General features: G+C 41.3%; 80 protein-coding genes, 1 other RNA gene and 2 pseudogenes (1 of these 83 only partly in view). 64 read left to right on the forward strand and 19 right to left on the reverse strand.

Annotated features, from left to right (window positions below; genetic code table 11):
* From flgF to flgJ, 5 genes are all read left to right on the forward strand, one after another.
* Positions 1 to 359, forward strand: partial view of a flagellar basal-body rod protein FlgF gene (gene flgF / locus BTO21_RS01670; protein WP_045026965.1) — the final stretch only. The gene continues 391 nt to the left of window position 1, outside the view; the window shows 359 of its 750 coding nt (coding positions 392–750); its start codon lies off the left edge, out of view; its stop codon occupies positions 357 to 359.
* A gap of 19 nt (positions 360 to 378) precedes the next feature.
* Positions 379 to 1,167, forward strand: coding sequence for a flagellar basal-body rod protein FlgG (gene flgG / locus BTO21_RS01675; protein WP_045026967.1), 789 nt, complete (start codon positions 379 to 381; stop codon positions 1,165 to 1,167).
* 91 nt (positions 1,168 to 1,258) lie between these two features.
* Entirely contained in the window at positions 1,259 to 1,981 is a 723-nt protein-coding gene (locus BTO21_RS01680; protein WP_181314865.1) for a flagellar basal body L-ring protein FlgH, read from the forward strand.
* A 67-nt stretch (positions 1,982 to 2,048) separates the two neighbouring features.
* The gene (locus BTO21_RS01685; protein WP_045026970.1) at positions 2,049 to 3,140 is read left to right on the forward strand and encodes a flagellar basal body P-ring protein FlgI; all 1,092 of its coding nucleotides are present in this window, start codon (positions 2,049 to 2,051) and stop codon (positions 3,138 to 3,140) included.
* Between the two features lie 37 nt (positions 3,141 to 3,177).
* Entirely contained in the window at positions 3,178 to 4,188 is a 1,011-nt protein-coding gene (gene flgJ, locus BTO21_RS01690; protein WP_105026669.1) for a flagellar assembly peptidoglycan hydrolase FlgJ, read from the forward strand.
* A gap of 83 nt (positions 4,189 to 4,271) precedes the next feature.
* On the opposite strand, the gene BTO21_RS01695 is transcribed toward flgJ, so the two are convergent.
* On the reverse strand, positions 4,272 to 4,457 hold the full coding sequence (locus BTO21_RS01695; protein ID WP_045026971.1) for a hypothetical protein: 186 nt from the start codon (positions 4,455 to 4,457) through the stop codon (positions 4,272 to 4,274).
* 124 nt (positions 4,458 to 4,581) lie between these two features.
* Here BTO21_RS01695 and flgK point away from each other — a divergent pair, with 124 nt between their 5' ends.
* The 38 genes and pseudogenes from flgK to BTO21_RS01880 all read left to right on the forward strand — a co-directional run bounded on the left by flgK (position 4,582) and on the right by BTO21_RS01880 (position 43,279).
* Positions 4,582 to 6,675, forward strand: coding sequence for a flagellar hook-associated protein FlgK (gene flgK, locus BTO21_RS01700; protein ID WP_239997976.1), 2,094 nt, complete (start codon positions 4,582 to 4,584; stop codon positions 6,673 to 6,675).
* Between the two features lie 12 nt (positions 6,676 to 6,687).
* Positions 6,688 to 7,998 carry a flagellar hook-associated protein FlgL gene (gene flgL / locus BTO21_RS01705; RefSeq protein WP_045026973.1) on the forward strand — a complete coding sequence of 437 codons (1,311 nt, stop codon included), beginning with the start codon at positions 6,688 to 6,690 and terminating at the stop codon, positions 7,996 to 7,998.
* Positions 7,999 to 8,382: 384 nt separating this feature from the next.
* Positions 8,383 to 8,712, forward strand: a pseudogene (locus BTO21_RS20365) (flagellin N-terminal helical domain-containing protein); the annotation flags it as partial.
* Positions 8,713 to 9,933: 1,221 nt separating this feature from the next.
* Positions 9,934 to 10,278, forward strand: a pseudogene (locus tag BTO21_RS20370) (flagellin); the annotation flags it as partial.
* Positions 10,279 to 10,366: 88 nt separating this feature from the next.
* The gene (locus BTO21_RS01715) at positions 10,367 to 10,819 is read left to right on the forward strand and encodes a flagellar protein FlaG (RefSeq protein ID WP_052672587.1); all 453 of its coding nucleotides are present in this window, start codon (positions 10,367 to 10,369) and stop codon (positions 10,817 to 10,819) included.
* A gap of 11 nt (positions 10,820 to 10,830) precedes the next feature.
* A complete protein-coding gene (fliD, locus tag BTO21_RS01720) occupies positions 10,831 to 12,273 on the forward strand; it encodes a flagellar filament capping protein FliD (RefSeq protein WP_045026974.1) in 1,443 nt (480 codons plus the stop codon).
* A gap of 9 nt (positions 12,274 to 12,282) precedes the next feature.
* Positions 12,283 to 12,600 (forward strand): hypothetical protein, encoded by a 318-nt coding sequence (locus BTO21_RS01725; RefSeq protein WP_045026976.1) that lies wholly within the window; start codon positions 12,283 to 12,285, stop codon positions 12,598 to 12,600.
* Positions 12,601 to 12,652: 52 nt separating this feature from the next.
* Positions 12,653 to 13,054, forward strand: coding sequence for a flagellar export chaperone FliS (gene fliS, locus BTO21_RS01730; protein WP_045026978.1), 402 nt, complete (start codon positions 12,653 to 12,655; stop codon positions 13,052 to 13,054).
* 250 nt (positions 13,055 to 13,304) lie between these two features.
* On the forward strand, positions 13,305 to 14,750 hold the full coding sequence (locus BTO21_RS01735; RefSeq protein WP_045026979.1) for a sigma-54 dependent transcriptional regulator: 1,446 nt from the start codon (positions 13,305 to 13,307) through the stop codon (positions 14,748 to 14,750).
* A gap of 313 nt (positions 14,751 to 15,063) precedes the next feature.
* A complete protein-coding gene (locus tag BTO21_RS01740) occupies positions 15,064 to 16,086 on the forward strand; it encodes a sensor histidine kinase (protein WP_045026981.1) in 1,023 nt (340 codons plus the stop codon).
* 29 nt (positions 16,087 to 16,115) lie between these two features.
* A complete protein-coding gene (locus BTO21_RS01745) occupies positions 16,116 to 17,501 on the forward strand; it encodes a sigma-54-dependent transcriptional regulator (protein WP_045026982.1) in 1,386 nt (461 codons plus the stop codon).
* Between the two features lie 60 nt (positions 17,502 to 17,561).
* A complete protein-coding gene (gene fliE / locus BTO21_RS01750) occupies positions 17,562 to 17,873 on the forward strand; it encodes a flagellar hook-basal body complex protein FliE (RefSeq protein ID WP_045026984.1) in 312 nt (103 codons plus the stop codon).
* A gap of 62 nt (positions 17,874 to 17,935) precedes the next feature.
* On the forward strand, positions 17,936 to 19,681 hold the full coding sequence (gene fliF, locus BTO21_RS01755) for a flagellar basal-body MS-ring/collar protein FliF (RefSeq protein ID WP_045026985.1): 1,746 nt from the start codon (positions 17,936 to 17,938) through the stop codon (positions 19,679 to 19,681).
* Positions 19,674 to 20,714 carry a flagellar motor switch protein FliG gene (fliG, locus tag BTO21_RS01760; protein ID WP_045026987.1) on the forward strand — a complete coding sequence of 347 codons (1,041 nt, stop codon included), beginning with the start codon at positions 19,674 to 19,676 and terminating at the stop codon, positions 20,712 to 20,714. The genes fliF and fliG overlap by 8 nt, the downstream gene beginning before the upstream one ends.
* A gap of 42 nt (positions 20,715 to 20,756) precedes the next feature.
* Positions 20,757 to 21,578 (forward strand): flagellar assembly protein FliH, encoded by an 822-nt coding sequence (fliH, locus tag BTO21_RS01765; RefSeq protein WP_239997974.1) that lies wholly within the window; start codon positions 20,757 to 20,759, stop codon positions 21,576 to 21,578.
* On the forward strand, positions 21,575 to 22,891 hold the full coding sequence (gene fliI / locus BTO21_RS01770) for a flagellar protein export ATPase FliI (protein ID WP_045026989.1): 1,317 nt from the start codon (positions 21,575 to 21,577) through the stop codon (positions 22,889 to 22,891). The genes fliH and fliI overlap by 4 nt, the downstream gene beginning before the upstream one ends.
* A gap of 45 nt (positions 22,892 to 22,936) precedes the next feature.
* Positions 22,937 to 23,380, forward strand: coding sequence for a flagellar export protein FliJ (gene fliJ, locus BTO21_RS01775; RefSeq protein ID WP_045026990.1), 444 nt, complete (start codon positions 22,937 to 22,939; stop codon positions 23,378 to 23,380).
* 132 nt (positions 23,381 to 23,512) lie between these two features.
* Positions 23,513 to 24,907, forward strand: a complete 1,395-nt coding sequence (locus BTO21_RS01780; RefSeq protein WP_052672588.1) for a flagellar hook-length control protein FliK — start codon at positions 23,513 to 23,515, stop codon at positions 24,905 to 24,907.
* A gap of 100 nt (positions 24,908 to 25,007) precedes the next feature.
* Complete coding sequence (gene fliL / locus BTO21_RS01785) at positions 25,008 to 25,487, forward strand: flagellar basal body-associated protein FliL (RefSeq protein WP_045026992.1); 480 nt, start codon at positions 25,008 to 25,010, stop codon at positions 25,485 to 25,487.
* 7 nt (positions 25,488 to 25,494) lie between these two features.
* Positions 25,495 to 26,556, forward strand: coding sequence for a flagellar motor switch protein FliM (gene fliM, locus BTO21_RS01790; protein WP_045026993.1), 1,062 nt, complete (start codon positions 25,495 to 25,497; stop codon positions 26,554 to 26,556).
* An 11-nt stretch (positions 26,557 to 26,567) separates the two neighbouring features.
* Positions 26,568 to 26,954: a flagellar motor switch protein FliN gene (gene fliN, locus BTO21_RS01795; protein WP_045026995.1), complete on the forward strand. Its 387-nt coding sequence runs from the start codon at positions 26,568 to 26,570 to the stop codon at positions 26,952 to 26,954.
* Between the two features lie 9 nt (positions 26,955 to 26,963).
* Entirely contained in the window at positions 26,964 to 27,320 is a 357-nt protein-coding gene (gene fliO / locus BTO21_RS01800; RefSeq protein ID WP_045026997.1) for a flagellar biosynthetic protein FliO, read from the forward strand.
* 19 nt (positions 27,321 to 27,339) lie between these two features.
* Positions 27,340 to 28,149 carry a flagellar type III secretion system pore protein FliP gene (fliP, locus tag BTO21_RS01805; protein WP_232572817.1) on the forward strand — a complete coding sequence of 270 codons (810 nt, stop codon included), beginning with the start codon at positions 27,340 to 27,342 and terminating at the stop codon, positions 28,147 to 28,149.
* 33 nt (positions 28,150 to 28,182) lie between these two features.
* Complete coding sequence (fliQ, locus tag BTO21_RS01810) at positions 28,183 to 28,452, forward strand: flagellar biosynthesis protein FliQ (RefSeq protein ID WP_045026998.1); 270 nt, start codon at positions 28,183 to 28,185, stop codon at positions 28,450 to 28,452.
* A 58-nt stretch (positions 28,453 to 28,510) separates the two neighbouring features.
* Positions 28,511 to 29,293, forward strand: coding sequence for a flagellar biosynthetic protein FliR (gene fliR, locus BTO21_RS01815; RefSeq protein WP_045027000.1), 783 nt, complete (start codon positions 28,511 to 28,513; stop codon positions 29,291 to 29,293).
* A gap of 81 nt (positions 29,294 to 29,374) precedes the next feature.
* Positions 29,375 to 30,505, forward strand: a complete 1,131-nt coding sequence (flhB, locus tag BTO21_RS01820) for a flagellar biosynthesis protein FlhB (RefSeq protein WP_045027001.1) — start codon at positions 29,375 to 29,377, stop codon at positions 30,503 to 30,505.
* Positions 30,506 to 30,667: 162 nt separating this feature from the next.
* Entirely contained in the window at positions 30,668 to 32,764 is a 2,097-nt protein-coding gene (gene flhA, locus BTO21_RS01825; protein WP_045027145.1) for a flagellar biosynthesis protein FlhA, read from the forward strand.
* A gap of 51 nt (positions 32,765 to 32,815) precedes the next feature.
* Complete coding sequence (flhF, locus tag BTO21_RS01830) at positions 32,816 to 34,438, forward strand: flagellar biosynthesis GTPase FlhF (RefSeq protein ID WP_065194997.1); 1,623 nt, start codon at positions 32,816 to 32,818, stop codon at positions 34,436 to 34,438.
* Entirely contained in the window at positions 34,431 to 35,321 is an 891-nt protein-coding gene (locus BTO21_RS01835; RefSeq protein ID WP_045027002.1) for a MinD/ParA family protein, read from the forward strand. Before flhF ends, BTO21_RS01835 begins: the two co-directional genes overlap by 8 nt.
* Positions 35,314 to 36,036, forward strand: coding sequence for an RNA polymerase sigma factor FliA (locus BTO21_RS01840; RefSeq protein ID WP_045027005.1), 723 nt, complete (start codon positions 35,314 to 35,316; stop codon positions 36,034 to 36,036). The genes BTO21_RS01835 and BTO21_RS01840 overlap by 8 nt, the downstream gene beginning before the upstream one ends.
* A gap of 79 nt (positions 36,037 to 36,115) precedes the next feature.
* On the forward strand, positions 36,116 to 36,487 hold the full coding sequence (cheY, locus tag BTO21_RS01845) for a chemotaxis response regulator CheY (protein WP_045027006.1): 372 nt from the start codon (positions 36,116 to 36,118) through the stop codon (positions 36,485 to 36,487).
* 31 nt (positions 36,488 to 36,518) lie between these two features.
* Positions 36,519 to 37,238: a protein phosphatase CheZ gene (locus tag BTO21_RS01850; RefSeq protein WP_045027007.1), complete on the forward strand. Its 720-nt coding sequence runs from the start codon at positions 36,519 to 36,521 to the stop codon at positions 37,236 to 37,238.
* A 9-nt stretch (positions 37,239 to 37,247) separates the two neighbouring features.
* A complete protein-coding gene (locus BTO21_RS01855; RefSeq protein ID WP_045027008.1) occupies positions 37,248 to 39,488 on the forward strand; it encodes a chemotaxis protein CheA in 2,241 nt (746 codons plus the stop codon).
* A gap of 74 nt (positions 39,489 to 39,562) precedes the next feature.
* Positions 39,563 to 40,741 (forward strand): protein-glutamate methylesterase/protein-glutamine glutaminase, encoded by a 1,179-nt coding sequence (locus BTO21_RS01860; RefSeq protein ID WP_045027010.1) that lies wholly within the window; start codon positions 39,563 to 39,565, stop codon positions 40,739 to 40,741.
* 10 nt (positions 40,742 to 40,751) lie between these two features.
* Entirely contained in the window at positions 40,752 to 41,528 is a 777-nt protein-coding gene (locus tag BTO21_RS01865; RefSeq protein ID WP_065192980.1) for a ParA family protein, read from the forward strand.
* Entirely contained in the window at positions 41,521 to 42,330 is an 810-nt protein-coding gene (locus BTO21_RS01870) for a chemotaxis protein CheW (RefSeq protein WP_105026672.1), read from the forward strand. The genes BTO21_RS01865 and BTO21_RS01870 overlap by 8 nt, the downstream gene beginning before the upstream one ends.
* Before the next feature lie 20 nt (positions 42,331 to 42,350).
* On the forward strand, positions 42,351 to 42,845 hold the full coding sequence (locus BTO21_RS01875) for a chemotaxis protein CheW (protein WP_045027013.1): 495 nt from the start codon (positions 42,351 to 42,353) through the stop codon (positions 42,843 to 42,845).
* Positions 42,845 to 43,279: a DUF2802 domain-containing protein gene (locus tag BTO21_RS01880; protein WP_045027014.1), complete on the forward strand. Its 435-nt coding sequence runs from the start codon at positions 42,845 to 42,847 to the stop codon at positions 43,277 to 43,279. Before BTO21_RS01875 ends, BTO21_RS01880 begins: the two co-directional genes overlap by 1 nt.
* Positions 43,280 to 43,307: 28 nt before the next feature.
* Here BTO21_RS01880 and BTO21_RS01885 read toward each other — a convergent pair whose 3' ends face one another.
* Positions 43,308 to 43,619, reverse strand: coding sequence for an EscU/YscU/HrcU family type III secretion system export apparatus switch protein (locus BTO21_RS01885; protein ID WP_045027015.1), 312 nt, complete (start codon positions 43,617 to 43,619; stop codon positions 43,308 to 43,310).
* A 17-nt stretch (positions 43,620 to 43,636) separates the two neighbouring features.
* A complete protein-coding gene (locus tag BTO21_RS01890; protein WP_045027016.1) occupies positions 43,637 to 44,491 on the reverse strand; it encodes a hypothetical protein in 855 nt (284 codons plus the stop codon).
* A 114-nt stretch (positions 44,492 to 44,605) separates the two neighbouring features.
* Here BTO21_RS01890 and ccmA point away from each other — a divergent pair, with 114 nt between their 5' ends.
* The 10 genes from ccmA to BTO21_RS01940 all read left to right on the forward strand — a co-directional run bounded on the left by ccmA (position 44,606) and on the right by BTO21_RS01940 (position 52,713).
* On the forward strand, positions 44,606 to 45,256 hold the full coding sequence (ccmA, locus tag BTO21_RS01895) for a cytochrome c biogenesis heme-transporting ATPase CcmA (protein WP_045027017.1): 651 nt from the start codon (positions 44,606 to 44,608) through the stop codon (positions 45,254 to 45,256).
* Between the two features lie 5 nt (positions 45,257 to 45,261).
* Entirely contained in the window at positions 45,262 to 45,930 is a 669-nt protein-coding gene (gene ccmB, locus BTO21_RS01900; RefSeq protein WP_045027019.1) for a heme exporter protein CcmB, read from the forward strand.
* 118 nt (positions 45,931 to 46,048) lie between these two features.
* Complete coding sequence (locus tag BTO21_RS01905; RefSeq protein WP_045027020.1) at positions 46,049 to 46,780, forward strand: heme ABC transporter permease; 732 nt, start codon at positions 46,049 to 46,051, stop codon at positions 46,778 to 46,780.
* A gap of 7 nt (positions 46,781 to 46,787) precedes the next feature.
* Entirely contained in the window at positions 46,788 to 46,994 is a 207-nt protein-coding gene (ccmD, locus tag BTO21_RS01910; protein ID WP_045027146.1) for a heme exporter protein CcmD, read from the forward strand.
* Complete coding sequence (gene ccmE / locus BTO21_RS01915; protein WP_045027022.1) at positions 46,991 to 47,470, forward strand: cytochrome c maturation protein CcmE; 480 nt, start codon at positions 46,991 to 46,993, stop codon at positions 47,468 to 47,470. Before ccmD ends, ccmE begins: the two co-directional genes overlap by 4 nt.
* A gap of 3 nt (positions 47,471 to 47,473) precedes the next feature.
* The gene (locus tag BTO21_RS01920; RefSeq protein ID WP_045027024.1) at positions 47,474 to 49,465 is read left to right on the forward strand and encodes a heme lyase CcmF/NrfE family subunit; all 1,992 of its coding nucleotides are present in this window, start codon (positions 47,474 to 47,476) and stop codon (positions 49,463 to 49,465) included.
* Complete coding sequence (locus BTO21_RS01925; protein WP_045027026.1) at positions 49,458 to 50,039, forward strand: DsbE family thiol:disulfide interchange protein; 582 nt, start codon at positions 49,458 to 49,460, stop codon at positions 50,037 to 50,039. Before BTO21_RS01920 ends, BTO21_RS01925 begins: the two co-directional genes overlap by 8 nt.
* The gene (locus BTO21_RS01930) at positions 50,036 to 50,551 is read left to right on the forward strand and encodes a cytochrome c-type biogenesis protein (RefSeq protein ID WP_045027028.1); all 516 of its coding nucleotides are present in this window, start codon (positions 50,036 to 50,038) and stop codon (positions 50,549 to 50,551) included. Before BTO21_RS01925 ends, BTO21_RS01930 begins: the two co-directional genes overlap by 4 nt.
* Positions 50,548 to 51,837 (forward strand): c-type cytochrome biogenesis protein CcmI, encoded by a 1,290-nt coding sequence (ccmI, locus tag BTO21_RS01935; RefSeq protein ID WP_045027029.1) that lies wholly within the window; start codon positions 50,548 to 50,550, stop codon positions 51,835 to 51,837. Before BTO21_RS01930 ends, ccmI begins: the two co-directional genes overlap by 4 nt.
* A gap of 72 nt (positions 51,838 to 51,909) precedes the next feature.
* Positions 51,910 to 52,713, forward strand: a complete 804-nt coding sequence (locus tag BTO21_RS01940; protein WP_045027031.1) for an MlaA family lipoprotein — start codon at positions 51,910 to 51,912, stop codon at positions 52,711 to 52,713.
* A gap of 233 nt (positions 52,714 to 52,946) precedes the next feature.
* Here BTO21_RS01940 and BTO21_RS01945 read toward each other — a convergent pair whose 3' ends face one another.
* The 4 genes from BTO21_RS01945 to BTO21_RS01960 all read right to left on the reverse strand — a co-directional run bounded on the left by BTO21_RS01945 (position 52,947) and on the right by BTO21_RS01960 (position 57,360).
* Entirely contained in the window at positions 52,947 to 54,206 is a 1,260-nt protein-coding gene (locus tag BTO21_RS01945) for an outer membrane protein transport protein (protein ID WP_045027148.1), read from the reverse strand.
* 360 nt (positions 54,207 to 54,566) lie between these two features.
* Positions 54,567 to 55,793, reverse strand: a complete 1,227-nt coding sequence (locus tag BTO21_RS01950; protein ID WP_045027033.1) for an outer membrane protein transport protein — start codon at positions 55,791 to 55,793, stop codon at positions 54,567 to 54,569.
* A gap of 276 nt (positions 55,794 to 56,069) precedes the next feature.
* Positions 56,070 to 56,804 (reverse strand): DUF3379 family protein, encoded by a 735-nt coding sequence (locus tag BTO21_RS01955; RefSeq protein ID WP_045027034.1) that lies wholly within the window; start codon positions 56,802 to 56,804, stop codon positions 56,070 to 56,072.
* Complete coding sequence (locus BTO21_RS01960) at positions 56,797 to 57,360, reverse strand: sigma-70 family RNA polymerase sigma factor (RefSeq protein ID WP_045027036.1); 564 nt, start codon at positions 57,358 to 57,360, stop codon at positions 56,797 to 56,799. The genes BTO21_RS01955 and BTO21_RS01960 overlap by 8 nt, the downstream gene beginning before the upstream one ends.
* Before the next feature lie 611 nt (positions 57,361 to 57,971).
* On the opposite strand from BTO21_RS01960, the gene fadI reads away from it, so the two are divergent.
* Together fadI and fadJ are read left to right on the forward strand one after the other, a co-directional pair.
* Positions 57,972 to 59,282 (forward strand): acetyl-CoA C-acyltransferase FadI, encoded by a 1,311-nt coding sequence (gene fadI / locus BTO21_RS01965; RefSeq protein WP_105026673.1) that lies wholly within the window; start codon positions 57,972 to 57,974, stop codon positions 59,280 to 59,282.
* Positions 59,282 to 61,384: a fatty acid oxidation complex subunit alpha FadJ gene (fadJ, locus tag BTO21_RS01970; RefSeq protein WP_045027038.1), complete on the forward strand. Its 2,103-nt coding sequence runs from the start codon at positions 59,282 to 59,284 to the stop codon at positions 61,382 to 61,384. The genes fadI and fadJ overlap by 1 nt, the downstream gene beginning before the upstream one ends.
* Positions 61,385 to 61,472: 88 nt before the next feature.
* Here the strand turns inward: fadJ and BTO21_RS19945 are convergent, their stop codons facing one another.
* Positions 61,473 to 61,754 (reverse strand): hypothetical protein, encoded by a 282-nt coding sequence (locus BTO21_RS19945; protein ID WP_128973063.1) that lies wholly within the window; start codon positions 61,752 to 61,754, stop codon positions 61,473 to 61,475.
* 219 nt (positions 61,755 to 61,973) lie between these two features.
* A complete protein-coding gene (locus BTO21_RS01975) occupies positions 61,974 to 64,739 on the reverse strand; it encodes an insulinase family protein (RefSeq protein WP_045027040.1) in 2,766 nt (921 codons plus the stop codon).
* 276 nt (positions 64,740 to 65,015) lie between these two features.
* Between BTO21_RS01975 and sixA the strand changes: the two genes are divergently transcribed.
* Positions 65,016 to 65,489, forward strand: a complete 474-nt coding sequence (gene sixA / locus BTO21_RS01980) for a phosphohistidine phosphatase SixA (protein WP_045027041.1) — start codon at positions 65,016 to 65,018, stop codon at positions 65,487 to 65,489.
* Positions 65,490 to 65,501: 12 nt separating this feature from the next.
* Complete coding sequence (locus tag BTO21_RS01985) at positions 65,502 to 65,861, forward strand: hypothetical protein (protein ID WP_045027043.1); 360 nt, start codon at positions 65,502 to 65,504, stop codon at positions 65,859 to 65,861.
* Here the strand turns inward: BTO21_RS01985 and smrB are convergent.
* Entirely contained in the window at positions 65,858 to 66,388 is a 531-nt protein-coding gene (gene smrB / locus BTO21_RS01990) for an endonuclease SmrB (protein WP_045027044.1), read from the reverse strand. The two genes, BTO21_RS01985 and smrB, sit on opposite strands and share 4 nt — an antisense overlap.
* Positions 66,389 to 66,441: 53 nt before the next feature.
* Between smrB and prmB the strand changes: the two genes are divergently transcribed.
* The gene (prmB, locus tag BTO21_RS01995) at positions 66,442 to 67,374 is read left to right on the forward strand and encodes a 50S ribosomal protein L3 N(5)-glutamine methyltransferase (protein ID WP_045027046.1); all 933 of its coding nucleotides are present in this window, start codon (positions 66,442 to 66,444) and stop codon (positions 67,372 to 67,374) included.
* 94 nt (positions 67,375 to 67,468) lie between these two features.
* Here the strand turns inward: prmB and cydX are convergent, their stop codons facing one another.
* The 5 genes from cydX to BTO21_RS02020 form a co-directional block, all read right to left on the reverse strand.
* On the reverse strand, positions 67,469 to 67,570 hold the full coding sequence (cydX, locus tag BTO21_RS02000) for a cytochrome bd-I oxidase subunit CydX (protein ID WP_045027048.1): 102 nt from the start codon (positions 67,568 to 67,570) through the stop codon (positions 67,469 to 67,471).
* Between the two features lie 13 nt (positions 67,571 to 67,583).
* The gene (gene cydB, locus BTO21_RS02005; RefSeq protein WP_045027050.1) at positions 67,584 to 68,720 is read right to left on the reverse strand and encodes a cytochrome d ubiquinol oxidase subunit II; all 1,137 of its coding nucleotides are present in this window, start codon (positions 68,718 to 68,720) and stop codon (positions 67,584 to 67,586) included.
* 25 nt (positions 68,721 to 68,745) lie between these two features.
* Complete coding sequence (locus BTO21_RS02010; RefSeq protein ID WP_045027051.1) at positions 68,746 to 70,332, reverse strand: cytochrome ubiquinol oxidase subunit I; 1,587 nt, start codon at positions 70,330 to 70,332, stop codon at positions 68,746 to 68,748.
* Positions 70,333 to 70,828: 496 nt separating this feature from the next.
* Entirely contained in the window at positions 70,829 to 71,527 is a 699-nt protein-coding gene (gene queC, locus BTO21_RS02015; protein ID WP_105026674.1) for a 7-cyano-7-deazaguanine synthase QueC, read from the reverse strand.
* A 243-nt stretch (positions 71,528 to 71,770) separates the two neighbouring features.
* A complete protein-coding gene (locus BTO21_RS02020) occupies positions 71,771 to 72,856 on the reverse strand; it encodes a PLP-dependent cysteine synthase family protein (RefSeq protein ID WP_045027055.1) in 1,086 nt (361 codons plus the stop codon).
* Positions 72,857 to 73,247: 391 nt separating this feature from the next.
* On the opposite strand from BTO21_RS02020, the gene BTO21_RS02025 reads away from it, so the two are divergent.
* Positions 73,248 to 73,709: an Lrp/AsnC family transcriptional regulator gene (locus BTO21_RS02025; RefSeq protein WP_045027057.1), complete on the forward strand. Its 462-nt coding sequence runs from the start codon at positions 73,248 to 73,250 to the stop codon at positions 73,707 to 73,709.
* A gap of 73 nt (positions 73,710 to 73,782) precedes the next feature.
* Here the strand turns inward: BTO21_RS02025 and tesB are convergent, their stop codons facing one another.
* Together tesB and BTO21_RS02035 are read right to left on the reverse strand one after the other, a co-directional pair.
* On the reverse strand, positions 73,783 to 74,640 hold the full coding sequence (gene tesB, locus BTO21_RS02030; RefSeq protein ID WP_065195014.1) for an acyl-CoA thioesterase II: 858 nt from the start codon (positions 74,638 to 74,640) through the stop codon (positions 73,783 to 73,785).
* A 64-nt stretch (positions 74,641 to 74,704) separates the two neighbouring features.
* Entirely contained in the window at positions 74,705 to 75,013 is a 309-nt protein-coding gene (locus tag BTO21_RS02035) for an MGMT family protein (protein WP_045027059.1), read from the reverse strand.
* Between the two features lie 88 nt (positions 75,014 to 75,101).
* Here BTO21_RS02035 and BTO21_RS02040 point away from each other — a divergent pair, with 88 nt between their 5' ends.
* Both BTO21_RS02040 and ffs read left to right on the forward strand, forming a co-directional pair.
* Positions 75,102 to 75,839 (forward strand): VP0952 family biofilm-associated protein, encoded by a 738-nt coding sequence (locus tag BTO21_RS02040; RefSeq protein WP_045027060.1) that lies wholly within the window; start codon positions 75,102 to 75,104, stop codon positions 75,837 to 75,839.
* Positions 75,840 to 76,001: 162 nt separating this feature from the next.
* Positions 76,002 to 76,098: signal recognition particle sRNA small type (gene ffs, locus BTO21_RS02045), an RNA gene on the forward strand.
* Positions 76,099 to 76,581: 483 nt separating this feature from the next.
* Here the strand turns inward: ffs and BTO21_RS02050 are convergent.
* Both BTO21_RS02050 and BTO21_RS02055 read right to left on the reverse strand, forming a co-directional pair.
* Positions 76,582 to 77,394 carry a hypothetical protein gene (locus BTO21_RS02050; RefSeq protein WP_045027062.1) on the reverse strand — a complete coding sequence of 271 codons (813 nt, stop codon included), beginning with the start codon at positions 77,392 to 77,394 and terminating at the stop codon, positions 76,582 to 76,584.
* A gap of 858 nt (positions 77,395 to 78,252) precedes the next feature.
* Positions 78,253 to 79,761 (reverse strand): DUF3360 domain-containing protein, encoded by a 1,509-nt coding sequence (locus BTO21_RS02055; protein ID WP_045027065.1) that lies wholly within the window; start codon positions 79,759 to 79,761, stop codon positions 78,253 to 78,255.
* Positions 79,762 to 81,337: 1,576 nt separating this feature from the next.
* Between BTO21_RS02055 and BTO21_RS20015 the strand changes: the two genes are divergently transcribed.
* From BTO21_RS20015 to BTO21_RS02065, 3 genes are all read left to right on the forward strand, one after another.
* Positions 81,338 to 81,499 carry a hypothetical protein gene (locus BTO21_RS20015; RefSeq protein WP_170064492.1) on the forward strand — a complete coding sequence of 54 codons (162 nt, stop codon included), beginning with the start codon at positions 81,338 to 81,340 and terminating at the stop codon, positions 81,497 to 81,499.
* Positions 81,489 to 81,680: a hypothetical protein gene (locus BTO21_RS02060; RefSeq protein ID WP_045027067.1), complete on the forward strand. Its 192-nt coding sequence runs from the start codon at positions 81,489 to 81,491 to the stop codon at positions 81,678 to 81,680. The genes BTO21_RS20015 and BTO21_RS02060 overlap by 11 nt, the downstream gene beginning before the upstream one ends.
* A gap of 634 nt (positions 81,681 to 82,314) precedes the next feature.
* Positions 82,315 to 83,655, forward strand: a complete 1,341-nt coding sequence (locus BTO21_RS02065; protein WP_205068414.1) for a DUF5690 family protein — start codon at positions 82,315 to 82,317, stop codon at positions 83,653 to 83,655.
* Positions 83,656 to 83,680 lie beyond the last annotated feature (25 nt).

Below are 83,680 nucleotides of genomic sequence, written 5' to 3' on the forward strand. Positions count from 1 at the left end.
TTCCTCTGCCAATCAATAAAATTGAAATCAGTAAAGACGGCACTGTAGCTGTATTACCGAAAGGGGCACCACCAGATGCGATGGTCACCGTTGATCGCATTAAACTGGTTAAACCCGATAATCGTAGTTTGTTTAAAGATACCGATGGTTTATTTAAACTGATCGGCAATCGTGATCCCTTAGATGCGGATGCCAGTGTCAGTTTAGCCAAAGGAATGCTTGAAGGCAGTAATGTTAATGCAGTGGCTGAAATGACCAGCATGATCGATTTACAGCGTCACTTTGAAATGCAAGTGAAGTTAATGAAAACCGCTGAAGAAATGGATAAATCCTCCTCTTCACTGATGCGTATCAGCTAATTACTCAAGGACGATCATTATGCATCCAGCATTGTGGGTCAGTAAAACGGGTTTAGATGCCCAACAAACTAATATCTCAACTATTTCTAATAACTTAGCTAACGCCTCTACCATTGGTTTTAAGAAAAGTCGTGCTGTTTTTGAAGACTTGTTCTACCAAAATATCAATCAGCCTGGTGGTAAATCAACCCAAGATACGACATCGCCAAGTGGTTTAATGTTGGGTGCAGGTTCAAAAGTAGTCGCGACTCAAAAAGTGTTTACTCAAGGTAATACTCAAACCACCAATAACGCCATGGATATGATGATTGAAGGCGATGGTTTTTTCCAAGTATTGCTACCTGATGGTAATATTGGTTATACCCGTAATGGTCAATTTACCATTAATGATCAAGGTATTTTAGTTACCAGTGGTAGCGGTTATCCGGTTCAGCCTGAAATTATGGTGCCTGATAATGCAGTGGGTATCACTGTCGGTACTGATGGCAAAGTCTCAGCGCGTACTCGTGATCAACAAGAAAATGTAGATCTAGGACAAATTACGACAGCTGATTTTATTAACCCAGCGGGCATGGAACCGATTGGACAGAACTTATTTTTACCAACGGGCGCTAGTGGTGATCCACAAGAAGGCACGCCGGGCTTAGAAGGTTTTGGTTCTATTCGTCAATCTATGCTTGAAACATCAAATGTGAATGTGACCGAAGAGCTCGTCAATATGATTGAAGCGCAGCGGGTGTATGAAATGAACTCAAAAGTGATTTCAACCGTTGACCAAATGCTAAGTTACGTTAACCAGCAATTATAACTTTATTGGCAAAGGAATGGCTGTGAAAGTACACCAAAATTATTATTGTCGCTGGGGCGTTATTGCGTTGATTTGTGGATTAAGTGGCTGTATGTCAACCCCTGATACTGTTGGTAGTGACATTGAGAAAGCCACCACTAATGTTGATGCTGTTGAGGGTAAGCAGACAGAATCAAAAAGTTTAATTGATCGTTTACGCGCCCGTGAAGATGCTCAAATGAACGATCCTGCATGGAATCCTGTGCGTCCTCAAGAGAAGCCAGATCATTATGCGACCGCAACCGGATCGTTATTTAATCAAGCTCAAGCGCAAGATTTATATGATGATACTAAGCCGCGTGGCATTGGTGATATTGTGACTATCTTATTAGAAGAAAAAACGGCGGCCAAGAAAAGCGCCAGTTCTGATTTAGATAAAAAAACCGATCTTAATATGCAGCCTATCGATCTTGGTGGTAAGCCGGTCACTTTGCACGATTACACCTTGTCTTATGCGATGGCAAATAATAATACTTTTGCAGGTTCTACCTCGGCTGATCAAAGTAACAGCATTAAAGGCTCTATTTCTGTTGAAGTTGTCGATGTACTCAGTAACGGCAACTTAGTGATTCGCGGTGAAAAGTGGTTAATGCTCAATACTGGTGAAGAATATATTCGTGTTAGTGGCAATATTCGTCCCGATGATATTGATCAAGATAACACTATTGCTTCAACCCGTATTTCTAATGCACGGATTCAATATTCAGGTACGGGTGATCGCCAAGATATTCAGCAGCAAAATTGGCTGTCACGCTTTTTTAATGTCGCTTTTTAATGTCACTTTTTTAATCTCGACGCTTAATTTTGTCTTTTAATTGCATTTACTTACATCGGAGAGTCGCTTGAAGTTATCGACTATATGTATTTTAGCCTTGGCTTTATTTACCACCACAGCACATGCTGCACGCATTAAAGATGTGGCTGCGGTTGCGGGCGTGCGCAGTAACCAGTTGGTCGGTTATGGCTTAGTGGTCGGTTTACCGGGAACAGGTGAAACGACCCCGTTTACGGAACAAACCTTTAATGCAATGCTGCAAAATTTTGGTATTCAGCTGCCCGTTGGCACCAAACCTAAAACCAAAAATGTCGCTGCAGTGGCTGTTAGTGCGACCTTGCCAGCGTTTACCAAGCAAGGACAGACGATTGATATCACCGTGTCTTCGATTGGTTCAGCCAAAAGTTTGCGTGGCGGTACGTTATTACAAACATTTCTAAAAGGCCTTGATGGCAAAGTCTATGCAATAGCACAGGGCAGTTTAGTGGTCGGTGGTTTTAGTGCTGAAGGTGCTGATGGCTCTAAAGTCGTCGGCAATACGCCAACGGTGGGGCGAATCACTAATGGCGCGATGGTAGAACAAGAAGTCTCAAACCCCTTTGGTCGCGGTGATTACTTAACCTTTAATTTGTACGAATCTGATTTTACTACTGCCCAACGAATGTCAGATGCGATTAATCAGTTCTTAGGGCCACAAATGGCGGCAGCAGTTGATGCAACCTCGATTCGAGTTCGTGCACCACGTGATGTCAGTCAACGAGTTGCCTTCTTATCAACGGTAGAAAATTTAGAATTTGATCCCGCTGAAGGTTCAGCAAAAATCATCGTGAATTCACGTACAGGTACGATTGTTATTGGTCAACATGTCAAGTTACGTCCAGCGGCAATTACCCACGGTGGCATGACGGTATCAATCAAAGAAAATGCCCAAGTGAGCCAACCGAATGCCTTTGCTGGTGGTGAAACCGTGGTGGTGCCTAATTCACAAATAACCGTCGATGAATCCGATGCGAGAATGTTTAAATTTGAGCCTGGGGTGACGTTAGATGAATTAGTGCGAGCGGTTAATCAAGTCGGTGCAGCACCATCAGATTTAATGGCAATTTTACAAGCATTAAAACAAGCTGGTGCCATTGAAGGTCAGTTGATTATTATCTAAATCACTTCGTGCGTCATTACTAGAAAAGAGATCCGCAATGAAACAAATAGAGCCTGGTTTTATTCATGATTTAAGCAACCTTGATCGTCTACGGGCAGGGATCAGCGAGGATAAACAAGGCTCTTTGCGTGAAGCGGCAACCCAGTTTGAATCTATTTTTACCCAGATGTTATTTAAGTCAATGCGTGAAGCTAATAGTGCGTTTGAATCTGATTTAATGAGCAGTAATAATGGCAAATTTTATCAGCAAATGCATGATGAACAATTATCATCTCAGCTTAGTACTACGGGTAGTTTAGGGCTGGCGGATATGATTGTTAAACAACTGGGTGGTGAGCAGCAAGATTTGAGTCAACATAAGCCAACAACGGAGTTACGTCCGCAGCAGCAACCGCAGCCATTTTCAATTCGACCAATTAATGCTGATAGTGTTGCTTTGCCATTAGCCACAGGTTCGACGGATAAAGCCTTGTCGCTGCCGTTATCTGAGTCGAGGTTACACCAACAAGTTGCGCCAGTGGTTGCGGTTAAAACCTTGCCTGCCAAACCAACCGAATCATCAATAAAGCCAATAGAGCCAACAAGTTTTGCCTCGGCTGAAGCCTTTGTCAGTCACATGAAACCTTATGCGAAGCAAGCAGCGCGCGCATTAGGCACCGATCCAGCGTTATTGATTGCTCAAGCGGCATTAGAAACAGGCTGGGGGAAAAAAGTGATCAATAATGCTCTAGGCTCCAGCAATAATTTATTTAATATTAAAGCCGATCCTCGTTGGCAGGGGCAAAAAGTTGCCACTAAGACTTTGGAATTTCATGATGGTATTGCCGTTCAAGAACAAGCGGCGTTTCGATCTTATGATTCTTATCAACACAGTTTTGATGATTTTGTTAATTTCTTACAGCACAATCCACGTTATTCAAAAGCACTGACCCACAGTAATCAACCACAGCAATTTATTCGTGAAATTCATCAAGCAGGCTACGCCACTGATCCTAATTACAGCAATAAGGTATTAGCAGTAATGAAAAAAGTGCAGAGCTTATTGTGATCAGAGAGTGCGGTTACAGAGTAACGGTGATCAAAAGAAGTACAACAATAGCAGAGTAAAAGCAGCACTAAATAACAATAATATTACACCACAATATCAATGAGACTTGAGACCATTTTAATCAGATCATTACTCTCAAATAATGCCCCGTCTACTTCCTTATCAGACACTTGTTTTTTATCTTGTTTATCATCATCGCTGTCAGTGATTAGCGGCACTACGATTTCTTTTATTGCGTAACCAATAAGTCCCGAAAGTAAAATGTTCATTAACGATATCCTTTGTTATAGGGGCTGTTTTGCCATTGCTGTTGTGGGTATTTTATCTATATCGGCAGCAACGGCAAAAGTATAAGTAAATAAATGCCAATTAATAGTTTTTATTTAAACCCTGATGTTAGAACGGTATTTATTTAAAAGTGGTTCATTTCTTGCTTGTTTAGCAGCAGCGTTATCGCAACATATTGTTGATAATGGTTTAATTTTCAGTGGGGAGCAATGGGCGATGGCGGTAGATTTGATGCAAATTGGGGTGAGTGGCTTACGCACATCTCAAAAACAATTGGATGTGGCAAGTCATAACATCACCAACGTCAATACTCCAGGATATAGTCGCCAAGTTGTTGAGCAAAAAACCGATAATGCGCAGTGGAACGGTAATAATTACTATGGCACAGGGGCTTACATTGATAACGTTAGTCGTGCTTATGACCAATTTGCTGCCCGCGAACTCACGCTTTCCACCACTCAGTTAGAAGAAGCGAACGTTAAACAACAGCATTTAGCCATGTTAGATGATTTTACCTCTAAAAGTGCTGTTAATAGCGTTAACAGTATGAACGACTTTTATCATTCAGTGCGTTCATTGGCTGATAATCCGAGCGATCTTGGTAGCCGTCAAACGGTGTTAGAACATGCTAATCAAGCGGCTGTGAACTTAAATAATTCCCACGAAACCCTCACCAATATTCGTACCGATGTTGATCAGCAACTGAGCGTGTCTTTAGAGCGGGTTAATGCATTAGGGCAAGAACTTGCCGCGGTTAATACCAGTTTACAGCAACAATCAAGCAGTGATGGCAGTAATGATCTGTTTGATCAACAGCGCACGCTTATCAATGAATTAGCCAAATATACCCAAGTGACCGTGTTGGCAGATAAAGGCAGTTTAGCCAATACAGTTATCATTGGCAGCGGTGATACCTTAGTGTCAGGGGTAACTGCATCACAACTTAAATTAATTGATGGCGACCCTGATATTGGCAATAAACAAATCGCGTTAATCAATGGCAACAACAGCAAACCGATTAAAAGCGACACTATTGGTGGCAGCTTAGGCGCGATGCTAACAGTACGTGATGATGTTATTGATAAAAGTTTGGATCAACTCGGACAAATGGCGATTGGCTTTGCGTCACAGATGAACGATCTCCAACAGCAGGGTGTTGATCTTAATGGTCAGCAAGGACAAGCGTTGTTCAATGACATTAATAGCCTTAATGCGATGTCACAACGAGCCCTTAAACCGTTTGGTAGCAGCAGTGATATCAGCGTTAAAATTGATGATATTAACCAGCTTAAACTAGGTGATTATCAATTAGTCAGTGAGGCCGCGGAAGGAATAGATAAAAAAATATCTATTAGCCATATGGTTATTGATCAACAAGGCAATAAAACTCAACTTGAAGCTAATGATGAAGGTAAGTTTGTTGCCAAGGTTGATGGTTTAGAAATCATCGTTAATGAGCAACCTTCTTTGATTGCGGGTGAAACTGAAACCACCATCATTCAACCCTTACGTCGTGGCGCAGCAGATATATCGCTCGCAATGACCGATCCGCGCAGCTTGGCGGGTCATCGTCAGTTTACAGCTATTGCCGCTGAATCCAATCTCGGCTCAGCAACCATCACTAAAGCAGAGAATGTGCCTGATGATGCAGCGGGGCGTTATCAACTAAAATTGAATTCAGTTGATGAGAAGATGACAGTAACTGTCACTGATTTAAAAACTAATGCCGAAGTTGAATTAGTCGATAATAGTTATTCCGTTGATAAAAGTGCAACCATTGTATTTAAACATGATGATCTCCCTTCTATACCCGTTATGACCTTATCAGCAGGTGCAAAAGCCAATGATAGTTTTGAGATTGAACTGGGGGCGCAAAACTCACAAGGTGGCAACGGTAACTTTTTAGCCATGCAGCAAGTCCAGCACCAAAAGACCATGGCAGACGGTAAATCAAGTGTGATTGATGTCTTTGAAGGCTTAGCTACTGATGTTGGTATGCTTAAAAAAAATGCCGATAAATTAAGTGAAGTGAATCAGCTTGATTTTGATTCTGCCTCTGAGCGGGTATCGAATTTATCAGGGGTCAACCTTGATGAAGAAGCCGCCAACTTAATGAAGTTTCAGCAATCGTATATGGCGTCATCACGGATTATGTCGGTGGCGAAAGAAACCTTTGATACCTTAATGCGCGCAGTATAACGAGGAGTTGTCATGATCAATCGCGTCTCAACCGCCAGCCAATATCAAAATCTGACTTCCAACTTAATGCGTAAGCAAGGCGAGCTTAATCAAACCAATGGTCAACTTTCCAGTGGCAAGCGAGTCGAAACCGCTGGGGATGATCCTGTGTCCTCGGTCACGATTCAAAATTACCGCCAACAGCTCACTCAAATTGATCAATATAATAGTGCCATCACATTAGCGAATAATCGCCTCCAAACTATGGAAACCGCAATAGCTGGAGTTGAAGATAACCTTGGTGCGACTAAGCAAAAAGTGCTCGGTATGATCAATGGCGCGATGGCAAGTAACGACCGCACCGCATTTAAAGACGAATTAATTAGCTTGCGTGATGGCTTACTGGAATTAGCCAATAGCCGTGATGAAGCGGGTAACTATGTGTTTTCGGGTAATCAATCGGATACCAAACCGTTTATGGAAGCCACTGATGGTAGCATGGGTTATCACGGTGATAGCCAGTCACGTTATGCTCAAATAGATAAATCGGTTAACGTAAAAACCAGCTTACCCGGCGATCAATTATTTACCGATGTACCCAATAGCTACGGTGATTATCGGCCAGTATTTAAAGATAAAAGCGGTGAAGATGTAGTGCCTCAAGTTGAAGGATTAACGTCTGGCTCTAAACTGCATTTGTTATCTGCTACCACCAGTAATTTTACTACCGCTGAAACTATTCAAGTGAGCTTTAAAGAAAGTGATGAGGTAGATAAAGACGGCAACAAAGTGATGCAATACAGTCTTAAAATTGGTAAAAATGTAGTTGCAGAAAATGAGCCGTATAATGAACAAACAGGTATTGTTTACCCGTCGCGCTCAAAGCCGCTAGAGCCTGTTGATCCTACAGCTCCCGTTGCAGAGAAAGAGGCTGAAATTAGGCTTAAATTTGATGGTATCAGTAGTGGTGATAGCATTACTTTAGAACCTGCGCAAACCATCAATATTTTTGATTCAATTCAGAGTGCGATTGATAACGCAGAGCGTCCAACCTCATCGCCAGCGGCGGAAGCAAACTTACAACGAGTGATTGATGATCTCGACAGTGGCTTTGTGCATATGAACCAACAGCGTTCAGAAGTCGGCACCATCATGCAGCAGGTCGATCGCCAATTAGAACAACATCTTGATTTTGAGTTAACCCTAAATCAAGCCCAAAGTGGCTTAGAAGATCTTGATTACAGCAAAGCAATCATGGATATGAATCAACAAATGATGGCGCTACAAGCCTCGCAGCAAGCGTTTGGGCAAACCAAGCAATTGTCATTGTTTAATTATATTTAGGGAGGTAGGGGCGAGAGGTAAGAGCAGGGACGAGTTTCGAGGAAGAGCAGAGCAAAGAGTCCTTGGTAGCCCATTATTCACATCTCGGAAGCCGAGGGATGAGGGCTATCCGTGATCTACTCAACGCGTGCTTGAGCCTAACGGACGTTAGTGAATTCAATCATGACAACCACAATAAGCCACTCGGCAAATATTCCCCCCATTTATCAATTGTTAAATTCATATACAAAATTATAAAAATAATCCTCAAGCTTCGCCAAAAGGTGCCGTTAACTTTAGCACTAAGTTAATTAAATCTCTTTTTAACCCGGCACCACGTCTGGGAAAGATCATCCAAGGAGTCTCACCTTTATGGCTATTACAATCAATACTAACGTAACAGCAATGACTGCCCAGCGTAACCTTAACAGTGCAAGCAGCAGTGTTGCAGACAGCATGTCAAAACTATCATCTGGTCTGCGTATTAACTCTGCTAAAGACGATGCTGCCGGTATGCAAATTTCAAACCGTTTGACCAACCAAAGTAATGGTCTAAACGTAGCTATGCGTAATGCTAATGATGGTGTGTCAATGGCACAGACTGCTGAAGGTGCGATGTCAGAATCAACCACCATCATGGAGCGTATGCGTGAGTTGGCACTCCAATCTGCTAACGGTTCAAACTCAGATAAAGACCGTGACGCAATGCAGAAAGAAATGGGTGAGTTGCAAAGCGAAATGAACCGTATTGCAGATACCACAAGTTTTGGTGGTCAGAACCTTCTTGATGGTTCATTTGGTTCAAAATCTTTCCAAATTGGTTCTAATTCAAATGAAACTCAAAGCCTAGAGTTGATGGATGTATCTTCACATGCTTTAGGTCGTGATTTTAAAAATCTTAAAGCAGGCCCTGATGCTGTTGAATTACAAGGCGGTACATCAACTAGTGATGGTAAATTCTCGTTAGGTGTTAATGGTACAAACCATGACATAGCTATTACTAAGGATATGTCTGCAGATGACCTTAAAAGTAAATTAAATAATATTGACGGTGTTAGTAATATTGGTGTAACAGAGGTTGAGCGTGAGATTACAGCACTAACTAAAGGCACAAGTGCTGTTACAGGACTAGGTGCCCAAGCTAGTGCTGTGAGTTCGACAACAGTTTCTGGCCTAGCGATTACAGCTAGCTCTGGAGATACAATTGATCTTGATATTGATGGTACAAAGGTAACTTTGAATGAGGCTGCACTAGCTGACGAAAATACGCTTATGGCTGCCATTAATGATGCTTTAGTTGATGATGGTAATACTAATGTAACGGCATCTGCTACAGCGAATACGGGCTTTACTTTAAATTCAGCTGATGGATCTGAAGTTGTGATGTCTGCAACAATTGAGAGTGCTGGTGATGACGCTACAACAAAATTATCGATTGCTAACGCTAGTGGTACGGGAGCTGCTCAAGATTTAGCTGGAGATGCCCCTGGAACTTTAAATGGTACTACAAAAACAGTCGGTGGTAAGGTTGCAGAAAACGTTGAATTTGATATTGGCGGAACTAAAATATCATTGGGAGCCGCAGATTTTGCTAGCAAAAAAGATTTACAAGCTAAACTTGATTCATTTGGTGGTGCTGGTATTACGCTTACAGCGACAGGTGCTGATGGTTTTACTATCTCTGCCGACGATGGCGTTGAAACAAAAATTTCAGCAACCATTGATGGTACGGCTGCTGAAACGAAAGCAACGATTGTAGGTGCTGATGGTACAGGTACAAAAGCATTAAAAGGTGATGTAGCTGCTGATAGAACTGGCTCAACAAAAACAATGAATGGTGTTGAAGCTGTTACAGAGAAAGGGTTTACTCTTGATTTTTCTGATATGAAGTTAGATACCGATATTGAAGCCATTGAGCTTACAACAAAAGATTTTGATGGAAATACTGCAAATCAAAAGTTAGCTATTGGCGCAGATATGATCACTGAATCTGTAGCAAGCCTAGATCTATCAACCGCTGAAGGCGCACAAAACGCGATCGATGTACTTGATTCAGCAATGGAGCAAGTCGACTCAAAACGTGCTGAAATCGGTGCCTTCCAAAACCGCATGACGCACACCATGAGCAACTTGGCTAACATCAATGAAAACGTTAATGCCTCAAACAGCCGTATCAAAGATGTAGATTTCGCTTCTGAAACCATCAACATGACTAAAGGTCAGATCCTGCAACAAGCGGGTACTTCTATCCTTGCGCAAGCAAAACAAATTCCACAAGCAGCACTTAGCCTACTAGGTTAATCCGCTGTTAAAGTCGTGCCCTGCTGATACTATCAAGCAGGGCATTATTATATTTTAATCGCTAACAAATATGCTCAAGGAACTGGCTATGGCGATCACTTCTATTGCTGCTGTAACAGGGTTATATACAGCTTCACAGACACTATTAAATACAACTCCAGTTAACAAGGCTAATCAGCCCGTATCTGATTCTGCTCACCGTGATCTACAGCCGATCGGCAAGCCATTGCCACTGATCCCAGCGTTAACGAATGTTGAAGATGTCAGTAATGTTAATCACCCTCTTGATAACAATCCGCTTAATTCATTCACATCTGATCCTATTGCAGAGCAAGAACGAATTAAGCAGATTGAACAAGTATTACAACAAGTTAATCGCAGCTTACAGTTTCATGTTGATGATGACAGTGGCGAGCATATTGCCACCATCGTTGATAAAACCAGTGGTGAAGTTATTCGCCAAGTTCCGGCACAAGAATTGCTAGAGTTAAACCAAAATTTAGCCAAGCATGCTTTGGGCTCTATCAGTAAAACAGTGTAGAGGACATAACTATGGGGTTAAGTGCTGCCGGAATGGCATCTGGGCTAGATATTGCAGGCATGACGCAGCAATTAGTTGCCGCTGAACGTAAACCAAAAGCAGATCGAATCACCACTCAGCAGAAGCAAGTTAATGTTTCCCTTAGTGCTTACGGTCAGGTCAAATCATCCGTCAGTGCAATGCAATCAATGCTAGAAAAGTTTGGCAAAGATGAAGCCTTTAATGGTCAAAAAGCAACGTCTGATAACAGTGATTATTTATCGATAAAAGCTACCGCTAAAGCCAAAAGCGGCGTGTATAACATTAACATTCAGCAAATGGCGCAATCGCATAAATTGATGGGTGAAGAACTATTCAGTGCTGATCCTGAAGCCTCTTTAGGTAGCGGTGAAATGGTGATTAAGGTCGGTGATAAATCAATGACCTTAAATATTGGTGAAGACAATGATGATTTATCGTCAGTGGTCGATGCGATTAATAACGCTGATGATAACCCTGGTGTTACCGCAACCTTAATCAATACTGGTAAAGATGGCGGTTCTCAAATTGTATTTTCAACCAAAGAAACCGGTGAGAAAAATACCATTGAGATTGATACTTCTGCCATGACGGGGCAGTTAGCGTCATTAGCTTATAAAGAAGGTATGGCGGATAGCAAAGTTGAGCAAATGCAGGCTGCTCAAGATGCCAAAATTATGATCGATAACTTCACCACCGTGACCAGCAGTAATAACACCTTTGAAGATGTGATTGAAGGGGTGACGTTAGATCTTAAAAAGCTCACGGGCACATCGGGTTCCGAGAACCCTGAAACCGATGATATCGATGTTAAATCCGTCAAAATCACCATTGAAAGTGATGAAAAAAGCACCAAAGATTCACTCAAATCGTTTGTTGATAGTTACAACAGCTTAATGGGCACGATTGATAAGTTAACTGGTTTTGATGCCGATAAAGATCCTGATGATCCCAATCGCGCAGGGGCATTGAACGGTGATAGCTTAACCCGTTCTGTGACTACACAAATGCGTAATTTGCTTAACGAGCCAATTGAAATTAATGGCAAACTTTATCAAATGTCTGATTTCGGGATTTCGATTCAGCGTGACGGTACCCTAGAGCTTGAAGAAGACAGCGATAAACTTGATGACATTATCAGTGAAAACTTTGCCGTTATCGGCCAGTTTTTTGCTCAAGAAGACAGTGGTTTTTTGGCTAAAGCCGATAAGTTATTAGACAGTTTTACTGATAAAACTGATGGTTCATTGTCAGTCAAAGAAGAAACGTTAAAAGAGCGCCAAAAATCGTTAGATGATGATATGACAGAGCTTAATAAACGCATGGTCGCTTATGAAGATCGTACTTATAAACAGTTTTTAGCGATGGATGAAGCCATCGGTCAGATGAACAATCAGCTTAGTAGCATGATGAGCTTAATGATGTCGTTTGACTAAGGATAACCAATGTCACAATTAATCACATTAGAACAATTAACCCAATTAGAGCACCAAATCGAGCAATTACTGTTAGCGGAAGAATACCCTGATGATTTTCCGCAGCAGCTTGAAAACTTAGTTGCCTTGCGTCATCAGCAAGTGGAGGTCGTGCTTAAACAGCCTGATTTATCACGGGCGGTATTTGATGATGTGGTGGCGCGTACGCAAGCGATGAAAGGGTTATTACAACAACATAAAGATCGGATTGGTGCGCAGTTAGTGCGTTCGAAAAAAAGTCCTAAATCATTATCGCTCTACAGCAATATTCAACAACACGGACAATAATCATTAGCGTTAGTGCTATTGATAACGTTTTAGCTATTTAAAGGATAATAATATGCGTGGTTCTCTTCAGGCATACAAGCAAGTTTCAGTAAATGCACAACTCGCTAGCGCATCACCGCATCGCATCATTCAAATGTTATACGCTGGTGCGATAGAACGCCTTATTCAGGGCAAAGCAGCGATGGAACAGGGAAATATCGCGGTTAAGTGTGAACGTTTATCTAAAGCGCTCGATATTGTATTAAGTCTGCGTGATTGCTTATCGATGGAAGAAGGCGGTGATATCGCTAAAAACCTTGATGCACTTTATGATTTTATGGGCAGTGAGATTTCTCGCGCCAATGCTGAAAATGTCACTCAGCCGATTGATGATGTGATTGGCATGCTACGTGAAATAAAATCAGCATGGGATCAAATTCCAACACAATATCACTACCTTACTGAAACTAATTAAGGGGTATTGATGATCGGCAATGGTAATCAGCATTGCCGACAATCGTTATTTCTAGTGTTTTTAAGCTAAAAATGGAATAAAAGCGGCTCAATTACATTGTTATTTGTATTGGTATCACAGCTTTTATACGTCAAATCTTGCCTTATGGTGCGCATTAATTACAATGTAGCTACTATCTTCTTGATTGTTGTTCTCTTCGTTATATTGAATGTACTGTCAAAGTGTACCTTTATAAAGGCAATATCCATCTATGCACGGTTTAGTAAATACGCTTGTTATTGATGACGATCCACAGCAACGTCATGATTTAGGTGTCATCCTTAACTTTATGGGTGAACATCATAATGCGCTGTCATCGCAAGATCTAACCATGTCACTGTGGGAACAGCCATGGGGGGTTTGCCTTTTAGGTACAATCACGAATACCAAGAGACTCAAGAGCATTATAGATATGCTTAAAATGTATCCACAGATCCCTGTGGTAGCATTGAGTGATCATCATGAACTTCTCGCTGCATTACCCAATTATATTGGTGATCTTAAATTCCCACTGCATTATAACCAATTAGCTGATGCCTTCCGTCATTGCCAAGAATACTTAGGTAAGCGTACTCATCAAGTGCCGTCGCTTGGGCGTAAAAACATGCTGTTTAGAAGCATGGTCGGCCGTAGTGAAGCCATCAGTGATATTCGACGCTTAGTCGAGCAAGTCGCTGCTTGTGATGCGAGTGTGTTGATTTTAGGTGAATCAGGAACAGGTAAAGAAGTGGTTGCGCGTAACGTGCATTATCATTCTGAACGTGGCAAAGGTCCGTTTGTTCCTGTGAACTGCGGCGCGATTCCACCAGATTTACTTGAAAGTGAATTATTTGGTCATGAAAAAGGCGCATTTACTGGCGCGATTTCAACCCGCAAAGGTCGATTTGAATTGGCCGAAGGTGGTACTTTATTTTTAGACGAGATTGGTGATATGCCAATGTCGATGCAAGTAAAATTATTACGGGTATTGCAAGAGCGTAGCTTTGAACGGGTTGGTGGTAGTCAAACTATCAAAGCGAATGTCCGTATTGTGGCAGCAACCCATCGTGATCTTGATAAAATGATCGCTGAAAGGTCGTTCCGCGAAGATTTATATTACCGCTTGAATGTGTTCCCAATTGATATGCCAGCGTTGCGGGATCGGATCGAAGATATTCCGTTACTACTGCAAGAGCTGTTAACTCGTATGGAAGCAGAAGGCGCGAAACGGATTCATTTTACCCCACGCGCGATTGCATCATTAATGTTGCATGATTGGCCGGGAAATATTCGTGAATTGGCTAATTTAGTTGAACGGTTAACGATTCTTTATCCGGGTGAAATGGTGGATGTTAATCATTTGCCAGTGAAATACCGTTATGGTCACCTCCCTGATTTTGTCCCAGAGGTTGGTACTACATCAATCGAAGAACAAGAACAGCAAGCGTTAGCAGATATGTTTGCCACTGGAGAAACGGATTCAACACCACTAGGTAACGACTTACCGCCAGAAGGGTTAAACCTGAAAGAAATGCTAGCAGAGCTTGAAGTGGAAATGATCCGCCAAGCACTGGATGCGCAATCTAGTGTGGTTGCACGTGCTGCTGATATGCTAGGTATGCGTCGAACTACTTTAGTTGAAAAAATGCGTAAATATGGGTTATCGAAAGACAGCTAATTTGTGTTAAGCGTTTTTATGAAAAAGCCACCGTCATTAATTTGGCGGTGGCTTTTTTTATGTTGTTTTAAAAGTAGTTGCTTAATAATTGGTCGCAATATATCGCTACTAGTAATATTTTAACGTCAAATATTATTGTGAATGCCGCATGATGAATGCCGAAAATCAAACGGAAGCGTTAAATTACCATTAGTGTCATAAAAGTGACACTAGTGGTTGGTGAAGTTCATGTTTAACCTGTTGATAAGTAACATTTAATAGTGGTATGTAACTTGCATTTAGTTACGATTGGCGTGTTGGTTTTAGGTTAATCATGAGTGACCCTACTGTAAGAATATTAGCGTTAAACCAGCAAGTTGAACGTTATCAGCAAGTATTACAAGTGATGCCTGTTGCCGTGATTTTGTTGGATGAAAAAGGGCTGATCACCGAAGCCAATCAGGAGGCTTTGCGGCTGCTTGGCGAACCATTAACGGGTCAACGTTGGGGCGACATTATTCAACGCAGCTTTGCGCCGCAACATGATGACGGTCATGAAGTTTCATTACGCAGTGGCCGTAAAGTGAAATTAGCCATCTCAGCTTCAGCGGCAGGGCAGTTAATTGTGATCACTGATTTAACCGAAACTCGACAGTTACAATCACGGTTAAGTGAAATGCAGCGCTTGTCGTCATTAGGGCGAATGGTGGCATCACTGGCACATCAAGTTCGAACCCCGCTTGCAAGTGCGTTGTTATATGCGGCTAATTTGGCCTCATCAGGGTTAACCCCAGCAACCCGAACGCGGTTTCAAGCTAAGCTGGTGGATCGATTGTACGATCTTGAAAAACAAGTCAACGATATGTTGTTATTTGCTAACGGCGGTGACAATAAAGTGGTGAGTGAATTTGATGTCGAAAGTTTACTCAACAGTTTAGAAGCGATGATAGAAACGCAAGTACTCAGCGATGATGTCGATTTTAGTATCGACTGTGATGATGAAACATTGCGGTTGCTGGGTAATGAAAATGCGTTAGCAAGTGCGGTGAGTAATTTGATCACCAATGCGATTCAAATGGCAGGCAAAGGGTGTCGAGTCGCAGTGCGCTGTCAACAACAGGATCAGATGTTACTTCTGAGTGTCAGTGATAACGGTCCCGGTATTGCCGCTGAGGATCAGCAAAAAGTGTTAGAGCCTTTTTTTACCACGCGTAAACAAGGCACAGGATTAGGATTAGCTGTGGTACAGATGGTGGTATCGGCTCATAACGGTAGCTTGCAATTAAGCTCACAACTTGGGCGTGGGGCAACCTTTACCTTGCAGTTACCGCTAGTCACATCAGATCACATTGGATAATGGTTCGAGTTAACTATGGAGAGTAAAAAATGACTCAAACGCGGGTATTAGTCGTAGAAGATGATGCAGGTTTGCGTGAAGCATTAGTTGATACGTTGGCGCTAGCGGGTTATCAATGGCTAGAAGCAGAAAGTGCAGAACACGCGTTAGTGCTATTGAAATCTGAACCGATTGATATTGTGGTGTCTGATGTGCAAATGGCGGGAATCGATGGTTTAGCTTTATTGCGCAGTATCAAATTACAGTGGCCGAAAATGCCAGTGTTATTGATGACAGCCTACGCCAATATTGAAGATGCCGTGGCGGCGATGAAAGAGGGTGCGATTGATTACATGGCGAAGCCATTTGCACCACAAGTGTTACTTAATATGGTTGGCCGTTATGCGCCGATTAAACGCCATCTTACGGATACTGTCGCTGTTGATCCCAAAAGTCTGCAGTTATTAGCGATGGCGGAAAAAGTCGCTAAAACCGATGCCAGCGTGATGGTGTTGGGGCCGAGTGGCTCTGGCAAAGAGGTATTGTCACGCTATATTCATGATCATTCATTGCGTTGTGATGGACCCTTTGTGGCAATTAACTGTGCTGCGATTCCAGAAAACATGCTGGAAGCGATGTTGTTTGGTTATGAAAAAGGCGCATTTACAGGTGCTGTGCAAGCATGCCCTGGCAAATTTGAACAAGCTCAAGCAGGGACTATTTTACTTGATGAAATCAGTGAAATGGATATCAGCTTACAAGCTAAATTATTACGAGTATTACAAGAGCGTGAAGTTGAACGCTTAGGTGGTCGAAAAAGTATTAAATTAGATGTGCGGATTATTGCAACCAGCAACCGTGACTTAAAAAGCTATGTTGCCGAAGGGCATTTTCGTGAAGATTTGTATTACCGCTTAAATGTTTTTCCAATCACATGGCCATCTCTTACTGAACGTGAGGGCGATATTGTGCCGTTAGCGCAGTTATTCCTACAACGTCATGCCAGTCAACAAGGTATCGCTATGCCGATAATTAGCGAATGCGCACAGCACAAATTATTACAATATTCATGGCCTGGAAATGTGCGTGAGCTTGATAACGTGATTCAACGCGCGTTAATCATTCACGATAACCTTATGATAACTGAGCAACATATTTTACTCGAAGGGCTTGATTGGCTACAGATGACCAATGCACCAGAGGTGTCTGAACCTGCCGTTGTCGCCACAGCTGCGATAACAGAAGCGGTATCATCAAATGTGATCGATAGTTTAGGTCATGAATTACGCGGTCAAGAATTTAATATTATTTTAGATACCTTAGTGGCTTGCCAAGGTAATCGTAAACACATGGCAGATAAACTGGGTATTAGCCCACGAACACTACGTTATAAGTTAGCAAAAATGCGTGATGCGGGTATTGAGTTGCCAGCGTAAGTTGATTTCCCACATGTAATAAATATTGGTTAGACTCTAAAAAGACAGTGAGATTATGCAATGAAAGTTAATGGACTAGCGAATGAAATGCAGACTCTGCGTTTAGAAGCACAAAACACTATCCGCCCCGCAACAGGGCAGCAAGTGAGTGCGGATTTTGGCAATTTACTCAACGATGCCATTAAGTCGGTAAATACCCTTCAAGGACAATCAAGTGATTTAGCCACCCGTTTTGATCAAGGTAATCGGAGTGTGTCGTTGTCGGATGTGATGATTGCCCGTAATAAATCCAGTGTGGCGTTTGAAGCGACGGTGCAAGTGCGAAATAAAATGGTTCAAGCCTACAAAGAATTAATGAATATGCCGGTATAAATGCCGTTGTTATTGTTGATGTGATAGCCGCATCATTTTGTTATATGTGTGAGTAATAAATAGTGTCAGATCAAATTGTTAATCAACAAGTTGCGGTTGCAAATAATAATACTGCACCGGTATTGCGAGATGCATCTCAAGATCCTGATCTTGCAGAGAAGAAAGCATCACGTACCGACAGTATTTTAGGCAACCTTGATCTGTTACGGCAGGTGATTTTAGTGTTATCAGTCGCCATTTGTGTTGCGTTAATCGTGATGATGGTGGTGTGGATAAAAGAACCTGAAATGCGTCCATTAGGCAGCTATGAAACCGAAGAGTTGATTCCTATTTTGGATCACTTTGATCAAAAGAAAATTGAGTATCAACTTGATGGCAATACCATTCGTGTGCCTGCCGATAAATACAGCAGTATTAAATTAGATTTAACCCGCAGTGGTTTAAACAGTCGCACCGCAGAAGGCGATGATATTTTATTACAAGACATGGGGTTTGGTGTTTCACAGCGACTGGAAAAGGAACGTTTAAAATTAAGTCGAGAACGCCAATTAGCGCGTGCGATTGAACAAATTAGTCAAGTGCGCAAAGCACAAGTGCTGTTAGCAATGCCAAAACAAAGTGTGTTTGTGCGCCATAATCAAGATGCTACCGCCACGGTTTTTTTGACCTTAGCTTCTGGCGGTGCGTTGGGTCAGCAAGAAGTGGATTCGATTGTTGATATGGTAGCAACAGCAGTGCCAGGTTTACGTCCCACTAGAGTAACGGTTACTGATCAACATGGGCGCTTATTAAGTTCTGGCACTGAAGATCCAAGCTCAACCGCTAAACGTAAAGAATATGAATTAGAGCGTAAACAAGAACAGTCATTACGTGAAAAAATTGATGCGATTCTAATGCCTGTTTTAGGCTTAGGTAATTATACCTCGCAAGTTGATATTGCGATGGATTTTTCCGCGTTAGAAGAAACCCATAAACGCTACAATCCCGCGACAGCAGCAACGCGAAGTGAGTTTACTCGTGAAGATAGCAATGGCGGTCAAGTGGTTGCTGGTATTCCGGGGTCATTGAGTAACCAGCCTCCCGTTAGTAGTTCTATTCCTGAAAATATTAAAGATATGCAGGCGGGTAGCAGTAGCGGCAATGGTCGTATGCACCGTGAATCAACCCGTAATTATGAGTTAGATACCACTATAAGCCATAAGCGCGCGCAAACGGGGGTGATTGATCGTCAAACCGTATCGGTTGCGATTGATTATAAATCGATTGTTGATCCTAAAACGGGCGAGATCACACGAACACCGATATCAGAAGCGGAAATTGTAAAGATTCGCCGTTTATTAATGGGCGGTATTGGTTTTTCAGAAGTACGCGGTGATTTACTTGAAGTGTTATCAGTGCCGTTTGCTTTACCAGAAGAACTGTTATTAGCCGACATTCCTATTTGGGAGAATCCTAATTTTAGCAGTTGGGTTCGATGGTTAGCAGCTGCATTAGTCATTATTGTCATCGTTGTCGTGTTAGTGCGTCCTGCGATGAATAAGCTGCTGTACCCCAATCAAACTGCGGATGGTACACCGTTAGATGAAAATGGAATGCCGATATTAACGCATAGCAATAATGGTGATGGTACTGGCTTGATTGGTGGTGAATTAGATGCTCATGAAAGTTTTGAATTGAGTAGTAGCAGTTTAGATCTGCCTAACTTACATAAAGATGAAGATTTACTGAAAGCGGTACGGGCATTGGTTGCCAATGAACCTGATCTTGCCGCGCAAGTAGTGAAAAGCTGGATGAATGAAGATGGCTAATGACGTAGCAACAGTTGACAATAAATTTGATATTAAAAGCCTTAATGGTGCAGAAAAAGCCGCAATTCTATTATTAAGTCTTAATGAACAAGATGCCGCCAGCATTATTCGTCACCTTGACCCTAAACAAGTGCAACGGGTCGGTGGCACCATGGCGAGCATGAAAAATTTAAATCAAGATAAAGTCTCTAGCGTTCATCGTTTATTTTTAGAAGAGATTCAAAAATACACCAGCATCGGTATGGGCAGTGAAGATTTTGTTCGTAATGCATTAGTGGCTGCATTAGGTGAGGATAAAGCCAATAACTTGGTCGATCAAATCCTGATGGGCAGTGGTTCGCGCGGGCTTGATTCTCTAAAATGGATGGATCCTCGTCAAGTTGCCAGCATCATTATTAATGAACATCCACAAATTCAAACCATTGTATTGTCCTATCTAGAACCTGAACAATCGGCTGAAATTTTATCGCAATTTCCTGAGCGAGTGCGGTTAGATTTGATGATGCGTATTGCTAACTTAGAAGAAGTCCAACCTGCGGCTTTACATGAATTAAACGATATCATGGAAAAACAATTCGCAGGTCAAGCGGGTGCGCAAGCGGCTAAGATTGGTGGCCTGAAGGCCGCGGCTGAAATCATGAACTACCTTGATAATAATGTTGAAGGATTGCTAATGGATCAAATTCGTGAAAACGATGAAGAGACAGCGACCCAAATTCAAGACTTGATGTTTGTGTTTGATAACTTGATTGAAGTTGATGATCGTGGCATTCAAATTCTATTACGCGATGTGCCGCAAGAGTTATTACAAAAAGCCCTTAAAGGTACTGATGATATGTTGCGTGATAAGTTTTATAGCAATATGTCTAAGCGCGCGAGTGAAATGCTGCAAGAAGATTTAGAGGCGATGGGGCCGATTCGAGTGGCTGATGTGGAAGCGTCACAGAAAGAGATTTTATCGATCGCCCGTCGTTTATCTGATTTGGGCGAATTAGTGTTAACTGGCAATGGTGGTACTGATGAATTCTTATAATAACGTGGTTATGTTCTTTATCGCGACTCGATGTGAATGTCGATGATGAGCAATGAACGTCGGCGTGGCTTTATGCGAGTATCAGAACATCAAGCACAAGAGCTTGAACGCTGGGCATACCCTGATTACAGCAATGAAGGGGATATTTTAGCGTCTGAAAATGCGTTTAATTATGATCATCAATACCATCTTGAACAGCAACAACCCGAGCCAGAACATGAGCTTGAACCCATACCTGCACCATTAACGGCCGCAGAATTAGAAGCGATGCAGCAATCTGCTTATGACGAAGGGGTTGAGCAAGGACGCCAAGCTGGGCATAGCGAAGGTTTTACCACGGGCCATGCTGAAGGTATTACCGCAGGGCATGATGAAGGGCTTGCGCAAGGATTACAGCAAGGATTGGAACAAGCCCAAGCACAAATTGATCACCACGTCGCGATGTTAGTGGCGGTGATGGATAAATTTGCTGATCCGATTGCTAAAGTCGATAGTGAAGTTGAACAACAATTATTGTTATTGGTGAATGGGTTAACCAAAGCGTTAATTCGAGTTGAAGTAAAAACCAATCCCCAAGTATTGCTCAATACCTTACGTGAAGTAGTGGCCACGCTACCGATTGCCGATCGCGCGATCAAAATGTACCTCCACCCAGACGATATTGCGTTAGTCCATGCGAGTTTTGATGAAACTGATTTACAGCAGCGTCAATGGACATTACTGAGTGAGCCAAGTTTACAACGGGGTGATTTACAGTTGGAGTGCGGTAGTTCCAGTGTTGATTATTTAATTGACGATCGTATTCAGCATTCATTAACTACTTTTAATGCGCTTAACAGCAATTTACAAGAGTCAACCCAATGACCCTTGCTGAGCGTTTAGGTCGCTACCAAACTGCGAATACCGCCTGTAAACCTGTTGCCTCTGGACGTTTAGATCGTGTCGTTGGATTAACCCTTGAAGCCATTGGTTGCCGCGCTCCTGTTGGCAGCGTGTGCAAAGTTGAAACCCTGAATGGCGAACTAGAAGCTGAAGTGGTTGGCTTTGCGGGTGAAACTTTATTTTTAATGCCGAGTGAGCAATTATCAGGGGTGATGCCGGGCGCTAAAGTAACCCCAATTTTACATAATAGCGGTATTCCTGTTGGTCCTGAATTATTAGGGCGTGTTATTGATGGCATTGGTAATCCATTAGATGGGTTGGGGCCAATTATTACCGAACAGCGAGCGGCATTTACTTCAGCTCCTATTAATCCCTTATCACGTAAACCCATTAAAGAACCATTAGATGTCGGTATTAAAGCGATTAATGGGTTACTCACTGTTGGTAAAGGTCAACGAATAGGTTTATTTGCTGGTTCTGGTGTGGGTAAATCGGTCACATTAGGCATGATGACCCGCGGCACTAGCGCCCAAATTGTAGTGGTGGGTTTAATTGGTGAGCGTGGCCGAGAAGTAAAAGAATTTATTGATGAGATTTTAGGTAAAGAAGGCCGTGAGCGCGCGGTAGTGATTGCAGCCCCTGCCGATGCTTCGCCGTTAATGCGTTTAAAAGGTTGCCAAACTTCTCTTACGATTGCGGAGTATTTTCGCGATCAAGGGTTTGATGTCTTATTGCTGATGGACTCGCTGACCCGTTTTGCTCAGGCACAGCGTGAAATTGCCCTTTCTGTTGGTGAGCCGCCCGCAACTAAAGGTTATCCGCCATCAGTATTTGCCAAGTTACCCGCACTGGTGGAACGCGCTGGTAATGGTAATGAAAACCAAGGTTCGATTACGGCTTTTTTTACCGTATTAAGTGAAGGCGATGATCTGCAAGATCCGATTGCTGATGCCTCACGAGCGATTCTTGACGGTCATATTGTGTTATCGCGTGAAATGGCGGATGCAGGTCATTATCCTGCGATTGATGTTGAACGTTCAGTGAGCCGTGTCATGCCAGCCATTGTCAGTGATGAACATATGCTGATGTCAAAAGCGGTGCGGCAGATTTTATCTATTTGCCGTAAAAATCAAGATTTAGTCGCTATTGGCGCTTATAAGCCCGGCACTGATGCCACTATTGATCAAGCCTTTAATTTTAAACCAAAGTTAGATCATTATTTACAGCAAGAAATGAAACAAGCGGTGCCGTATGAAATGTGTATCAATATGCTGCGTTCTACATTGGGCGGCTAATGATATTCGACGATGCGTAATTAAAGCGACAAGGTTATTAATAATATGCCATTGAGAACATTTGAATTACTGATAGAACAGGCGCAACAACAAGAACATCAAGCCAGCCTTGCCCTTACTCAAGCCCAACATGAACAACAAAACTATTTGCAGCAATTAGCTCAAATTGAGCAGTATCGATTAGATTATTGTCGCCAGCTTTCTGAACGAGGGCAGCAAGGGTTAAGTGCCAGTCAATACAGCCATTTACAGAAATTCTTAACCCAACTTGATACCACGCTAGAGAAGCAAAAACAGGCTGGTGGCTATTTTGCTAATCAAATTGAGCAATGTCGTCAGCATTGGCAAGCGATGCAGCAAAAAAAACGTGGCATTGAATGGTTATTGGAAAAAAAACAGCGTGAACGGCAGCTTTTTTTGAATAAACAAGAACAAAAAATGATGGATGAATTTGTAACGTTACAATTTGCGCGCCGTCAACAACGGTAGAAGTAAAAAACTGGTTTGCTTTTTGCATTAACGTAGAACATCAAGGTTGAATGAAACGGTTTTTTGACGCTTTATTTCAAACAGTTATTCATTTATCTGTCGTTTGTAGCGGCACGTATTAAAAGAGTTACTATGAATCTATTTAATGTGTCATTAGCGCAAACAGCAAAACCCACCTCAGCTGCTACATCTGGGGGGGAGTCTGAAACCGTTAGTTTGAGTGATAATGATTTTTCACAGCAATATCAGCAAGCTATTGATGATTCTGCTATCAATGCAGAGATGATAGGTACTGATAGCGAGATTAATACTTCTCATCGTGGTATGACCGATATTAGCACTGCCAATAGTGGCATGAGTGATATTAGCACTAGCACTGACATATCAGTGAGTGATTCGATAGCCGTTAATGCAACCGATGAATCGTTAGTCAGCGCTGATAGCATCACGATAGTTGATGATGCGACTGAGTTAATGGCGGCCGGGAATGTATTTCTACAGCAGTTAACCCAATCTAATCAGCAGCTTAAATTTGACGTTACCTCAGATGCTAATGCGGTTAACAGTAGCGGCAATAGCTTGCCACCTTCTGCAATACCCCTAACAGATACCGTTTTGATTGATGGTGTACCAACTTCTTCTCAACCAGCAACTTCAACGTTAACAACGGTTGCCTCAACAACGTCAGCTGCAATGACACCAGCGACAGCAGTAACGAATAGTGCCGTATTGGCATCACAGGCGGCAATGTTGGCTGATGACAGTCATGGACAAAACGCTGGCGAAGAGAGTGATGTTAGTGTCAATAATTCGCCACTATCTGTTACCACTACCGCCCTCTCATCGACAGCAGTAACGCCAACATCAGAAATGTTGTTGAATATGTCAGCTGCTGATGGTGTTTCTTTGTTGGCGAATGGCGCTTTACCTGCGGATGAGAGTCGCCTTCATCATAATATGAATGCCAATGTTAATGGTGATTCCTTAGCTCAACAACTTGCAGGGTTAAGCCCAACATCACCGAATGCACTTAAACCTGAGCAATCAGCCGTTATGAATAACGCACAATCACCATTATTACTGACCCGTGAGCAGGCGGGAGAGCAAGTCCATGAGCGGATTAATATGATGATGGCGAAGAATCTTAAATACGTTGATATTCGGTTAGATCCGCCTGAACTTGGAAAAATTCAAATTAAATTGAGTATTAATCAAGATCAAGCATCGGTGCAATTTACGGTGAATAACCATCAGACACGCGACATCGTTGAACAAGCGATGCCACGTTTACGTGAAATGTTGCAACAGCAAGGATTGCAGTTAGCCCAAAGTTCAGTTCAACAAGAAAGTAGCCAGCAATTTGCAGGTCATCAAAATAATAGTTCTGCGCAGTCACAATCTGGTCAGCAATCATCAACAGTAGCAACGACGGCTGAAGGGCAATCAATGACCGAGAGTGATCAACTTGATGTATCAACCGCAGTGTTCGTTACTGAAAATAAAGACCAAGTAGATTATTACGCGTAGTGTTTCTGGTTGAATTAATGGTTAACACTGAACAAATAAAACAATAAAACAATAAAACAATAAAACAATAAAACAATAAAACAGCAAGCAAGGACGAATAATGGTTGGCGGAAAGAATAAAAAAATAGCGGTGATTAGTCTTATAAGTATCGTGGTTGTTGCCATGATAGCAGGAGGTGCTTGGTTTTATTCATCAGCATCAATAGCATCTCAAACGACTGCGGCGTCATCGTCAGAGTTAACTCCAGCGCCATTGAAAATGTCAGCGTACTACATCGTGTTACCCGAACCTTTTATTTTTAATGTCAGTGGTAAAGAGCGCGATCGAGTGGTGCAAATAAAAGTGCAGTTAATGGTTCGTGGTGAACAAAATGAAGCCTTAGCCAAGCAGCATATACCTCTTGTTGAAAGTGTGTTGTTGCAAACATTTGCAGTCACCACGGTTGAACAATTACGTCAGCCACAAGGCCGAGAACAACTACGCCAACAAGCATTGACAACAGTACAAGCAACAATGAATAAGATGACAAGCATGCCTGTGGTTGAACGGGTGTTATTTACTGGCTTTGTGATGCAATAGGTGCGCTGTGAGTGATTTATTAACCCAAGATGAAATTGATGCGTTATTACATGGGGTCGATGAGCCGGATGATAATAATGATGACGAGCAAGGATCAGGGATTACCGCCTTTGATTTCTCCTCGCAAGATCGCATTGTTCGTGGACGGATGCCGACCCTTGAATTGATCAATGAGCGGTTTGCGCGTCATATGCGGATCAGTTTATTTAATATGTTGCGTAAAACTGCGGAAGTGTCGATCAATGGCGTCCAAATGATCAAGTTTGGTGAATATCAAAATACACTTTATGTGCCAACCAGTTTAAATATGGTGCGTTTTAGACCGTTAAAAGGTACCGCATTGATCACCATGGAAGCACGATTAGTGTTTATTTTGGTAGAGAATTTCTTTGGTGGTGATGGCCGTTTTCACGCCAAAATTGAAGGGCGTGAATTTACCCCGACTGAACGCCGCATTGTACAGATGTTACTTAAATTGGTATTTGAAGATTACCGTGAAGCATGGTCGCCGGTGATGTCGGTTGAGTTTGAATATATCGACTCTGAAGTTAACCCAACCATGGCCAATATTGTTAGCCCGACAGAAGTGATCGTGGTGAGTTCATTTCACATTGAGATCGATGGTGGCGGTGGTGATTTTCATGTGGTGATGCCGTATTCAATGGTCGAACCTATTCGTGAATTACTTGATGCGGGTGTGCAAAGCGACAAGATGGATACTGATGTTCGTTGGAGCCATGCTTTGCGAGATGAAATCATGGATGTGCCGGTAAATCTGCGGGCAAAATTATTGGATATTGATATTTCATTACGCGACTTAATGGAATTACAAGCCGGTGATGTTATTCCGATCACAATGCCAGAATCTGCCACGATTTTTGTTGAAGACTTACCGAGTTATCGCGCCAAAATGGGGCGCAGTGGCGATAATGTCGCGCTTAAAATTACCGAGAAATTAAAACGTCCAGACATGGTGAAAACGGATTTGGCTTTTTTAGATCGTGATCTATTAAGTTCTACGTTGTTAGAGATGAATAGTGACGATGATACTTATAAACGCAACCATTAGCAGGAATAACAATGTCTCAAAATGATCAACAAATGGCCGATGATTGGGCTGCTGCGCTTGCCGAGCAACAAGATGATGTTCAGCCAGCGCCACTGGAAGAGTTAACGGATGATACAACGCCAATCTCTGATGATGAACGGCGTAAACTTGATACCATCATGGATATTCCAGTGACGATTTCAATGGAAGTTGGCCGCACGCAAATCAGTATTCGTAATTTACTGCAACTTAACCAAGGTTCGGTGGTGGAACTTGATCGTATTGCGGGTGAATCATTAGATGTAATGGTTAATGGCACTTTGATCGCTCACGGTGAAGTGGTGGTGGTCAATGATAAATTCGGTATTCGTTTAACCGATGTAATTAGCCAAACTGAACGCATTAAAAAATTACGTTAAGAGTCAGCAATGGATCAGCCAATTACATTAGGGCAAGCGCCCGATCTTAATTTAGCCACGACGTTAGCGTCACTAGTATTAGTGATTGTGATTATTTTATTTTTGGCATGGCTGCTAAAAAAAATGCGTCTTGTCGGTGTTCACAGTAATGATCAGCGACTCACTATTGTTAAGCAGTTAACACTTGGACAGCGGGAGCGTATTGCGCTGATTCAAGTGGGTGATGAACAATTATTAGTCGGTATTACTCAGCATAATATTTCGTTGCTGAGTAAGCTTGAACAACCTTTAATCATGGAAGATGTGCCAGCTAAAGATTTTGCTTCTCAGCTGAGCCGATTGATAACCACCAATGATAAAAAATAACCTTTCACCTTGTTTGAAAATGGCGTTGCTGTTGCTATTTATTGGTAGCTTGGGTGTGTCAATACCCGTATGGGCAACTGAGAGTGTTACGCAAACGGCAATGACCGCGGAAAGTAACGCCTCACATTTAACTGCGGGTGCGCGTAGCGGTGGTGGTATTCCAGCGTTGTCGGTTACCATGAACCCTGATGGCAGCGAAGATTACTCCATCACATTGCAAATATTAGCCCTCATGACCGCCCTTGGCTTTTTGCCTGCAGTGGTGATTTTAATGACATCATTTACCCGTATTGTGGTGGTGATGTCGATTTTGCGCCAAGCAATGGGATTACAACAAACGCCCTCAAATCAGGTCATTATTGGGATCGCGATGTTTTTGACTTTCTTTGTAATGTCGCCTGTTATCGATAAAATTAATACCGATGCAGTGCAGCCTTATATCAACGAGCAAATCAGTGCTCAGCAAGCATTAGCCAAAGCCGAAGAGCCAATGCGGCAATTTATGCTCAAGCAAACGCGAGTGAAAGATCTGGAAACGTTTGTCAATATGTCGGGATCAACCGCGACCGATCCACAAGCAGTACCGCTAACAGTATTAGTGCCAGCGTTTATTACCTCTGAGCTTAAAACGGCGTTTCAGATCGGCTTTATGTTGTTTTTACCGTTTCTAATTATTGATTTAGTGGTGGCATCAGTATTGATGGCGATGGGTATGATGATGCTATCACCGATGATTGTGTCATTACCGTTTAAGTTAATGTTGTTTGTCTTAGTGGATGGTTGGAATTTAATTCTGTCTACGCTGGCTGCCAGTTTTGGTACGTTGTAAACCTGTGGCTTATACGGTGAGGATACACAAGCTATGACCCCAGAAGCGTTTGTCGATATTTTTCAAGAAGCGTTATACATGGTATTGATCATGGTGTGCGCGATTGTTATTCCGGGCTTATTAATTGGCTTAGTGGTGGCAGTGTTCCAAGCTGCAACCTCGATTAACGAACAAACATTGAGTTTTTTACCGCGTTTAATTGTGACCTTATTAGCTTTGATGTTTTTCGGCCATATGATGACGCGAATGTTGATGGATTATTTTTTTCGAATTGTCGATCAAATTCCACAATTGTTGTATTAGCGTGATGAATCGTACCGTTATCACCGCGTAATATTCGTTTCATAAGTAGCCACGGTTTATGCACTATACCTCCAGCGTGTTATTAGAATGGATAGCCAATTACTTTTGGCCGTTCACGCGTATTTCTTCAATGATGATGGCAATGACCTTTTTTGGGGCGCGTTTTGTGTCGCCAAAAATTCGGTTATATCTCGCCTTAGCGATCACTTTTACGGTGATGCCAATGTTACCTAAAGTGCCGACCGAGATTGAATTACTCTCTGTGGCGGGATTTATTGTCACGACTCAACAAATCATGATTGGGGTCGCGATGGGGTTAGTGACTCAGTTTATTACGCAGACTTTTGTGTTATTAGGACAAATCCTCGGTATGCAGTCGAGTTTAGGTTTTGCCTCGATGGTCGATCCCGCTAATGGTCAAAACACGCCAGTGCTGGGGCAGTTTTATATGTTTTTAGCCATATTACTGTTTTTGGCAACCGATGGTCATTTGACGATGCTAAATGTGGTGGTACTGAGTTTTACCACCTTGCCCGTAGGCAGCAGTATGTTAGTGGCGGCAGATTATTATCAATTAGCAGGGTGGTTTGGACATATCTTTAAAGCTGGGGTTGATATGGCGTTGGCTGGCGTGATTGCATTATTAACCGTTAACCTCTCGTTTGGGGTCATGACTCGTGCTGCACCGCAGTTAAATATTTTCTCGTTAGGGTTTTCATTTGCGTTGTTACTTGGTTTAGCGATCAGTTGGTTTATTGTGCTAGGGATCGTGCCACAGTATGAAACGATTTGGCAGACAGGATTAGATCAAATTTGTCGTTTAGCAAGGCTTAATTGTTAAGTCTGATAATCCATTAGCTTCTGATTTAATAGCGATTTATTTCGTTATTTATTTTTCTAACTTCACCATGGACGAACCATTATGTCGGATGCTGACGGTCAAGAACGTACCGAAGACGCCACCGCGCGAAAACGCGAGCAGGCGCGGGAAAAAGGTCAAGTACCGCGCTCAAGAGAATTAGCCTCCGTGGCAGTATTGGTTTCCGGTGCTGTGGGTTTAATGTGGTTTGGTGAAGGATTGAGTATTGCGTTAGGCAAAGTGATGACGCGGATGTTCAGTTTAAGCCGAGAAGAAGTGTTTGATGTACAGTTGCTATTAACGGTAGTGACGAATGCGGTATGGCAAGTGTTTTTACCGTTAGTGCTGGTATTGGTATTTTTATTTACTGCGGCATTAATTGGTGCGGCAGGGTTAGGAGGGATACGTTTTTCTTCTGAAGCGGCAATGCCGAAATTATCTAAAATGAATCCAATCAGTGGCCTTAAACGGATGTTTGGTAGTCAAAGTTGGGTCGAACTGATTAAATCAGTGCTTAAAGTCGGATTAGTGGCGAGTGTGGCGGGGTATTTGATTTATTCGAGCTTGGATGATTTTTTTCAACTCAGTATTGAAACCTTTCCGGCTAATTATTTTCATGCATTGGATATTCTGCTTAATTTTGTTTTATTAATTTGTTGCTCATTATTAGTCGTGGTAGCGATTGATGTGCCTTATCAGATTTGGCATTTTAGCGATCAATTAAAAATGACCAAGCAAGAAATCAAAGATGAATATAAAGATTCTGAAGGTAAGCCTGAAGTAAAAGGTCGTATCCGTATGTTGCAGCGTGAAATGGCACAACGACGAATGATGGCGGATGTACCACAAGCCGATGTGGTGATCACTAACCCTGAGCACTATTCAGTGGCATTACGTTATGATCCTAAACTTGATGCGGCACCGATTGTGATTGCCAAAGGTGGCGACCACTTAGCCCTTAAAATTCGTGAAATCGCCAATAAACACAATATTGATATTGTTCCAGCCGCACCATTAGCCCGTGCAATTTACTATACCACCGACTTAGAGCAGCAAGTGCCTGATGGATTGTTTGTCGCAGTGGCACAAGTGTTAGCTTATGTTTTTCAATTAAAAGCTTATCGACGTGGTAAAGGACAAAAACCAATATTATCTTCGGCAGCAACAGAGATACCACAAGAATTACGTCATTAATAAAAGCGGTATTAAATTGTAAATGCATAATTTTGCTGTCAAAATAATGGCATAATTATGCGGCATGATAATTGCTTTAAGTTAATGTATCTGTGAAGGATTATGGATCAACATTAGTTTGTAACCCTCGTCTTCATGCCAATAATTTTTGATGACAAAACAATGAAGCTTGCAATTCCTGTTGCTGCGCGTTTACCGTTAGCACGTTTAAAAAATATGCCCGCAATAGGTGCACCGGTGATGGTGTTGGCTACTTTGGCGATGATTATTCTGCCAATACCGCCATTATTATTGGATATGACCTTTACTTTTAATATTGCGCTGTCGTTAGTGGTGCTGTTAGTCACTGTTTACACTCGCCGTCCCCTTGATTTTGCTGCCTTTCCTACTGTATTGCTTATTGCAACCTTATTACGTTTAGCCCTTAACGTGGCCTCAACGCGTGTGGTGTTACTGCATGGTCATGAAGGCCCTGATGCGGCAGGACAGGTGATTGATGCTTTTGGATCGGTGGTGATTGGTGGTAACTATGCGGTCGGTTTGGTGGTGTTTCTTATTCTGATGATCATCAACTTTATGGTTGTAACTAAAGGTGCGGGGCGTATTTCAGAAGTTAGTGCTCGCTTTACCCTTGATGCTTTACCCGGTAAACAAATGGCGATTGATGCGGACTTAAATGCGGGATTAATTGATCAAGAGCAAGCCCGTACTCGCCGTTTTGAAGTCACTAAAGAAGCGGATTTTTATGGTTCAATGGACGGTGCTTCTAAGTTTGTTAAAGGGGATGCGATCGCCGGTATTCTGATCTTATTTATCAATATTATTGGTGGCTTGATCATTGGCATGACGCAACACGGCTTAGGTTTTGTTGAAGCAATTGAAATATATAGCCTGCTTACCATTGGTGATGGACTGGTGGCGCAGATACCCTCGTTATTATTGTCAATTGGTGCCGCAATGCTGGTAACTCGTCAAAATACTGACGAGGATATGGGCCAGCAAATGTATTTCCAGATGTTTAATAATCCGCAGGCATTAATCATTACTGGGGCTATTTTATTTGTCATGGGTATTGTTCCTGGCATGCCTCATGTGCCGTTTTTATTGTTAGCCGCCATTATTGGTGGTGCGGCTTATTGGCGTTATAAGAAAGACAAAATCGCGGCATTAGTTGAAAAAGAACCCCAGTCTCATGATTTAGCGCCGATTCAACCGATGAAAGAGTTGTCATGGGATGATGTTCAGCCTGTCGATACGATTGGGCTTGAAGTCGGCTACCGATTGATTTCGATGGTTGATAAAGACCAAGGTGGTGAATTGTTAGAACGCGTTAAAGGGGTGCGTAAAAAGCTTTCGCAAGATTTTGGTTTCCTCGTACCGCCAGTACATATTCGTGACAATTTGGAGTTACCACCCAACAGTTATCGTATTAGTTTAATGGGCGTGACCTGTGGCGAAGCCAATATTCACCCAAATATGGATCTAGCGATTAACCCCGGCCAAGTGTTTGGCAATATTGATGGCGAAAGAACGCTTGATCCTGCATTTGGTTTAGAAGCGGTATGGATTCAAGTATCACAGCGTGAACACGCACAAGCATTAGGTTACACCGTGGTTGATTCTGCCACTGTGTTAGCGACCCATTTAAGCCAATTATTAACCAACCATGCCGCGCAATTATTAGGCCATGAAGAAGTACAAAACTTACTTGAAATGTTGGGTCAATCGACGCCGAAATTGGTTGATGGCTTTGTGCCTGATCAACTGCCACTAGGGGTGGTGGTGAAAGTAATGCAGAACTTACTTAACGAAGCAATTCCATTACGGGATATTCGAACCATTGTCCAAACCTTGTCTGAGTACTCCAGTAAGAGTCAAGATCCTGACATTCTAACGGCCGCGGCACGTATTGGTTTAAAACGATTAATCTGTCAAGAAATCAATGGAATAGAAGCAGAATTGCCGGTTATAACCTTAGTGCCTGAATTGGAACAGATATTGCATCAGACGATGCACTCTGCGGGTGGGGAGTCATCAGGTATTGAACCGGGATTAGCCGAGCGTCTGCAACGATCACTTACAGAAGCGACTCAGCAACAAGAATTAAAAGGTGAACCTGCGGTGTTGTTAACCTCCGGTGTTTTACGTTCTACCTTGGCAAAATTTGTCAAAAATACCATTCCGACCCTGAGGGTACTTTCTTATCAAGAAGTGCCTGATGAAAAGCAAATTCGAATTGTTAATGCGGTTGGTCATTAATGATGTTGAAAGTGAATACTCATTTAAGCGCTTGCTGATAGGGAATTAAGTTTGAAGATTAAACGATTTTTTGCCAAGGATATGAGAACGGCACTTAGCGAAGTAAAAGAAGAACTTGGCCCTGATGCAGTGATTATGTCAAATAAAAAGGTTGCTGGCGGTGTTGAAATTGTTGCCGCTGTTGATACCGATGCGAGTCCAGTAATGGCTAAAACGCATCATGTAGTGCGTGATGAATTAGAGCAGGGATTAGGTCAAGCTAGACGCAAACTTGCTGATGATAAAGTCAATGTCACACCATCGATATCAAAGCAGTTTGCGAGTGTTTTACAAAATTATGCCGCGACCACTGACACCCCTGACAATATGGCGTCAGTTGATTCATTAACCGCATTATTACAGCGCCAATCTAAGCATCAAGACCAGCAGCAACCTCAAGCAAGTCGTGCGAGTGATCTTAACCGAGATCAAACGCGACAACATTATTATCACAGTGATAACCATGAGCAACATCGCCAATCACAGGGTATTAATCATCAACAGCCACCGTCACGATCTAAACCAACACGACGCTATGATGATCACTCCCAAGATCTTAATGTCGGTGATTATAACCGTCCATCATCAAAACACTATGAACGTGAAATTGCCGTTGGTCGCAATGATCATGGGTCAACAGCTCGAAAACCGCGTTTAGATCCGAGCCGTTATGAAGTTAAAGGCGCTCGAAAAGACGATGAATTAGAGACGATGCGCGCTGAGATTATCGCTATTCGACGCTTATTAGAACATCAATTATCAGGGCTGATGTGGCAGGAAGTTGAACGTCAAGAGCCAATGCGAGCGATGATGATCAAGCGGCTTGAAAAAATGGGGTTATCTGATCAATTAGCCGATCAATTAGCGTGTTACATTCCCGAAGATTTACCTACCAATGAAGCATGGCCCGCTTTACTTGATTTATTAGCGGATCAATTACTCACCACCGATGACTGTATTTTAGAAACGGGGGGGGTTGTGGCATTACTGGGGCCGACAGGTGTCGGTAAAACGACCACTGTTGCCAAACTGGCAGCGCGGGCAGCAATGGAGTTTGGTCCTAATCAAATTGCGTTGGTAACCACCGATAATTATCGAATTGGTGCCCATGAACAATTGGCGACTTATGGTCGAATTATGGGGTGTCCGGTAAGAGTGGCTAAAGATGCTCAGGAATTGGCCGATATACTACATCAGTTACGTCATCGTCGGTTAGTGTTGCTTGATACTGCTGGTATGGGTCAACGGGATATTCGCTTATCTGAGCAATTAGATACCTTAATGCAAAACAGTGGCGCTAAAATTCGTAGTTATTTAGTGATGCCAGCGACATCACAACGACGAGTGCTTGAAGAAACCATTGAGCATTTTCGGCGTATTCCGTTATCTGGTTGTGTGTTGACCAAACTTGATGAATCGTTAAGTTTGGGGGAAATAATCTGTGTTGCTATTCAAAATGCGTTACCGATTGCTTATTTAGCTGATGGGCAACGGGTGCCTGAAGACTTGAAAGTGGCCACCGGAAAGTACCTAGTTTCGCGTGCCAATGAGTTGTTAGAACTCGAACTCTCACAGCAATCTCATGTCTGGTCTAGTGATAGTTCAGATAACAATGCGGCCGATTTTTATGACTGAGAACATCATGTACGATCAAGCGAGTGGTTTACGTCGAATGACCCAATTAACGTCGACAAAAGTCATTACTGTTACGGGCGGAAAAGGTGGCGTAGGTAAAACCAGCGTTGCGCTTAATATGGCCATTTCAATGGCTCGTCAAGGCAAGCGCGTTATGGTGCTTGATGCTGATCTTGGATTAGCAAATGTTGATGTGATGCTCGGTTTACGTGCTGGGCGTAATTTGTCGCATGTATTAGCAGGGTTATGTGAGCTTGCCGATATTATTATCGAAGGTCCTTATGGGGTGAAAATTATTCCATCGGCTTCTGGTACGCAAAATATGGCGGAACTAACGCCAGCGCAACATGTAGGGTTGATTCGAGCATTTGGTAGTTTACAACATGAGTTAGATTTTTTGATTGTCGATACCGCCGCGGGTATTTCTGACATGGTGCTGAGTTTTGCGCGTGCAGCTCAAGACATTGTTATTGTTGTCTGTGATGAACCTACTTCGATCACAGATGCGTACGCATTAATGAAAATTTTGAGTCGTGAGTATGATATTCAACGATTTAAGATTGTTGCCAACATGGTTCGTAGTTATCGTGAAGGACGTGATTTATTCATTAAGTTAACCCGAGTTACGGAACGTTTTCTTGATGCTAATCTTGAACTTGCCGCATGCATCCCTCTTGATGATAACGTTCGCCAAGCGGTGAAACGTCAAAAAATGGTGGTTGAGGCATTTCCACATACGCCTGCTGCGTTAGCATTGAATTCATTAGCATCAAAAGCGATGACATGGCCTATTCCTCATCATCCAGGAGGGCATTTAGAGTTTTTTGTGGAACGATTATTAGTGCATAAACCGCGAGCCATGGAGGCATTTAGTCGTGAATAAAACGTTAACTTATAGCTGTTATCAACCCAGCCCGCAGGCATTTATTGAACGTTACTCGACGTTGGTAAAGCGAATTGCACACCATTTAATGGCGCGGTTGCCACCCAATGTGTTGGTCGAAGATCTGATTCAATCAGGGATGATCGGTTTGTTAGAAGCCCAGCGAAATTATGATCCCACCAAAGGGGCCAGTTTTGAAACTTTTGCAGGTATTCGTATTCGTGGAGCAATGCTAGATGATATTCGACGTGGTGATTGGGTGCCACGCTCAGTATATAAAAATAGTCGCCGCATTAGTGATGCGATTTCACAGCTTGAGCATCGCCTTGGGCGTGATCCAAGTGACAATGAAATCGCACAGTTTCTTGAGATGCCATTAGAGCAATATCATCAGGCACTAAATGACGTCAATTGTGGTCGTATTGTCGGTATTGCCGATCTTGCTGGTGGCGAAGAAACGATGGTCAATGACAATAATATTGATCAGAACGTGCCATTTCAAAATGTGGTTGAGGACAGTTTTCGGCATAACTTAGCGGCTGCCATTAAAACCTTGCCTGAACGAGAAGCATTAGTGCTGTCGTTGTATTACGACGAAGAAATGAATTTAAAAGAAATAGGGGCTGTTATTGGCGTGAGTGAATCGCGCATTTGCCAGATTCATAGCCAAGCAATGCAGCGATTACGGGCTAAGTTACAAGCTTGGGCTGCGTGATGTAAAACATAGTAACCGCCATTATTTTATAACTTACAACAACACAGGTTTCGCTGTGGAGGCAATTTTGAATACTAATATGAAAATTCTTATTGTTGATGATTTTTCAACAATGCGTCGTATCGTAAAAAATTTACTGCGTGATTTAGGGTTTAATAATACTGTTGAAGCGGATGATGGTATTACCGCATTGCCGTTATTAAAGCGCGGTGATTTCGATTTTGTGGTGACGGATTGGAATATGCCCGGTATGCAAGGGATTGATTTGTTACGTCATATTCGCGCAGATGAAAAATTAAAACATTTACCAGTATTAATGATTACTGCTGAAGCTAAGCGTGAGCAGATTATTGAAGCGGCTCAAGCTGGCGTTAATGGCTATATTGTAAAACCGTTTAATGCCGCGACATTAAAAGAAAAACTCGCGAAGATTTTTGAACGATTACAGTAGTTATTGTGTTTCGGCATAGGGAAATAGCGTCATGATTTCATTAGAGCAAGCACAGCAATTAGTGGTGTTGCTTGAGCAAGGACAGCAACAACAAGCCAATACGTTAGTGCAAACTTTAGTTGAAGAACATCATGCACCTATGTATGAAGAAGTAGGGAAAATGACTCGCCAGTTGCATGACTCCTTGGTGAGTTTTCGACAGGACTCTCGGTGGAATGACTTAGCTAAAACCGACATTCCAGATGCGCGTGATAGTTTATCCTATGTGATTGATAAAACAGAAGCGGCCGCTAATCGCACCATGGATGCGGTTGAGATCACCTTGCCTATTGCCGAACAATTACAACAAACACTGCTTAGCCTTCATCCGCAATGGCAGCGATTAATGGCCGGACAAATTGCTTTAACTGAGTTTAAACAGCTTTGTCATGATATTAATGCGTTATTGCTCCAAGTTGATCAAGATAGTTCGCTGTTACGTGAGCATTTAACTGATATTTTAATGGCACAAGATTTTCAAGATCTTACCGGACAAGTTATACGTCGAGTGATCACCTTAGTGCACGAAGTTGAGCAGCGAATGCTTGATATTTTACAAGCATTTGGTATTGAACAAGCCCCACTTTTTAGTAGCGAAACATTACCGTCAACGATCACTGCCGAAGGGCCGATTATTAATCCTCAGCAACGTAAAGATGCAGTTTCATCACAGGATGATGTGGATGATTTGCTTTCAAGTCTTGGATTTTAGAGGGAATTTATGAGTTTTGATTTAGATGAAGATATCCTACAAGACTTTTTGATTGAAGCTGGGGAAATCCTTGAATTATTGTCAGAGCAACTGGTTGAACTTGAACGGCGTCCTGACGATGGTGAATTGTTAAACGCAATATTTCGTGGTTTCCATACCGTTAAAGGCGGCGCTGGCTTTTTATCTTTAGGTGAGCTCGTTGATGCTTGTCATGGCGCTGAAAACGTATTTGATCTGTTACGGACCGGTAAGCGTAAAGTCACATCAGAGCTAATGGATGTGATTTTAGAGGCGTTAGATTGCATCAATGTTATGTTTGCTCAAGTACAAGCGCACCAGCCATTAAAACGAGCAGAGCAAACGTTGTTGGATCAATTACATCATTATAGTTTGCCACCCTCAGCTGTTGAAGCGACTGTCAATGCCAGCGCTGAAATGACAATGGTTGCTGCAGAACCTTCATCGGTATCTTCATCGAGTGCGATTGCTGCTGATTCTATTAATGATATTACTCAAGATGAGTTTGAACGCCTATTAGATGAATTGCATGGTATTGGTAACTCACCGTCTTCATTATCGATACCTCCATCTTCTGTTATTGTAAGTAGCAGTAGCAGTAGCAGTAGCAGTAGCAGTAGCAGTAGCAGTATGAGTGTTGAGAGTAATGACATTACTGATGATGAATTTGAACGTTTATTAGATGAATTACATGGCAGTGGTAATGCCCCTGGTGCTGTAGATTCATTGATAACAACGTCTGCAACGGATTCGACCGCCACTTCTACTGCGACAGCCATGACGCCAGTAACGAATAAAGAAAATCTGGCTGTTGTTAATGATGATCTGATGACCGATGATGAGTTTGAAAACCTGTTAGATGAATTACATGGTCTTGGTCGTGCACCTCAGGTTACTATTACGCCAGCAGTTGAGACGCCATTAAGTCCCCCATCTAATGATCCATTTGCAGCGATAAACCCTCATGTACCGACGCATGTAGCCGTAAGCAAGGTTGCGGTTGAGCCTGTGAATAAGCCTCTATTATTAGCAGAAAAAGAGAAACCCAAGCCCAAGCCTCAAGCCGAAACTACCGTACGTGTTGATACTTCAACTCTTGATATCATTATGAATATGGTGGGTGAGTTGGTATTAGTACGTAATCGGTTGGTGAGTTTAGGTTTAAATACTACCGATGAAGAAATGTCAAAAGCGGTATCAACATTGGATGTTGTGACGGCAGATCTTCAAGGTGCGGTAATGAAAACCCGCATGCAACCGATCAAGAAAGTATTTGGTCGTTTTCCTCGCGTAGTGCGTGATTTAGCCCGTAGTCTGAATAAAGAAATTGTGCTTGAAATGGAGGGTGAAGATACCGATCTTGATAAAAACTTAGTCGAAGCGCTTGCCGATCCATTAGTACATTTAGTCCGTAATTCGGTTGACCATGGTATTGAAATGCCTGCTGTACGTGAGCAAGCGGGTAAATCCCCAATAGGTAAAGTGCTGTTATCAGCTTCACAAGAAGGGGATCATATTCGTTTAACCATTGCTGATGATGGTAGTGGTATGGATGCCAATAAATTACGTCAAATCGCGATTGATCGCGGCATGATGGATAGTGATGCCGCTTCACGCTTAAGTGATAATGATGCTTATAATCTGATTTTTGCGCCAGGATTCTCAACCAAAAAAGAGATTTCAGATATTTCAGGGCGCGGCGTTGGTATGGATGTGGTTAAAACCAGTATTAACCAACTCAATGGCTCAATCATTATTGATTCAACCTTAGGCAAAGGAACACGAATTGATATTAAAGTGCCGCTAACGTTAGCGATCTTACCGACATTAATGGTGGGTGTTGCTCACCAACCGTTCGCTTTACCTTTGGCAAGTGTTAATGAAATATTCCATTTAGATTTAACAAAAACTCACACTGTTGATGGCCAACTGACCATTATTGTGCGCGAAAAAGCGATTCCGCTATTTTACCTGCAAGATTGGTTGTCAAAAAAAGCCCCCGTTAACAAGCCACATAGTAGCTATGGTCACGTGGTGATTGTACAAACAGGGCATCAGCGGGTTGGATTTGTGGTTGATAGTCTGATTGGTCAAGAAGAAGTGGTGATTAAGCCATTAGATAAATTGCTAAAAGGCACCCCCGGTATGGCAGGAGCGACGATCACCAGTGATGGGCATATTGCACTTATTTTAGATGTGCCTAATCTGTTAAATCATTATGTAAGACGTTAATTATTAACAATAATAATCCATTATTCGTGAGTGTTTAGGTCGGCTGTATTGTTTATGTAAAGGAATAACAACAAATGGCAATAAAGGTGTTAGTGGTTGACGATTCAAGTTTCTTTCGTCGTCGAATGAGTGAAATTATTAATGCTGATCCTCGATTAACGGTTGTCGGTAATGCCACAAATGGTAAAGAAGCGTGTGAACTGGTTAAAGTGTTACAACCTGATGTCATTACCATGGATATTGAAATGCCAGTGATGGATGGTATTACCGCCGTTCGTGAAATCATGAAAATTGCCCCAACACCTATTTTGATGTTTTCTTCTTTAACGCAAGCGGGCGCAAAAGCGACCTTAGATGCATTAGATGCTGGCGCTTTAGATTTCTTGCCGAAAAAATTTGAAGACATTGCCCGTAACCGTGATGAAGCGGTCGATTTATTGCAAAAACGGGTAGCTGAACTGGCAGGTAAACGCTTTTATTTACGGCGAAATAATGGTGCATCATCGGCGATAAAACCAGTATCTACCCCCTCTGTTCGTGCTACTGTCGCGATGATGCCGAATGTGGCGACGACAACGAACACACGAATATCAACGGGTGCTACAAGTACGAGCCGCGCTGTTACTGGGGCCGTAATTACGCCTAAAATACCATTACGTTTTAAAGCATCAGGTAAAAAATATCAGTTGGTGGCAATTGGAACTTCAACCGGTGGGCCTGTTGCTTTACAACAAATCCTGACTCAATTGCCCGCTAATTTTCCTTCTCCGATTCTATTAGTTCAGCATATGCCAATGTCATTTACTCCTGCATTTGCCGTACGATTAAATAATTTGTGTCGTATTGAAGTAAAAGAAGCTCAAGATGGCGATATACTACGTGCGGGTGTGGCTTATTTAGCACCAGGTGGGCAGCAGATGATGGTTGATGGGCGAGCACCAAATGCACGACTGCGTATTATCGACAGTGGCGAACGGATGAATTATAAACCTTGTGTTGATGTAACGTTTGGCTCTGCGGCTAAAGTGTTTAATGATCGAGTGCTATCTATAGTGCTGACCGGTATGGGCGCTGATGGTCGTGATGGTGCGCGGATGTTAAAAGCCAATGGTTCTACCGTGTGGGCTCAAGATGAAGAGAGCTGTGTTGTCTATGGTATGCCACAAGCGGTTGCTAAAGCAGGCATTTCTAGTCATGATCTTCCCCTCGACCGTATTGCGGAATGTATTTTAATTGAATTGGGTTTGTCGTGAGGAGTTAACGGTGGTTGTTTGGAGTATTGCAAACCAAAAGGGTGGAGTAGGGAAAACGACCACTACCATAGCATTAGCAGGATTATTAAGTGAACAAAACCAACGGGTATTAGTGGTTGATACTGATCCCCATGGTTCATTAACAACCTATTTAAATTTTGATGCAGATTACGTGCCTGCTAGCTTATTTGATTTATTTCAATTGCCAGAAATTGATCGTGACGGTGTTAGGAAATTAATACTAAGTACCACATTTAACAATATTGATATTATTCCTGCTCATATGTCATTAGCGACCTTAGATCGTTCGATGGGTAACCGCAGTGGTATGGGATTAGTGTTAAAAAAAGCCTTACACAGTGTTGCGGCTGATTATGACTACGTACTTATTGATTGCCCGCCCATTCTAGGGGTAATGATGGTTAATGCCTTGGCGGCCAGTGATCGTATATTAATTCCAGTACAAACAGAGTTTTTAGCCATGAAAGGCTTAGAACGGATGTTGCGCACATTGCAGATTATGCAGCGTTCAAAACCAACGGAATTTGATGTCACTATTATTCCGACTATGTATGACAAGCGTACGCGCGCATCATTACAGACACTGCAAGATTTAAAAACCCGCTATCCTGATCAAGTATGGACATCAGCGATTCCGATTGATACTAAATTTCGAGATGCCAGTATTAAACATATGCCGCCATCGTTGTATGCTCATAATTGTCGTGGTGTTTTTGCTTACAAGACCTTACTGAGCCATTTAACAAGGTTGGCGCACAATGAATAAAAAGCCGTTAACCAGCGAACAAGCATTGGATGATTATTTTGGTGATTTGTTGTTAGACACTGAGCCTCAACCTATGCCAGTGATTAAGCCTACTGCGTTTTGTGAACCATCATCGTCACAACAATTACAGCAATTATTGGCTCAAGTACCAGTACAACTTGACGTTGACTCTCACACTGTGACGGTTATTGATGCAGAACCAGAACCAGAACCAGAACCAGAACCAGAACCAGAACCAGAACCGGAACCAGAACCAGAACCAGAACCAGAACCAGAACCAGAACCAGAACCAGAACCAGAACCAGAACCGGAACCAGAACCAGAACTTGTCGTATGGCAACATCACGGACAGCAACACCCATTTCAAGCGTTATTTTTTGAAGTGAATGGCATGGTGTTCGCGGTGGCATTAACAGAAATAGGCACTATTTATCAACTGGGAGAACTGAACCATATTGTTGGTCGTCCCGACTGGTATTTAGGGCTCGCACCATTAGCTCAACAGAATGTCGATGTGGTTGATACTGCACGTTGGGTTATGGCAGATAAATTAACCAACCATCGTTATCGTGATAATTACCGTTATATGGTGATGTTAGGTAACAGTCAGTGGGGGTTAGCGTGCGATACCTTACACGGTACTCAAACCTTGATAACCACCGATATTCGCTGGCGACAACAAGCAGGTAAGCGGCCGTGGTTGGCGGGAATGGTAAAACAAAAGATGTGTGCACTGATCCATGTTGATGCATTAATTCAAATGTTGAATAAAGGCTTAGATGTTAATAGTGGCACGAGTTGAGGCATTAAAGAGGAAATAATATGTCGCAAGTAAATATAACGGAAATACAAAAAGATAGCGTTAACGATCAGGTATTACAGTGGGTTACCTTTCAATTAGAAAATGAAACCTACGGCATTAATGTTATGCAGGTACGCGAAGTTTTACGCTATTCAGACATAGCACCAGTACCGGGTGCGCCTGATTACGTGATTGGTATTATTAATTTACGTGGCAATGTTGTTACCGTTATTGATACTCGTGCCCGTTTTGGTTTGCAGCATGGTGAGATTTCAGATAGCACACGGATTGTGATCATTGAAGCAGAAACGCAAGTGATCGGTATTTTAGTCGATAGTGTGGCTGAAGTGGTTTATCTGCGTAACTCTGAAATTGATAGCACCCCGTGTGTTGGTACTGAAGAAAGTGGCAAGTTTATTCAAGGTGTCAGTAACCATGATGATCAATTATTGATTTTAGTTGATTTAAATAAACTCTTGTCTGACGACGAATGGGATGAGATGGCGTATTTGTAATGGATATTATCCTTCAACAATGGTTACCTGTTGCGATCTCTATCATTATTGCATTCACTGCCGCAGTGCTTATTGGTCGTGAGCGTCGAGCACGACAAGCATTAGAAATGAAATTTGCAGCGATTGAAACCGTCTTAAAAAACTCACGTTTGCAGCATGAAAGCTTAACTAAACAATTGAATGAACTGCGTACTGGTAGCTTGGGTATGAGTGATAAGTTAGTTGATTTGATTGAGCAGATTGAACGGGTTGAAATTCGTCAAAATGAAATAGCGATGAATGATTCTGGGGGGCGGTTATACAGTCGTGCCAGTAAAATGGTTGAGCTGGGGGCGGATGTTAACGAATTAATGAAAGAATGCGATTTGCCGAAAGCCGAAGCTGAATTATTACTGAGTTTACAAAAAAGTATGCCGCAACATTATCGCCGTTAGTGGGGATAACGATATCAATCTATTAGATCTATGCAGTAATATCAATCTTTTCAAACCCTTCCCATCCTGGAGGGGTTTTGCCGTTTAGATACCATGAAAATGCAATTAATTCGGCAATAATAAGATACAGTTCTTCAGGAATATGATCACCGAGCTCAAAGCTATTAAGGTATTGGGCTAATACTGGATCTTGATGAATTAACCCGCCTTGTTGTTTTACTTGCTCAATAATGTGCTGCGCTAATTTATCGTAACTTTTAGCGGCAATATAAGGGCTTTGCTCACCATCATAGCGTAGCGCAATTGCTTGTTGCGCGTTTGAGGTTGATTTGCTTGTCATATTAATCCCTTTTGTTATTACACCTTTATTGATAGTCCCGCTGATGCTGGTGGGCTATTTTCTTGCTGGTGGGTGATTAGTTTATACTGTGGTGGAGTGCTAGTAATCCCTAATTGTTGTAACCGAGAAATTAAATGGGGCGTTACCCGTTCAATATGGTGCAGTAATTTTCGATTGGCACATTCAAAGTGAGTGCTTAACTGTTGCTGATGCCAACAAGCAATAATATTCATCCTGTCTATTGCACCAATAGGTAAACTCAATTTGACGGTCCATTTGTTATTGTTATCCTTATCTGTATTTGTTTTCTTTTGGTGCTGGTTGTTAATTTGTACTTGAACAGTCTGGCCGTTGTCTTGCACCCATTGCAAGTGGATGTTGTTATTATCGAGTGAACGGTGATTTTCTGGACCTCTTTGTTCACAGGCTAGGCGTAATAATGCGGTAAATTCTTGTTGTTGATCAGAATTAAGTAAGTTGAGCCATTGATTGAGTGGACTTGATGATTGTGATAACTGCAGCAATAACGTGGCTAATGTTTGATGGCCTGTATTGTGTTGCAACCAGTTAATCAATGCGGGTTGGTTATTAGGCAATAATAATTGATTAAACAGCTGTTGCAGTGGCGATGAAGCGGAATGTTGCGATTTAGCTGTACCTAAGTTTAACGGGATCAATAAAGTTGTAACTAATCGTTGCAAGCTATTCATAGATAATAATAATTGCGGCAGCTGAGAGATCAAATTTGATTGATTGTTAGCAATGATTGTTGGTGAGAGTGAATGAGAAGTATTGGGCGTTATGGTAATTCTTTCAATTGACGAAAGTTTTTCTATAAACGGTGGCAAATTTGGCAATAGTTTGGTTTGCATTTATTTCACATTTACTTACGTTAGTTAACGACTAAGAAGCTGAGCAGTTTAGCCAATTTGTTAGCCATTGTGGTACTATGCGGCTATTTTGTGGCACCTAGGATATAGCATTTTATGTTGTCAGTAGCAAATTTGAGCTGTGTTCGTGATGAACGCGTGTTATTTGATGAATTAAACTTCACGATTTCAAGTGGTGAGTTAGTTCAGATTGAAGGTCATAATGGGGCGGGTAAGACAACCTTATTACGGATTATTGCTGGGTTAGGGCTGCCTGATAGTGGCGAAGTGTTGTGGTGCAATGAAAATATTACGACGGCCCGTGAAGATTATCATCAATCATTATTATTTTTAGGTCATCAAACCGGCGTAAAGCGTGAGCTTACGGCCTTTGAGAACTTGGCTTTTTTTCAGGCAATGCATACCTGTGAGCAAGGCTCCGATCTCAAAGGAATACCTAAAGTAAGTGGTGATGATGCGTTGTGGCAAGCATTAGCACATGTAGGTTTAGCTGGGCGTGAAGATATTAGCGCTGGACAGTTATCTGCCGGTCAGCAGCGTCGTGTTGCATTGGCGCGTTTATGGTTAAGTAATCATAAATTATGGGTGCTAGATGAGCCGTTAACCGCGATAGATAAGCAAGGTGTAAAGGTACTTGAAGCGCTGTTTTTATCCCATGCAGAGCGAGGGGGAATGGTGTTATTGACCACTCACCAAGATATGTTTGTTGACAGTGATCGGTTACGAAAAATTAAGTTAGGGCAATAATAACAATGCTTAATACCCTTATTCAAATTATTCGTCGTGAGTTATTAATCGCTTATCGTCGACAAGCGGATATTTTTAATCCGCTATGGTTTTTTATTATTGTTATTACGCTGTTCCCATTAGGGATTGGACCTGAGCCAAATTTATTAGCGCGTATAGCGCCCGGTATTATTTGGGTAGCAGCGTTATTAGCGGCATTGTTATCGATGGAGCGTTTGTTCCGTGATGATTATCTTGATGGCTCATTAGAACAAATGTTGTTAATGCCGACCCCGTTATCGGTGGCTGCATTTGCCAAAATGATCGCGCACTGGTTGCTAACCGGATTACCGTTGATTCTAATTAGTCCGCTACTGGCGATTCTATTGTCATTAAATTGGCATACTTGGATCGCAGTGTTATTAACGTTATTGATCGGCACGCCAACATTAAGCTTTTTAGGCGCGATAGGCATGGCGTTAACGGTTGGATTACGAAAAGGTGGGGTTTTATTGAGCTTGCTCATACTGCCTTTATATATACCTGTGCTTATATTTGCGACCTCTGCGATTGAGGCGGCAAGTTTAGGTATGGCTTATGATGGCCAATTAGCCATTATGGGCGCGATGTTAGTTGGATCGTTGACCTTAGCGCCGTTTGCCGTAGCGGCATCACTAAGGATCAGTGTTAATTAACGGCTGAATTTTTTCTTTGACGTTGGCCTTGATTTAAATGGTTTAACAGTGAAGAAAGCGGGAGTAATTATTTTGCTCTCAGTGATGTATTTATTATTTATTATAAGTTGAGAGCATTATGTGGAAGTGGTTACATCCCTACGCTAAAGCAGAAAACACCTACCGATTATGCGGTAAGTTGTTGCCTTGGTTTTCTATTATCGCTTTGATTTCCATTTTGGTGGGATCGGTTTGGGGACTGTTATTTGTGCCCGCAGATTACCAACAAGGCGATAGTTTTAGAATCATCTATATTCACGTACCTGCGGCAATTTGGTCGATGAGTATTTATGTGACTATGGCTATTTCTTCTTTTATAGGCCTTGTATGGCAGATTCGAATGTCAGATATGGCAGCGTCTGCAATGGCACCTATTGGCGCAGTGTTTACTTTTATTGCCTTAATCACTGGCGCTATCTGGGGTAAACCAATGTGGGGCGCTTGGTGGGTTTGGGATGCTCGCTTAACCTCTGAATTGATTCTATTATTCTTATACCTTGGTGTTATTGCATTATATAACGCATTTGATGATCATAAAACAGCAGCCAAAGCTGCGGGTATTTTATCAATTGTCGGCGTGATTAATATTCCGATTATTCATTACTCTGTTGAATGGTGGAATACCTTACACCAAGGTGCAACAATTTCTAAATTTGGTAAGCCATCAATGTCTGACACTATGTTATGGCCATTGCTGGTGATGCTACTTGGTTTTGGTTGTTTCTTTGCTGCTGTCACTTTGGTGCGGTTACGCAATGAAATTCTATTACGTGAGAGCCATCGCCCTTGGGTACAGAAGTTGGTGAAGTGAAATGGTTATGTATTTTGATTCTATAAATGATTTTTTTGCGATGGGCGGTTATGCAGGCTACGTTTGGAGTGCCTATGCTATTTCTTTTCTATCGATGTTATGGATTTTATTTTCGAGCTTAACAACGAAACGCCGTTTGTTACGCGAGATAAAAAATAGAATGGCGCGTGAACAGCGCATTAAAGAAGCTAAAACATTGGAGAACACGCTATGACCCCAAGACGTCAAAAACGTTTAGTGATTGTACTGGCGTTAGTGCTTGGACTTGGTGCAACGGTTGGTTTAATACTGTATGCGTTAAACCAAAATATGAACTTATTTTATACGCCTTCAGAGTTAATTAATGGCAAGCCTGATGGTACAAAACCGACCGTTGGTCAACGGTTGCGTATTGGTGGCATGGTGGTGAAAGGTTCGGTTGAACGTGATCCTAAATCATTACGAATTAGTTTTAAAGTGGCAGATATTGGTCCATCAGTTACAGTAATTTATGATGGTATCTTGCCGGATCTGTTCCGTGAAGGCCAAGGCATTGTGGCGCAGGGTGTATTAATTAACCCAACGACAGTTAAAGCCAGTGAAGTGCTTGCAAAGCATGATGAAAACTATATGCCACCAGAAGTGGCAGATGCAATGAAGATAAACCATAAACGACTTCAGTACACTGAAGAACAACTACAAGGTAAGTGATCAATGATCCCTGAATTAGGCCTATTTGCTCTTATAGCCGCACTTGCGCTATCAGTGCTGGCCAGTATTTATCCATTGTATGGTGCCACTGTTGGTAACCAAGCAATGATGCGTATGGCACGGCCACTGTCATACGGAATATTTGGCATGCTTGCTGTGTCGTTTGGTATTTTAAGCTGGTCGTTCTATAGCAATGATTTTACGGTAGCGTATGTTGCCAGTAACTCAACCAGTTTACTGCCATGGTATTACCGTTTAACCGCAGTATGGGGCGGGCATGAAGGTTCATTGATGCTATGGGTACTTATCCAAGCGGGTTGGGCAGCAGCTGTTGCACGATTTAGCCGTGGTATGCCGATAGAAGCTGTGGCGCGTGTACTTTCTGTTATGGGTATGATTGCAGTGGGTTTCTTACTGTTTATCGTCGTGACATCGAATCCATTTTTACGCACATTACCTGCTTTCCCAGTACAAGGTCGTGACTTAAACCCATTGCTACAAGATCCGGGTTTGATTGTTCACCCGCCTATGTTGTACATGGGTTATGTTGGTTTCTCTGTCGCATTCTCATTTGCTATTGCATCACTAATGACAGGTCGTTTAGATACGGCTTGGGCACGTTGGTCACGTCCGTGGACAATCGCTGCATGGTCATTTTTAACATTAGGCATCGCACTAGGTTCATGGTGGGCTTACTACGAACTTGGCTGGGGTGGCTGGTGGTTCTGGGATCCAGTCGAAAACGCATCATTAATGCCTTGGCTTGCGGGTACAGCATTAATGCACTCACTATCAGTAACTGAAAAACGCGGTACATTTAAAGCGTGGACAGTATTGCTGGCGATTTCTGCATTCTCATTAAGCTTATTAGGTACATTCTTAGTACGTTCTGGCGTATTGGTTTCTGTGCATGCGTTTGCATCTGATCCATCGCGCGGTATGTTTATTCTGGGCTTCTTAGTAGTGGTTATTGGTGGTTCATTACTGCTGTATGCCCTACGTGGTGGTCAAATCCGTTCTCGTGGTAACTATGCCTTGTTCTCACGTGAAAACTTCCTACTAGCCAATAACCTATTATTAGTTTCAGCGTTATTAGTGGTATTAATTGGTACATTGTTACCGTTAGTCCATAAGCAATTAGGATTAGGTTCTGTTTCTATTGGTGAACCGTTCTTTAATACCTTGTTTACATGGTTAATGGTGCCGTTCTCATTCTTAATGGGTATCGGTCCACTAGTACGTTGGAAGCGTGATAACTTTGCTTCGATTGCTAAACCAATGTTGTGGTGTGGATTATTTACCGTACCGTTCTCATTCCTCGTTATTTACTTAACAGCCAGTGTTGTTGAGCCATTAGCGGTTGTGGGTGTGATGATGGCGGTGTGGATCATTGTGATGCACTTGGTTGAAATCTACCGTCGTGCGACTCACCGTCATCCTTTCCTTGAAGGTTTAGGAAAACTTGGACGTAGCCATTGGGCGATGATGTTAGGTCACCTTGGCTTAGCTATTGCCATTATTGGTATGACGTTAGTATCAAATTACGGTGTTGAGCGTGATTTACGTATGTCACCTGGACAATCTATTAACGTGAAAGGCTATGATTTCCATTTTGCCGGTTTACGTGATGCTGATGGTCCTAACTATGACGGCTATGTGGCTGATTTTGAAATTAGTCGTAATGGTATCGATATTACAACCCTACATGCTGAAAAGCGTTACTATACCGTTGCCGGGTCTATGATGACCGAAGCAGCCATTGATAGCGGCTTTACCCGTGACTTATATGTTGCGATGGGTGAGCGTTTAGGCAATGACGGTGCATGGGCTGTTCGTATGTACTACAAGCCATTTGTTAATTGGATGTGGATGGGTGCGTTCTTAATGGCGCTTGGTGGTGCTTTTGCTATTAGTGATAAGCGTTATCGATTCCGTAAGCCGGCTAATATTGCTGCGAATGACAAGAAATCGGAGGCGAAGCTAACTAATGAATAAAAAGTTATTATTTATTCCTTTAGTGCTGTTTTTGGCGTTAGTTGTGATGTTTATGGTTCAGCTAAGCCGAAATGCCGCGGGTGATGATCCGACTAAACTTGAATCGGTATTAGTAGGTCGGCCTGTTCCTGCCTTTAAGCTGGAAGATTTGTTTGAGCCCGGTAAAGAATATCAGCAAACGATTTTCAAAGGTCAGCCGCTGTTATTGAATGTTTGGGCGACGTGGTGTCCAACCTGTCAAGCAGAGCACCAATATTTAAATGTCCTTGCAGGTCAAGGGGTGAAGATCATTGGTTTAAACTACAAAGATCAGCGTCCTAAAGCAATTCGATGGCTCAAAGAGTTGGGCAATCCTTACATGATTTCGTTGTTTGATGGCAATGGTATGTTAGGGATGGATCTTGGCGTTTATGGCGCCCCTGAAACTTTCTTAATTGACGCTAATGGCATTATTCGTTATCGCCATGTGGGTGATGTTAATCCAGAAAATTGGAACAAGACCCTTGAGCCTCTCTATAAGAAATTACTAGCAGAGGCTAGCGTTAACAAGCAAGCGGAGGCAAAAGCACAATGAAACGCTTCTTTGCTTTAATGTTTGCACTTGGACTGACTTTTTCAATGGTTGCGCCTGCATTGGCTGCGATTGATGTGTACGATTTTAAAAATCCAGCACAAGAGAAAGAATTTCAAGAGCTAACCGAGACTTTACGTTGTCCTAAATGTCAAAATAACAGCATCGCCGATTCTAATGCAACGTTAGCAGAAGATATGCGTCTGAAAAGCTACGAGCTGTTAAAAGAAGGCAAAACCAAGCAGCAAGTCATTGATTATATGATTGCGCGTTACGGTAATTTCGTAACGTATGATCCTGCAGTGACGGCATCAACAGTGATCTTATGGGCGGGTCCTATTGGCTTTATTGTTATTGGTTTTTCTGTCTTGGTTTACCGTTCACGTAAAAAAAGTGAGCTAACCAAAGATGAGCCACTTGATGATGTTGAGGCAGAACGTTTACAGGGGTTGTTGGCTGAAATGGCGCAGCAAGATACTGAAGCTACCAATAATCAGACAAAGGTAAATAAATGACGCTGTTTTGGATTTTAACCGCGGTCTTGGTTTTAATTGCGATCGCCATCTTTGTAATTCCGATGTATATCGGTAAAGAGCATGACGATGCGGCAAGCCGAGATGAGCTTAATAAAGCCTTCTTTAAAGATCGTATTCATGAGCTTGAAGAAGAATCCCAAGAAGGTTTAGTCGATAGCCAGCAAGATATGGTCGCTGACTTACAACAAACATTATTGGATGACTTGCCTGTTACTCAAAAGAAACAAGCAACACATGTTAGCCCTGCAATGGTTGTACCAGGTCTGATTTTGATTGTGGGTATTTGTTACGGTGTTTATGGCGCAGTCGGCAGCAGTGCTAAAGTAGAAGCATGGCATCAAGCTGTGAATCGCTTACCTGAACTGACTCAGCGATTAATGGGTGATAATGCGGCTAACGAACCACTGTCTGATCAAGATATGTCGGATCTAACGCTAGCATTGCGGACTAAATTGCACAAAGACGGCGATGATCCTATGGGATGGTTACTGTTAGGTCGAATTGCTATTGCTAATCGTGATGGTGCTACGGCTGAAATGGCAATGAGACGTGCTTATGATCTTAATCCGGTAGATACTGATATCCGCTTGGGTTATGCACAAACATTGATGCTAAGTGGCAAACCGGGTCAAAGTGAATTAGCGCGTCAGCTTTTACGCCAAGTGATTAAGAGCGACCACACCAATGTTCAGGCATTGTCGCTATTAGCATTTGATGCTTTTGAGCAGAAAAACTATCAGCAAGCGGTTGATTATTGGACAATGATGAAAACACTTATCGGTCCTAATGATTCTCGCACACCAATGCTAACCCGCAGTATCGAGCGTGCCCAGATGCGTATCGATGATGGTGATGGTTCAAAGGTTGCACCTGATCCAACCGCCATTGATGAAGCAACACCACAGTCTAAAACACAAAATGCCGATACAGCTAAGCAAGTTACTGCTACTATAGCGTTAGGTAAAAACGTTGTGTTGCCAAAGCAGGGTAATATTATTATTTCTGTGCATGATGCCGATGGTTCACCAATGCCAATCGCAGCGGTGAAATTACCATTGTCGACTAAATTTCCATTAACGATCACGTTAACGAATAAAGACAGCATGATCCCACAGCGCCAGCTATCATCTCTATCAGAGATGATCATTAAAGCGCGTGTGGATAGTGATGGTAATGTGATGACCAAACAAGGTGATTGGTACGGTCAAAGTAGCCAAACGCCTTTGGGTGGAGAGACAGCGTTTGTCATTAATAAGCAATATTAATTAATTTATTGCTAAAGTGAATAAAACAGGCTGAATTCTCATATTCAGCCTGTTTTTTATTAGGTGTATGTTTTGAACAGAAAGCTCTTACTGATAATTTTTTTAAGTGTCGGCCTTATTGGTTGTGCTCAATCACCCGATGAAGCCACTGAGAAAGCGGTATCCACCAATGTTGTCGATCATATTGATGGTGATAACGCGACTACGAATGCTGTTTATGATCCGTTCGAGGGTTTTAACCGTGCGATGTGGAATTTGAATTTTAATTATTTAGATCCGTATGTTGCTCGTCCAGTATCTCTGGCTTATGTGAACTATACGCCTTCATTTGCACGTACAGGTATTGCAAACTTTTTATCAAATCTCGATGAGCCAGCGGGAATGGTGAATAGTCTCCTCACCTTACATGGCAAAGATGCGTTAACCCATTTTAACCGCTTTTGGATTAATACTGTTTTTGGTTTAGCGGGTTTAATTGATATTGCATCAGCAGCTGATATCACCAAAGTACAAGATCGAGATTTTGGTGACACATTAGGCTATTACGGTGTTGGTAATGGTCCGTATTTAATGTTACCTGTTTATGGTCCGATTACTTTCCGTGGCTTTACTGATTCAGTCGATGACTTATATCTGCCATTGAGTTTATTAAACTTCTGGGAAGGATTAGGGAAGTGGATCTTTGAAGGTATGGCAGATCGTGCTGCATTAGTGAATCAAGAAGCGATGCTGAATAATTCACCTGATCCGTATCTATTTACGCGTGATGCTTATATTCAATATAAGAACTTTACTGCCAGTGACGGTAAAGTCAGCGATCAACCAGCAGCTGAAACATTTGATAATAGCTATTTAGATGAAATTGATAGTGATTAATTTTATTTATTAATTATACGCTATAAAAAGACCGCCATAATCGGTAATGCCGTTCACTTAAGGATATTTTGTTTGTTTTATATACAAATCAAAAAGTCTCAGATAGCAAAGAACCTAGCTATAGCTAGGTTCTCTAATTATCAAAAGCCTTTATCTATAAGGATTTCAGGCTTAAGTGAACGGCATTAGCCATAATCGGCGGTCTTTTTGTGTGTAGCTAATCGCGGATCAGATTAGAAACGGTAACTTGCCTGTACACCTGCTAACCAAATGTGACCGGATGTTTGGCCATTAAATTTACCTAAAATAGGTAAATCTTTTTCTTGCTCAAGCATTTTAGCTTCTTTTGCTAAAATATAGGTAAAGCCAGCATCTAAAGTTAGATTTTCAGACCAAGCATATCCAGCGCCAACACTTAACCATGTACGGTCGGTTTCAGGAATAGTTTGGGTACGGTTTGCTTCATCAACTGCTGAAGTGTCATAGGCAATACCAGAGCGCAGAACTAACTTATTAGTTGCTTGGTAAGTGGTACCAACGGCAAAGCGGTAGTTATCTTTCCAGTATTCGTTTTTAATATGCTTGTTACCGCCAAGCTGTGGAATATTGGCTTCTAGTTTTTCAAAGGTGCTCCAATCGGTCCAGTTAACACTAGCATGTACAGCCCACTGATCATTTAACTGGTGGAAACTAGCAATTTCAGCAGATGCTGGTAACTCAAGTGGTAATGTACCCGCATAGCTACCGCCTTTTAGACCATCAAACGCAATCCCATTAGCATGACCTTCAAGGTTTAATTTAACCGCTGATTGATAACTGATACCGATACGGTTATTAGGGTTGATTTGCCATGCAGTGCCCGCCTGCCATCCCCAAGCGTTATCTTCACCTTCCATGTATTTAAGGTGTTGACCTTTTTTGATCATACCAGGGATTGTTATTGGGCTTGCAGCACCAAAATGACCACTTGCCATTACATAACGAACACCCGCACCTATGCTTAATTGGTCATTAATTTTGTAACCAAGATTAGGATTGATCTCAACTGTATGGACGTCGGCTTGGTTACCAAACATTGCTGCTTTGAAGTCAGTACCAAGGTCAGTGCGCATACCAAAGTGAGTACCAAAGGCAATACCAATAGTAGCTTTATCCGTTAATGGACGAGAGAAATAAAAATTGGGAATAACAGCACTATTCGCAAAATCAGAGGTATTAGCTTGACCAAAAATTGAATGTTTACCCTCAATATCAATATTAGGATCAACATAAATCGCACCAGCAGAGACTTGAATGCCTTTTAAATAGGTTAGCATCGCAGGGTTACGGAATTGGGCGCTGGCGTTATCTGCCATTGCGGCTTCACCTGCAAAAGCACGTCCGAGACCTGTTGCTGAATATTCAGCTAATTGAAAACCTGCCGCGGCAGCATGACTACTAATACCCATAGCAGTAGTGATAGCTAACGCTAAAGTGATGTTATTTTTATTCATATTAGAAAAAAGCTTATTGTTTACAGGAATAATGCTGCAAATCATAACCGCAGCAATAATTTGCGTTAAAAGCTATCTTATAAAATGGTATGAATAAATGCTTTATACTGCATTTGTTTGAAATGGTAGTTTTTTATCGGGTATAGTTTGTCCACTAATGAGTGGGAATTAATATTTGAGCGTACACTTGTACGAGAAATGATGTTAAGAAAAGGTTTTATTTTTATAGGATATTTTAATATATATCTTATTTTTATCGCGGTTAGCTTATAAAAAAGAGTACTTTCTGTTTATTGAGTCCATAAAAAAAGAAGCCATGACGGCTTCTTTTTTAGAATCAGTTATTGTTGTACGCTCAAATTAGAATGAACGGCTGTACTGAAGACCATATAGCCATGCATTAGCACGAGTAGTTGCAGAAACGGATGTACTTACGTTTGGTAGTAATGGTTGAGTTTCATTTACATTAATATCTGCACCAATAAGGTAAGTTAAACCAAAGTCGATAGTCGATTTACTATCAATATGGTAACTAAAGCCGCCTGATAACCAATTACGGTCCGAATCAGGAACAGAAATAGATGTTAACTTACCTTGAGCACTGGTGTCGTGCATGTAACCCGCACGTAATGTCCAATCGTTGTTGAGGTAATAAGTACCACCGACTGAATAGTGCCAGCTGTTTTGCCATTGGTAATCTTTAGAAAAGTTACCGCCTGTAGTACTTAATTGATCAAATGCGCTCCATTCAATCCATTGGACGCTGTAATGAACGGCAAATTTATCGTTAAGCTTATTAAAGCCAGAGAACTCAACCATTGATGGTAATGGTATTTCTAGTTTTTCATTGCTCAGGTTTTGACCTTTGTAATGAATATCACCTTTGGCCTTTATTGTTGGGCTGTAGCGGTAGGATAAACCAAAGCGGTTATTTTGATTGTACTCATAAATGGTACCAAGGTTATAACCTAGTGCAATTCCATCAGCATCAATATTAAGGGCTTGTGCATTACCACGTTGTAATTTACCACTACCATAAATAATGTCTAAACCACCACCGACGCTAAAGTGTTGGTTGATGCGGTAAGCGGCACTTAAGCCTAAATTAACACTTTTAACGTCTGTTAAGCCGCCAAAAAGGTCAGCTTTATAGCCTTTTTTAAATTCAGTTTTAGTGCCGAAGTTTGAATACAGCGACGCACCTACAGAAAATTTATCATTGATAGGTTGAATGTAGTAGATGTTTGGTGCGTAACTGGTGCCACCAATGGATGCGTCAGCAATAGCCGTTGATGGCAGTGTGTGTTTACCAACGGTCAAAGATGTTTGAGTATTTTTGACATGCACATCAGTATCGATAGCAATAACACCTAATGATAACGCTGGGGCGTCAAACAGTGCCATTGAAGCGGCGTTCTTTGCCATAGTTGATGCGTTATCAGCAATAACACCATCACCTGAGAATGCACGACCTAAGCCTGTGGCTGATTGTGCATTAAGTTGGAAACCCGCAGCCATTGTTTGTGACGATGCTAAGGCGATAGCAACAGTAATAACTGAGCGTGTAAATATCTGCTTCTTGTTCATGCTTTTATGATTCCTGATCATGTTTTTATATTTATTAGTCCAGTCTATATATGACTGATTGGCGATGATTGTAGGGGGGGAAGGGGCACGATCAAAGCTGACCAGTAGTTTAGGCAGTTAAAAATACTTTCTAGCGAACAGTTGAGTTCATTTGGTATCATTTTACGCTTGTTTCTTGCAGTTTTCGCGACAATTAGCAGGATAAAAAGCAGTAAAAAATCGATACTTAAAGGTTAGTATCGATTTTTTAGTGGTAGCTAGAGCGGGTTTATGGGGTTAGATCTCCCAATAGAGTTCAGATTTGAGTTTTTCGGCGATAGGCATTAGCTTTTCACCTTTATCACCAACAATAATTAAGCTGGCATCTTGCAGGGGTAATAATAAACTTTGATTAATATGGTCGCTATCTGTCGCCATTTGTGAACTTGTTTGCGGCACAATAAATACGGCCATTTTACCTTTATCAGTACCCACAATCATATGCAATGCTCGATTACCATCAAAGCCACAATAATTGAGATAATAAATATGACCTGGTAGCTGGTTCATACTGGTACCAAAAGGTTTTAGTTTGGCATTAACTTGTTGTAACGTAACAGCTTCATCAGTATGCTCAACAAATTGGGATTCAGCGCTAACGTGTTGTAAAGCAATGGTAGACATTGACGCTGGCGTAAACACTTGTTGCTGTGGTTGTTGTGGATAAAAGTCGTGTTGGCCGACCATGACACCGACAAAAAACATTACCGATGCGGCTAACCCGTAAGAGACATAACGTTTATAGGGCGAGTGATTTTTGGGTTGTGCCTGACTCGATTGATGAAATAGAATCCGATCGGCAAGATTATCTGGAATATCTACATTGAGCGCTTGTTTTAATTGCTGATCTAATTGTTGTAGTTCATTGGAGAAATGACGATTAGTGGTGGACTGATTTTTCGTTTTAATCAGCTCTGGGTCATTATCATTTGGATCAGCCAGTAAACGGCGACGAAATTCTAGATCATCCATGATGATTCCCCTTTTGAGTCGGTTTTTTTTCAAGTTGTTCTTTTAGTTGGTTACGGGCACGAAAAAGTCGCGTCATTACCGTATTGCGGTTGAGGTTCAATATTCCCGCTATTTCATCACCATTAAACCCCGCCATAACTTGTAGAATTAAAGGCTCTCGATATTCGGGCGCGAGCTTCATGATTAATCGATGCAGTAAATATTGTTCGGTGTCCATTTCGACACTGGGCTTAGTATCTGCAATATGGTGATCATCAATATCGACTAAGTCAAATTGCTTACGTTCAAATCTACGCGCATTTTCTCGGCGTAGAATGGTAATTAGCCATGCTTTTGCCGCGTTATCATCTTGTAGGCTATCCAGTGATTTCCATGCGCGTAGGCAAGTTTCTTGCACTAAGTCTTCGGCAATATGGGGATCATGGCAAAGCCAATAAGCGTAGCGATATAAATCTTGATGCCACGCACGAACTAGAGCTTCGTAACGTTTTTGTTTATCCATATTTAAACAGACCGTGGCAGAAGACTTTTTGTTTCTAAAAATATTTTTTATCATTGATGTGCCTGTATAGCGTTATTGCACCAATAAATGATGCCACCAAATAACTTTTTGAAGGATGTCTTCGGTTTTTTATCTTTTTGAGAGTATAAACCGCAATAAAATTGATCTGGTTCAAATTCTGTATTTAATGGTGGGTTATAGTTGCTCCGTCATCTGATGGCACGGCTATGGTTAAGTTGAATAACTTAATAATAGTTAACCCCGTCTGTTGAGCAAGATGACAACTTCCTTTTGAAGGCTGACTTTACTTTCTCCTATCAGGGTTTTCCTGATTTGCAATTGGCTTTATGTTAATTGATTATTTTATTGCGCTGATTGATTATCTTCTGCGTGAATTCAAACCATACCTACGGGTGTGGTTTTTTTTTGTTTCAATATTGAGCTGCTATTCTTCCTCTAAATTATCCATTTTTTTTGTTAATAGTACACGGGGATAGCATTGATTATTCTTATACTATAACGACTATTAATGTCGAGACCTTTTACTTTAAAACCCATTTATCCACTAAAGTTAAACAAATGTTTTATTTTAATAACTTTATAGTTACAATTATGTGGTCTGACCTCGATGTGGAGGTTAATTATAATTGTGACAAGGAGTTGCGATGACGGGTCTTCAAAATATCACCACACGTAATGGTGAACGTATTGCCATTGTTAGCGGTCTACGAACGCCATTTGCACGTCAATCAACCGCATTTGATGGTTTATCGGCCCTTGATTTAGGGAAGCTAACCATTAATGAAATGATCCAAACCGCTGACTTTGATCCGCAGTTAATTGAACAAGTTGTGTTTGGGCAGGTTGTACAAATGCCTGAAGCCCCGAATATTGCGCGTGAAATTGTACTGGGTACGGGGATGAATGTTCACACTGATGCATATAGTGTGACCCGCGCTTGTGCAACTAGCTTTCAAGCAGCCGTTAATGTCACTGAAAGCATAATGGCTGGTACGATTGATATTGGTATTGCTGGCGGCGCTGATTCAACCTCGATGCTTCCGATTGGGGTCAGTAAAAAAATGGCGGCAATATTATTAGCATTAAGTAAAACCAAAACCATGCCAGCAAGGTTGAAATTACTCAGTACATTGAGCGTTAAAGATCTAATGCCTGTTCCTCCTGCGGTTGCTGAATATTCAACCGGGTTAAGCATGGGGCAAACGGCAGAACAAATGGCAAAAAGTCACGCCATTAGCCGAGAAGAACAAGATGCTTTTGCGCATCGTTCGCATACATTAGCGGCTCAAGCATGGCGTGATGGTTTTCTTAACCATGAAGTTATCACTGCATTTTCAGCACCTTATCAGCAATGGATCGATCACGATAATAATGTTCGTCAAGATTCAACACTGGCAGCCTACGCCAAATTACATCCTGCTTTTGATCGCCTGCATGGCAGTGTTACTGCCGCTAACTCAACGCCATTAACCGATGGCGCTGCGGCAATATTATTGATGCGAGAAGGGCGAGCGAAAGAGTTAGGCTTAACCCCTCTTGGGTATATTCGATCTTATGCGTTTGCCGCAATAGATGTTGCGGAAGATATGTTAATGGGGCCGGCGTATGCGAGTCCGTTAGCCCTTGAACGTGCAGGGCTGACCCTTGGTGATTTAACCTTAATTGATATGCATGAGGCTTTTGCGGCTCAAACCTTAGCTAACGTGAAAATGTTTGGTTCTAAACGGTTTGCAAAACAAAAACTGGGTCGTGAGCAGGCCATTGGTGACATTGATATGGATAAGTTTAACGTATTAGGCGGATCTATTGCTTATGGTCATCCTTTTGCAGCAACTGGCGCCAGAATGATCACTCAAACTTTGCATGAATTGCAGCGTCGTGGCGGTGGTTTTGCATTGAATACGGCGTGTGCAGCAGGTGGCCTGGGTGTGGCGATGATTTTGGAGGCAGAATAATGACACAATCAGCATTTAGTTTATCTTATGGTGATAATGGTATTGGTTGGCTTAAAATTGATGTCGCCAATGAAAAAATGAATACCTTACAAGCGGCTTTTGCTGATCAAGTTGGTGCTGTTTTAGCAGAGTTGAGTACCCATACTGCTCTTAAAGGATTAGTCGTCTATTCTGGTAAATCTGATAATTTTATTGCGGGTGCTGATATTCGTATGCTCGCAAATTGTGAAACCGCTGCTGATGCAGAAGCATTAGCAATTAAAGGCCAACAATTATTTGCCGCACTTGAAGATTTACCTATTCATGTTGTTGCTGCTATTCATGGGCCGTGTTTAGGCGGTGGTTTAGAGCTGGCTTTAGCATGCCATAGTCGAATTTGTACCGATGATGATATTACTCGTCTTGGTTTACCTGAAGTGCAATTAGGTTTACTACCAGGTTCTGGTGGCACACAACGTTTACCACGCTTGATTGGTGTCGCACATAGTTTGGAATTGATGCTAACGGGTAAACAAGTCCGTGCAAAACAAGCGTTAAAAAAAGGGCTAGTTGATCAAGTTGTACCGTTAAGTATTTTATTACAAGTGGCTGAACAAGTGGCATTAACTGCCAAACCGATTCGTACTCATTCGTTTCAAGATTGGGCGATGGCCGGTAATGCATTTGGTCGCAGTGTGGTGTTTGATCAAGCGGCTAAAAAAGCCCAACAAAAAGCGCGCGGTTGTTATCCTGCCATCGATGCGATTTTAGATACGGTAAAATATGGCTTAGAAAAAGGCATCGAATCAGGACTTGAGCAAGAAGCAAAAGTGTTTGGTGATCTTGTGATGACAGCAGAATCACGCGCATTACGTAATATTTTCTTTGCAACTACCGCGATGAAAAAAGAGATCGGGGCTGATGCAGAACCTAAGACGATTAAGCGTATAGCCGTACTGGGTGGTGGGTTAATGGGCGGTGGTATTGCGCATGTGTCGGCAATTAAAGCCGGTTATGCCGTCCGCATTAAAGATATTACTAATGATGGTATTCAACATGCGCTCGCATATAACTACGCTATTTTAAATCAGCAACGCCAGCGACGTATTATTCGAAAGCCACAATTACAACAGCAGATGTTACGCATTACAGGTGGGATTGATTATCGGGGTATAACTCATGCTGATGTGGTGATTGAAGCCGTATTTGAAGATCTTGCGCTTAAACAACAAATGGTTCAAGAAATTGAAGCAAATACCTCGAAAGAGACGATTTTTGCAACCAATACATCTTCTATTCCTATCCACCACATTGCTGCTAATGCGCTGCGCCCACAAAATATTATTGGTTTACATTATTTTAGTCCCGTTGAAAAAATGCCATTAGTGGAAGTGATTCCTCATGCAGCAACATCAGCGACGACCATTGCAACCGTGGTCGCTTTAGCGAAAAAACAGGGTAAAACGCCAATAGTGGTTGCCGATAAAGCCGGTTTTTATGTCAACCGTATTTTAGCCCCTTATATGAATGAAGCGGCGCAGCTGTTATTAGCCGGAGAGCCGATTGAGCATATTGATAATGCATTGCTCAATTTTGGTTTCCCTGTTGGTCCGATTACATTACTCGATGAAGTTGGGGTGGATATTGGCGCGAAGATTAGCCCAATTTTAGAAGCTGAGTTCGGTGAGCGTTTTGCAACCTCTGAGATATTTGAATGGTTACAGCAAGATGGACGTCAAGGGCGTAAAAGTGGTAAAGGCTTCTATTTATATGACACCAAAAATAAAGAAGTCGATAAATCGGTTTATACCTTGTTGGGGGTTGAACCTCAGCAACACTTGGCTGAAATAGATATTGCTGTCCGCTGTAGTCTGATGATGCTTAATGAAGCGGCGCGTTGTTTGGATGAAGGCGTGATTCAATCAGCGCGTGATGGTGATATTGGCGCAATATTTGGTATCGGTTTTCCACCGTTCTTAGGTGGGCCATTTAGTTATATGGATCACTTAGGTATCGATTTAGTGGTTGATATGCTGCGCCAATATAGTGATCTTTATGGTGAACGTTTTGCGCCTTGTGATGCTTTGGTTGAGATGGCACAAACAGAACAGACGTTTTATTAGTAACTGATCATTATCCATTACAATCAGCCTGCTTTGATGCAGGCTTATTTTTGTGTTGATCATAGAGAATAGAATGAGTTTGCGAGTATTAGTGAGTACAACGTGTTAAACGAAAATAAGATTCAAAAAATCTACTGCGGCACAGACGATAGCCGACTGTCGCGATCACTAATGCGATAAAAGCATTCACATGACCTACTAATATCAGTAGCAATGCACTTAATGCAATAAAACAAAAGGCATAGAGAAAAATATCAATTTGGCTATGGGATAATGTGGCAGCACAATGCGGGCAAACAAAATTATCGTCGTATGCACTTAGCTTTGGCGCCTGAATTTCAACTTGGCAATGTGGACATTGTTGAGTCACGTGAATCCTCTTTTAATCTATTCGTTATTATCGTAGGTATTTCTATCTATGATTAATTAGTGATAGTAATAGCGATATATTCGAAATGAAGATTATGCTTATGAGGACGTTAACTTGGCTACTGAAATATTATGAAAGCTGTTTTTATCATAATAAAAATATTTTAATGTTAGTTGTTAAAATAAAACCCTATTTATTAAAGTAAATAGGGTTTTTTATTTAGTACGCGTTTTTCTGGAAATTAGCTATAGATTCAATAGCTTTACCTAGAATTAACGGCTCTGCATCTTGATGTGTTTTACCAGTGTAATACATCACTAAACGATTAGCTGTTCGAGGCTTAACCGTATCAACAATAAACTTAATCATGTCTGCTCGGCTCAATTTAGTTAGCTTTTCGACCACTAATTGACGCTGATTGAAGCTTTCATCTTTATTACCAATGCTGACCCAGAATCGCTGTGCACGTGAGCGAAGGTTAGTATCGGGTTCAGATATCTGCGCAATTAACCCCGTTTTACTGGCTTGCCACTGCGCTTCATTTAGCTCTAATAACACCAATGCAAACGCATTAGTAAAGTCGTCAATTGCATCAGATAAGTAACTCGGTTCTGCTACGGGTGATTGAATATATAAGATCAATCCAGGGTGGCGATTTAAGGGTAAATTACCCGTACCTACCATATAGCCGAGTTGCTGCTTAGTGCGTAATTCATGGAAAAACGTGGTCGACATTAAATGGTTTGCCAGCGTGTAAATCGCAATTTTTTTCGGTGTCGTTTGGCGTGATTGGTAATACATTAAAATAGCAGAATCTTCATGATTACAATCTAACTCATAGGTTAAGGTGCCACTATTTTCTAAATGCACTAATGGACGTTGAGATTCACCGTATAATTGATCCGTCACTCTGAAGGCATCTTTTAGTGTTTCAGCCAGTGCCAACGCATCTTTCTTGATCCAGTTACCATACACAAAAGTATCGATGTGTATCTCAGCAAACATCGCTTCAACAAACGGCGGTAGTTCATCAATAGTGATGGTTTCAAGTGCTTCAATGAGGTGCGGATAAGGCGGATTATTTGGTTGTAGTAACCCTGTTAATTGATTAAACAATTGCGAAATAGGTTTATCTTCTGCCGCATTACGCCAATTACGTAACATTTGCGCTTTGATATTATCAAATCGTTGTTGGGTAAAATGACGGTTTTTAAAACGCTCTAAAATCAATTGCATCAGTTGAGGTTGTTTTTCACTAAAACCAGATAGCTGTAGTGTGACCCCACCTTGGTGAGCATATAAATTGTAAGACATACCTGCTATTTCAGCAGGATAAGCCGACTCATTAATGGCTTCTAACAGTAATTCTACACATAAGCGCGTTTTGACAATATTCGCTGTTGAGCTTACCGCATGCGGGCTATCAATCGCGACATAAACAATGCCTTTTGGTACTCGAAAGTCATGTTCTTGTTTATGCCATAATCGAAAGCCGGGTAGATCTTGAATTAATTGCGGCGGTAATTCTGAGCCTGCTTCAAGCGGTAATGGCTCAAATTTTTCGCACAAATAAATATTATGCTCGGGCAATAATAGCTCTGCATCAAGACTAACATTAGTCCAGCCTTCAATTTGTTGAGGCGTAAATGGTGTGACGGAATAAGGGGTATCATACCAAGCCGCGACGCGGTCGTAATACCCACCTTGTGCCACTAATGTTAACCGCATATTATCCACAGTTAGGTAAGCTAATAATTGCTCAAGTAAATCTTGATCATAGCCTTCCATCATATAATCGCCGTAGATAACATCTTCCGCGTTGTAATGCAGCAGGTTCATGACTAAATAACTGACAGTATCAAGTGGACGACTTTTTTCTTGATAACGGAATGCCATTTCCAATACTGATTTCTTTTCTTGATAACGCCACGCATTTAACCCTTGCTGTTTGATGAGGGCAATAAAGGCAAACACACACTGAACGATTTCATCAGTATGTTGCTGACCTTTAGGGGTTAAGTTTAAGCTAATCGTAAATTCGCGGAAGTTATTGCCACTGACACCACCGCCAGCGGTCAATGTATTGATTAAGCCGCGTTGTTTTAAAATCGCCATTAAACTGCCCGCACCTTCATTACCTAATAAATGGGCAATATAGGATAGCGGCTTAATTTGATAATACGCATCAACTGATGGTAGCGAGAACGATAACGTTAGCTTACGCAATTCCTTTATAGGTTCAATTTGAATGAACTTCTGACAGTCATTTGCGGTAACAAATGGCACGTCGATTGCAACTTTTTTAGTCGTAGCATTGGGAATGTGGCTAAAGAATGCTTGGGTGTACTGTTCTAATTCATCCAGCGATTGTGGACCTAACAACACGAGTCCCATCACATCAGCAGAATAATGCTGATGATAAAACGCTAATAAGTCATCGCGAACTGAACGACCATCGCGATCGTCAAGCGTGGTGAGATCGCCAACAGAAAACTTGGCAAAAGGATGCGCTTGATTAATGGTTTCTTTTTGAACTTGATATAAACGACGTACATCGTCTTTTATTTTTAATTTATACTCAGAATCAACGGCTTGTCTTTCTTTGTCTACCGCATCTTCATTGAATAATGGCGCGGTGAAAAATTGACCAAAGCGATCTAATCCTTCCTCAAAAGTATGGGGGCTTATTTCAAAGAAAAACGTGGTGTTTTCGGTGCCTGTCCACGCATTATTACTGCCACCATTACGATTAATAAATGTTTGGAATTCGCCAACACGGGGATACTTCTCAGTGCCAAGAAATAACATATGCTCCAAGAAGTGTGCCATGCCTTGACGATCCATTGGATCATCAAAGTGACCAATTTCGACAGACAATGCAGCAGCAGATCGAGGCGCTTCAGCATCATGAACGAGCAGTACTCGAAGTTCATTCGCTAAAGTGAGGTAGCGATACTGCTTATGATCGTTAGGGCTTGTATGCACAGTAAGAGCCTATTTTTGAGGGAATTAGAGTAAGTATGACGTTCAATATTAAGGCTGGCAAATTGAAGATGAGATTAGATGAATTATAAGTCGCATTTTTGTTAACAAATTGATGAATTAGTTATTACTTAATCAATTAAGCCTTTAAATCGCAGGCTCAACCACAGAATTAAAACTATGTGGTTATGCCAATAATAAAAGCGTGTAATAATCATCGACCCCCTCCAATATGAGAGTGGAAACAGCGATTGTTTAACTGAGGTTACCGGAATATCTATGCAAATTTATATTATGCGTCACGGTGAAGCCGAAAATTTTGCAGCCAGTGATGCAGAGCGCTCATTAACCGCGCGTGGCATCGAGCAATCACAGCAAATGGCAACATTATTGGCATCACATTTGAATGGTGAGTTGGATCATGTTTGGGTGAGCCCTTATTTACGCGCTCAGCAAACATGGCAAGCGATGGTTGATACTTTACCGACGGCGACACTGGTGGGGAGTGTTGAAGATATTACCCCTTATGGTGATGCTGAAACGGTAGCGGAATATATTAAAGCAACCATTGAAACTGAGCAGCCACAATCGTTACTGCTGATTTCACATTTGCCATTAGTTGGTTATTTAACCGCAGAGTTGGTGGCTGGTTTACAACCGCCGATGTTTTTAACCTCTGCTATTGCCGCGATTGATTATGATCCACAAACGGGATCAAGCAAATTATTGTGGCAGCATCAGCCGCATAAATAATGGATCATAACCATGACTAAGCTTGGAATAGTGGCGATTATCAGCCTATTGTTTATTGCAGGATGCAGTGTCGGTGAGCCAGTTCGTATCTCTGCTAATGGGATGGTGAAATGGTCAGACGGACGTACTGAAGGGATGCATGTGTCACAAACGGGCAGTAGCTTAACATTTGCTAACTATTCTAATGAAGTCGGTGCGCCAGCTTTGGTTATTTTTGCGCGTATTGATAGTGCGCGTAATGATGATTGTGAATATTTTTACGTTGAAACCGCAGTTAAAAAACGTCTTAAAGTCTGCGAGACAGGTGAAGTGACGTTATTTAACCGTGGCAAAGTCGTAAAAGTTGGTCATATGGTAAAACCAAGGTATTAGCGCTCAGGTATATCAATTAATACGAGCAATGCACCCGCCCCACCAAATTCTAATGGTGCTTGGTGAAATGCCATTACATCAGGGTGCTGGGCTAACCACATCGGCGCTTTTTGTTTCAATATATATTTACCAATGCCATGCATTACACAAGCGCACGATACGTGTTCTTTGATGCATGCTGCAATCATCGCGGCTAACTCACGTTTTGCTTCTTGCTGCGTCATACCGTGCATATCAAGGTAAATATCAGGTACATAGATACCACGACGTAATTTTTTGACCTCATACTTAGACACACCATCGCGCGCATATTGGGTTGGCCCCGTATCGCTGAGGTGGGGTTCAAACTCATCTGAAAAATAAAACTCATGATTTTGGGTCTCTTTGCCCATCACTTTTGCTTTATCCGCTTTTGAGTTCTGTTGACGTGGCGTGATTATGGTATCATGCGTGAACTTTTTTACGCCTTTTACCTCTGCCTTGAAGAGATTTGAATCGTCTTCAAGCTGTGAATTTTTATTACTCATAATGAAATTCCAACAATTATATAGTGGTATTGTAGCGTTTATCGGAGGCTATTTTGGATAAGATTTTTGTCGACGAAGCTGTCAGCGAACTTCACACATTGCAGGACATGCTACGTTGGACGGTAAGCCGTTTTAATGCTGCTGGCCTATTTTACGGTCATGGTACTGACAATGCATGGGATGAAGCTGTGCAACTGGTCTTACCGACAGTTTACTTACCGTTGGATGTTCCACCGGAAGTGCGTAATTCTCGTTTAACAAGCAGTGAGCGTCATCGTATTGTTGAGCGTGTTATGCGTCGAATTAATGATCGTACACCTGTATCATACTTAACGAATGTTGCCTACTTTTGCGGTATGGAGTTCTTCGTTGATGAGCGTGTGCTTGTGCCACGTTCACCGATTGGCGAACTGATTGAAAACCGTTTTGAACCCTTTCTACAACAAGAACCAACACGGATCATGGATCTGTGTACCGGAAGCGGTTGCATCGGTATTGCTTGTGCACACATGTTCCCTGAAGCAGAAGTGGATATTGTTGATATTTCGACAGATGCACTCGCTGTTGCTGAACAGAATATAACGGATCATGGTCTTGAGCAGCAAGTGATTCCGCTTCGTTCTGATCTTTTGCGTGATATACCGAAAGATAAATACGATCTTATCGTTACTAATCCGCCGTATGTTGACCAAGAAGATATGGACAGCCTACCGGAAGAATTTCGTCACGAGCCAGAGCTTGGTTTAGCTGCTGGTACTGATGGTCTAAAATTAGTGCGTCGTATTCTTGCTAATGCGCCTGATTACCTAAAAGACGACGGTATTTTGATTTGTGAAGTTGGCAATTCAATGATCCATATGGAAGAGCAATATCCGCACATTCCATTTATGTGGTTAGAATTTGCTAATGGTGGTCACGGTGTGTTTATGTTAACCCGTGAGCAATTAGTTGATTGCGCTGAAGATTTTGCTCTTTATCGCGACTAATTAGCCAAACACTTAATAAAAATATTAGCAATAAGAACAATAAAAAATCAGCCATAGATTATGGCTGATTTTTTTTATTGTTATGACAGCTGAATTATTTTACTAACTCATCGTCATCTGTTTCAAGCCATAAAGCATTAATTATCGCAAATGAACAGGCAAGCAAAATACCTAAAAACCACGCTAAATACCACATAGTCAATTACTCCTTAGTACAGTGACGTCTTATTGTCTTCGATATATTTCGTATCAAGACGACCAAACATTTTGTAGTAACACCATGAGGTGTACGCCAATATCACTGGCACCATAACAAATGCGACAATTGTAATTAGATTCAAGGTGTATTCAGACGAACTTGAATCCCAAATGGTCAAACTTACATTAGGATCTAAGCTTGATGGTACGAAGAATGGGAACGTCGCAAAACCAAACGTTAATACCACGCCAACCGCCGTTAGGCTTGAGCATAAGAATGCAAACCCAGCACGTTCAGTACGTGAACATAATGCTGTCAATAATGGCATCACTACCGCAAGAATTGGTGCAATCCACAAGACAGGGTAATTATGGTAGTTAGTGAATAACCCACCCATTTGACGAGCAACTTCTTTGGTTAACGGATCTGACGCTGCATTGGGTAATACTTGTGAGGTGATCACGTAGCCGTTAATACCTTGAGCCACAAAACCCGCAATAATAAACACAATCGCCATTAATATTGCAGAAACAGCTGCAACATTACGTGCTCGCGCATGAATAGCCGCGGTTGTTTTCATTTGTAAGAACGTTGCACCTTGGGTAATAATCATCAGTAGACTGACACCACCACAAAGTAACGCAAACGGATTTAATAACTCAAAGAACGATCCCTTATACGTTGGGATCATAAATTCGTTTAGATCAAACGGCACACCTTGCATCAGGTTACCAAACGCGATACCAAAAATAAGCGGTGGTACAAAGCTACCGACAAAGATCGCTTTATCCCACAAATTACGCCATCGAGTATCGGGCAACTTAGAACGGTAATCAAACCCTAAGGGACGTAACCACAGTGACGCTAGCGCCAAGATCAGTGCTACATAAAAACCAGAGAATACGGTTGCGTACACTAATGGCCATGCGGCAAATAATCCACCACCGGCAGTGATCAACCAAACTTGGTTTCCATCCCAGTGCGGTGCAATGGCGTTAATCATTACGCGGCGTTCGCTATCTGTCTTACCAATAAAAGGTGACAGCATACCTACGCCCATATCAAAGCCATCTGTGATAGCAAAACCGATGCACAACACACCAATTAATACCCACCAGATGACTCGTAAGGTTTCATAATCAAACATTATTCTGTTTCTCCCAGCTTATTGCTTATGCTTCAACCTGATGTGTGATCGTATCTTTAGCGTTATCTTGTTGTTCAAAGTGATAACGGCCTGTTTTTAAGCTACTTGGACCTAAACGTGCGAATTTCGCCATTAGGTAGGCTTCAGCAATAAAGAACAGCGTATAAAGACCAATGATTAACGACAGTGAAAACCATAGCTGTGAGGGTGCTAAATGAGATGCAGCCATATTTACCGGCAGTATTTCACCAATTGCCCACGGTTGACGGCCATATTCAGCGACAAACCAACCGGCTTCAATCGCAATCCAAGGTAAAGGTATGCCATACAGTGCCGCTTTAAGAATCCATTTATTCTTAGTGACTTTATGACGACATGATTGAAAAAATGCTGCGCCAACAATGGCAAACATTAAGAAACCAGCACCGACCATGATACGGAAGGTAAAGAATAACGGCCATACGCGAGGTATAGAGTCATTGGTCGCTTGTTGAATTTGTTCTGGTGTCGCATCAACAACATTCTTAGTATAAGGCTTCAATAATAAGCCATAACCTAAGTCGCCTTTTACTTCATTAAAAGCGGCAATATTGGCGGCAGTTCTATCACCTGAACGTAGTTTTGTTAGTAAGCCATAAGCAACCATACCGTTACGAATACGGGCTGCGTGTTGTTTCTTCAGATCACTAATACCCGTGACTTGAGTATCAAGCGAACGAGTGGCAATAATACCCATTAAATACGGGATCTTAATCGCGTATTCTGTTTCCATCTTATCTTGGTTAGGGAAACCAAAAGCAGTAAAGGCGGCAGGTGCTGGCTCGGTATGCCATTCAGCTTCAATTGCAGCAAGTTTGGTTTTTTGAACATCACCAAGCTCATAGCCAGATTCATCACCTAAGATCATCACGGCAATAATGGCCATTAAGCCAAAAGAGGCGGCAATAGTGAATGAACGACGAGCAAAAGCAAGATCACGTCCTTTAAGTAAGTAGTAGGCACTTACACCTAGAACAAACATTGAGCCACAAACATAACCAGATGCAACGGTGTGTACGAATTTAACTTGCGCGACAGGGTTAAAGATAACTTCAGAGAAGTTGGTCATTTCCATCCGCATGGTTTCATAATCAAAATGTCCACCAACCGGATTTTGCATCCAGCCATTGGCAACAAGGATCAACAATGCTGATAAGTTAGAACCTAACGCAACTAACCATGTTACGCCAAGGTGTTGACGTTTTGATAGGCGATCCCAGCCAAAGAAGAACATCCCGATCATGGTAGATTCAAGGAAGAAAGCCATTAAGGCTTCGATGGCTAATGGAACCCCAAAAATATCGCCAACATAATGAGAGTAATAGGCCCAGTTAGTACCAAACTGAAACTCAAAGGTTAAGCCTGTTGCGACACCAAGTGCAAAGTTGATCGCAAAAAGTTTACCCCAAAATTTAGTCATGTCCTTGTAAACTTGTTTACCCGTTATGACATAAATTGATTCCATAATAGCTAATAGGAATGTCATCCCTAGCGTTAATGGTACGAATAAAAAGTGATACATTGCAGTAAATGCAAATTGAAATCGCGATAAATCAACGACATCGTGTAACATAATAATAAAGCCTTATTTATAATATTAATTTATAAAACTTTAAAAATTAATATTATATTATGAGGTGTTAGATTTATGCTTGATCATTGTTTGTGAACAATAATGGTTATAAATATAACAGCCGTTATTAAATGGAAACGTATTATAAACAACAATTTTTCACTATTTAATTTTATTAAGTCGTGTATTTTGCAATCTAAATATCGTGTTTTATTGTTTGTGTCATATTTTGCATTGTTAGTATGCTTTTGTGTTACCAATTAGGGTTGTAAATGTAAACTGTGGACAATATATATTACGGCAGTCGCTTTTTACTATTTGATTTTTATTTATTAGGGGTTAAGAAATACTGAAGTGTTATTAAATAAGCGGGTAGAGGAAGTAATGTCTAATAAAAGAAGTGTTATTAAAATGTTGTTTTACTCATTATATCGCACGATAATTTTTAATACTCACCCCATATAAACATATGGAGTGAGATAGTAATAGTTTGCTTTTATGCTTTATGCTGTGCTTGTTTCTCTTTTAATGCCGCCATTACCGTTGTTTGATGTTGTAAGTAATCATCTAAACCAGCACGACGTAAATCACAAGATGGGCAATCGCCACAACCGTCACCCACCACACCGTTATAACAGGTTAGTGTCTTCTCACGGACATAATCTAACTTGCCATATTGATCTGCCAGTGCCCATGTTTCGGCTTTATTAAGCCACATTAATGGGGTTGCGATAGTAAACTGACGATCCATACCCAACACTAACGATTGGTTCAGTGAGCGAACAAATTCGTCGCGGCAATCAGGGTAGCCAGAGAAATCCGTTTCACAAACACCGGTGATCACGGTTTCTGCACCAATTTGGTAAGCATAAATACCGGCTAAGGTTAAAAATAAAATGTTACGCCCGGGTACAAATGAATTAGGTAAACCATTGGCTTGTAACTCATGAGAAACAGCAATGCTATCACGGGTTAATGAGCTAATTGCAAGTTCACTCAATAAGCTAACATCCATCACTTTATGCGCAGCAACCCCAAGATCTTTGGCGATATGCTCTGCAATTTCAATTTCTAGTTTATGTCGTTGACCATAATCAAACGTAATACAGTGCACTTCATCGTAGTGCGCTAATGCTTGAATAAGACAGGTGGTCGAATCTTGACCGCCACTGAAAACAACTACGGCTTTTGCCATGATGAATATCCTTTATGAGTGATTACCGATAAACAGTCGGTATAACAACATGCTAATAATGTTATTAGAATGGAGGGGTATGCTAACTCAGCTGAAGACGATAGAAAAGTAGCTATCACAAATAGCATAGATAAAAAAAAGCCGCACTGAGTGTGCGGCATAAAAATAAACAAAATATGGTGTCAATGTACCGCTAATAGACCGAAGTGTAGGGGACGATTAACGGGTACTCATATTTGTTGGTTACGCTAACCATTCACCCGTTTGTTGTAGGTGTTGTAGTTGGGCAAGGTAAGCACTGATATCGCCAATATTTTCAGTGATCCATTCGTCGTTATAATAGGTTTCTAAGTAACGCTCACCGCTATCACACAATAAGGTGACAATTGAACCTGTTTCACCTCGTTGTTTCATTTCGGTTGCTAATTGTAATACGCCATACAGATTAGTACCTGTTGATGCACCTGCTTTTCGCCCAATAATACCTTCCAGCCAATGTACCGTAGCGACACTTGCAGCATCAGGGATTTTACGCATTTCACTGATAACGTTAGGAATGAAACTGGGTTCAACCCGCGGTCGTCCAATACCTTCGATACGGCTACCAGTGTCTAAGGTAAGATTGGCATCTCGTGAGATAAAATAGTCGTAGAACACTGAATTTTCAGGATCAACCACACATAGTTGGGTCGGGTGCATTTGATAACGGATATAGCGCCCAATCGTGGCTGATGTACCACCAGTACCGGGGCTCATCACAATCCAAGTAGGAATTGGGAAACGCTCAAATTTCATTTGGTTAAAAATGCTGTTAGCAATGTTGTTATTTCCACGCCAGTCAGTTGCTCGCTCAGCGTAGGTAAATTGATCCATGTAATGACCATCTAACTCTTTGGCTAAGCGGCGCGATTCATCGTAAATGGCTGCTGATGAGTCAACAAAGTGGGCTTTACCGCCATAAAATTCAATTTGTTCAATTTTTTTACGGGCAGTTTTACGAGGCACAACAGCAATAAAAGGCAAGCCGAGTAAACGTGCAAAGTAGGCTTCTGAGACTGCGGTGCTACCTGATGATGATTCAATTACCGTCGTATCTTGGTTGATCCAGCCATTACATAAGGCATACAGAAATAATGAACGTGCTAAGCGATGCTTAAGACTTCCTGTTGGGTGAGTACTTTCATCTTTTAGATAAAGATCGATACCGTCAAGGCTAGGAATATCTAGTTTAATGAGATGCGTATCGGCAGAACGTTGATAGTCTGCTTCAATGGCTTTAATAGCGTTACTGATCCAAGCGTTTTGTTCTGATGCGGTTTGTATATTCATGGTCTTTCCTTTTTGCTTAATTCGAATCCATCGAGTGTTTACCGAGCCAACTCCTTTGCAGTAACTTGGGTATATAGTAAACAGTAATGCAGGGAAAAGCTTTGCTTTGTTCATCTCTAATTGCTGATTTTTTAGAAATAAATCCTATTTTTTAACTTTAAATTGAAACTATTTTTTATTTATTGTGTTTATTATAGGATTAATTTTTAATTGTGTTTTTTTTGTTGTGTTAAATGTTACCACTTTATATCTGAAATAAAAGTCGGTTTATTGTTAATCTATATAAACAAGCGGTAGCGATTATCATTATTGGCGATTTTTTTTGCCTCTTCGCTGAATAAGAGGTATTTTTCAGTAAGTATTTACCCTTTTATCGTAATTGGTGGAATTAATGGCAGTTTTAGATAGTGTTGATAGAACGTTATTACGTTTGTTACAAGATGACGCAACCATGCCACTGGCAGAGCTTGCAGAAGCCGTGAATTTAACAACCACCCCATGTTGGAAACGACTAAAGCGGCTTGAAGAAGATGGCATTTTACGTCAACGAGTAGCATTGCTTGATCCGGTGAAGTTAGGCATTTCATTTACGGCTTTTGTGCAAATCAAAACCAGTAATCATTCGCAAGATTGGTTTAATCACTTTGTATCGACAGTGACCGAATTTCCTGAAGTGATGGAGTTTTATCGTATGGCAGGGGAATATGACTATATGATGAAAGTACAAGTCGCTGATATGAAAGCTTTTGATAATCTTTATAAGAAGCTAGTGGCTTCGGTTTCTGATCTTACTAATGTAACGTCTACTTTTGCAATGGAACCGCTAAAATACACTACAGCACTGCCTGTTTAGCCTTTGTGTTTATCGGCTCAAAAATAACCCAGCCACCGAATGGCTGAGGTTATTTTTTAAATGATAACGATGATTAACGTTGACGAATCAATCCTTCTTGAACCGCCGATGCGACTAATTGCCCTTGCTGATTATAAATCTCACCACGCACAATGCCACGCGAACCACTCGCTGATGGGCTATCAATCACATACAGTAACCACTCATCAACCTTAAACGGACGGTGGAACCACATTGAATGGTCAATCGTTGCTACCTGCATATTAGGGCTAAACAGTGTTACGCCATGCGGGTGTAATGAGGTGGTTAAAAATCCCCAATCAGAGGCATAAGCCAGCATATATTGGTGAATACTCAAGTTATTCGGCATTTCACCGTTGGTTTTGATCCATAAATATTGCTTTGGATCTTCAATTGTCGGTTTTAAGGGATTCACGACCGTTACAGGGCGCACTTCAATCGGACGTTTATGACCAAACATTTCGACAATCTTTGGTGGTAAATATTGTGCGACCGATTCAACCAATTCACTTTCAGAGGCTAAGCCTTCAGGTCCCATCACATCTGGCATCGTAGATTGATGTTCAAACCCTTGTTCATCTGCTTGATAAGAAGCCGTTAAATAAAAAATAGGGCGGCCATTTTGAATTGCTTTTACTCGGCGTGTACTAAAACTTCTACCATCACGTAGGGTTTCTACATCATAGATAATCGGTTTTTCTGGGTTACCGGGTAAAAGAAAGTAGCTATGAAAAGAGTGTAAATGACGCTCGGGATCTACCGTTTGCTGTGATGCTGATAAAGACTGACCAATAACCTGACCGCCATACACCTGTGGCAAACCTAAGTTCTCACTTTGGCCTCGAAAGAGTTCACGTTCAATTTTCTCTAATTGTAATAGAGTTAATAGATCATCTAATTGTTTGCTCATGGTACATCCTGAAAAATAAAAACTACGGGAATGGTATGCTGATTTAAGGTTGCTGCCAATATGCCTATGAGTGCCCTTGCCAACGATAATAGCGCAGTGATACCAGCCCAATGTCAGACACAGCAACGTTTTCTGCCCGTAAAGCAGCTATTTGTCTTAAGAGTGAATCACCTTTTAATGATATGCGTCCTTGGCTATTAATTACTCGATGCCAAGGTATTTTTGAGCCTTCAGGTAAGGTTGCCATTAGGCGTCCAACATGGCGCGCATAGCCGGGATAACCCGCAAATCTTGCAATTTCGCCATAGGTAGAAACGTGTCCAAATGGAATTTGGTAGACCTGGCTATAGATTTGATTGGAAAAGTCGTCCATATTTATAAGTAGTCGTTAAATAATGTGCTTGGTAAATAATAGCGGCTCTCTCTTTTTAGACAACAGGATAACGCAAGGAGGTGTTGCCATGTTGTATGCTGCTTCATTGGTTACCGTTACTTTAGTTTTAACGGTATTAGGTGTTAGTGCTCTCGGTCCTACTGCGGGAGAACTGCCTGTGTTAGCACTTGCTATTCCTGCGCTGTGGCTATTACCTCAAAGTGGTGTCGCAGGGTGGCTATTACTCTGTGGTTTAGGCGCTTACGGGGCGATGTTACCCGAACAGCCGCTCGCATTGTCAATTAGTCTGTTTATGATGCTGCCTATTTTAATTATTTGTACTTCTGCGAAAGGCTGTTGGCAGCTTGGCGCATTAATGGTTTCGATAGTGCTGTCAATGAACGTTGGTCTAATGGCACTTCAAGGTGAGGGCAAACTTGAAGGTAGCATCAGTGCAACCTTGATCCAAATTGCGGCGATTGGCGTGATCTGGTATGCCGCACGTTGTTGGCGTCCTATTGCTGGCAACACATGGTGGCCATTGTTTGCCGTGTTCCCATTATGGCTCGGAGGCATGGAAGCGGCAGCGTTAGTGGCTTTGTGTGTAACGGGGTTAATTGCCGCGCTACAAAGCCTTGCGAAAATGCAGCATCAAGATTGGATCCCACGCTTAGCCTGTGTTTTACCCGCGATAGGGTTTACGACCTTGGTGGTACTGCCACAATTTAGCGTTGCTAATCCGATTTTAGTCTCATGGTTATTAGTCTTAGGCGGGGGATTATTGGGAGAATCGTTATTAGATGATCCTGAAGAGGAAGATGAATAATCATATTAGCTAACAATAGGTTGACTTTATTACTATTTTGTTTGGTTTTGAGTAAATAACAAGCAGTCAAACAAAAGGGTAAGATAACGGCTTGCATTGTTGGCAAGGTTAATAGATAATCCTTCCCGTTCTCGAGAGAGACAAAGAATCTATGGAGGCCCCCATTGGTCCTCCCGCAACACTAACCTGTGAACTCGGCCAGGCCCGGAAGGGAGCAACCGCAGCAGGCGTCGTGTGTGCCGGGATGTGGCTGGTGGGGGCTTCCACCCATCTAGCGTTTAGCAAATCCCATTTTTAATCAAAATCTTACCATTTAATACACTCTTTACAGTGTAGTTCAATATTATCGTTTTTTTTCCTTTCTTTTTATATTTATCAATACTGCCTTCGTTATAATCTTCAAACTACCAAACTACCAAACTACCAAACTACCAAACTACCAAACTACCAAACTACCAAACTACCAAACTACCCAATATTTAGACCTGTGAGCGAATTACAAGCGTTACTTAATCACTGTATTTCCTGATCACGGCAGCTCCCCGCGTCATTCCCTACAGTGAGGTTACGAACGAGATAGGGAATCTACTATCAGTCTGTTGTAGATCTAATTGGTTTCACTTTTGTTGTAACTAGTTTGTGGACAGAAGCTTGTTAGGTGATTTGCTCTATTTCGGCTGATAGATATTAGGAAAAGTATGGGTAGGTGTCGGCTGCGCGACACATATCTGTTAGGCAAATATTACCCCCATTTTTTCCGCTTCAAAACGAGATTTTTAGGCGCCAAAAAGAATGGGAAAAACTCATACATATAAGGGACAGTCTGCTTTACTCCTTGCAATTCAGCTAAGTTGTGAAGCTCATGTGACAACTTACTTAATAGTGAGTAAAACGGACTCAACAACGAAACCAATGTCCAGACAATATGAAAGTTAGCTTTCTCTGTTGCATGATATAAATAATGAAACTCTGACATCATCATTAGCTCTCCGTCTATGTTTCTTCCGGGATACCACGATGAAGCCATGTTCATTTTATCGGTGTAACGAAAAGCATTCGCCTCGAGTTTTTGTCTCGTACTGTATTTTAATCCCCAAATATGGCTATTAATAACTTCAGACCACATTTTTAGAGGATCTTCATGTTTTGGTGATTCCGTGATTTGGTCGAGGTTATAATATCTAGATCCAGTACCAAACAAAGACAAAACTTCAAGAATTTGCTGTTGATCATCACTACTTTTCATCTCGACATTATGTTTGTTCGCTATCGAACAAGACGCTTTGTACAGATCTAATATATTATGTCCATAAGCCCTAAGTTGCTTATTTGTCGGATTCAAATTATCATTTTCTAACTTGTGTTGCAGGACCACTACAATTTTCATCAAGCGTTCAAAACCAATAGATAATTCAAATAACCCAGAGTAGAAGAACCCCCTACCTTGGTCATCAATATTTGCTCTACGTATAGAGTCTAAACCAGCAAGCAAACTTGATTTTGTTAAATGTCCCTCTTGGGACAAAAGTCTATATTCTTCTTCAAACACAAGCATGAATGCTTCCTATCTTCCTAAGTGTATTAATAAGCATTCTTACTTTCATACAAAAACACACTATATAATTCGTCGAGTATATTCCATTTAACCCATAAATATCATGAGTCTGATTGCATTATTTTATTTCAAAGTATTTATTTTAAATGTAGAAAATAAGAAATGTATTAAGTAAGACTGATAAGCAAAATAATATGTTAATAAAACTAATCCAAAATCACGTTAATACAATATGAATGAGTATCTGTTCTAAATGATAATGGGGCAGAAACGTGTTACGTAAATTTGGTCAATAATAGCTGTATTTAACCGATCCGATACACTGTAACATCCAGATACAACAAAGGCCGCCTAAGCGACCTCTTAAATTGCTAGCATTTAACAGTAAATCTATTTATGTGCACTAACAAACAGTCTTGCATTACTCTCTTTTTATTCACCAGTTTTTATATATATCCAGCCGAAAGCTGGCTATGATTTTAAAATTTTTTATTTTTTAAAATAGCGTAATTAATTAAAGTCATACCAATTACAAATAATACGAATGTCTTTATTGGAAGTACAGTAGCAACTGTGCCAATGATAAGACCACTACCTAAACATAAACAATTGTTCGAGAATCCATTCTTGCTCCTTTACGTACAATTATATTTCTTTAACTACACAATAGAAAAAGTAACGAGAAATAGCCTTAGCTAACGTAAATGCCAGACGGTCTTAGCTGATGCTTTAAATCTAGGGGGTTGAACTGAGTTAAAAGCAGTTGGGTAATAAGATGACGTAATAAAACGTCACCTCACAACGTAATTAAACTTAATAATATAAAGAGTCAAACATTCAATAACTCTTATTTAAAGGTTAACGAAAACTTGGGATAATCGCCGGTATCCCAGGTAGAAGACCAACCAACGCCATCACACCACTTAGCACAATAAACATAGTTCCAGGCAACACCCAACGGCTCATTTTACTAAGTTCACTGCTACGTTCTTTACAACCTACTAAGCCTAAGTTATCTAACAGCATGGTGAGAGACCAGCCAAATGCTGGGTTAACTAGCACTGAAGAAAATACAACAATCGCTGCCGATTGTGTGGTTTTCCCTTCACGCGTCATTTCCATTCCAGCTTCTAGCAATGGAACGAATACCCCAACAATTAGCGCAACACAAAGTACAGGCTGCCATATAGCTAAATCCATTGGGTAGCCCCAAACAGAGGCTATGATACAGAACAGAGCCGTCAGCAAAGCGCCAGCAGGAATAGGACGTTTTGCAATAGCCGCAGGTACGATATAAGTACCCCATGAAGAAGTAAAATTACTACCACCGAGCAGAGAACCGAACGTTTGGCGAATTGAAGCTGTGGTCATGGTATCGTCAATGTTCATATGTACTTTTTCTGTACGTTCTGGATAGCTGATTTTTTGAAACACTTGATGCCCTAAAAAATCTGGCGACCACATAGCCACGGCTAAAATAGCAAAGGGCAATACCACCATGAAATGCTCAAGCGTAGGTAAGCCTAGCATCCAGCCTGTATCTTCCCCCCACCAATACATAGGGTTCATATTGGGCAAACCCAGCTCGGTTTGAAAAGAAAACGGGGCACCCATTGCAAAAGCTAAAGTACCACCCAGCAAGCAACTAAGAGGTACTGCTAGCCAACGCTTACGAAAATGATCCAATAAAGCATATAAAATAATGGTGCAAAAGATCACTACAAAAGCAATATGACTCATACCTATTTCCTCAGCCCAAGCGAACAGATTTTTAACTTGAGAAGCGGTTCCCACAAAGCCAAGGTAGAGCAATAAACCGCCACACACGCCTTTACTGGTGAGATTTGCCAACATGCTGCCACCTTTACTGATAGCTAAGATTAAGCCAAACGCACCAATCAGCAACCCAAAAGCCATAGGATGCCCGCCGGCGGCAACGATAATAGGAATTAAAGGGATTAATGGGCCGTGTGTACCTGCAAGGTTAGCGGTCGGCAATAAAAAACCAGAGAAAAGAATAATGAAAACAGATGCTATGAGTAATTCATAACGAACATTTTCTAAAATAAAGCCTTCATTTAGTCCTAGAGCCTCGGCAAAGGTTGCTGCAATGGCTCCCACCATAACAACTTTACCAATGGTACCCGCCAGAGCAGGGATGGTATCTTCTATCTCAAATCGATAATCTTTAAACGGCAAATTGGGACGCCAGCGTTTAGGCGCCATGATTTGTAATTCGTGCTCTAAATATTGTTCTCGGGAACCAAATTCCGATCTTGGTTTATGTTGTTGGTCATAAGTGAGTTCATCCTCATTGATTTGAGGCTTATCTAGTCGTATATGTACGGACTCTAAAGTACTGCTCATTTTGATTCCTTTCGTTCAGACTCTAAGAAGTGTAATTCCAACAACGTTAATTACTCATGGCACGAAGATTTAGCTCTGCCACAAAGAACTCGATGACTCTATATTATGTATAAGTTGAGTTATTATTAATAAGTGAAGGTAGCTCATTATAAATAGGGGGTGGAACAACCAGAAATATGGTCGTTATTTGTTATAACCCCCTGAAGTTCACTATTAAATAAAAATAACAAATCAACCTACAACCAAAAGTAATCATTAAAATTCAGTTGTTAGTACCTTATACCAAACGAAAAAAAACAAACAGTCTTAGATAGTTAGACATTAGTCGTAGAGTATGGCTATTAGAATGAGAAACTGTAGATAGTATGTATCAATTGTCTTTTTTAAGTTATTATTTTTATAATACAAACGCTAGGTGATTATTTGAATTCAGATTTTGGGGCGTAACGCATTTTGGGGCAGAAACGTGTTAATTTTGAGTCATAGGAGATAGGGAATCTACTATCAGCACGTTGTCGATCTAATTGTTTTCATTGGTGCCTTTAATGCTCAAACGCGTGATGAATAGATCACGGATAGCTCGTGCCTTCCTTTCGAGATGACGGATAATAACCCTTAGTATAATTTTGATTTTAATATGATTAATTTGATGATTGAACGTTATTTTACTGATTCTAAATTGATATAAGGCTTTAGGTTCGATTGAGATTATATAAATAAGATTTGATGCTGAAGCGACATTAACATGCTTCAATCAAAGGATATATTGCAGAAAAAGGTATTAAGCTTTAGCTCGAAGAGCTGATGGAACAGAGAGGTTGTAAAATAAATTGCGGTATATAAATAACTATCAAAGCTTCTAATAAATTAAATGTATTAGAAGCTTTGCTACAGCTTAACGTTGTTCGTTAAACATTAGACACTATTTTTTTAGAAATTTTAGCTAATTTTTTGGCTTTTTTCTCTTTTGTCGTTAAAGATGGTTTCTTATTGCCTTTCTTTGTATCTAGAGACTTACTCATAATACTAACCTCTTATTTTTTTGAGGTTGGTCATCTTGGCCAACGACGGTTTAAATAGCGACATTCGTTTAATCTCGCTTTTCTCTAATATGCGCTTCCCAACTAAAAAATCAATGACATTTATGAAAACAAAAAACTTACTTTTACGAGGGGATAACAATGGCTCTTAACAAAAAGAGGGTGTACTAGTCGTCGTTTTTTTATGATATTTTTGCACTATCAAAAATAAACACATTACGCAAGTAATTATATGAGAAGTGTGTTACAATGACGTGAAATTTTTACAGTATGAAATTAAGATAGAACAGAAACGTGGATACTCTTCATGGTTTTGTTTTATGCCGCGGTACAATATAGATTTAGAACTAAGCTGTTTTTTTATGTGTTTAAGTTCATATTTTTCAATACGTTACGCTCCAATTTTAATTATGTCTCACTGTGAATTTCCGTTGTCTGATATCAACTCATTCCTATTATATTAATCTTTAATTTCAACGAATTGGTTATTTGTCAGCATAAGCTAGATTTGTATATTTAAATCAATAAGGTAAACCATGACTAAGCCTACAGCGAAAGAACCTAAATTATCAATTGACACTAAACCTAAGAAAAAAAAGCCATTAACAGTAAATCAACGGACAGTCAGTATTCGTGAACGTATTGAAAACATTAAAGCTCAACAAGCATGGGATAAGGAATGGGAGTATGACGAATAATCTGGAGTTGATGAATAAAATTAATACTGTCTTATTATTGCATTCCCCGTGTTTAACGCACTGGGAACGTGATTATTTGAGTAATCTCAATCAAACCGTTATCAATCATGGCGAGTTATCTGAGAAACAATTAGATTTATTTAGCAAAATATTATCTCGTCGAAAAATAGTTAACGTTTAATGGCATATTCCTTGTAAATATAACCGATTGTTTCAAGGCTGCTGTTATTCGAATTATGAATTTTAACTATCGTTATTCTCTACCGTGATCATTGAGCATGATAGGCAACTTATTTCTCCGTATGTGTATTATTTAGATGTGAATATTTATGGATACATCGTACTAAAGAGTCATCTAAATAATTTTAGATGGCTCTTTTTGTTGTTGGTCTGTAAATTAAACACCATTATTTTAGCAATGATGGTTCGCTTAAAGAGCCTGCAAAGACGCTGATCTGTTGTTTCAGATATTTTGTTCATTATTGAATATAACAGCGATTTTATCCCCCATTTTTCATGCTTCGTTATGGTTTAATCAGGCACTAGCATGTCTTACTTTTGATTATCAATATATAGCGTTGGCATTCAATCAGATAATAATATCCCGCTCTATTTGTATACCGCATTTAATTGGGAAGATCCCTTTGTTGATATTATATTAAATCAAAATAGCGTATTAATAATGTCATACTACCGTTACGAAAATATCATTGTTTTTAAATAAATAGTTCATAAATGAATACTAATATTCGGCCATAAATTAAATACGGTCTACACCATCGTGGAATATAGACTTGCATGATAATGGATTATTTATGACAGCAATGAAGTTAGGGATGATGCTCCGATTTCGGAATGCACTCGAGCGTTATGATGTACTGTTTGTTATATATACCTCGACAGCAGCATTTATGGCATATCTTTGTGCATATGCATTTAGAAAACCGTTTACCGCTGGAAGTTATGAAAATATTGTTGGTTGGGATTACGATATTGATTTCAAAGTTGCATTAGTTATTGCTCAAGTTTTTGGTTATATGTTATCAAAATTCATCGGTATTAAAGTTGTTTCTGAAATGACTAAGAGCCGGCGTGCAATAACCATTTTTCTGTTATTGATGGTCGCTGAACTTACCTTAATTGCATTTCCATTAGTACCTGCTCCTTATAATATCGCACTTTTATTTATTAATGGATTACCACTAGGCATGATCTGGGGCTTAGTGTTTGGGTTTGTTGAAGGTCGCCGTACGACTGAAATTCTCGGAGCATGCTTAGGGGTTACATTTATTGTCGCTTCTGGGTGGGTACGTAGCATCGGAAAATGGTTAATCGTTGATATGGGGATCCCTGATATATGGATGCCTGCCGTTGCTGGAGCGTTATTTACGCCATTATTGATATTGTCGGTAATAGGGCTTGCGAATATACCACCACCCAGTGCGCTTGATATTGCTGAACGTCAAAAACGGGAGCCAATGAATAAAGCTGCTCGCAAACAATTTTTTATGAAATTTGCCCCTGGGATCATTTTATTAGTATTAGCATTTATGTTCCTGACTGGTATGCGAGATTTTAGAGATAACTTCGAATCTGAATTATGGCACGCATTGGGATATGGCGATGAATCTGGCATTTTTGCTTATATCGGTATTCGTGTTGCTTTCTTCGTTCTGTTTGGTCTTGCGGTAATGGTCGTGATTAAAAATAATACCAAGGCTTTCTTTGCCAATCATATTGTTATTCTTATGGGAGTGACTGTTGTTGGTGGCTCAACGTTGTTGTTTGAATCGGAAATGATAGAGGCCAAAACATGGATGGTTGCATTAGGGGCTGGACTTTATACCGCTTACATTCCTTTCAATTGTTTTATGTTCGACCGAATGATCGCTTCTCTTCAAGTCGCCGCTAATGCGGGGTTTATAATGTATCTTGCTGATTCTGCTGGTTATTTAGGCAGTGTGAGCATCATGTTATATCGTGCGTTTGGACAAGCAGATCTATCGTGGTTAGATTTCTTTATTAATACCAGTTATTTCGTTTCTTTAATAACAGGCTCTTTGATTATTGCTTCATGGATTTACTTTTCCCATATTCTTTCTGACCAACCCGCAGATATATCTGTAATGGCAGAGCCAACATTAGTGAGAGTGTAAAATGCGTCAAGTTGAATACACAGTG

Source organism: Photobacterium phosphoreum (assembly GCF_002954725.1).
GTDB classification, from domain to species: Bacteria; Pseudomonadota; Gammaproteobacteria; order Enterobacterales; family Vibrionaceae; genus Photobacterium; species Photobacterium phosphoreum.

Coding starts and splice junctions, on each gene's coding strand:
- fliH (WP_239997974.1), top strand. CDS start 20,757: ATGATGAGCAATGAACGTCGGCGTGGCTTTATGCGAGTATCAGAACAT.
- BTO21_RS01695 (WP_045026971.1), bottom strand. CDS start 4,457: ATGAACATTTTACTTTCGGGACTTATTGGTTACGCAATAAAAGAAATC.
- smrB (WP_045027044.1), bottom strand. CDS start 66,388: ATGAGTAATAAAAATTCACAGCTTGAAGACGATTCAAATCTCTTCAAG.
- BTO21_RS20015 (WP_170064492.1), top strand. CDS start 81,338: ATGACTAAGCCTACAGCGAAAGAACCTAAATTATCAATTGACACTAAA.
- flhA (WP_045027145.1), top strand. CDS start 30,668: ATGAAGCTTGCAATTCCTGTTGCTGCGCGTTTACCGTTAGCACGTTTA.
- BTO21_RS01780 (WP_052672588.1), top strand. CDS start 23,513: ATGAATCTATTTAATGTGTCATTAGCGCAAACAGCAAAACCCACCTCA.
- ccmI (WP_045027029.1), top strand. CDS start 50,548: ATGACGCTGTTTTGGATTTTAACCGCGGTCTTGGTTTTAATTGCGATC.
- BTO21_RS01945 (WP_045027148.1), bottom strand. CDS start 54,206: ATGAATAAAAATAACATCACTTTAGCGTTAGCTATCACTACTGCTATG.
- BTO21_RS02050 (WP_045027062.1), bottom strand. CDS start 77,394: ATGCTTGTGTTTGAAGAAGAATATAGACTTTTGTCCCAAGAGGGACAT.
- BTO21_RS01925 (WP_045027026.1), top strand. CDS start 49,458: ATGAATAAAAAGTTATTATTTATTCCTTTAGTGCTGTTTTTGGCGTTA.
- BTO21_RS02025 (WP_045027057.1), top strand. CDS start 73,248: ATGGCAGTTTTAGATAGTGTTGATAGAACGTTATTACGTTTGTTACAA.
- fadJ (WP_045027038.1), top strand. CDS start 59,282: ATGACACAATCAGCATTTAGTTTATCTTATGGTGATAATGGTATTGGT.
- BTO21_RS01835 (WP_045027002.1), top strand. CDS start 34,431: ATGACTGAGAACATCATGTACGATCAAGCGAGTGGTTTACGTCGAATG.
- BTO21_RS01985 (WP_045027043.1), top strand. CDS start 65,502: ATGACTAAGCTTGGAATAGTGGCGATTATCAGCCTATTGTTTATTGCA.
- BTO21_RS01855 (WP_045027008.1), top strand. CDS start 37,248: ATGAGTTTTGATTTAGATGAAGATATCCTACAAGACTTTTTGATTGAA.
- BTO21_RS01715 (WP_052672587.1), top strand. CDS start 10,367: ATGGCGATCACTTCTATTGCTGCTGTAACAGGGTTATATACAGCTTCA.
- BTO21_RS01745 (WP_045026982.1), top strand. CDS start 16,116: ATGACTCAAACGCGGGTATTAGTCGTAGAAGATGATGCAGGTTTGCGT.
- BTO21_RS02065 (WP_205068414.1), top strand. CDS start 82,315: ATGACAGCAATGAAGTTAGGGATGATGCTCCGATTTCGGAATGCACTC.
- fliO (WP_045026997.1), top strand. CDS start 26,964: ATGGATCAGCCAATTACATTAGGGCAAGCGCCCGATCTTAATTTAGCC.
- BTO21_RS01920 (WP_045027024.1), top strand. CDS start 47,474: ATGATCCCTGAATTAGGCCTATTTGCTCTTATAGCCGCACTTGCGCTA.
- BTO21_RS01875 (WP_045027013.1), top strand. CDS start 42,351: ATGTCGCAAGTAAATATAACGGAAATACAAAAAGATAGCGTTAACGAT.
- fliR (WP_045027000.1), top strand. CDS start 28,511: ATGCACTATACCTCCAGCGTGTTATTAGAATGGATAGCCAATTACTTT.
- BTO21_RS01930 (WP_045027028.1), top strand. CDS start 50,036: ATGAAACGCTTCTTTGCTTTAATGTTTGCACTTGGACTGACTTTTTCA.
- BTO21_RS01890 (WP_045027016.1), bottom strand. CDS start 44,491: ATGCAAACCAAACTATTGCCAAATTTGCCACCGTTTATAGAAAAACTT.
- BTO21_RS02055 (WP_045027065.1), bottom strand. CDS start 79,761: ATGAGCAGTACTTTAGAGTCCGTACATATACGACTAGATAAGCCTCAA.
- BTO21_RS01740 (WP_045026981.1), top strand. CDS start 15,064: ATGAGTGACCCTACTGTAAGAATATTAGCGTTAAACCAGCAAGTTGAA.
- fliS (WP_045026978.1), top strand. CDS start 12,653: ATGCGTGGTTCTCTTCAGGCATACAAGCAAGTTTCAGTAAATGCACAA.
- fadI (WP_105026673.1), top strand. CDS start 57,972: ATGACGGGTCTTCAAAATATCACCACACGTAATGGTGAACGTATTGCC.
- BTO21_RS02040 (WP_045027060.1), top strand. CDS start 75,102: ATGTTGTATGCTGCTTCATTGGTTACCGTTACTTTAGTTTTAACGGTA.
- fliG (WP_045026987.1), top strand. CDS start 19,674: ATGGCTAATGACGTAGCAACAGTTGACAATAAATTTGATATTAAAAGC.
- cydB (WP_045027050.1), bottom strand. CDS start 68,720: ATGTTTGATTATGAAACCTTACGAGTCATCTGGTGGGTATTAATTGGT.
- BTO21_RS01725 (WP_045026976.1), top strand. CDS start 12,283: ATGTCACAATTAATCACATTAGAACAATTAACCCAATTAGAGCACCAA.
- BTO21_RS02010 (WP_045027051.1), bottom strand. CDS start 70,332: ATGTTACACGATGTCGTTGATTTATCGCGATTTCAATTTGCATTTACT.
- flgL (WP_045026973.1), top strand. CDS start 6,688: ATGATCAATCGCGTCTCAACCGCCAGCCAATATCAAAATCTGACTTCC.
- BTO21_RS01885 (WP_045027015.1), bottom strand. CDS start 43,619: ATGACAAGCAAATCAACCTCAAACGCGCAACAAGCAATTGCGCTACGC.
- flgJ (WP_105026669.1), top strand. CDS start 3,178: ATGAAACAAATAGAGCCTGGTTTTATTCATGATTTAAGCAACCTTGAT.
- BTO21_RS01850 (WP_045027007.1), top strand. CDS start 36,519: ATGATTTCATTAGAGCAAGCACAGCAATTAGTGGTGTTGCTTGAGCAA.
- ccmA (WP_045027017.1), top strand. CDS start 44,606: ATGTTGTCAGTAGCAAATTTGAGCTGTGTTCGTGATGAACGCGTGTTA.
- fliI (WP_045026989.1), top strand. CDS start 21,575: ATGACCCTTGCTGAGCGTTTAGGTCGCTACCAAACTGCGAATACCGCC.
- ccmD (WP_045027146.1), top strand. CDS start 46,788: ATGTATTTTGATTCTATAAATGATTTTTTTGCGATGGGCGGTTATGCA.
- ccmB (WP_045027019.1), top strand. CDS start 45,262: ATGCTTAATACCCTTATTCAAATTATTCGTCGTGAGTTATTAATCGCT.
- cydX (WP_045027048.1), bottom strand. CDS start 67,570: ATGTGGTATTTAGCGTGGTTTTTAGGTATTTTGCTTGCCTGTTCATTT.
- flgK (WP_239997976.1), top strand. CDS start 4,582: ATGTTAGAACGGTATTTATTTAAAAGTGGTTCATTTCTTGCTTGTTTA.
- BTO21_RS02035 (WP_045027059.1), bottom strand. CDS start 75,013: ATGGACGACTTTTCCAATCAAATCTATAGCCAGGTCTACCAAATTCCA.
- fliL (WP_045026992.1), top strand. CDS start 25,008: ATGGTTGGCGGAAAGAATAAAAAAATAGCGGTGATTAGTCTTATAAGT.
- flhB (WP_045027001.1), top strand. CDS start 29,375: ATGTCGGATGCTGACGGTCAAGAACGTACCGAAGACGCCACCGCGCGA.
- tesB (WP_065195014.1), bottom strand. CDS start 74,640: ATGAGCAAACAATTAGATGATCTATTAACTCTATTACAATTAGAGAAA.
- BTO21_RS02060 (WP_045027067.1), top strand. CDS start 81,489: ATGACGAATAATCTGGAGTTGATGAATAAAATTAATACTGTCTTATTA.
- fliJ (WP_045026990.1), top strand. CDS start 22,937: ATGCCATTGAGAACATTTGAATTACTGATAGAACAGGCGCAACAACAA.
- fliP (WP_232572817.1), top strand. CDS start 27,340: ATGGCGTTGCTGTTGCTATTTATTGGTAGCTTGGGTGTGTCAATACCC.
- fliE (WP_045026984.1), top strand. CDS start 17,562: ATGAAAGTTAATGGACTAGCGAATGAAATGCAGACTCTGCGTTTAGAA.
- BTO21_RS01950 (WP_045027033.1), bottom strand. CDS start 55,793: ATGAACAAGAAGCAGATATTTACACGCTCAGTTATTACTGTTGCTATC.
- fliN (WP_045026995.1), top strand. CDS start 26,568: ATGTCTCAAAATGATCAACAAATGGCCGATGATTGGGCTGCTGCGCTT.
- flgG (WP_045026967.1), top strand. CDS start 379: ATGCATCCAGCATTGTGGGTCAGTAAAACGGGTTTAGATGCCCAACAA.
- BTO21_RS01870 (WP_105026672.1), top strand. CDS start 41,521: ATGAATAAAAAGCCGTTAACCAGCGAACAAGCATTGGATGATTATTTT.
- BTO21_RS01955 (WP_045027034.1), bottom strand. CDS start 56,804: ATGGATGATCTAGAATTTCGTCGCCGTTTACTGGCTGATCCAAATGAT.
- BTO21_RS01860 (WP_045027010.1), top strand. CDS start 39,563: ATGGCAATAAAGGTGTTAGTGGTTGACGATTCAAGTTTCTTTCGTCGT.
- fliQ (WP_045026998.1), top strand. CDS start 28,183: ATGACCCCAGAAGCGTTTGTCGATATTTTTCAAGAAGCGTTATACATG.
- BTO21_RS01960 (WP_045027036.1), bottom strand. CDS start 57,360: ATGATAAAAAATATTTTTAGAAACAAAAAGTCTTCTGCCACGGTCTGT.
- fliD (WP_045026974.1), top strand. CDS start 10,831: ATGGGGTTAAGTGCTGCCGGAATGGCATCTGGGCTAGATATTGCAGGC.
- BTO21_RS01880 (WP_045027014.1), top strand. CDS start 42,845: ATGGATATTATCCTTCAACAATGGTTACCTGTTGCGATCTCTATCATT.
- BTO21_RS01680 (WP_181314865.1), top strand. CDS start 1,259: ATGTCAACCCCTGATACTGTTGGTAGTGACATTGAGAAAGCCACCACT.
- BTO21_RS02020 (WP_045027055.1), bottom strand. CDS start 72,856: ATGAATATACAAACCGCATCAGAACAAAACGCTTGGATCAGTAACGCT.
- queC (WP_105026674.1), bottom strand. CDS start 71,527: ATGGCAAAAGCCGTAGTTGTTTTCAGTGGCGGTCAAGATTCGACCACC.
- ccmE (WP_045027022.1), top strand. CDS start 46,991: ATGACCCCAAGACGTCAAAAACGTTTAGTGATTGTACTGGCGTTAGTG.
- sixA (WP_045027041.1), top strand. CDS start 65,016: ATGCAAATTTATATTATGCGTCACGGTGAAGCCGAAAATTTTGCAGCC.
- BTO21_RS01735 (WP_045026979.1), top strand. CDS start 13,305: ATGCACGGTTTAGTAAATACGCTTGTTATTGATGACGATCCACAGCAA.
- BTO21_RS01905 (WP_045027020.1), top strand. CDS start 46,049: ATGTGGAAGTGGTTACATCCCTACGCTAAAGCAGAAAACACCTACCGA.
- cheY (WP_045027006.1), top strand. CDS start 36,116: ATGAAAATTCTTATTGTTGATGATTTTTCAACAATGCGTCGTATCGTA.